Here is a 113,725-nt window from a genome sequence, read left to right as displayed (position 1 = left end):
GTGCCTGCCATGGGCCCGTACTCGAACCACCGTGCAGGGGAGCCGCGTCTCAGCGGCCCTCGCGGTGAGTGCGCGCCCCGCGGCCTCAGCTTTCTGCTGCGCCGCGGTCGGGTGGGATCCCCGCCCGCCTGTTGTTGTCGCTGTCGCTGACCTCCGGTAGCGCCGCGCCCCGTACCGTCACGGACTTGACGGCCACCGCCTCGTCGTACCCGCCTCCCGCGCCCACGCGCTGGTGAGCGGGTCGGCCCGCGCCCTTCCCCACTGGTTCGTTCTTCCGAGGAGCCTCGTGACCACCGCCGCCATATCCGCATCGGACGCCTCCACCGTTCCCGCGCTCCGTGACCCCCACATCCCCGCCGACGGCCTGTACGAGGGCCACCGGGAGCTGCGCCGCGTGCCCGAGGGCCGGCAGGACCGGCCGTACGAGCTGTTCGGACTCGTCCCGCAGTCCCGCACCATCGGCGCCGAGATCCGCGGTCTGGATCTGTCCGTTCCACCGTCCCCCGCCGTGCGGGACGAGCTCAATCGCGCCCTGCTGGAGTGGAAGGTCCTCTTCTTCCGGGGGCAGCGTCTGTCCTCCGACGCGCAGCGCGCCTTCGCCCTCAACTGGGGCGAGTTGGAGACCAATCCGCTGCTGGCGGCCGGGGACGCCAAGGACGTGGTGCGCTTCGACCGTACGACCGTCCCCACCTTCGAGAACGTGTGGCACACCGACGTCACGTTCCGGGAGCGGCCCGCGATGGGCGCCGTGCTGCAACTGCGCGAGGTGCCGCCCGCCGGGGGCGACACCATGTGGGCCGACATGGCGGTGGCGTACGACAATCTGCCGCACGAGGTGAAGGAGCGGATCGACGGCGCTCTCGCCGTTCACGACTTCGTGCCGGGCTTCGCGCGGTTCTCCCCCGCCGAGCGGCTCGCCCGGTTCCAGGACGTCTTCCCGCCGGTGGAGCACCCCGTGGTGCGCACACACCCGGAGACGGGCCGGCGGATGCTGTTCGTCAACGCGTCGTTCACGACCCGGATCGTGGGGCTCGCGCGGGCGGAGAGCGACCGGCTGCTGCGGCTGCTCTTCCAGCAGGCCCATGTCCCCGAGTACCAGGTCCGGTTCCGCTGGCAGGCGGGCGACATCGCCTTCTGGGACAACCGCGCCACGCAGCACTACGCGGTCGCCGACTACGGCACGCACCGGCGGGTCGCCGAACGCGTCGCCATCGCGGGCGACCGCCCGTACTGACCACTGCCCGGCTCCCCGCCGCGCGCGAACGAGAGGCGTCGCGGGCGCCGCCTACTTCTCCTCGGTGAGACCGGCGATGCGCTCGCGATAGGCGGCGATCTCACGTTCGGTGAGGGCGAGGCGCCCGGGGCCCGCCTCGTTGGCGGCCAGGGAGGTGGCCTGCTCCATCGCGCGGTAGAGCGGGCCCGGCAGGTTGAGCAGGAGCTGGCCGTGTTCGGCGGTCTCGATCACCATCCACGAGTTCCGGTCGGCGACACCTTCCCCGATGACGTTCGGCTCGATGGTGCTGGCGGCGATGACGGTCAGGACAGGGGGAATCGGGGTCTCTTCGCTCATGCCTCCCTCCCTATCAGGGTGACTCCGGCGGTGCCCAGCGATCGCGGCGAGTTCCCCCTCACACAGCCCGTCCGGCCGTGCGCGCCCAGCGCGCCGCGCGTACCCCGCACGCCTCGCCCGGTCCGCTCGGCTACTGCGACCCGCGCGGACCTGCGATGCTGGTAGGAGCCTGCCGGTGAGGAGGCGGTCGCCATGTCGAGCGAGAGCGCGGTCCCCGACCCCGGTGAGCGGCTGCTCGAGGAGCTGCTCGCCGAGGCGCACGCCGCGGCCCCGATGGATCTTCCGGAGCTGGTGAACCGCTGCGCCCTGGCCCTCGGCCTCGATCAGATCGTGGTCTATCTGGTCGACATCCAGCAGCGGCAGCTCGTCCCGCTCGCCGACGGCATGCCCAGCCTCGATGTGGACTCCACGACGGGCGGACGCGCGTATCGCGCCTTCGACCTGCGGATCGAGGAGTCGCAGGACGGCGTTCTCACCGCCTGGCTGCCACTGATCGACGGAGCGGAACGGCTCGGTGTGCTCAGCGTCAGGGCGGACGCCATCGACGCGGTACGCCTGCGCCGCTGCCGGATGATGTCGTCCGTGCTCGCCATGGCGATCACCTCGAAGCGCGCGTACAGCGACAGCCTGGCGCGGTTCGCCCGCACGGAGCGGATGCAACTGCCCGCCGAGATGCTGCGCGCCTTTCTGCCCCCACGGACCATCGGCAACGCCCGCGCCCTGTCGACGGCGGTGCTGGAACCGGCGTACGAGATCGGCGGCGACGCCTTCGACCACTCGCTGACCCGCTCGACACTGCACGTCGACATCCTCGACTCGATGGGCCACGACCTGGCGGCGGGGCTGACCACGGCCGTCGCGCTGGCGGGCTGCCGCAGCGCCCGGAGGGCCGGTGGCGATCTCCCGGAGCTGGTGGAGACCGTGGATCTGGCGCTCGCGCGCTGGCTGCCGGATCAGTACTGCACGGGCATCATCACCCAGCTGGATCTCACGAGCGGCCTGTTCCGGTGGTGCAACTGCGGGCATCCGCCGCCCCTGCTGATCCGGGGAGACCGCGTACTGCACGGCGAGCTGGAGGGGCCGGCCCAGCCGCCCATGGGGCTGCGCGCCCGGTTCTGCGAGACTTCGCGTACGGTCCACGAGGCACAACTCGAACCCGCGGACCGGGTGTTGCTCTACACGGACGGTGTCGTCGAGTCACCGGTGGGCGACCGCTCGGAATTCGGACTCGACCGCTTCACGGACTCCATCATCCGGGCGACCGCGGCCGGCGAACTGGCGCCCGAGGCGCTGCGGCGGCTCATCCACTCGATTCTCGACGCGCACGACAACCGGCTGCGTGACGACGCCACGCTGCTGCTCGTCGAATGGCGGCCGACCGCCGCCCGAGAACCCTACTGAGAACCTGCTGGAACCTGCTGGGAAGCGCCCGCGCCCCCGAACCCCCGCGAGGGGCCCCTGAGCCGTGTCGCGAGGAGCCCCCGAGCCGTGTGCGGCCCCTGAACGAACCCCCGCGTGAGGACACGGCACGGCGCGGGTCCACCGGGAGCACCGGTGGGCCCACGCCGACGTGCGGTTCGGAGTGCCGGGCCGGGCAGCCGCTCAGTGGCTGGGACCGCGCCCGCCGCCGTGTCCCTTGTCGCGCCCGCCGGGGTCGTCGAACTCGACCTGCTCCTTGCGGACGTCGGCCGATACTTCCTTCTGCTCGGTGACCTTCTCGGTCTCCATGCGCACGCGCTCCACCGGTACGGCCTCCTTACGGATGACCGCTTCCTCGGCATGCAGGATCACCTCGGTCTCGGCGTTGCCCATGGGGGCGCGGCCGATCGTGCGGTCGCCCGGCTTGATGGGCTCGCGCACGATACGGACCTCTTCATGGGTCACCGGCACGGTGGTCGTGACGTTCTCGGTCACCACGACCTTCCGGAGCCGTGCCCGGCCGGACTCGTGCTCCTCGGTGCCTACCCGGAGCTGTTCCTCCGAGCGCACCATTTCCTCCTCGCCGCGACCTGTGGCGGGAGTGGTCGCGGCCTTGGAGGTGTCGGGCCGGCCGGTGGTGCCCGCCGGGGCCGTGGCGTCCATCCGGCCCCGGGCGCCGTTGCCGCTCGTGGTGTCCCGGCCCATCGTGGTGTCCTTGGCAGCCCTGCCGGGCGCCGGGCTCATGCCCGGTGCCCCGCTGCGCCCCGCGGGACGGGTGAGGCCGTAGTGGTCGTACAGTTCCTGCTCTTGGCCGACGTCGAGGTGCTCGTCGGCGTCCATGCGGGGGGCTTCCTTGACCAGTTCCTTGGCGTGCGGGACCTGGAGACCGTTCGCGTCGCGGGTGGCGCCCGCCAGCGGCACGAAGGACTCCTTCATCCCGAACATGCCGGTTTTGACTGTCACCCACTCGGCGCGGCCCGTCTCGTTGTCCAGGTACGCCTGCTCGACACTGCCTATCTTCTCGCCGGCTGCGTCGTAGGCGGTCAGACCCGTGAGTTCACCCACGTGGTGGAAGACATCGTCGGCTGCCATCAGTGATCACTCCTCGGCGGCGAGCCGGCGGGGTCCGGTATCCCCGCGCGTCGGCTGACTCGCGTATCTCCATGCGGCACCTGCTGACGGCGGTGGGCAACCAGGGGAAACGCCCCTTTGACCCGTCCGGGGGACAAAGGGGCGCCGCCCGCGCCCTGCTGGGCTCCGCGCACATCGGTGGCCGGATTCAGCCATTCGGGTGACCCCTCGTACGGAGCGCTGGCCCGTGCTCACACGTTGTGCGGGTACGACGACGGAAAGGAGCCTCCGACGATGCCGACGCCGCCGCCGATTCCGATTCCGGTGACGCCTACGAACCGATCAGCCGCCCGCCGCCGCTGTCCATACGGCGGTGTCGGGGGCGATCATGTCCCCCGCCAGGCTGTCACTGGCGAGCAGCACGGCGCCGTCCGGCAGCGGCAGGGACCGCTCGGAGAGGTTGATCCGGCATTCGAACCGGCCCTTGCGGAAGGCGAGTTCGCCGTCACGGGCGGGCAGCCAGCTGAACGACTCGTCGCCCCGGAAGCGGGTGCGTACGGACAGGGCCGAGCGGTACAGCTCCAGGAAGGAGTCGGGCCGCCCGGTCTGGACGTCCACCGCGTGATCGCCCCAGCCGTCCGGTTGCGGGAGCCAGCTGCCGCCCGGCCCGAAGCCGTGGCTGCCGCCGGAGCGGGTCCACGGCAGTGGGACGCGGCAGCCGTCGCGGCCCTTGCTGGTGCGTCCGGTCCGCTCCCACATGGGGTCGCGCAGCGCGTCGAGGGGCAGGTCGGAGACTTCGGGAAGACCGAGTTCCTCACCCTGGTAGAGGTAGGCGCTGCCGGGCAGGGCGAGGGTCAGGAGCGCGGCGGCCCTGGCGCGCCGGTGCCCGAGGGCGTCGTCCGGCGCGGGGTCGGTGCCACCGCCGGACAGCCAGGCGCGGTAGTCGATGCCCTGGGGAAGCGCGTAGCGGGTCCGGTGGCGTACGACGTCGTGGTTGGAGAGCACCCAGGTGGGCAGGGTGCCGACCGCGCGGGCGCCGGTGAGGGAGGAGTCGATGACCTTCCTGAACTCCTCGGCGTCCCAGGGACAGCGCAGATGGAAGAAGTTGAAGGCCTGGTGGAGCTCGTCGGGCCGGGTGTAGAGAGGCAGCCGGGCCGCGCTGACACCCGCCTCGGCGACGGTGATCCGGGGAGGCGCGTAGGAGTCGATGATCTTGCGCCAGGTCCGGTATATGTCGTGGACCTCGTCGCGGTCCCAGAAGGGGTGGTCCTCGCCCTCGGGCGGGGAGTTCAGGGAGGCGGAGTCGCGTCCGCCGGTGTCCCGCAGGGGTTCCACGAGGTCCTTGCGCAGGCCGTGGGCGACGTCTATTCGGAAGCCGTCGGCCCCGAGGTCGAGCCAGAAGCGCAGGATCCCCTCGAAGTCGGCGAGGACGTCCGAATTCTCCCAGTTCAGATCGGGCTGCTCGGCGGAGAAGATATGCATGTACCACTGGCCGTCCGGCACCCGTGTCCAGGCGCCGCCGCCGAATTTCGACTTCCAGTCGGCGGGCGGCAGGCTCCCGTCCGGGCCCCGCCCCTCGCGGAAGAGGAAGCGGTCCCTGGCCGGGGAGCCGGGCGGCGAGGCGAGCGCTTCCACGAACCAGGGGTGCTGGTCGGAGCAGTGGTTGGGCACGACGTCGACGATGACCTTGAGGCCGAGTCCGTGGGCGCGCCGCACGAGGCCGCGGAAATCGTCGAGGGTGCCGTGGCGGGGGTCGACACCCCGGTAGTCGGAGACGTCGTAGCCGGCGTCGGTCCAGGGAGAGGGGTAGAAGGGCGTGAGCCACAGGGCGTCGACGCCGAGACCAGCGAGGTGGTCGAGCCGGTCCGTGATCCCGCGCAGATCGCCGATCCCGTCGCCGTCCGCGTCGGCGAAGCTCGGGACGTACACCTGGTAGACGACGGCCTCGCGCCACCAGTCGGGGGCGGGCCGTGCCAGGTGGCCGCTGAGGGTGTCGAGGGTGTTCGGGATCACGGGTGCCTCTCGTACTGAACTTCGGACCGGTCGTGCGTGTTACGTGGGTGTTTCACGCGACGCGTGATGCGTCGCGTGAAGGACACCCTTTCACCGCCCGGCCTCCGGCTGAAGGTCACCCGTTCGATGGTTATGGAAGGGATGTCGGAGGGACGCACAAGGGTGTCCGTCGGCCGGTGCGGGTGCGGGGCCACGGGTACGGGGCTCGGGGCTCGGGCGGTGAAAGCCGATCGGGCGGGTAGCGGATGACAGACGAAGTCGTCTCGCACCGACGGAGGAGAGAACCCCCATGACGTCCACACTGATCGAAGCCGTCGACATCAAGGCGCCCGTGGCTGTGAGCTGGTCGCTGTGGCAGGACGTCGAGCGCTGGCCCTCCTTCCTCAGCCACGTCAAGCATGTGGAGCGCGTCGACGACTCCCTGTTCGCCTGGCAGGTCTCCCTGCCGGGCGCCGACAAGAGCTTCGTGGCGGAGCTCACAGAGGTCGTCCCCGAGGACCGCATCGCCTGGCGGACCTCGGAGGGGGTGCACCACGCGGGGGTGGTCACCTTCCACCGGCTCAGCGACACCGAGAGCCGGGTCACGCTCCAGATCGAGTACGACCCCAAGGGCTTCGTGGAGCATCTGGGCGCGCTCACCAATCTGGACTCGACGCTGGCCAACTACGACCTCGGTGAGTTCCGGCGGGCGGCCGAGCACGAGGCGACACTGCTCGCCCCGTCGCCACGCCACCGCTGATCGACCGGGCAGCGGCCGTCAGGCGCCGGGCCCCGGCGGTCGCGCCGGCGTTCCAGGGCGGCGTTCCAGGCCGCGCCTCAGGTGCTCCGTCATCGCCTCCGCCGCGCCCGGTCGGGGTCGCGGCGCGGGAATCGCGTGCGGGACGCGGTCGTGCTCCGCCAGGTCAGCGCGCCGGCCCCCGGAACGTCGGGTCTCCGCTGCCGCGAGAGCCGTCTCCGTACGCGGCGTTCGACGGGGATCACCCAGGGCTCGACCTCCACAGGACCCGATCCGGCTACTCCATGAGGAAGACCCGCTCCATGGGGGTCCACCAGTCGCCGGGTCCCGCCTCGGGGACCGTCTCCTGACAGGGGTCGGTCAGCTTCCACCACTCCCGCGTCGCCTCGTCGTCGGCCATCGCCGCGAGGTCGGCCGCCAGGTCGTCGCCGTGGTATTCGAAGTAGCTGAACAGCCGGTCGCCCAGCAGGTGGATCGAGTAATTGGCGATGTGACTGGCGCGCAGCCGCGCCAGTACGGGCTCCGGCACGGCCCGGTGGAGTTCCCGGTACTCGTCCAGCTTCTCCGGCCGCACCTTGATCACCTGTGCGATGCGCTGCATCAGCCCTCCATCACCGTCCGCCGCGGGGACCCTCCATCAGCGAAAACCTATAGGAGAGTCGACGCCGACCCGTCGCCGCGGCTGAAGGTGGCCCATGCCGTGGAGACCTTCAACATCCGGCAACGTCCGGGTCGCGCTTCCTGATGGAGCTTCACGCCGGTCCGGCGCGTGCCGCCCCCGCCGGTAGGTACGTGGCGCACCTACCGCGGCTCGGCGCCCTCACCCGTAGCGCCACGGTGATCGAGGACGGCTGTGTCGTGCCGCCCGAGAGACCCGGTCCCGGCATCGAGTGGGACGAGGGCGCCGTCGCGGATCCGCGTGTCGGCTGATCGATCCGCCTGATCAACCCGCCGCCGGGGCCGGGGCGGCGGCTGCGTCCTGTCCGGCGTGGGTGTAGAAGACGGACTTGTTCTGCTTGCTGCGGTGGGCCTCGGACTTGGCGACGAGCTGCTCCAGCGCGTTCCGCACCACGTTGATGTTGGAGTTGCGCCGCGGGTGGTCCGCGACCAGTTCGGCGGAGACCTCCGCGGCCGAGCGGGGCTCGCCGTGCGCGGCCAGCAGTGTGCCCAGCAACTGCGCGAGGCTGGGCTGCTTCTCGGCCGCTCCGGCCTTCGCGCCGGTCTTCGCGGGCGCCTTCGCCCCTGACTTCGCCCCCGACTTGGCAGGAGCCTTGCCGTCGGACTTGTCGGCGGGCTCGGCCGGCGTCCGCGCCAGGCCGGAACCGGCCGCCGCCTTCGCGGGGCGTTTCGCCGTCCGCGCCGCGGGCACCTTCGCGCTCCGCCCGGCGCCGTCGGCGAACACCCGCTGCACGCCGAGCAGCAGGGCGTGGTCACGCTCCAGGGTCTCCAACTGCCCCTGCAAGGTGTCGATCTCGACGCGGATACGTTTCTGCTCCGCCTCGTTGCGCTCCAGATCACCGGCGACCTGGACCTCGTACTGCGACTGGACGCTCGTGAACTCGGTGACGGTACTGCCGGACATGAATGGCTCGCTTCCTATGGATGGCATCCGCATGGCATCCCCCGGTTGTCCGCGATGGTACTTCTGTCAGCGTGTCCGCCCCACAGCCGACCATCAGGTAACACCTTGCTGAACCATGCGTGGTTGCTGGGTGGGCCCGGGGGGCAAGTGCACCTTGAGCGGCGATCTCGCCGCGACAGTCGAACGAGAGTGAGGGCCGGGATGGGTGACATGTGGGTATTCGCGGTCGGGTCGGGCCATGTGCCGGGTATGGACCTCACCGGTTACAGCGTCCATGCGACCGACGGAACGGTGGGCAGCGTGGACAGACAGTCCGAGGGCTCACCGTTCGAACACCTGGTGGTGGACACCGGGATGTGGGTCTTCGGAAAGAGTCTTGTCATTCCCGCCGGTCTGGTGACTTCGATCGATCCCGCCGGGCGGGTGATTCAGGTCGGCTGTACGAAGTCGACCGTCAAGGGCGCTCCGGTGTTCGAGCGCGATCACGACACGAGGGACCCCGCCTATCTGGGCGGTCTGAGCGCTTACTACACCTCTTTGGTTGCCACTTCCTGATATCCCGTCACGCACCAGCGCCCCGGCAGGACGCTGCCGGGGCGCTGGTGGACACGTGGTGTCCCTGGGACGAGGTGTCCTAGGCGGGGACGATGTTCTCCGCCTGGGGGCCCTTCTGGCCCTGCGTGACGTCGAACGTCACCTTCTGGCCCTCCTGGAGCTCACGGAAGCCCTGGGTGGCGATGTTGGAGTAGTGGGCGAAGACGTCGGGGCCTCCACCGTCCTGCTCAATGAAACCGAAGCCTTTTTCCGAGTTGAACCACTTGACGGTACCGCTGGCCATGTGTCCTCCAAAGGACTCATAACGGTCCCCGCACCGTGCGGGAACCGGAGGTGATCGCCCTGGTCCTCAGAGACGTTGAACAGCCGAATCGCCCGCGACTGTGATCACGGGCGACAAAGTACTTCGGAACCACGACAGCTAGAACTGACGCTACACGTCTCCTCGCTTCCAGACCACAGAAACGATCAAGCGTGACGCCGGACAACACCCGCACAGTGCAGTGACCGTGCCGCGCACGGCGCGTTATGTCCCCCGGGAGAGGGAAGCGTCCGCGAATGTCCCCTGCCCGCGTCGCGTGTCGGAACTGTCGGTAGGCTGACGGTGATGTTCACCCCACAGGGCCCGACCCTTCGCGAACTGACCGTGCAGGCGCTCTCGTCGACCGAGCGCGGCTACGACCTGCTCGCCCCGAAGTTCGATCTGACCCCTTTCCGTACTCCGGACAGCGTCCTGGACGCCGTGGCCGACGCCCTCGGCGAGCTCGGGCCCTTCCGCGCGGGACTGGACATCTGCTGCGGCACCGGAGCCGGGGTGGACGTCCTGCGGGAGGTGTGCGTCGAGCGGGTCACCGGGGTCGACTTCAGCGCCGGCATGCTCGCCACCGCCAGGTCCGCCCTCCTGCCCAAGGAGACGGCGCACGGGGCCGGTTCCGGCGCGGACGCCACGGGCGGGCCCGCCGTCGACTTCGTACGGGCCGACGCCCGCGCCCTCCCCTTCCGCGCCGTCTTCGACGTGGCCGTGAGCTTCGGCGCGTTCGGCCACTTCCTGCCCTCCGAGCGGCCCGCGCTGTTCACGCGGGTGCGTGAAGTCCTGCGGCCCGGCGGCGCTTTCGTCTTCCCGGTGCCCGCGCCGCCCCGCGTCGGCTCGCGGCTGTACTGGACGCTCTGGGGCTTCGACGCGGCGATGCGGGCGCGCAACGCCGTGTGGCGTCCGCCCTTCGTCATGTACTACCGCACCTTCGGGCTCACCGACGTGGTGGACGAGTTGACGCGTACGGGCTTCGAGGTGGACCTTGTCGCCCTCGACGGTCTGGGGCGGCTGCCGGACGGAAGTCCCCGCTGTCGCATGGTGGTCGCGCGCCGAGCGTGAGGTGTCCGGCGGCGGCATCCGGCGGTCAGGCCGCCCGTCCGGGTGCTCCCGTACGGTGCCAGGCCCACCCGAGCATGACGACGGACGCGAGCGCGGCGAAGGCGCACCAGGTCGAGACGAACTCCAGTCGCCAGATCACCGCGCAGATCAGCGCGCCGACCGTGACCAGGATGCCGAGCAGCCGCACCGTCCGGTCGCCGGAGAGCAGCAGCGCGCCGATGGTCGCGAGGAGATAGCCGACCACGACGATCTCCGGCCGCGGCAGGTGGACGGCGTATCCGATGGTGTGGCCGCGGATCTCGGCCGTCACGTCCCGGGTGGCGAGGTAGTACGAGAGCACGGCGGCGGTGACGACACCGGCGGCGACGGGCACGGCGAGCCGGCGGCGGGATCCCGGCGGCGAGGCCAGCAGTACGGCCAGGGGGATCCAGAGCGCCAGCAGGGGCATCGCGATGACGGCCCAGGCCGTGGTGGCGGCCCCCTCGCCGCCGCCCGAGTCCCATACGACGGCCTCGACGATCTGGTGGGCGCCGAGGAGCACGGGGAGCGCGGCGAGCGGCAGATCGTGGACACGGCGTACGCGCGCGACGCAGGCCACTCCGATCGCGCTGATACAGACACCCGCGGTGAGATCGGCGGTCGCGCTCCAGCACATCGCGTCATCCAGGGACCGAAAGGGACGGTGATGATGTGATCACCGCACAGCGGTCCTGATCGTACGGTTTCGAGGAGCGTCCGGGCGGGTGACACGACTGCGGCTCGGGCCTCAGGTGGCGGGCCTCAGGTGGCGGACGGAGGGAGGGCCGACGGCAGTCCGTCGGCCCTCCGTGGTGAAGCTGTCGCCGTGGTCAGATCCGGCCGCCGGTCAGCCGCGAGAGGGGACCCCTCGGCCTGGCCGTCTGCCGCCCCAGGGCGAAGGCGCCCCCGGCCAGGCCGACGACACCGGCGGCGGCTCCCGCCGACACGGCCTTGCGGTGCTTGACGACGGTCCACGCGGTGGTGGCCCTGGTGGCCGCCTTGCCCGCCGTCGACACGACGGCCTGGCGGCCGCTCTGCCAGCCGGCGGTGGCGGCACGCCTGGTCGCCTCGCCGGCCGATCGCACGCCCGCTTCGGCGGACTTCTCGGCCGCCCGCGCGGAGGATTTGGCCTTCGAGGCCGCGAGCGCCGAGTTCGTCCTGGCACGGTCCACGGCGTCGCCGGTGGTCCGGAGCCCCTTGGAGGCCGCCGACTCGATGCTCCCACCGACCTTCGCCGCCGTACCGTTCGCGTTCCTGTTCGCTGCGCTGTCCTCATTCATGAGGTTCGTGTTGCCGTTCGGCGTGCCCTGAAACACGGGGACACGACACGGCTCGGCCCCGTGATCGCGTCACCTGTGCCGCCGGACACGCCCGGCACGACGAGGTGTCAGGGCGAGACGCGCCTCAGATGGATCGCCGTACTGGCCCAGTCGCCCGCCGGCAGTTCCAGCGGCAGTCCGTGCTCCATCAGCACCGTCGCGTGGTGCGACACCCCGGTCGCCACGTCCCGGTAGACCGCCGCCGCGTCGAGTCCGGCGAGGTGGACGGGCAGCTCCGGCCTTCCCCGGCGCGGCGCCCGCTGCCAGGCGAGCACCAAGGTCTCCGCCCGGTCGGGCGACGTGTACTGGACGACCGTGGGGCCGTCGTCCACGGGCGCCCGAAGCCGGTGCTGGAGACCGTGCTGCACCAGATGACGGACCTGCTTGTACGCGCCCACGAATCCGGCCGCCTCGGCGATCTCCTCGTCCGACCAGCGGGTGAGGTCACCGCCGACGGCCAGCACCCCGGCCGTCGCGACATGGAAGCGGAAGGCCAACGGCACGGTGCGCACGGTGAGTTCGTTGGGTACGTCGGTCACCCAGGCGGCCATGGTCGACGCCGGGTAGAGCTGGCTGTAGCCGTGCTGGATGCCGATCCGGTCGGCCGCGTCGGTGTTGTCGGACGGCCACGCCTGGTCCGTACGGGACAGGATGCCGAGGTCCACGCGCCCGCCGCCGCCGCTGCACGCCTCGATGCGCAGCCGGGGATGGTCGGCGCGCAGCCGGTCGACGACACGGTAGAGGTTGTCCACGTACGCGCTCCACAGCCGGTCGTCGCCGTCGGGGCCGCCACCCCCGGGGCCGACCTCGCTGAAGGAGCGGTTCATGTCCCACTTGAGGAAGTCGATGCCGTTGTCGGCGACGAGCGCGGTGAGCCACGTGTACGCCCAGTCGGCGACGTCGTCCCTGGCGAAGTTGAGCACGAGCTGGTTGCGCAGTTCGGTGCGCGTACGGTGCGGGAAGTGCAGGATCCAGTCGGGGTGGGCGCGGTAGAGGTCGCTGTCGGCGTTGACCATCTCCGGTTCGACCCAGAGACCGAAGAGCATGCCGAGCCGGTGCACCTCGTCGGACAGGGGTGTGAGGCCCTTCGGGAAGCGGTCGGGTGACGGCGTCCAGTCGCCCAGTCCGGCCCGGTCGCTGCGCCGGGCGCCGAACCAGCCGTCGTCCATGACGTACAGCTCGGCCCCCAGTTCGGCGGCCCGCGCCGCCAGGGCCATCTGGCGCCTCTCGTCGATGTCGAAGCCGGTGGCTTCCCAGGAGTTGTAGAGCACGGGGCGGATCTCGCCGGGGTGCGGCAGGACATGGGCGCGGGTGTACGCGTGCCAGGCGCGGCTCGCCGCGCCGAAGCCGCCCTCGGTGCGGAGCCCGGCGAAGCGCGGTGTGGTGTGTGTCCGCCCGGGGCCCAGGCGCAGGGTCGTGGAGTCGTGCCCCGCGCCGCCGGTGAAGCCGGCGCGGCCGTCGGAGGTGCGCTGGGCGGTGATGCGCCAGCTGCCGCTCCAGGCGAGCGCGGCGCTCCACACCTGGCCGTGGTCCTCGCTCGCGGTGCCGTCGTCCAGCATGACCCACGGGTTGAGGTGGTGGCTGGACACGCCTCGTCTGCTGGTCAGTACGGTTTCGCCGAACGGCAGTGTCTCGCGCCGGAGTTGGGTCTCGGCGGCCCACTGTCCCGTGACATGGCCGAGCCGGTAGTCGGCGCGTGGGGGCAGGGTCCAGGCCGCCGAGTCGGCGCGCAGCAGGACGATGTCGTCGGTGCCGGTGTTGCGCAGGGTCGTCCAGCGTTCGATCACGTCGCTGTCGTCGTACACGCGGTAGTGCAGGCCGATGCCGAGCGGGTAGTGCCGGTCGCGGAAGTCGAGGTCCAACTCGGCGGTCCCGTCGGGGCTTTCGCGGATGTCATGACCGACGGGCTCCCATTCGACCGCGCGGGTGCCGTCGGCGAACCGGACCTGGAGGGAGGGCACGCCGTAACGGGCGCCGCCGTCGACGGGCAGTTCCTCGCCGACCGGCGGACGGCCCTCGAAGCTGCTCGCCTCGCGGTCCGCGGGGTGGGGTCGCGCGGCGATCTCCCGCGCCTCGTCGAGAGTCAGTGTGCCGCCCCAGGCCACATGACAGGGCGCTCCGCTGCTGTCGGTCCGCACCGCGTACGAGGTGTGCGGGGTGCTGATCAACCACAGGGCGGCGTCCGGTGCGTAGGAGATCTGGGGCATGGAGATCCTCACGTTCAGGGGCAGCACTGTGACGGCAGGTAGCCAATCCCGCCCTTTGATCCGGTGTCAAGTGCCCTGCTCCAACAATCTTTTCCCCGGAGAAGGGATGATCAACTTCTACTTCGCAGGGTTCCTGCTTTTTTTATTGACAGAGGAAATTAACTCACCTACGTTTCCGGCCATGTCAACGACCGACCAGGTGGAGGCGTTTCCGGCGGCCACCCCCGCCGCCTCCTTGGTCTTCACCACCGTGCTTTCCCAGGGCCCGCTCTCCCGTGTGGAGCTCTCCCGCCGCACCGGCCTCTCGTCGGCCGCCGTGACCAAGGCCGTCCGTCCGCTGATGGCCGCCGGCTACTTCGTCGAGGCGGCTGACGACAGCGCCCCGCCGGCCGTCGGCCGGCCCGCCAACCCGGTGCGGGTGGACGGCGGCAGGGCCCTGTTCATCGGTGTGAAGGTGACGGCCGACGAGGTGATCGCGGTCCTCGCCGACCTGTGCTGCCGGATCCGGCTGGCCCGCCACGTACCGCTCACCGACCGTGAGCCCGGTGCCGTGATCGCCGTGATCGCCGAGCTGACGGCCGAGTTGAGGACGGAGGCCGAGGGCTTCGGTGTCCAGGTGCAGGGTCTCGCGGTCGCCGTGTCCGGCGATGTGGACCGGGCGGCCGGGGCCGTCCGCTACTCGCCGTTCCTCGACTGGCGTGACGTCGCCCTCGCCGAACTCACGGCGGCGGCGACCGGGTTGCCGACCACGGTGGACAACGACGTACGGGCGCTGACGGTCGCCGAGCAGTGGTTCGGCGCCGGAGTGGGACTGTCCAACTTCGCGCTGGTCACCGTCGGCGCCGGTATCGGCTGCGGTCTGGTCGTCAACGGGAGCGTGGTCTCCGGGGCGCACGGTGTGGCCGGGGAGATCGGCCATCTGTCCATCGACCCACGAGGGCCGCTGTGCCACTGCGGCAACCACGGCTGTGTCGAGGCGATCGCCTCGGACTCGGCCATCGTGCGCCGTATCCGGCGCGACACGGGCGAGCCGCTGGCCGGCCCGGCGCAGGCGCTCGAACTGGCGCACGGCGGAAGCCCGGTGGCCCGCGAGGCGTACGCCGACGCGGGCGCGGCGATCGGCCGGGCGATCGGCACCGTGGTGAATCTGCTCGGTCCCGAGCGCGTGATCATCTCGGGCGAAGGACTCGCGGCCTACGACCTGTTCGCCGCCCAGATCAAGGAAGCGTTCTCCGCGACCGCTTTCAGTACCGCCGATCAGTGCGACGTGATCACACGTCCGCTGCCGTTCGAGGAGTGGGCGCGCGGGGCCGCGGCCACCGCGATCCAGACCTTCATCGGGTCCGACACCTCCCAGGAGAAGCGATGACGCAGCAGAGCCGCATACCCGCAGCCGGTGGGCCGAGACGACGCAGCGTCGTCAACGGGCTGATGGGAGTGGGAGCGGTCGCTCTCACCGGGCCCGCCCTGGCGGCGTGCGGCGGCGGTCCTCCCGCCGCCGACCCGAAGACCGTGACGTTCGGTTCCAACGGCGCCGACGCCACACCCAAGAAGGCGTACGCGGCGGTGACCAAGGCCTTCACCAAGGACTCCGAGCTGAAGGTCAAGACCAACACGGTCGACCACGACACCTTCCAGAAGAGCATCTCCAGCTACCTCCAGGGCACCCCGGACGATACGTTCACCTGGTTCGCCGGCTACCGCATGCAGTACTTCGCGGAGAAGAAGCTGGCCAGTCCGGTCGACGACGTCTGGGAGACCATCGGCTCCGGGTTCAGCGAGGCCGCGAAGCAGCTCTCCAAGGGCGCCGACGGTAAGTACTACTTCGTACCGCTGTACAACTACCCGTGGGCCGTCTTCTACCGCAAGAGCGTCTTCCAGGAGCGCGGCTACACGGCGCCGGCCACCTGGGCGCAGTTCGTCGCGCTGGCCAAGAAGATGAAGAAGGACGGGCTCTCGCCCATCGCCTCCGGTTACGGCGGCGGCGACAGCTGGTCCATCCTCGGCGCCTTCGACTATCTGAACCTGCGCGCCAACGGCTACGACTTCCACATGGAGTTGATGCGCGGCGACGTCGCGTGGAGCGACCGGCGCATGAGCACCGTGCTCGACCTGTGGCGGGAACTCGCCCCCTACTACCAGCCGGGCGCCGGCGGGCGCTCGTGGCAGGACGCGGCCCAGTCGCTGCTCGACAAGAAGTCCGGCATGGCCGTCATCGGTCTCTTCCTCGGCCAGCAGATCACCGACCCGGCGCTGCGCGAGGACATCGACTTCTTCCCGTTCCCGGAGATCGACCCGGCGCACGGAACGGACACCGTCGAGGCACCGACCGACGGGTTCATGCTCAGCCGGAAGCCCAAGAACGCCGAGGGGGCGCGGAAGTTCCTCGAATTCCTGGGCAGCCCCGAGGCGGAGGGCATCTACATGGGCGTCGACCCGAGCAACGTCGCCGTCCACAGCAAGGCCGACACCAGCACGTACAACGCGCTCCAGAAGAAGTCGGCCGAGCTGATCGGCGCGGCGAAGCACATCACCCAGTTCGGCGACAGGGACAGCGATCCGGGGTTCATCTCCACCGTCGTCCTGCCCGGACTTACGCAGTGGCTCGGCCATCCGGACGACGGGGCGGCCACGCTGAAGAAGATCGAGTCGCAGCGCTCGCGCTTCTTCTCCGGCTGAGCCGGTCCCGACGCCCGCGACACGCGCGACACCCCTGAGACACCCGAGCCGCCACCCCGTCGACCCGCCCGAGGGACGCCCACCCCTATGACTTCCACACTCGTAGCACCGGAGGAACCGGTCACGCCGGCCGCGCCCCCCGTACCGGCCCGCCGGCGCCGGCCGCGTCGGCTCGGCACGTACGACCGGCTGTTCCTCGGCGTCATCGTCGGTATTCCGCTGCTGGCCCTGCTGATCTTCGTCTGGCTGCCGGCGCTCGCCTCGTTCGCGCTCTCCTTCACCAGCTGGGACGGCCTCTCGCTGTCCGACATCGACTGGATCGGCTGGGCCAACTACCGGGAGATCTTCACCAATTACCCGCCGTTCTGGCCGGCGGTCCAGCACAACGTCATCTGGCTGCTGTTCACCGCGCTGCTGCCCACGCCGTTCGGTATCTTCCTCGCGTACCAGCTCGACCGGAAGATCCGCTTCACCCGGATCTACCAGACCGCGATCTTCCTGCCCATGGTGCTCTCCCTCGCGGTGGTCGGGCTCATCTGGGAGATCATCTACAACCCGGACAACGGGCTGCTGAACGGCATCATCGGTGCCGCGTCGCCCGGTACCCACATCGACTGGCTCGGCGATCCCGACCTCAATCTGTGGGCCGTGCTCGTCGCGTCCGCGTGGCGGCACACCGGCTACATCATGATCCTCTATCTGGCCGGGCTCAAGGGCTTCGACCCCGCGCTGAAGGAGGCCGCCGCGCTCGACGGCGCCAACGGCCGGCAGACGTTCCTGCGTGTGGTCTTCCCCGCGCTGAAGCCGGTCAACATCGTCATCCTCGTCGTCACGGCGATGGAGTCGCTGCGCGCCTTCGACATCGTGTACGTCCTCGGCGGCGGCATCGGCAGCAAGCCCGGCATGGAACTGCTCTCGCTCCTGATCACGGACAACATCGTCGGCGAGACCAGCCACATCGGCTACGGCTCGGCCATCGCGGTGATCATGCTGCTGGTCTCGCTGACCGCCATCTGCACCTTCCTCGTACAGAACTTCCGCAAGGACAAGGAGGAGGCGTGAGCGCGACAGCCACCCCTCCGGCCGCCCGGCCACGGGCCCCGCAGGACACACCTCCCACCGAGCGCTCGCGCCCGCGCCGCCAGACCGGCCGTCATCTCTTCCTCGCCGGTATCTCCCTGCTGTGGCTGGTCCCGCTGCTGTGGGCGATGTACACCTCGCTGCGGCCGTACGAGGACACCGCGCGGAACGGGTATCTGTCCTGGCCGCGCAGCCTGAGCCTGGAGAACTTCACCGACGCCTGGGCGCAGTCGGGTCTCGCGCACTTCTTCTGGAACTCGGTGCTCGTCACCGTGCCCGCCGTGCTCGGCACCCTGTTCTTCTCCGCCGCGGTCGCCTTCTACGTCTCGCGCTTCGACTTCCGCTGGAACATCGCGCTGCTGATGCTGTTCACCGCGGGCAATCTGCTCCCCGCCCAGGTGCTCATCACCCCGCTGTACCGGCTGTATCTCCAGTGGAACCTGCCCGGTTGGATGAGCGACTCGTTCCTGCTCTACAACTCCTACTGGGGCATCATCGTCATCCATATCGCCTACCAGTGCGGCTTCTGCACCTTCGTGCTGAGCAACTACATGAAGACGATCCCGAAAGAGATCACCGAGGCCGCGCTCGTGGACGGCGCACCCGTGTGGCGGCAGTTCTTCCAGATCGTGCTGCCGCTCTGCCGGCCGGCGTTCGCCGCGCTCGCGACGCTGGAGTCGATCTGGATCTACAACGACTTCTTCTGGCCGCTCGTGCTGATCGAGACCGGTGACAAGCGTCCCGTCACCTCCGCGCTCGCCGGCCTGGAGGGGCAGTACTTCACCAATCCCAACCTCATCGCGGCCGGCGCGCTGATGACCGCGATTCCCACGCTGATCGTGTACTTCGCGCTTCAGCGCCAGTTCATCAGCGGTCTGACGATCGGCGCGGGCAAGTAGCCCCCGTATCACCCCCGCACCTCCCCTTCAGAGAAAGCAGGAGGCTCCCTCCCATGCGCCCACCCACTCGCACCGTCGCGAGAACCCTGCGCGCCGCGCTCGTCCTCGCCGTCACCGCCGGCCTGGCGGTCGCCGTACCGACCACGGCCCAGGCCCAACTCCCCGACCGGACAACGGATCAGGCGGCCTCGGCGCCGGGCGCCGTCGCCGAGAAGCCGTACATGGGCTGGAGCAGCTGGAGCCTCCAGACCACGTCGTATCCGGGGGTGAACCCGGCCGGCAACTACAGCTATCTCACCGAAGCCAATGTGAACAAGCAGACGGACGCGCTGGCTTCCAAGCTCAAGAAGTACGGCTACGAGTACGTCAACATCGACGCCGGCTGGTGGCGCGGCTGGGACTGGACCCCGGAGTTCGACGAACACGGGCGCCAGAAGACCAACACGGAGCGCTTCCCCAGCGGGATGAAGGCGGTCGCCGACCGTATTCACGGCAAGGGGCTCAAGGCCGGTATCTACCTTCCCGTGGGCCTGGAGAAGGAGGGGTACGGCGACGGCAGGCTGAAGATCTGGAACACCGACGACTGCACCACCGGCGACATCGTCCACAGCGATCTGCGCACGACCAACGGCTGGGACAGCTCCTACAAGATCGACTTCTCGAAGCCGTGCGCGCAGAAGTACGTCGACTCGCAGGCGCGGTTGATCGCCGACTGGGGCTACGACTTCCTGAAGCTCGACGGTGTGGGCCCCGGCTCCTTCAAGAGCGGCGACAACTACGACAACCGCACGGACGTCGCCGCCTGGCAGAAGGCCATCAAGTCCACCGAGCGGCCCATCCACCTGGAGATCTCGTGGTCGCTCGACATCAACTACGCCAAGGACTGGCAGGCCACGTCCAACGGCTGGCGCGTCGACACGGACGTCGAGTGCTACTGCAACACCCTGGTGTCGTGGGAGAACTCGGTCGAGGACCGGTGGCGTGACACGCCCGGCTGGACCCGCTACGCCGGGCCCGGCGGCTGGAACGACCTGGACGCCATCAACGTCGGCAACGCCGCCATGAGCGGCCTCACCAAGGCCGAGCGACAGAGCTACATGACGCTGTGGGCGGTCGCCAAGTCGCCGCTGTACAGCGGCGACGACCTCACCAAGATCGACGACTACGGCCTGTCGCTGATGACCAACCGCGACGTGCTGAAGATCAACCAGCAGCCGGGGAAGCCCGCGAAGCCCGTGACCTCCGTCGGCGACGAGCAGGTCTGGGCGTCCGAGAACCCGGACGGCAGCTGGACCGTCGCCCTGTTCAACCAGGGTGACTCCGCCTCGCCGGTGACCGCCGACTGGGGGGCCCTCGGCTTCACCGGCCAGGCGTCCGTACATGACGTGTGGAACCGCGAGAGCCTCGGCCGGCACCAGGACGGCATCACCCAGGCCGTACCGGCGCACGGCTCGCGGCTGTTCACCGTCACCCCGCAGGGGCCGGAGCTGAAGACCACCGCGTACGAGGCGGAGTCCCCGGACAACGTCCTGACCGGATCGGCGTCCGTCGCCGACTGCGACGAGTGCTCGGGCACCAAGAAGGTCGGCAACCTGTACGTCGGCGGCAAGGTCCAGTTCACGGACGTCGTCGTCAAGAAGGCCGGCCGCTATCTGGTCAAGGTCGCCTACACCTCGGGCGACCCGCGGTCGATCGGCGTCTCGGCCAACGGCAAGGCGCCCGTCGCGACGGCCTTCCCGGCCACCGGCGGCTGGCAGGCGGCCGACGCGATCAGCGTGCCGGTCACCCTGAAGGCGGGCAGCAACACGATCACCTTCGACAGCGGTGAGGGCTACTCGCCGGACATCGACAAGATCGACGTACCGCGCGTCTGAGTCCCGGCGCCGTACGAGTACGACCCGGGGGCGCGCCCTCACCGGCGCGCCCCCGGCCTGTCGCTCCCCGTACCTCCTGTTCCGCAGGTCCGCAGGAATGGAGTTGTCCCGTGAACGATCAGCACCCGCACACCCCCGACCGGCCCGCCGTCGGGCCCACCCGGCGTCGCGCGCTCACCCTCGCCGCCGGCGCCGCCACACTCACCGCGCTCGGCGCGCTGCCCGCCTTCGCCGCCTCCGCTCCCCCGAGGCGCCCCGCCGCCTCCCCCATGCTCGCCGAGGGCGAGGGCTCGACGACCCGGATGTGGTACCGCGCGCCCGCCGGGAGGACGACGATGCTCGAACGGGCCCTGCCGGTCGGCAACGGCCGGCTCGGCGCGCTCGTCGGCAACGACCCCGGGCAGGAACTCCTCTTCGTCTCCGACGCCACGATGTGGACCGGCGGGATCAACGACGAACTGGAGGCGGACGGCCAATTCCCATACGGGCGAGCCGACTTCGGCAGCTTCACCCAGCTCGCCCAGGTGACGGTCGAGATCCCGGACCACGATCTCGGCTCGGTCAACGACTTCCGCCGCGAACTCGACATCGACCAGGGCCTGGTCACCTCCGGCTACGTCCGGTCGGGCGTCAGCTACGAGCGCCGGGTCTTCGCCAGCCACCCGGACGACGTGATCGTCGTCCACTTCACGCAGCGCGGCGGCGGCCACTACACGGGCACGATCTCCCTCGACGGCACCCATGACGAGAAGACGTCGGCGGACGCGAAGAAGGACAGCCTGTTCTTCGGCGCGGAGTTCGCCAACGGGCTGCGTTACGGTGCCGCGGTCACCGCGCACAGCGGGAGCGGTTCGGTCACCACGAGCGGCTCGCGGATCGTCTTCACCCGGTGCGCCGACCTGACCGTCGTCATCAGCGGCGGATCGAACTACGCCCCCGACCACACCACCGGCTACCGCGATCCGGACCTCGATCCGGCCGCGCTCGCCAGGACCAAGGTCCGAGACGCCGTACGCCACTCCCCCACCACGCTGCTGCACACCCATGTCGCGGACTACCGCGACCAGTTCGAGGGGATGAGCGTCTCGCTGGGCCCCTCCACGGGCGAGCAGCGGGCACTCGACACCTGGGAGCGGCTGAAGCACCGTACGCAGCAGGACGTGCCCGATCCCGAACTTGAGGCGCTGTACCTCCAGTTCGGCCGCTATCTGATGATCAGCAGCTCGCGGGACGGTCTGCCGGTCGCCCTCCAGGGTCCGTGGCTGGACGACAACGACCCCGACTGGATGGGCGATTACCACACCGACATCAACATCCAGATGAACTACTGGATGGCCGACCGTACCGGTCTCTCCCGCAACTTCGACGCGTTCACCGACTACTGTCTCGCACAACTGCCGGTCTGGTCCGAGCTGACCCGGGCCCACTTCAACGATCCGCGCAACCGGTTCCGCAACTCCTCCGGCGAGGTCGCCGGCTGGACCGTGGCGTACTCGACGAACATCTACGGCGGACTCGGCTGGTGGTGGCACCCGCCGGGCAACGCGTGGCTGTGCAACACGCTGTGGGAGCACTACCAGTACACGCGGGACCTGGCGCATGTGAAGAAGATCTACGCGATGCTCAAGGGAGCCTGCGAGTTCTGGGAGACGCGGCTGGTGACCATGACGGTCAAGGACGCTTCGAGCGGCGAGGAGCGCGAAGTCCTCGTCGCCGACAACGACTGGTCCCCCGAGCACGGCCCGCAGGACGCGAAGGGCATCACCTACGCCCAGGAGGTGGTCCGCGATCTGTTCATCAACTACCGCGAGGCCAGCGAACTCCTCGGCAGGGACGCGGAGTTCGCCAGGACCGTGGCCGGGCTCCAGGAACGGCTGTATCTGCCCGAGGTCAGCCCGAAGACCGGCTGGCTCCAGGAGTGGATGTCCCCCGACAACCTCGGTGAGACGACGCACCGTCATCTCTCGCCGCTGATCAGCCTGTTCCCCGGCGACCGTATCCGCCCCGACGCCTCGCCCGCGGCGCTGGTGAAGGGCGCCACCGAACTCCTCACCGCCCGTGGGATGGAGAGCTTCGGCTGGGCGAACGCCTGGCGCGCCCTGTGCTGGGCGCGGCTGAAGCACGCGGACAACGCGTACGAGCTGGTCGTCAACAATCTGCGGCCGTCCATCGACGGCACCAACGGCACCGCGATGAACCTCTTCGACATCTACGAGGTCGAGAAGGGCCGCGGGATCTTCCAGATCGAGTCCAACTTCGGTACTCCCGCCGCGATGATCGAGATGCTGCTCTACTCGCGGCCCGGCCATATCGAGCTGCTTCCGGCGCTGCCCGGCGCCTGGGCACGGTCCGGTTCGGTCACCGGCATCGGCGCGCGCGGCGGTTTCGTCGTCGATCTGAGCTGGCGGGACGGGAAGGTCCGGGAGGCGAGGATCCGCAGTGTCGGCGGGCGCCGGACGAAGGTCACGGCCGGCGGCGTCTCGCACGACGTGGACGTGCGCTCCGGGAGAACCGTCACGCTGCGGAACTTCGGATGAGCGGGGCCGTACGCCTTGGCCTGGCCGGGGTGCTGCTGGCCGCGGCCTTCCTCGCGCCCGTCCACGTTCCGTCCGCCACGGCCGCCACCGCGGCCGTTCCTCCCCCGCCCGCGAAGTCCGTCGTCACCTGGGCGTCGAGTGCGGACCGGCTGGGTGACGCGGCAGGCGACCGGAGTTACCGGCTGGTCGTGCGGACGAGCGTGGGCGGTACGGGACTGCGTGTCCGGGTCTCCAACGCGTTCGGGGACCGGCCCCTGGTGATCGGCGGGGCGTACGCCGGGCTCCGCGAGAGCGGCGCCCGGCTGCGCCCCGGCAGCAACAGGAAGCTCGCCTTCGACGGGTCCGGGTCCGTGACCCTGGCGCCGGGCGAGATCCGCTACAGCGACCCCCTGCCCGGCAGGGTCGCGGCGATGAGCGATCTCGCCGTCAGTCTGTACATACGTGACGCGGGCGGGCCGGCCACCGGGCACGGGATGGCTCTGGCGACGTCGTACGCCACGAGCGGGAACCACGCGGCACAGGAGCGGGACGGCGCGTACACGGAGCGGCTGGGGTCGTGGTTCTACCTCGACGCGGTCACCGTGGACGCGGACCGCGGAGCCGGAGCGGTGGTGACGCTCGGGGACTCCATCACGGACGGCTGGCAGTCCAGCACGGACAAGAATCTGCGCTGGCCCGACTTCCTGGCCCGCCGGCTGCACGGTTCCACCGGCAGCACCGTGAAGGGTGTGGCGAACGCGGGGATCTCGGGCAACCAGGTCCTGGCGGACGGCGCGGCGCAGAGCGCGCTCAAGCGGCTCGACCGTGACGTGCTGTCGCTCCCGGGTGTGCGGACGGTGGTGCTGTTCGAGGGCGTCAACGACATCAAGTCCCACACCGGCGTCACGGCCGCGTCCCTGACGGCGGGTTACCGCGAGATCATCGACAGGTCGCACGCGGCGGGCCTCTGTGTCGTCGGTGCCACCGTCATGCCGTTCAAGGGCTGGTCGGAGTGGGATCCCGCGAGTGAGGCCGTGCGCACCGGGGTGAACGAGTGGATCCGAACCAGCGGGGCGGTCGACGCGGTCGTGGACTTCGACAAGGTGGTGCGCAGCCCGTACGACGCGGAGCGGCTCCTGCCGACGTTCGACAACGGCGACCATCTGCATCCCAACGACAAGGGGATGCAGGCGATGGCCGACTCGATCGCTCTGAAGTCCCTGGAGTGCGGCCGCTGAAGGCCCCTCAGCCGGTGCGGTCGTCAGCTTCGGCTTCGGCTTCGGTGAGGTCGTCGGCGAGGAGGTCCATCAGGAGGCCGTCGTGCCAGGTCCCGTCGGGACCGCGCTCGTAGTCCCGCATGATCCCGACGGGCCGAAAGCCGGCCTTGCCGTAGCACCTGATCGCCGCGGCGTTGTCGGCGGCCGGATCGATCACGACGCGGTGGTGCCCGAGGTCCCTGATGAGGTGCCCGGCCAGGGTCCGTACGGCGTCGGTGCCCACTCCGCGGCCGTGCGCTGCGGGGTCGACGTAGATGTCGATGTTCGCGTGCCGGTAGTCGGGGTCCTCCTCGGCGCCCCACTGGATGGCGCCGACGGTGGCGCCGTCGAGTTCGATCACCAGTGAGGTGAGGCCGGGTTCGTCGAGATCCTCGGTCACGGCCGCGAGCAGGTCGTCACCGCCGCGCCACGCCGCGTAGACCTCGGGCGTGGCGCGGATGGTGGCGAGTGCGGGAATGTCGTCGGGGACGGCCGGGCGCAGGAGCACGAGGGCGCCCTTCAGTGTCTTCTCCATGAGAGCACGCTAATAGATCAGTGGTTCGAGCGTGACGGGGACGACAAGCGGCGCCCGGTTCGTCGAGCCGGAGGCGACGGCGATGGCCGCGACGTGCGGCTCGGCGAGAAACCGCTGCCGTTCTTCGACGTTCAGGGCCACGGGAAATCTCCTTCGCACCATGTACGCGGATCTGTCCCGTCCATCCCTACCAGCGGTGGTGGATCTCCGCACGGATCCGGCGGTCGTACAGATCACGCACGGCGTCCAGCGTGGTCGCCGGGAGCGTTGCGAGAGAGGCCGCGGCGGCGTTGGCCCGTGCCTGGTCCACGGAGCGGGCGCCCGGGATGACGGTGCTGACGCCGGGCTGCTGGATGATCCAGCGCAGTGCGGTCTGGGCCGGTGTGGCGCCTTCGGGGGCCAGGCCGGAGAATTCGGCGGCTGCCGCGAGTCCCGTGGCGTAGTCGATGCCGGAGAAGGTCTCGCCCTGGTCGAACGCCTCGCCGTGCCGGTTGTAGGTGCGGTGGTCGTCGGCGGCGAAGACCGTGTCCTTCGTGTACTTGCCGGAGAGCAGACCGGAGGCGAGCGGAACGCGCGCGACGATGCCGACCCCGGCCTCCCGGGCGGCTGGCAGCACCTCTTCGAGCGGCTTGAGCCGGAAGGGGTTGAGGATGATCTGTACGGAGGCGACGCCCGGCCTGGCGATTGCGGTCAGCGCCTCGGCGCAGGTCTCGACGCTCACCGCGTAGGCCGCTGTCCGCTTCTCGGCGACCAGGGTGTCGAGCGCGTCGAAGACGGCGTCGGAGGAGTAGACGGCGGGCGGCGGACAGTGCAGCTGGACCAGGTCCAGGGTGTCCACGCCGAGATTGGCGCGTGAACGGTCGTTCCAGGCACGGAAGTTGTCCAGGCTGTAGTTCTCGGGGCGCTGCTCGGCCCGGCGGCCCATCTTCGTCGCGACGAACACGTCGGCGTCCGGGCGGTCCTTCAGGAACCGGCCGATGAGCTGTTCGCTGCGGCCGTCGCCGTACACGTCCGCCGTGTCGAAGAAGGTCACGCCCGCTTCGAGCGCCGCGTCGAGGACGGCGAAGGCGTCGGCCTCGACGACGTCACCCCAGTCGGCCCCCAGCTGCCATGTGCCCAGTCCGACGACGGACGCCTCTCGGCCCGTCCTGCCCAGTACGCGCTTCTCCATACGAGTGATGCTACGTCCGCCCGCGCGGCTCGATCCGGCGGGGCGGCCGGGGCCGCGCGGGCGGGGTCGAAGACCGTCGCCGGGCGGGGCGCGGGGTGCGAATCGCTACGGCGCCGTGCCCACCGAGAACACCGCGCCCGACGGGTCGGTGACCGCGGCCATGCGTGCGTACGGGGTGTCCTCCGGCTCGGTGGACGAGCCGCCGGACGCCGTGGCACGCGCGGCCACGGCATCGGCGTCGGCCACGGCGAACAGGGTGCCCCAGGCGGACGTGGGCACGTCGGTGCTGCCGATGATCCCGCCGATCTCGTGCCCGTCGGGACGGCGCAGGAAGGTGAAGTCGAGCTCGGGCACTTCGTCGTTGCCGTCCAGCGTGAAGCCGAACAGCGCCGTGTAGAAGGCGCGGGCCGGCTCGGGATCGGGGGTGATCAGGTCGTTGCGGACCAGCGAGTCGGGCTCGTTCACGATCTCGCTGCCGAGCCGGGAGCGGCCCTCCCACAGCCCGAACCGGGCGCCGACGGCGTCCACCGCGACGGCCGTACGGGCGTGGTCGGCCAGGTCCGCCGGTGCCTCGATCAGCCGGCCGCCCGCCTCGGTGACGCGCCGGGCCGTGTCGTCGCAGTCGTCGGTGGCGAAGTACATGGTCCACACGGCGGTGGTCCGGTCCGGGTCCGGGACGATCCCGGCGACGGGCCGGCCGCGCAGCAGACAGACGGTGCCGTCGGTGTCGCCGGTCGGGTACGCCTCGTACTCCCAGCCGAAAAGTGCCTGGTAGAAGGCGAGCGCGCCCTCGCGGTCGGGGGTCCTGAGCTCGATCCAGGTGGGGGTGCCTTCGGGCTGGGTGCCGCTGAGAACGCTCATGGTGGGCTCCTTCGTGGGGCGTCGGCGCGATGACCCCAACGTAGGCAGCGTCTAGGACAGAAGATGTCCTGGAAACACCTGTGGATGAGCGGCGTCCACACGATCGGGCGCTCCATCATTCGGTCATGACACGCTCATCGAGGCGCCGCCCCTTCGGCCTGACGGTTCTCGCCGTCGCCGTGGGTGCCGCGTGCACCCTCACCGGCTGCGTTTCGGCGCCGTACGACACGGAGTCCGACGACGGGCGCTCGGCCCGGACGGTGCGGCCCGCCCGGACCGCCGTACTGCTGGGCGACACCGTGCTCGTGAACCATCCCGACGGTCATGACGAGGCGATGCTGGCCCTGGCCGTGACGGCCGTCGTCGACGAGGCGTCCGGGGCCGCGGGCGGTAGCCCCGGCCGCGGCGCGAAGAGCGGCGCGGACCCGGACACCGATCCGGGCAAGGCGAGAGGCGCGAGCGCCGCGCCCGGCAGGAAGTGGGTCGCCGTCCTCGCCGAGGTCAGCAACGCGGGGGCGCGGCCGTACGGACACGACGTGGCGAACAGCTTCACGGCCGTGGACACGCTCGGCCGCCGGCATGTACCGCCGCCCGCGGCCGCCGATCTCACGCTGGGCCCGGTGCTGAAGTGGCCCGTGCCGCTCGCCGCCGGCCGGTCGGCGCGTGGGTGGCTGGTCTTCGACCTGCCGGCGGAGGCCGTCCTGACCACGCTGGAATTCGGCCGCACCCGGACGTCGGCGGCCTCGGCGGACTGGGCCCTGTGAGGAGCCGTTGTGGGCGGTGGGCCCTGGGGAGGTACGGCCGCCCGTGCGCGACTACTCGGCCCTCAGCCCCTCGAAGTACGCCTTCTGTGCCGGGTAGTAGTCCTCGAACACCGGCTGCGGGGTGCCGTCCAGGGAGGCGCGGAGCTTGTCCAGGTAGTACTCCCAGCCCGCGCCGATCTCGCCGGCACCGGCCTCCGTACGGAGATGCTGGATGAACTGGAGTTCCGTACCGCCCGTGTCGGGGTCGGCCCCCTCGGCCGGCGTGCCCGACAGTCTCAGTTCCAGTCTCCAGCTGCCCGACTCGTCGACCGTCGTGACGATCAGGTGGTGCGGCGCCTCGCACGCCTCGATGCGCAGCTCGATCCAGGGCGTCCGCTCCTCGAAGACCATCCGCACGCGCGCGGCGCCGCCGGGGACGCCGTCGCCCTCCCACGGGCCGAACCACAAGGCGGTGCGCGCCGGCTCCGTGACGGCGGCCCACACCTCTTGGACCGGGAGGGCGAATCCGCGGGTGAGAACGAGGTCGACCCCGTCGGGTGCGCGCAGCAGCCTGCCGGTCGGGGTCGGTGCCATGGGGTCTCCTCCTGTGAACTGCCGGGCAAGCGGCCGGCCGGACGGCCGAGAGTTCCGGTCTACCACCCGCCACTGACAGCGGCCGCGCGCCCGCTCCTCCACGGGAACGGGACGACCGGGACATCGCGGGAACATTCGATGACGGGTAGCCGTTGAGAGCAGTGTGGGTGTGGACGGAACAGTGTCCCCGGGCCCCATCAGAAATGCCCACAGGGAAGATCGTTCGGCTGAAGCCCTGTGGAGCCCATCGCCGAGAGGCGACCGCCGCCCGCACCCCGCCTCAACGGCCCCGACCGGTCTCCCCCGTCCGGTCGGGGCTCCTTTTCGTCCGGGCCCGGGCCCCGCGTCTACTCTTCGTCCATGAGTGCTGACGGGGGCGAGGAGCGACCGGGCGGTTTCGCCGCCGCGACCGGCGACGGCCCGGCGTCCCCCGTACCGCCGGAAGTGCGCGCCGCCGAGGTGCGGGTCGCCTTCGGCGGCCTGTCGCAGATTCGCCGCCTCACCAACACCACCGCTGCCGATCCCGCCGCCGTTCCGGCCGTCTGGGAGCGGAACCAGCCGGTCCGAGCTGTCGCCCTGGCGCTGGAGGCCGCGGGAGTCCCGCCCTCCGCGGTCGACGGCGAGGGCCTGCGTACGGCCACCGGATTCCGCGTCGCCGCGGGCGAACGCCCGGGGACGGTACGGGTCGAGTGGCTCGGCCCGCACGGCGGCGGCGCGGCCCAGGACGAGGAGCACCAACTCACCGCGTGCGCCGCCGTGCTGACCCCGCTGGGCTGGGAGGCCCTGCTCTACCGCGGCGCCCGCCGCCGGCGTTTCCTGGAAGTGGAACCGGCGCTCTGAGCCGGGCCTCCGGACCGCCCGTACCAGCACGGAGCACGCGGACCGCCCCGGACACCGTCGGGGGAGCGGTGTCCGGGGCGGTGGTCGTCGGGAGCGGCCGGGTCAGCCTCGGTACTGCGCCAGTACGCGGGTGAAGTCCCAGTCGGACTGGCCCACGCCGGAGCAGGTGTCCCCCCCGCCGCCGGTGCAGGGCCGGTCGCGGTTGACGGACCAGAAGGTCAGCCGGGCGAGGTGGCGCTGCTGCGCGTAGGCGAGGATCGTCCGGAAGTCGGCGACGGTGATGGTCTCGCCGACGTCCGTGACGCCGTTCATCGACGAGATGCCGGTCTTGCGGTAGGCCTCGTCGTCGCCGTAGCCGTAGGCGTTCTTGACCGCCGTCTTCAGACCCTCGGCCGCGCGGACGGACAGCGTGCCCATGTTCTGGCCGTTGCCGCCGAAGTTGAACGGCATGATCGTCCAGCTGTCGACCGTGAGGCCGGAGGAGGCCGCGCGGTTGATCAGGCTGGTGTCGGGGCCGTTCTGGCCGGTGCCGAAGGTGATGTAGATCTTGATGCCGGGGTTGTTGGCTCGGATGGTCTTGAGCGCGTCCACCGTGCGCTGCTGGACGGTGGGGCTGTCGTAGGCGGCGGCCTCGATGTCGATGTCGATCGCCTTCAGGCCGTACGCGTTGATGACCTTCTGGTACGCGGCGGCCAGCTCACCCGCGCTGCCGCAGGAACTCTCCAGCTTGTTGCCGCTCCATCCGCCGAAGGACGGGATGACGTCACCGCCGCCCGCGCGCACGGTGTTGATGGTCTGCTGGTCCACGCCTCCGGCCAGCGGCCGGCCGCCGTCCCACTGCGGGTTGCAGTAGCCGTTGCTGAGGACGAAGGCGAGGGTGAACCACTTGACGCCGGTCGCGTTCTGGACGGTGGCGGGGTTGGGCGGGCTGCCCCAGCCGTTGTAGATGTACGGTGCGACGGCCATGGGCGCGCCCCCGGGGTCGGGGTTCCCGCCGCCGGAGGGCGCGGTCCACTTCTGGTTGGCGGAGCCGGTGCAGGTCCACAGCTGGAGCCTGGTGCCGTTGGCGGAGCTGTTGCCGGTGGCGTCCAGGCACTTGTTCGCCTGGGTGTTGACGATGTCGCGGGCCGCCGAGACGGTCCACTTCTGGTTGGCGGCTCCGGAGCACGTCCAGAGTTGGAGGACGGAACCGTTCGCCGTGCCGCCGTCCTTCACGTCGAGACACTTGCCCAGCGCGCGGATCGTGCCGTCCGAGGCGACGTCCCACTGCTGCGCGCCGCTGCCGTTGCAGTCGTACAACTGAACGGCCGCGCCGTTGACGGTGCTCGCTCCCGCCACGTCCACGCACTTGCCACCGAGGCCCGTGATGGTGCCGACGGCGGCGACGGCCGCGGTCGCGGGCGTCACGCTCATGGTCGAGGCGACGGCCACCAGGGGCATGGCCAGCAGTGCCAGCGGTCTGAGGTGCTTCCAGGGCAGATACGAGGCGGTCATGCGCGGTCACCGTCCACTTCTGAGGGGGCCCGCCGGGGACGCCCGGTGGGCCGGATCGTCCTCACGTGCCGGACGGGCCGGAGCCTGTCCGGCACTTGCCCGTCCGGCACGTGAGGAACAGAAACGGGGTCCTAGTCGCTGACGCGTACGTAGTCGACGACCAGTTGCTGCGGGAAGACAGTGCTGCCGTCGGGGTCACCGGGCCAGTAGCCGCCGACCGCGAGGTTGAGGATCAGGAAGAACGGCTTGTTGAAGACCCATTGGCGGCCGCCGAGATCGGCGGGCGTACGGGTCTGGAAGACCTGCCCGTCCACGGACCACTTGATGGAGTCGGGCGCCCAGTCCACCGCGAAGGTGTGGAAGTTGTCCGCGAACGCCTCGCCGTTCGGCAGGGTGTAGCCGGCGCCGATGCCGCCCGAGCCCGAGTAGCCGGGGCCGTGGAGCGTGCCGTGGACGGTGCCCGGCTCGAAGCCGACGTTCTCCATGACGTCGATCTCACCGCTGTTGGGCCAGCCGACCTGGCCGATGTCGCTGCCGAGCGCCCAGAACGCGGGCCAGATGCCCTGACCGCGCGGGATCTTCATGCGGGCCTCGACGCGGCCGTACGCGGAGTCGAACTTGCCCGAGGTGTTCAGCCGGGACGAGGTGTACTCACACGTGCCGTACCAGCACTGGTAGTTGCCGGGGTTCTCCTTGCGGGCGGTGATGACGAGATTGCCCTGCCCGTCGAGCTGGGCGTTGTTGTTCCCGGACGTGTAGTACTGCCGCTCGTGGTTGTTGACGTTGTCGCCGGTCTCGATCTGCCACTTGTTTCCGTCGACGCCGGCGCCGGCCGGGCCGTCGAAGTTGTCCTCGAACTTGATGGCTGCGGGTGCCGCGGCGGAGTGGGGGTCCGACGCGGCGGAGGCTCCGGCGGGCACGGCGGCCACGGCTCCGGAGGTGCACAGAAGTGCGAGGGTGTACAGCGCCGTACGGCGCCGCCAGGACATGGGCACGGTCATCACATCGCTTTGCGTGGGGGGCATGCGCATGACAGGTGTAGCGGAGAGGGGAAGCGCTCGCGCGCTTATCCCCATGCTTGATTCAAGGCAGCCACAGGGCGCCCGTCAAGGAGTTGGTATGGACCAAAAGTTTCAGCACTGTGTTTTCGGCCCATCCATGTGAACGCGCGAAGCAGCCTGCCCCCCACTCAACGCCCGTCGTGCGCCCGCATCTTGACCTGCACATGATGGACGCGGAGCATTCACCCCAGCGTCACAGGCGCTGTGGAAAGCTCCTGCGGAAACGTCACATCGACACGATCACCGCGCGCACCGCCCACCCGCCGGATCTACGCGCGGTGATCCCCTGATCGAGAGGGCACCCCCCATATGTCTCGTCGTCACCTTCCCGCCGTACGGCCGGTGCTGGCCCTGTGCGCCGCCGCCGCGGTGCTCGCCGGCAGCGCGACCGCCGCCCCCGCCGCCACACCCCCGGCGGCCTCGTCGGGAACCACCGTCACCGGCGCCTCGGCCGGAACCGCCGCACTGGACGACACCTACTACCAGGGCGCGCTCGGCAAGACCGGGCCCGCGCTCAAGAGCGCGCTGCACGGCATCATCCGCAACCAGACGAAGCTCTCCTACAGCGGCGTCTGGGAAGCCCTCAAGGTCACCGACCAGGACCCGGCCAACTCCGCCAACGTGGTCCTCCTCTACAGCGGCCTCTCACGCGCGAAGTCCAGGAACGGCGGCGCCGTCGGCGACTGGAACCGCGAGCACGTGTGGGCCCAGTCCCACGGCGACTTCGGTACGTCGCAGGGCCCGGGCACCGACGTCCACCATCTGCGTCCGGAGGATGTGCAGGTCAACGGCATCCGCGGCAACAAGGACTTCGACAACGGCGGCAGCCCGGTCAGCGGCGCCCCCGGGAACCTCACCGACAGCGACTCCTACGAGCCGCGTGACGCGGTCAAGGGCGATGTCGCCCGCATGATCCTCTACATGGCGGTCCGCTACGAGGGCACCGACTCCTTCGCCGACCTCGAACCGAACGACCGCGTCAACAACGGCTCGGCCCCCCTGATGGGACGGCTGTCCGTGCTGAAGCAGTGGAACGACGAGGACCCGCCGGACGCCTTCGAGAAGCGCCGCAACGACGTCATATACAGCCAGTTCCAGCACAACCGCAACCCGTTCATCGACCACCCCGAATGGGCCGAGTCCATCTGGTGACACCCACCGGGTGGGACGGCGCGGCTCCCCTGACGTGATCGTCCCGGATGCCAGAGTGGGCGGCGTTAACTCCAAGCGCCCCCATCGGGGAATGCTGGCCGGGGCCCCCGGGCGCGGATGATCGAGTCCGCGCCCGGGGGCTTCGGCTTGCCCCGGAGCACCGCGCAGACCAGCCTTCTGGAGGTCGTCCGTGACAGCCGTCTCGGCCACCGATGTCATCACCGACGCGCTGGTGGAGCTCCAGCGGCGGGTCGCCACCCTCGACGAGGGCGAAGTCGCCTCGTACATCCCGCAGTTGGCCACCGCCGACCCGCACACCTTCGGTATCGCGCTGACCAGCATGGGCGGCAACCACTACTGGTCGGGCGGCGTCGACACGCCCTTCACCCTCCAGTCGGTGTCCAAGCCGTTCGTGTACGCCCTGGTCCTGGCCGAGTTGGGACTCGACGAGGTGACCCGGTGGGTCGGCGCGGAGCCCAGCGGCGAGGCGTACAACGCGATCAGTCTGGAGCCGGGCACCGGGCGGCCGGCGAACGCGATGATCAACGCGGGGGCGATCGTCACGACCGCGCTGGTACCGGGAGCGAACGAGGACGAGCGGTTCGAGCGGATCCTCGACTGCCTCGGCCGGTTCGCGGGACGGCGGCTGGACGTGGACGAGCGGGTCCGCGCCTCGGAGTCCGAGACCGGCGACCGCAACCGGGCCCTGTCGTACCTGATGCGCGGCGCGGGCTCGCTGCCCGGCGACCCGAACGGCGTGGAGACGTACTTCGGTCAGTGCTCGGTACGTGTGACGACGGCCGATCTGGCGGTGATGGCCGCGACGCTGGCCAACGGCGGCGTCAATCCCTCGACCGGAGAGACGGTGGTGCCCGAGCCGGTGGCCGTGCAGGTGCTCGCGGTCATGGCCTCCTGCGGGATGTACAACGCGTCGGGCGACTGGCTGCTGCGGGTCGGACTCCCCGCGAAGAGCGGCGTGTCGGGCGGGCTGATCGCCGCCAGTCCGGCGCGGTTCGGCATGGCTGTGCACAGCCCGCCGCTGGACGCCCTGGGCAATCCGGTGCGCGGGGTGGCCGTGCTGCGCGAGTTGTCGGCGCGGTTCGGCCTCCATCTGATGCGCCGGTCCTCACGGACGGCGCCGACCGTGATGCTGGCGGAGACCGCGCGGACCGCCCCTTCGGACCGGCCGCGCAGCGAGGCCGAACGCGAGGTCATCGAGCGCGCGGGCGACGACGTGGCGATCGTCGCCGCGCAGGGGATCCTCGACTTCACGGAGGTGGAACGGCTGCTGTACGAACTCGGCACCGTCGTCCCCGAGGAGCCCGGCTGGGTGGTGCTCGATCTGGAGGAGGTGACGGAGGTCAGGCCCTTCGCCGAGGTCATGCTGCGGGAGACCCTGAGCCGGCTGGCGGCGCGCGGGCATCAGGTGACGGTGGTCGGCGATCTGGCGCCGGGCGCCGACGAGGGCTCCGGGGCGGCCGGGGAGGGCGCGTGGCGGCAGGTGCCGTCCCGTCAGACGGCGGTGGCCCGGTGTGAGGACGCGCTGCTCTCGGCGGGCATCAACCGGCAGAAGGGGCAGGGGCGTTCGGGCGGCGAGTAGCGCCCCGGGGTGGCGCATCTTCTGGACGGGTGTCTATAGTTCACAGACACCCGTCCATAACACTGACCCCCGAGGATGCCCCCGTGAATACCGCAGCACAGATCCTGGTCGCCCTCGTGGCCGCCTTCCACGTCTACGTCATGGTGCTCGAGATGTTCCTCTGGGAGCGCGGCCCCGGCCGGAGCCTGTCCGGCTTCGACGCCGAGATGGCCCGCGCCACCGCGCACCTGGCGGCCAACCAGGGCCTCTACAACGGGTTTCTGGCGGCCGGCCTGGTCTGGGGCCTGATCACGGGCGACCCGACCGGGTACCGCGCGCAGATCTTCTTCCTGAGCTGCGTGGTCGTCGCCGGCGTGTACGGCGCGGCCACGGCGAACCGCCGGATCCTCTTCGCCCAGGCGCTGCCGGGCGCGATAGCGCTGGCCGTCGTACTGGCGGCGGGATGAGCGGCGGGGCGGCCGGCGGGGCGGCCGGCTCATCGCCCCCGGCCGACCCCAGGGCGGCCAGGACCCGGGCCGCCCTGCGGCAGGCGCTCCTCGACGAGTGCGCGGAGCGCCCGCTCGAACAGGTGGGCGTGGCCGCGCTGGTGCGCAGGGCGGGCGTCGGCCGGGCCACGTTCTACCTGCACTACGCGGACCTCCAGGCGCTCGCCGTCGACGCGTGCGCCACGGTCGTCCGGGAGGCGGTGGACGCGTTGCACGCCTGGCGCGGTGTGCCGGACCCCGCGTCGCCGCCGCCCGACCTGACGGCCTTCTTCACCGGCCTGGTGCCGCACGCCGCCCTGTACCGCACGCTGTTGCGGCCGGGCGGCAGCGGTCCGCTGGGCGAGCTGCTCCACCGGGAGCTGCGGGAGTACAGCCGCAGGGAGCGGGCCTTGGCCGGCGCGCCCGAACCGGAGTTGATCGCCTCGGCGGTCGCGGCGTCCTTCGCCGGCGTACTGGCCGACTGGCTGCACGGGATGATCGAGGCGCCGCCGGCCAAGGTCGCCGGGCAGGTGTGGCGGCTGCTGATGGTGCTCCACCGCGCCCCCACCGGCTGAGCGCGCGTGCGGGCGGGCACCCTGTGCCTCATCCGGAGGACAGGACCTAGAGTCGGAGGGCCGGACGGCCGCCAGGCTCCGGGAACAGGATCGGAGCCCCATGCCGCGTACGCTCACCGTGTCCGACAGCGTCGTCGTCGCCGCGACCCCCGACGCCGTGTACGAGCGGATCAGCCGGCCCGCGCTGATGGGCCGGTGGAGTCCGGAGAATCTCGGGGCGACGGTCCGCCGCGTGGCCGGCGAGGACCGGGAGACGTACGTGGGCATGGTCTTCGACGGCCACAACAAGCGCGGCCCGGTGCGCTGGACGACGCGCTGCACGGTGACCGCCGCCGACGCGGGCGAGCGGTTCGCCTTCCGGGTCCACGCGATCGGGCCCAGGACCCCGCGGCTGCGCGGTCCGATCGCCAGCTGGGAGTACCGCCTGGAGGCGGTCGACGGCGGCACGCGCGTGACCGAGACCTGGACGGACGACCGGCGTTCGTGGCCCGACGCCGTCGCGAACGGCTTCGACCGGATCGCGACGGGCGGTCACACCTTCGCCGATTTCCAGGCCAGGAACATCCACCGGACGCTGAGTAACCTCAAGCGGGCGGTCGACGGCCCCGCCGCGGCGGGCTGACGGACCGCGTCAACTCGGCGGCCCCGGCTCACCCGTGACGGTAGGTCACTTGCCCAGCCGGTGGCATATGCCATGTGCACCACCGGATCGAGTGTTGCCGAATGCCTTACGGCCCATAGCAGCCTGTGCAACAGTCGTAACGGTCCATCCTTCAGACCTGGCAGGGCCACGCCTGTATCGGAGTTCGAGATGCCGTCCCATCTGTTCGCGGACCGTCCCGCCCCGCAGCCACCGGAGCGGGGTGTGGTGGAGTCCCTCATCACGCGCACCCGCAGGCTGCGCGGTGACGTGGACGCCGTACGCGGGGACGCCGTCGGCGACGAGCACGACACGCGACAGCGCTGGCAGCGCGCGCTCTGCGACCTGGCGGTTCATCAACTGGACGATCTCGGCGCCCACTTGGGACAGCTCAAGAACGGACTGCCCGGCGACGAGCCCGAATCGACGGTCACGGCGGAGCCCGGTGACGGGACCGGTTCGCTGCTGCGCCGGGTCGGCAGCGCCGAGTGGAATCTCCTCACCGACGAGGTCACCTGGTCGCCGGAGCTGTACGAGATCTTCGGCCGTCCGCCCGAGAAGGGCCCGATGACCCTGGACGAACTGCCGTCGGTGATGGTCGCCGAGGACCAGGGCCTGCTCCAGACACTGGTGACCGAATGCCTCGTCGACGGCAAGCCCATCGACAGCGAGTTCCGCATCGTCAGGACCGACCGGCGCGTCCGCACGCTGCACATGATGGGCGAGCCCGTGCTCGACTCCGACGGCTGTACCGCCTCCATGTGGGCGGTGCTGCGGGACGTCAGCGAGTTACGCCGCAGCCAGCGCGCCGTCGACGAGTCCGGTGACACGCTCCGGCGCCGCGAGCAGACCGCCAGGACCGAACGGCGGATCGTGGCCGAGCTCCAGGAGGCCGTGCTGCCGTCGTGGCGCGGGACCCTCCACTCCCCGCGGAGCCGGCCGGGCACCCTGGATCTGGCCGGCCACTATCTGCCGCCCACGGGCGGCGGACTCGTCGGCGGTGACTGGTTCGACGCGCTGAGGCTCCCCGACGGGAACACCCTGTTGACGGTCGGCGATCTCACCGGCCACGGCGTGACGGCCGCCTCCACGATGGCGATGCTCCTCGGCGCCCTGCGCGGTATGGCGGTGGCGGGCATCGAGCCGGGTCCGCTGATGGGCCATCTCAACCAACTGCTCGACACCGCCGAGCAACCCGCGCTCGGCAGCGCCGTCTGCTGCCGCTACCGCGCCGAGACCCGCACCCTCGTCTGGGCACAGGCGGGTCACCCCGCCCCGCTGCTGTTCCGCGACGGGACGGGGCGCGCGCTGACTCCACTGGACGGCGTTCTGCTCGGCGCGACCTCGGGTGCCGCGTACGAACAGGCCGAAGTCCAGCTGCTGCCCGGTGACATGCTGGTGCTGCACACCGGCAGGCTGACCGACCGGACCGGGGTGGACCGGCTTCTGGCACTCGGGCCCCGCCTGACCGGGGCACGTGACGCACAGGACTGCGTCAGGACGGTCGTCGAGGAGTTCGGCGAGACCGGACGCGAGGACGACGCCTGTGTACTGGTGGCCAGGATCGGCCCGGCGGAACAGACCGCGCCCGAGGACCCCTGACGGCCCCCATGACGCACTGGAATTTTGACGTACGAGATCTCTGACGTACTAGATCTTCGGACTCCTCAACTTCTTCGGTGGGTTCGGCAGAACGGCGTCGATCTCCCTGCGCAGATCCTGAATGGTGGCGTGCGCCGCGTACTGACCGGTCAGCCGGTACATCTCCCGCAGCCGGTCCCAGGTGCGGTGCGACGAGGTCTCCCCCATCGACACCAGCGCCAACCGCGCGTAGCGGTCGGCCTGTTCGGGATCGTCCGCGATGAAGCAGGCCGAGGCCAGTGAGAGGTAGTCGAAGATCATCGACCGCTGACGGCCGTTCTGACGCAGCTCGATCGCCCGCTTGGCATGCCGTTGAGCTATGGCCGCGGCCGAGGGATCGTGATCGGCGAGCGTACGGTAGGCCAGCGCCTCCATGCCGTGCAGATCCGCCTCGTCGAACATCTGCATCCAACTCGGCGGTGGCACATCGCCCTTGTCCGAGACGAAGAGGTCCTCCGCCTCGCCCAGGGTCCTGCGCATGGCCTGGCCGCGCCCCATCGACGCCTGTGCCCAGGCCTCGATCGTGCAGAGCATCGCCCGGGTACGGGGCAGCACCTCGTCCCCGGAACCGGACTTGGCCAGCTTCATCAGGTCCAGCGCCTCGTCCGGCCGCCCCAGATGAACCATCTGGCGCGCCGCCCTGGAGAGCGCCTCGCCCGCGCGCGGACGGTCGCCGCCCTCGCGCGCCGCGTGGGTGGCGATGACGAAGTACTTCTGGGCGGTGGGTTCGAGGCCGACGTCGTGCGACATCCAGCCGGCGAGCACCGCCAGGTTGGCAGCGACGCCCCACAGGCGCCGCTGGAGATGGGGAGGGTGGCGGTACGACAGCATGCCGCCCACCTCGTTGAGCTGGCCCACCACGGCCTTGCGCTGGAGGCCGCCCCCCCGGGAGGCGTCCCAGGCCCGGAACACGTCGACGGAGTGCTCCAGCGCGTCGATCTCCTGCGCCCCGATGGGGGCGGCCTCGTAGCGGTCGTACCCGGCGGGGTCGGCCTGAAGGGGCTCGGCGCTCCGGGGAGCGTCGGCCGTCAGTGCGGGGTCGGAGTGCAGCCAGTCGTACATGGAACTGCTGAGTGCGGTGCCTGCGGTGAGCACGGCGCTCGCGCCCACCATGCCGCGTCGGTTGAGCATGAGGTCCATTCCCGTGAATTCGGTGAGGACCGCAGCCGTCCGGTCGGGCGCCCAAGGCAGGCCGTCGGGGTTCGAAGCGTCCCCGGCGTCCCGTCGTCTCCCCGCGCGTCCGTGTCGTACGAACCCGAGATCCTCGATGGTCACGACACGGCCGAGCCGCTCGGTGAACAGAGACGCCATCACCCTCGGTACCGGATCGCGTGGGATCTCCCCCATGTCGATCCAGCGTCTGACCCGCGAGGTGTCGGTGGCCAGCTGCGGATGGCCCATGGCCGCCGCCTGTCTGTTCACCAGCCGCGCGAGTTCGCCCTTGGACCAGCCGGCGAGGCCGAACAGGTCCGACAGGCGGGCGTTGGGTTCTCCGGTCACGTCAAGCCCCCAGGTTCTCGGCTGAGTTGACAGTAACCCTCTGTCAGATGCCTGGCGACTATTCGCCAGGCTTCGCCAGGGTGCGCCACATGGTGTGCCACCCGTGGCGGGGTGTCGTGTAGGAACGCGCCACCCCGGCCCGGCAGTCCGACACATTCCCCAGGATGTGGAACGACCGCCGGGGCGGGAGGCGCGGGTAATTCGTCGGTACACGAAGGGATCCGTTCGCCCATGTACACAGCGTCGTCGTACACAGCATCGTCCTCCGTGACCGCCCCGCCCCGGCAGCAGCGGCCACCCGCGACCGGCGGTGGGCCGTATCTCGACCCCACCCACGCCGGCCGGGCCAGGCGCTGGACGGGGGCGGCCAACGGGCCGCTCGGCGGCAGGCTCGACCTGTCGGGCCCCCAGGGCGCGCAGTTGAGGATGGCCATCGCCTCGGTGCACCGGATCTGTCCGGAGTTCAACCCGGTGCAGGTACTGCGGCGCAGTGGCCGCTCGGTGCTGCTGGTGGGGACGACGGGACGGACGACCGCGGTGGCCAAGTGTTTACTGGATCAGTCACCCGCCTGGGCCGAGAGCTTCCGGCACGAGATAGCCACATATCGCTCGTTCGTGCGCCACCGCCCGCCGGTGCGGGTTCCCCGGCTGATCGCCGCCGATCCCGACAACTGCACGCTGGTCGTCGAGCGGATGCCCGGACGTGCCGCGGCCCTGTCGCGCCACCCCGTCGAGGCTCCACCGCGCGCCGATGTACGGACGGTGCTGGGCGCCGTGACGCGGCTCAACACCTGGCGTCCGCCGGGTGACATGTTCGGTGCCGGTCTCGACTACGCGCGGCGGATCACCCGCTATCACGAGCTCGGTCTCTTCACGGACCGGGATCTGGGGGATCTGCAGAAACTGATGCGTGGTCTCGGGCGGCCGGGCACCCGGCAGTTCTGCCACGGTGACGCGCTGCTCTCCAACATGCTGCTGTCGCCCGCCGGGGCGGTGCTCCTCGACTGGGAGCACGCGGGCTGGTATCTGCCCGGGTACGACCTGGCGACGCTGTGGATGGTGCTCGGCAACAACACGCCGGCGCGCCAGCAGATCAGCAAGCTCGCGCAGATCACGGGTACGGCGGACCGGGACGCCTTCCTGGTCAATCTGATGCTGGTGCTGACCGCGGAGATCCGTAAGTACGAGACGCAGGTGCAGCGCACCATGCGTGAGGCGCCTCCCGCCGGCGGGGCGAACCAGCCTCAGCCGGGGGCGCCGAGCGGCGAGGAGCAGCGGCTGCTGCTGCGGCGGCTGCACGAGGACTGCGCCATGGCCCGCCGGGCCGTGCGCGCGGCGGTCGGGACCCGCTGATCTCCGGCGGGGCCGTGTCCGACGGATCCGCGTGCCGACCGACGAGGGGGGTGGCGCGTCGCGCGCCCGGTGCCGACACACCGGGCGCGCGACGTGCGTTTGCGCCTTACCGCCGGGCCCTACGGTCCGCTGAACTCGACCGTGTCCACGTCGAACGAGTTGTTCTGTGGTGACGTGAAGACGAGATAGAGCTTGTGCGTCCCCGCGTGGGCCTTCACCGGCACCGGATCGGTGGCCCGGTAGACGTCCCAGTCCCCGGTGTTGGGGATCGGGGTGGTGGCGAGCAGTTCACCGTCCGGGGCGCCGGCTCGCAGTTCGATCGCGCCGACTCCGTACGGCGAGGAGATCTGGTACGTGACCGAGTCGATGCCCTCCACGCTCATCGGCTCGAACGCCACCCAGTCGCCGTCGCTGACGTCGCCGATGCGTTTGCCGTTCGCGGCGCCCGCCTGGTCGACGACGCGTGTGCCGGACTGGCTGTCGTAGTACTCGGCCTGCTTGAGCTTCGGCTGTAGGACCGACCGCCCGTAGCCGGTCAGCGCCGGTGCCCCTGAGCCGCCGCCGTCGGTGTACTTGGCGTTGAGTACGTAGGTGAGGTCGGCGCCCTCGGGATGGCCGCCCAGGTTGCCGGTGTCGACGGTGCCCTCGCAGCCGGCGATGTCGTTGGTCGGGTGCTCGTGCTCGTCGTGGCCCAGCGCCGGGTTGAGTGTGACCTTGGAGCAGTCGACCGTGCCGTCCTCGGGATCGGTGACAGTGATCTTGTAAGGGATCTTGTCGCCGAAGTCGATGAGTTTGCCGTTGACGGGGATGTCGATGGTCACCTTGGGGGCCGTGTTTCCCGCGGTGACGGGCACGTTGGCGAAGCCGGACTTCCCGCTGGAGTCGGTGACCTTCAACTGGGCGCTGAACTCGCCTCCTTCGGTGTAGGTGTGGGTGGCGTTCTCGTCGGTGGAGTCGTAGGTGCCGTCTCCGTCGAAGTCCCACTCGTAGGTCAGCGCGTCGCCGTCGGGGTCGGCGCTGCCCTCGCTGGAGAAATCGACCTTGAGCGGGAGCGGTCCGTTGGTGACGGACGCCTTGGCCTTGGCGACGGGGCTGCGCCGTCCCTGGGCGTAGTCGACGCGGTAGAGGCCGGAGTCGTTGTTGCCGCCGCCGAACTCACTGCCCCACTCCAGGACGTAGAGCGAGCCGTCGGGCCCGAACGTCATGTCCATGGGGCTCTTGAAGGCCACCGAGTCCATGAAGTCGTTGACCTTGAGGAGCTTCTCGTCCTGGTCGAAGCGGACTTCCTTGATGTAGTTGCGTGACCACTCGTAGAGGAAGCTCGCGCCGTCGAAGTACTCGGGGAACTTCGTCTCGGAGGGGTTGTCGGCGTCGTAGCGGTAGACGGGTCCGCCCATCGGTGCCGAGCCGCCTTCGCCCATCTCCGGGAACTGCCCGGAGGCGCCGTAGCCGTACCAGAGTTCGGGCTGCTGGATGGGCGGCAGCTTCTTCAGTCCGGTGTTGTTCGGCGAGGGGTTGGCCGGCTTCGCGCAGTCGAACTTGGCGCCGATCTCCTCGGTGTCCGGGTTGTAGGGCGCGTACGCCTGGTTGTCGCCGTGGCAGAACGGCCAGCCGAAGTTCGCGGGCTTCTTGACCACGTTGTACTCGACCAGACCTTCGGGGCCCCGGGCGGTGGTGGGCAGCCCGCGGTCGGGGCCGTAGTCGGCGAGGTGGACGTAGCCGGTCTGCTGGTCGACGGTGAAGCGGAACGGGTTGCGGAAGCCCATCGCGTAGATCTCGGGCCGGGTCTTGGCGGTGCCCTTGGCGAAGAGGTTGCCCTTGGGGATGGTGTAGCCGCCGCTGTTCTTGGGCTTGACGCGCAGCAGCTTGCCGCGCAGGTCGTTGGTGTTGCCCGCGGTGCGCGCGGCGTCGAGCATCTGCTTGCCCGGTCGCCAGTCGATGGGCGCGTAGCCCTGCCAGTCGGGGTCGAGGTTGGGCGGTACGTCGTCGCCGACGCCGAGGTACAGGGTGCCGTCGGGGCCGAACTCGACGGCGCCGCCGGTGTGTCCGGGTTCGGTGAAGGTACGGGAGCGGTAGGCCGGGACGTCGAGGAGTTTCTTCTCGCTGGCCAGGTCGAGGGTGTTGCCCTTGAGGGTGAAGCGGGAGAGCCGGTTGACGTCCTTGGTCTCGGCGGCGGGCGCGTAGTAGAGGTAGACCCAGTTGTTCCTGGCGAAGTTCGGGTCCAGCTCCATACCGACGAGGCCGTCCTCGCCGCCGGTGTAGACGTCGAGCTTGCCCGCGGTGACGGTGGAGTGGGACGCGGGGTCGAAGATCTTCAGTTCGCCGTTGCGCTGCGCGTAGATCGCGCGGCCGTCGTCGGCGACGTCGAGCTCCATGGGGTCGGCGGTGTTGTCGTCGAGGGTGACCTTCTCGTAGGCGCCCCAGTCGGTGCCGCCGCAGTCGCCGGGCTTGTCGCCGGCCGCCCACTGGAGTCCGCCGACGACATGGTCGCGGAAGGCCGCTTCGTCGTAGGCGGGGGTGTCGTGGCCCATGGCGGTGGCCCAGACCTTGCCGCCGCCGGTGCTGCGGCACCAGGAGATGGGGTGGTCGGCGCCCATGGCGTCGGGGCCGGGGTTGTACGTGGTCTCGTCGGCGGTGACCAGGACGTGGACGTCACCGCGCGGGTTCTCGTCGAAGTTGTACCACTCCTCGGGACGTTCCCAGCGTTCGGGCAGACCCTTGGTGGAGGGGTGGACCCGGTCGGCGACCTTGGCCGTGCCCTGGAGCACACCGGGTGAGTGGGTGGGCATGTGGGCGCCGCCGTTGATGGTCTCGTCCCACCACGGGAACGCCTCCTCGACGCCCATGTCGAGGGTGTTGTGGATGGCGACGATGCCCTTGCCGCTCTCCACGAACGTCTTCATGGCCTGGCGCTGGGCCTCGGTGTCCCAGACCATGCCGGAATTCTGGAGCATGACGATCGCGTCGTACTGGGCGAGGTTGTCGTCGCTGAAGACGGTGGGGTCGGCGCTCTGGACGATCTCGAAGCCGTTGTCGGCGGCCTCCTCCTCGAACATCTTGATGCCGTTCGGGATGGATCCGTGGACGTAGCCGACGGCGCGAGTGAAGAGGAGGGCCTTGAAGGCGGGTTCTTCCTTCTCGGCGGCTCCGGCGCCGGTGGGCAGGGCGGTCAGCGCGAGCAGCAGGGCGCCGACGCCGGCGACGAGCGCTCTTCGGACCGCTCTCCCGCGACGCCTGTCATCATGTGCATGCCATTTCATGTGCCGGTCCTCTCTGGGGGGATGGGATCGGTCGGGTGGTTCCGGTGCTTGTCGGGTGGCTCCGGGGCGTCAGCGAATACCGGCGAGGACCCGGCGCAGGAACGCCAGCCCGTCGGTGGCCAGCGCGTCCTGGCTGGGTGCCAGGGGGCGCCAGACGGAGGCGGCGACCGCGATCGCGTCGTTGTGCGCGGTGAAGGACTCGATGCACAGGGGTCCCCGGTAGCCGCTGTCCGCGAGCGCGGTCAGGAAACCGGGCCAGTCGAGGTGGTCGGCGCCGGGCGCGCCGCGGTCGTTGGCGCACACCTGGACATGGGCGATACGGCTGCCCGCCTCGCGTACGGCGCCGGGCAGGCCGTGCTCCTCGATGTTCTGGTGGTAGACGTCGAGCGCGATGCCGATGCCCGCCGGGTCCAGGCCGTCCATGGCTTCGAGGCACTGGGCGACGGTGTTGAGCAGACTCGTCTCGTACCTGTTCAGCGGCTCGACGGCGATCGTCACCCCCGCCGCCCGCGCGTGGCTGACGACGGGCGCGATGTGCTCACGCCACTCGGCCCACGCCGCCGCCCGCCCGGTGTCCGACATGCGCCAGCGGCGCCCGACGGCCGTGTAGACCGGACCGGCCACGACGGACGCCCCGATCGCGTGGGCCGCGTCGACGCAGCGCCGCAGATAGTCCTGGGTGGCACGCACGGTCGCCCGGTCGGTGTCCACCAGATCGCGGCCGGGCGGCATGACGGCGACGACGGCGGCCGGGGCGAGACCGGTGGCCTCCAGCAGTTTCGACGCGGCGGCGGGCTCCCAGTCGCCGGCCTGTTCCAGCGGGAGTTCGACGCAGTCGAAGCCCCAGGCGGCCAGCCGCGGCAGCGTCCGGGCCAGGGCCGGACCGTCGACCGGTGAGTGCCAGATCCACGGGTTGGCGCCGAGCGCGAACGGCGTTGCCGGTGTGCTCACTTGCCGCCCCAGTCCTTCGGGAAGCCGGGCATCGACTCACAGCCGCACATCGCGTAGTGCAGCGGCGGCATACCGGGCTTGAGGTAGTCGCCGAGGTTCTCCTGGGTGATGGTGGGCTGCGGGAGCTTCCACTCCTTGGGCACGTCCTCGCCCTTGAGGATGTCCAGCGCGGCGATGACGGGCGTACGCCACTGGAACGTCGGGTACGCGGGGGCGATCGCCGTCAGGTCCTTGTCCTGCCACGCCTGGAGGAAGTCCTGCTGGTCCTCGCCCGTGATGGGCGGTACGTCCTTGCCCGCGTCCTCGAACGCCTCGACGGCGGCGACGGCCGTGGCGCCCGAGTCCATCCACACCCCGTCGATGTCACCGTGCCGGGTGAGCGCGTCGGTGACGATCGACTTGGCCTTGGCCGGGTCGCCGTCCGTGAACTTCACGTCCACGACGTCCAGTTCACTCTTGTCGAAGGCGACCTTCGCGGCCGACCAGCGGGTCTCCAGGACGTCCACGCCGGGCGAGATGCGCAGCGCGAGGATCTTGCCCTTCGGCTTGACCTTCTCGACGAGGAAGTCGGCCGCCACCGCGCCGTACGCGTAGCCGCCGATCGGGTTGACGAAGGTCACGGCGCAGTCGGTCTCGACGCCCCGGTCGAAGACGATGACGGGCACCTTGCCGCAGGCCTGCTTCACGGCGGGGGTGAGGGTGGCCGTCGTGTTCGGCGAGACGATCAGCGCGTCGCAGCCGCGGGCGGAGAGTTCCTGGATGTCGGAGATCTGCTTGTCGTCCTTGCCCTGGGCGTCCAGGACGGTGAACTTGGTGATCTCCTGGTGGAGCTTCACCTCGGCGCGCATGTTCTTCAGCCCCACCTGGCGCCAGGGATTGAACACGCCCGCGTTGGAGAAGCAGAGTTCGATGCCGCTCGGGTCGGCCATCTTGTACCGGGAGGTGTCGGTCATCTCCGGGTTGAGCATCTGCTCCCACGGCTTGCCGTCCGGGCCTGCGGGTTTCTCGTCCGCGAGGGCCAACTGGCGGTCGTATTCGGCCTGTTCGAAGAAGCTGGACTGCTTGCCGGTGCCCGAGTCCGCCGTGCTCCCGCCGCCTGACGCGGCCGGAGGCGACTCGGCCGGCGCGTCGCTCGTGCAGGAGGTGACGAGTACGGCGCCGAGGAGCGCGGCGCCCGCGGCGAGCGCCCGTCCGCGGACGGTACGGATGAGGGTCATGAGGGTGTTCCTCCCGAGGGATGCGTACCGGTGGGGGGCGTGGGGCGGGGCGGCGTAGGGCCCGGTGTCGCCGGCCCGGGTGGACCGGCGCCGGGTGGACCGCCGCCCGATGGCGTACGGCGGTTGCGCAGCCGGGACCAGTCGGCGGCTCCGAGGCCGACGGCGGCGATGACGATGACACCTTGGACGGTGGACTCCAGGGCTCCCGGGACCCCTTGGAGGTTGAGCAGCGTGAACAGTGCCTGGAGCGAGAAGGCACCGGCCATGGCGGCGACCACCGAGCCCCGCCCGCCGCCGAGGACCACACCGCCGAGGACGACGGCGGTGATGGCCTCGAACTCGTAGCCCCTGCCCGCCTGCGCGGAGACTCCGGAGAAGCCGCCGACGAGGACGGCGGCGAGCGCGGCCGCCGCGCCGGAGAGGATGAAGGCGACGGTCCGCACCCGGATCACCCGCACGCCGGACAGCGCGGCGGCGCGGTCGCTGTCACCGGTGGCGACGAGCGTCCGTCCGAAGTCGGAGCGCGTCACCAGGACGGCGACGGTCCCGGCCACCAGACAGGCGACGACCGCCCAGGGCAGCCAGCCGAAGGCGGTGCCCCGGCCCAACTGGCGGAAGGCGGTGGGCAGTACGCCCTGCGGCGAGCCGCCGGTCCAGAAGAAGACGGCGCCTTCGAGGATGAGCATCATGCCGAGGGTGGTGATGAACGACGGCACCCGCAGGACGGTGGTGATCAGCCCGCTGACCAGTCCGGCCAGGCCGCCGGCGACGAGCAGGACGGCGGTGACCACCAGCCAGTGGGCGTCGGGGAAGGAGCCGTACAGCTCGGCCGCGACGACCACGCCCGCGGTGACGATCGCGCCGACGGAGAGATCGAACTCGCCGCAGACGATGACCAGATACTGCCCGGCGGCCAGGATCACCAGCGGCGCCGCGCGCTTGACGAAGGAGAGGAAGCTGTCGGGTTCGTAGAAGCCGGGGTCGGTGATCAGGAGGGCGAGGAGCAGCACGGCGAGCAGTACGTAGACGGGGATGCCGGTGCCGAGCGCGCGGACGATCCGCTTGCCGGGGGCGGCCTTCGGGGCTCGCCCCGTCCGGGGCTCGGCCGTGGTTCCGGTCTCGGTCGGGGCGCTCATCCGGTCCGCCCTTCCGTCAGGGCCTTCGGTGCCTTCGGGGTCCGTCGGGGCCGGGCGTAGACGGCGACGGCGGCGATGATGACGACGCCGCGTACGACGTTCTTGAAGAACGGGTCGACCGAGAGCTGGTTGAACACGCTGTCGAGGACGGCGAGGACGAATACGCCGCCGAGGGTGCCCGCCACTCCCCCGCGACCGCCCGCGAGCGCCGTGCCGCCGAGGACCACGGCGGCGATCGACTCCAGGTCGTAGCGCGCCTCGGTGCCCGCCCACGGTGCGCCCGCGCCCAGTCGCGCCGCGAGGAAGAGGGCGGCGGCGCCGACGCACAGCGAGCACAGGACGTGTGCGATCACGACGGTGCGCCCGGTCCGTACGCCGGAGAGCCGGGCGGCGTGTTCGTCCCCGCCGGTGGCGTACATGTGGTGGCCGAGGCGGGTGCGGCGGGTGATGAGCCACATCAGGGCGGCCACGGCGATGAGCAGGAGGACCGAGACGGGGACGGGGCCGATACGGTCGTAGCCGAGGCGCTGGAAGGAGACGGGCACCTCGCCGGCGGGTCCGGTGTAGTTGTCCTCGATCCAGCCGCGCAGGATGAACGCCATGCCGAGGGTCGCGATGAACGCGTTGACCCCCAGCCCGGTGACGATCAGCCCGTTGACGAGTCCGACGGCGACGGACAGCGCGAGAACGGCGACCACGGCGGTGACGACGCCGCCGTTCGCCATGGTCTCGGCGGCGACGAGCGTGCCGAGGCTGATGAGGTAGGCGACGGAGAGGTCGAGGGAGCCGGTGAGGATCACGGCGGACTGGCCGACGGCGACCAGGCCGAGCGCGACGCAGTTCTGGAGGATCGCGACCGCGTTGGAGGTGGTGAGGAAGTTCCCGCCCTGGGCGGCGACGGCGATCCAGCCGAGGACGGTCACGGCGAGTGCGGCGAGCCAGACGCCGACGACGGGGTCGACGGACGGGCGGACGGAGCGGAGCGCCCTGCCCCTGGACAACGATGTCGGCTTCGGTGGGGGGCCGGACGGGGCGGGAACGGACGGGGCGGTGGTCACGCGGCACCTTCCCGCGGGGTCCTGGCGGCGACGGGGGTGTCCGCTTCCGTGTCGGCGCCGTGGTCCGACGGCCCGGTCGTGGCGAGGCGCATGATGCTCTCCTCCGTCGCCCCGGCGGGCAGTTCACCCGCGAGGCGCCCGTCGGACATCACCAGGATCCGGTCGCTCATCCCGATCAGCTCCGGCAGCTCGGAGGAGATGATCAGCACGGCGAGTCCCTCGCGCGCGAGTTCGCGTACGAGGGTGTGGATGGCCGCCTTGGCCCCGACGTCGACGCCCCGCGTGGGCTCGTCGAAGAGCAGCACCCGGGGGCCGGCCGCCAGCCACTTGGCGATGACGACCTTCTGCTGGTTGCCGCCGGACAGGTACTGGGCCTGCTGGTCCTCGCCGCGCGACTGGAGCCGTACGCGCGCGAGGAGCGCGGTGACCTCGCGTCCCGCCGGGGGTCTGCCCCGTACCGCGACGGCGCGGGTGACCAGCAGCGCGTTGTCCCGTACCGACTGGCGCAGGGCCAGTCCCTCGGTCTTGCGGTCCTCGGTGACCAGGGCGATGCCCGCGCGGATGGCCGCGCGCGGCTTCGAGGGCCGCAGCGGCTTCCCGCCGACCGTCATCGTGCCGGTGGTGAAGGGCGCTGCGCCGAACAGGGCGCGGGCCAGTGACGTACGCCCCGCCCCCTGGAGGCCCGCGACGCCGACGACCTCGCCGGCGCGCAGTGTCAGATCGATGTCCCTGACGCGGGAGTTGCCGCCGCCGGTGACGGTGAGCGTCACGTCGCCGATCTCGTCGGGACGGGCGCGCGGCGGGTAGTACGCGGTCAGGTCGCGGCCGACCATCGCGCGGACGATGTCGTCCCGGGTGGTGTCGGCGGTGCGCACGGTGGTGACATGGCGGCCGTCCTTGAGGACGGTGACGCGCCGCGAGAGGTCGAAGACCTCCCCCAACCGGTGCGAGATGTAGAGGATGCCGAGGCCGCGGGCGGTCAGCCGGCGTACGAGGGCCGACAGCAGCGCGACCTCGTGGCCGGCGAGCGGCGCGGTTGGCTCGTCCATGACAAGCACACGCACGTCGGACGCGAGCGCCTTCACGATCTCGACGGTCTGCTGTCTGGCGACGGACAGGTCCCGGACGAGCGTGCGCGGGGTGATGCCCGTCTCGTCGATCTCGGCGAGGAGTTCGGCCGTACGCCGTTCCATGGCGGCGCGGTCGACAAGGCCGTAGCGGGTCGGCTCCCGGCCGAGGAAGACGTTCTCGGCGACGGTGCGGTGGGCCAGCAGCGCGAACTCCTGGTGGATGATGCCGATCCCGGCGGCCTGCGCCTGACCCGGGTGGCTGAAGGTGTGCGCCGTTCCGTCGAGCGTGATCGTGCCGGTGTCGGGGGCGTGTTCGCCGGCCAGGACCTTCATCAGGGTGGATTTCCCCGCGCCGTTCTCGCCCACCAGGGCGTGGACTTCGCCGGGTTGAAGATCGAGTCCCACGTCATGGAGCACACGCACCCCGAGAAAGCTCTTGGACACGCCCTGCATCGTCAGCATCCCCTGGCTCCTCGATGGCTCCTCGGTCGCGGTCTGCTGTGCAATGTCGTGACTGGCCTTTGACCTGTCAAGGGTCCAAGCACCGTTCATTTCAGCGGAGTTGGTGGAGACTTTGGTCGATGGACGAATCAACCGTGTCTTGTGAGCAGCGAAAGTCGTCCCTAAGGTGATGCCATGCCCGCGCCGCCGGATCACAGCAGTTACGCCGTCTCCCACACACCGGGCGAGGTACTCACGCTGATCAGTTCCGGAGCCGCGGCGACGCGCGCGGATCTCTCCCGGATGACCGGTCTCGCGCGCTCCACGGTCTCCCAGCGCGTGGACGCGCTCATCGCGCACGGCTTCGTCGACGAGTCTGGGCCGGAGGCCGGCGGCTCGACGGGCGGCAGGCCGCCGCGCAGGCTCCGGCTCCGTACCCGCGAGCACGCGGTGGCGGGCGTGGACCTCGGCGCCTCGCACTGCCGGGTGGCGCTGATGGACATCGGCGGTACGACCCTGGCCACGCAGGAGGATCCGCTGTCGATCGGGGACGGGCCCGATTCCGTACTGCGCCATGTGGAACGCACGCTGCACACCCTGCTGGAGAAGTCGGAGCGCGACCCGCGCACCCTGCGGTCCATCGGGGTGGGGGTCCCCGGGCCGGTCGAGTTCTCCACGGGGCGTCCCGTCGATCCGCCGATCATGCCCGGCTGGCACCAGTATCCGATCCCCGAGTTCTTCGCCTCGCGCTTCGGCGCGCGGGCGCTCGTCGACAACGACGTGAATGTGATGGCCCTGGCCGAACAGCGGCGGGAGTTCCCCGACACCCGCTTCCTGCTCTACATCAAGGTGGGTACGGGCATCGGCTGCGGCATCGTCGCCGACGGCAGGCTGCACCGGGGCGCGCAGGGCAGCGCGGGCGACATCGGGCACATCAAGGTCAGCGAGCAGGAGGACGCCTGCCGGTGCGGGAACTTCGGCTGTCTGGAAGCGGTGGCGGGCGGCGCCGCCATCGCGGCGAAGCTGGCGGGCCTCGGGCTCGACGCCACGTCGGGCAGTGATGTCGTACGGCTGGTGAAGTCCGGCAACAGGGACGCCCTGCGCATGGTGCGCGAGGCGGGCCGCGCGGTCGGCGAGGTGCTGGCGGGGCTGGTGAACTTCTTCAACCCCGACACGGTGGTGCTCGGCGGCGCGCTGGCGGCCGTGCACGACCAGTTGCTCGCGGGCGTCCGGGAGGCGGTGTACCGGCGGTCGCATCCGCTGGCCACGCATGTGCTGCGGATCGAGCCGAGCCGTACGGGTGAGAACGCGGCGGCGTTCGGGGCGGGGATCCTCGCGATCGAGCACGCCCTGTCGCCGACGCAGGTGGACCGGCAGCTGGCGCGCGGCATCACCGCATGACCGGGCCGTGATTCACCGGTCGACACCGGCATGGGAACCCGCCCGACGGGTCGTCATGTTCAAGAAACGTCAAGGTCGGTCCAACATCGTTCCAGGTCGGTCGAGTCCGCTCATTGGTTCACACCACTGACGCGTCGCAGGCCCGTGGCCTGTCGCCCCCGAAAGTCCCCGACACGCCCGCTGACGTGCGAAATCCTTGCAGCCACGCCTGATTGACGGATCGCCTCCGAGCCGATACCCCTGTACCCCTGCCCTGTACTCCGCGCGCCGCACCCCGTACGACCTCTCACGTGCCGGGTACGGCCCCGCGGGCGCTTCGCGCACCACGTCACTGGAGGCCGCATTGCAAGGTTCCGCCCCCACACCCGTCAGAACCGTCCGCAGGCGTGCGGCGCGCACGGCGGGCGCCGTCGCCTCGGCCGCCCTGCTGCTGCCCCTGGTGTCGGCCTCTCCCTCCGCCACCGCCGAACACCCCACCGCCGGCTCCCTCCAGGGCCACTTCGCCGCGGCGGCGGCCCGGTACGACGTACCGCGGAGCGTCCTGCTCGGCGTCTCGTACCTCCAGTCGCGGTGGGACACCCACAGCGGCGCCCCCAGCGTGACCGGCGGCTACGGCCCCATGCACCTCACCGACGCCAGGACCGCGATCGCCGAGGCACCCCACCACTCGCACGGCGCGGAGGACGCCCGCGGCGACACGTCCCGCCCGGTGAGAACGGGCGCACCGGACGCCGTCCGCGAGGCCGTCGTGCCCGAGAACTCCCCACTGCCCGCGCGGCTGCGCACCGTCGACCGCGCCGCGAAGCTCACCGGCCAGTCCGCCGAGCGGCTCAGGCAGGACCCGGCCGCCAACATCCGCGGCGGCGCGGCGCTGCTGGCCGACGCCCAGCGCGCGCTCGGCAAACCGCTGAGCGCCGACCCGGCCGACTGGTACGCGGCCGTCGCCCGCTTCTCCGGCGCCGACGACTCCGCCACCGCCGCGACGTACGCGAACGACGTCTACGCGGTGATCAGGGACGGCCAGCGGCGTACGACCGACAGCGGGCAGCGGGTGGCGCTGCCGGCCACGCCGGGTGTCGCCCCCGACACCTCGCAGGTGTCGAAGCTCGGGCTGCGGAAGGCCGACGCCGGGAAGACCGAGTGCCCGCGCACCGTGGCCTGCGAGTGGATCCCCGCGCCGTACGAGGAGTTCGGCGAGGGCGACTACGGCAACCACGACAAGGCGGAGCGTCCCAAGGCCGGGTCCCCGTCCATCAACTCGATCGTCATCCATGACACCGAGGCGACCTGGGACACCACGCTCCAGCTGGTCCAGGACCCGACGTACGTCTCCTGGCACTACTCGCTGCGCTCGTCCGACGGGCACATCGCGCAGCACGTCCCGCTGAAGGACGTCGGCTGGCACGCGGGCAACTGGTACGTCAACTCCACCTCGGTGGGCCTGGAGCACGAGGGTTTCCTCGTCTCCCCCGACGCCTGGTACACCGAGGCGATGTACCGGACGTCGTCACGGCTGGTGCGTTACCTCGCCGACCGTTACGACATCCCGCTGGACCGGCAGCACATCATCGGCCACGACAACGTGCCCGGCACGACCGCGTCGACCATCGCCGGGATGCACACCGACCCGGGCCCCTACTGGGACTGGGCGCACTACTTCGAGCTGCTGGGCAAGCCGTTCAAGGCGGACGGCGGGCGTGACGCGGGCGCGGTGACGATCCGTCCCGACTACGCGTCGAACCAGCCGCTCTACACGGGCTGTGTGACGGCCGGTCAGGCGTGCGCCCCGCACGGCTCGGGAGCGGTCCGGCTGCACACCGCGCCGGACGCGGCGTCGCCGCTGGTCAAGGACATCGGTCTGCGGCCCGGCGGCGGGGACTCCACGACCGGCGTCAACGACCTGGGCGCACGCGCCTCGACGGGCCAGCAGTTCGCCGTCGCCGGGCGCGAGGGCGACTGGACGGCGATCTGGTACCTCGGCCAGAAGGCCTGGTTCCACAATCCGACTACGGCGCCCACGGCCGTGAACGCGCGGGAGCGGGTCCTCACGCCGAAGGCCGGTCTCGCGGAGGTGCCGGTGTACGGCAGGGCCTACCCGGAGGCGTCGGCGTACCCGGCCGACATCCCGGTGCAGGCGATCTCGCCGTTCCCGTACAAGCTGCTCGCCGGCCAGAAGTACGTGGTCGGTGACCGGGTGCCCGGCGCGTACTACTTCGCGCCGACCTTCGACACCACCGGGCACCGTGTGGTGAGCGGTGAGGAGCGGTACTACGAGATCCAGTTCGGGCACCGGGTCGCCTATGTGAAGGTGTCCGACGTCCGGGTCCTGCCCTCGGGCCGCTGAGCCGCGGCCCTCGTAGGGCGACGGGCGCCACCGGCCTGTGGGGGGCCGGTGGCGCCTCGCTCTTGTCCTTGACGGGCGTCCGGCTCCCCACGGGCCGGTGGCACCCGTACTCGTTCTCCCGCGCGCGGGAGCGGGTCAGTAGCGCAGCGCCGCCGCGATCCGGTGGTGCCCGGCGAGTACGTCGTCGTCCAGGAACACGACCTGCGCGCCGCCGTCCAGTGCCGTCTCGACCAGTTCGTCGACGATGTCGTCCTGCACCTCACGGCCGAGGGCCGCACCGTCCTCGCCGTCGACCGGGACCAGATGTCCTTCGCTGACCCTGGCGGACCGCTGGAAGTGCTCCTCCACCGCCACCAGGCCGGCGCGCCTCTCCCGTACCGCCTCCCACACCTCGTCCAGCCCGGCCGCGAAGGTATGCCTGCCCCTGGCGTCGTCCAGCCGGACCAGGACCTCCCGCTCCTCGTTCCGCGCGTACGCCTCGACGACGGGCCGGACCGCCCTGCCCAGCACATGGGCCGGGCCGTCGGTCAGACCGCCCTTGGCCAGCCGGCCCGCGGCGGACCTCGCCGTGCTGCCCGCGTCCTCCAGCAGGGCGAGCGCGGGGGCGACGCCGACCAGATGGAACGGGCGCGGGCGCGACGCCAGCACGGCCGTGAAGGCGTCGTCCACCGACCGCAGGAACTTACGGGTCTCCTCGTCCATGAAGGTGCTCGGCGTGTCGCCGATCCGCTCCTCGCGCTCGACGTCCCACGTCTCCTCGGGAGGCGTCATGGGGAAGCCGTCGGCGCGGTGCTCGTGCAGGGAGTCGCCGACGCCGTTCCACAGCGTCGCGCGGTCGGCGGCCACGCTCAGCACCCAGTAGCGGTGCAGCTGGGCGGTGGCGGCGACCAGGTTCCGGGTGAGATAGGTGTCGCTGACGACGACCGACTCGGGCGTCTCGCGGGGCAGGTACCAGACCTGGTGTTCCTGGGCGTCGGCGAGGATCAGCAGCCCGTCGAGCTTGTGGCGCAGATCCACCTCGGCCACCGCCCGGTCGAGCTGCACCCTGACCGCTTGCCGTGTCGCCTTGGGCACGTCCGGGTCGGCCTCCATGCGGTGCGCGGCCTCGGAGAGGACGTTGCGCAGGCGCACCGGGTCCTGGTCGTTCAGCGGCTCGTGCCGATGGGTGGGCATTGTCAGGGACACCGCCGGGTACGACCTCGGCTGCCGCAGTTTCCGCAGGACCTCGGGCGTCAGATCGTTACTGTCCATGCTGCCCCTTCGCTCGGCGGAGGTCCCACACCGGCGAGCGGCCGGCTGGAGTGCCCCGGACCTTGTTCCATCTTGCGGGACGTCGCCGACATCCGCAGGGGCGCGGAGCCGTCGGTACGGGGCGGGGCCCCGTACCGCGAGACGGCGGGGCCCCGCCCGGCTGCCGCCGCTGGCCGGACGAGGCCCCTCGTACCGCGTGCCGTCAGTGCCGGCCGCGGCCCGCTGTGAATTCGTAGACCTGGCCCGCCGTGGCACGGAACTTCTTCTCGCCGCGGGGCAGCAGGGTGCTGCGCAGGGTCAGCTCACCGGTACGGCTCGCCGTGAGGACGATCCGGCTCGCCTTCCCCGCCGCCCAGGTGATGTCCAGGGTGGCGCCGCCGCGTGCCCGCAGCCCGGAGACGGAGCCGTCGGGCCAGGACGCGGGCAGGGCCGGCAGGACCTCGATGGGGCCGTGCTGGCTCTGGAGCAGCATCTCGGCGACACCGGAGGAGGCGCCGAAGTTGCCGTCGATCTGGAACGGCGGGTGGGTGTCCCAGAGGTTCGGCAGCGTGGAGCTCTTGAGCTGCTCGGTGAGCATCTTGTGCGCGTGGTCGCCGTCCCGCAGCCGCGCCCAGAAGTTGATCTTCCATGCCTTGCTCCAGCCCGTGCCGCCGTCACCGCGCGCGGTGAGGGAGACCTTGGCGGCGTCGGCCCATTCGGTTCCGACCTCGATCTGCCGGCCGGGGTGCAGGCCGAAGAGGTGCGAGACGTGCCGGTGGTCGTTGTTCGGGTCGTCCAGGTCCTCCTTCCACTCCTGGAGCTGTCCCCACGAGCCGATACGCAGTCCGGGGTCGAGCTGGCGCAATGCCAGCCGGAGCCGCCTGCGGAACCGGGGGTCGTCGCCGAGGGTCTCCGCGGCCTCCAGCGTGTTGGTGAACAGGTCGTGCACGATCTGCTGCGACATCGCCGCGCCGGCCGTGAAGTCGCCGTTCTCGGGCGAGTAGCTGGGGGTGACGACGAGCTTCCCGTCGCGGGGATCGACCCGCAGGAAGCCGAGCCAGAACTCGGCGGTCTCCTTCATCACGGGGTAGGCGGTGGAGCGCAGATAGTCCGTAGAGGCGTTGAAGCGGTAGTGGTCGTACATCTGCTGGGTGAGCCAGGCGCCGGCTTCCGGGAACCAGAACGACTGCGGGTACTGGTGCAGGCCCGTGAAGCCGTACGGGTTGGTCTCGTTGTTCACCACCCAGCCGGCCGTCTCGAAGATCTCCCGGGCGGTGGTGCGGCCCGGTTCGCGCATCGAGTCGACGTACCTGTCGTACGGCACGGTGGTCTCGGCCAGGTTGGTGACCTCGGCGAGCCAGTAGTTCATCTGGAGGTTGATGTTGACGTGGTAGTCCGCGTCCCAGGGCGGGTTGGTGACGTTGTTCCACACGCCCTGGAGGTTCGCGGGCAGCGAGCCGGACCGCGACGAGGCGATGAGCAGATACCGGCCGTACTGGAAGTACAGCGCTTCGAGCGCCTTGTCGGCGGCGCCCGTGCCACCGGTGTACCGGGTGAGGAGCTGGTCGGTCGGCAGGTCCGGCAGCTGCTGGCCGATGTCGAGCGACACCCGGTCGAACAGCCCCTGGTAGTCGTCGACATGCTCGGTGCGCAGGTCGTCGTAGGAGCGGCCGGCCGCCCGGTCGACGGCGTCGGTGACCGCGCCGTGAGGGTCGTCGGTGCGGTAGTCGGGGTAGGTGTCGGCGTAGTCGGTGCCGGCCGCGAGGACGAACCAGGCGCTGTCGGCGCCGCTGACGGTGAGGGTGCCGTTCCCGGCGGTGACGCTGCCGCCCTGGGTACGCACGCGGATCTGGCCCTCGAAGAGCAGCCCGTTGTTCTGGAGCTTGCCCTTGATCGTGAGCCGGTCGCCGCTCGCGGTGGCCGTGAAGTCGTTGCGGGGAGAGGTGTAGCGGAGGGTGAAGCCGATCTTGCCCGGCTGGTCGGCGGCGAACCGGCCGGCGATGACCTCGCCGGGGTGGGAGGCGAAGAACTCCCGTGTGTACGTGGCGCCTTGGTGGGCGTACGAGACCGTGGCGAGGGCGGTACCGATGTCCAGGGCGCGGCGGTAGGAGGAGTCGGGGGCACCGGGCGCTCCGGGGACGTCGATCAGCAGGTCGCCGAAGACGTTGTAGGAGCCGAAGCTGTGCTTGGGCTGGCCCAGCTCGGCCGCGACGGCCTCCGGGGTCATGGACCCTTCGGCGTCGATACGGTCCTGGATCCCGCGCAGCACACCGGGTCTCGGGCTGGTCCAGTTGCCGTGGTCGTAGCCGGGGGCGCCGGGGCCGCCCGTCCACAGGGTCTTCTCGTTGAGGACCAGTCGCTCGGAGGCGAGGGTTCCGTAGATGCAGGCGCCGAGCGCGCCGCTGCCGATGGGGAGGCTCTCGCGCTCCCAGCTGGCGGCGGGCTTCGCGTACCAGAGCGTCAATTCATCGGAGGGGTCGGCGGCTGCGGCCCTACCGGCCAGAGCAGGAACACCCAGCGCGAGAGCACTGGTTACGCCGAGGGCGGACTTCATCGTGGTTCTGCGGGTGATGCCCTGAGTCATGCGGCAGACGTTAAAAGTCCGATGACTGAATTGGCAAGGCAGATGACAAAACCTCGCGGCAGTCAATTTTCCTGCCGCGAGGCGGGGGGTGCGGGAGCGTGTTCCGGTCTGCCGGGGTCTCGCCCGGTATCGCATCGGGGGCGGTTCTCGGCCCCGTGCCGCTCAGCCCTGCTGGAAGAGCTCCGCGGGCAGCGGCTTCAGCAGCGCGTAGAGATCGTCGGTGATCGGCCGGTCCCAGCTGGCGATGGTGACGAGGACGTTGTCGCTGCGGTCGAACTGCACGCAGGCGATACGGCTTTCGGAGAGCTTCAGCCGGCGCACGATGAGCAGGTTGTCGCCCTGCATCACCGGCACGTCCTCCGTGCTGACGACGTCGACCTGCTCCTCGTTCTCCAGGGCGATCAGCAGCTGCGCGACCTCGAAGGGGATCTGGCCGTCCTCCAGCTCGCGGGCCGGTGATCCCTCGGGCAGATTGCCGATGATCATCGCCGGGCCGCGTCCGCCGAACAGGTCGTACCGCAGGAAGACACCCTGACAGCTGCCGTCGGGGGCGGGCAGCAGGCCGGCGCCCAGATTCCCGGGCCAGTCACCCGGGTCCATGGCCAGGACGTCGAAGTCCGGGCCCGCTGGTGTGGCGGCGCTGCGGCGGCGGAGGAAGGACATGCGGCCATGGTACGTCTCCGCGGGACCCCGGCGACCCGGGACCCTGGGGCTCGCCGGGGGTGGGACGCGGGGTGCGGTCAGGTGAGGTCGAACTCCCCGTCGCGGGCGTTGAGTACGAAGGCCCGCCACTCGGCGGGGCTGAAGATCAGTGAGGGATTCTCCGGCTTGCCGCCGTTGCGCATCGCGATGAACCCTTCGACGAAGGCGATCTGGACGTCTCCCGTGCCCTGGCTGCTGGAACGCCAGTCAGCCTTGCTCAGGTCCAGCTCCGGCTTGTCCCAGCCCGCCAACGGCTGCTGGGTGGTGGTGCTCTCAGCCACGTCCCGCTCCTCCCGGTTCGTCGTCCGGGGCCAGACTATCGATCGTTCCCGGTCCCGGACAGGCCGCTGCACCGGCCGTCCCCAACGCCCTTGCGGTGAGGCCCAGTTGAGACCGGGACGGCTGCCGGACGCGCGTTCGACCGCGCTCAACGCGGCCGGGCGCGCGAGCCGTTCCCGCGCCCCGGGAGGACGCCTCGGGCACCTGACCGGACCTCTTGCGCCGGGTGGCGGTGGGCGGAGGCCCGCATCGGGCCGCCCGGCGGACGGATGACCGGTTCCCCGGTTTCGGATCCGGGTACGGGACACGTCCGGAGCCTTGACGCCCGTCCGGAGGGCTGGATTACTGGGCGAGAAGAAGATCAACCGAATGATCGGTCGTCCGAAATGCTCGACGGATCGACGGTCGGCCGGTCGGTCGGTCGGTCGGTACGGAAGAGTCGGAGAGTCAGCCATGACGGTTCAGCTGGACGCCGGGGAACTGCTCGGCCGGGACGAGCTGGAAGGGCTGCAGCTCACGAGGCTGCGGGCGACGCTGCGGCACGCGTACGAGAACGTGCCGTTCTACCGTGAGTCGTTCGACGCCGCCGGGCTGCGGCCCGACGACTGCCGCTCGCTCGCCGATCTCGCCCGCTTCCCCTTCACCGCCAAGACCGATCTGCGGGACAACTATCCCTTCGGGATGTTCGCCGTCGACCAGGCGGACGTCCGCCGTATCCACGCGTCCAGCGGCACCACGGGCCGCCCCACCGTGGTCGGCTACACGCGAGGGGATCTGGACAACTGGGCCGACGTGGTGGCCCGCTCCATCCGGGCGGCCGGCGGCCGGCCCGGCCACAAGGTCCATGTGGCCTACGGATACGGCCTGTTCACCGGCGGTCTGGGCGCCCACTACGGAGCCGAGCGGCTCGGCTGCACCGTCATCCCGGCGTCCGGCGGCATGACCGCGCGGCAGATCCAGCTGATCACCGACTTCCGGCCCGAGGTCATCATGGTGACGCCCTCGTACATGCTGACGCTGCTGGACGAGTTCGAACGCCAGGGCGTCGATCCCCGGGCGACCTCCCTGAAGGTCGGCATCTTCGGGGCCGAGCCGTGGACGCAGGAGATGCGGCGGGAGATCGAGGAGCGGTTCGCCATCGACGCCGTGGACATATACGGGCTCTCCGAGGTGATGGGCCCCGGTGTGGCGCAGGAGTGCGTCGAGACGAAGGACGGGCTGCACATCTGGGAGGACCACTTCTATCCGGAGGTCGTCGACCCGTTCACCGGTGAGGTGCTGCCGGAGGGCGAGGAGGGCGAGCTGGTCTTCACCTCCCTCACCAAGGAGGCGATGCCGGTGATCCGTTACCGCACGCGCGACCTGACGCGGCTGCTGCCGGGCACGGCGCGGGTGTTCCGGCGGATGGAGAAGGTCACCGGGCGCAGCGACGACATGGTGATCCTGCGCGGGGTGAATCTGTTCCCGACGCAGATCGAGGAGATCGTGCTGCGTACGGCGGGCGTCGCCCCGCACTTCCAGCTGCGGCTCACCCGCGACGGCCGGATGGACGCCCTGACGGTACGGGCGGAGGCACGGGCGGGGGCGACGCCGGAGCAGCGCACGGCCGCCGCGCGGACGATCGCGACGGCGGTGAAGGACGGGATCGGGGTCTCGGTGGCGGTCGAGGTGGTGGATCCGGAGACGCTGGAGCGCTCGGTGGGCAAGATCAAGCGGATCGTGGACCTCAGGACGCCGTGAGCGGCCCGGCGGCGTTCGGGCGGCGTTCGGTTCGCCGCCGCGAACGTGAGCGCACCGTACGGCCGTTGAGCCGCGCACTGGCCCTCGACGCCTCGACAAACGCCTCGATCGCCGGCCGGGCTCCGAGAGCCCGGCCGGCGATCGAGGAGACGTCAGGTCAGACTCGCGCCATTCCCCTGTTCCAGTCCGAATCGTTGTCCGGCCCCGGGCGCTGCGACTCACGCTCCAGCTTCTTCCGCAGCTGGTCGCCCTCCACGTCCACGTTCGGCAGGATCCGGTCCAGCCAGCGCGGCAGCCACCACGCCTTGTCACCGAGCAGCGCGAGCACCGCCGGCACGATGGCCATCCGGACCACGAAGGCGTCGAAGAAGACCGCGACCGCCAGCGAGAAGCCGATCAGCTTGATCATGGACTCGCTGGAGCCGGCGAAGCCCGCGAAGACCGCCATCATGATCACCGCGGCGGCGGTGACGACGCGCGCCCCGTGCCGGAAGCCGGTCGTGATCGCCTGCTTCGGCTGCTCCCCGTGGACGTACGCCTCACGCATCCGGGTGACCAGGAAGACCTCGTAGTCCATGGCGAGACCGAAGACCGTACCCACCATGAAGATCGGCACCATCGACATGACCGGACCGGTCTGCTCGATACCGAAGAAGTCCGAGAGCCAGCCCCACTGGAAGACCGCGACCACGGCGCCGAGCGCGGCGAGGACCGAGAGCAGGAAGCCGAGGGCCGCCTTGAGCGGTACGAGGATCGACCGGAAGATCAGCATCAGGAGCAGGAACGCCAGGCCCACGACGACCGCCAGGTAGGGCAGCAGCGCGTCGTTCATCTTCTCGGAGAAGTCGGTGTTCAGCGCGGTGGCGCCGGTGACCAGGACCTTCACCCCGCTCTGCGAGGCGACCTCACCGCCCGCGTCGCGGACGGCGTGGACCAGGTCCTCCGTCTCGACCGACGAGGGACGGTCCTTCGGGACCGCCGTGATCATCGCGGTGTCACCGGCCTCGTTGAACGTGGCGGGGGTGACGGCGACGACGTCCTTCACGTCCTTGATCGCGCCGGAGACCTGATCGACCGTCCGCTTGGCGTCGGCGTCGCCCTTGACGTCCACGACGACCACCAGCGGGCCGTTGAAGCCGGGCCCGAAGGCGTCGGAGAGCAGGTCGTACGCCTTGCGCTGGGTGGTGCTGGTCGGCTGCGAGCCGTTGTCGGGCAGACCCATCTCCAGCGAGGCTGCCGGGACCGCGGCGACACCGAGGCCGACGACTCCCACCAGGACCACGGCGGCGGGGCGGCGCAGGACGAAGTTGGCCCAGCGGGTGCCCATGTTGGGCTTGCCGTGGGAGGACGCGGCCTGTTCGCGTTCCTGCCTCTTGCGCGCCTTCCTGCCCAGCACGCGCTTGCCGGCGAATCCCAGCACGGCCGGGACGAGCGTCAGGGCGACGAGGACGGCGATGACGACCGTGCCGGCCGCCGCGAGACCCATCTTGGTGAGCATCGGGATGTTGACGACGGCGAGACCGACGAGCGCGATGACGACGGTGAGGCCCGCGAAGAACACGGCGGATCCGGCGGTACCGGCCGCCCGTCCGGCGGCGTCCTCGGGTTCATGCCCCTCGGCCAGCTCCGCGCGGTAACGGGAGACGATGAACAGCGCGTAGTCGATGCCGACGGCGAGACCGATCATCATCGCGAGAACGCTGGTGGTGGAGTCGAAATCCATCACGCCGGCGAGCGCGGTGATGACCGAGACACTGATGCCGACGCCGACGAGGGCGGTGATCAGCGGCAGTCCCGCCGCGATCAGCGAACCGAAGGTGATGACGAGCACGACCGCCGCCACGGCGACGCCGATGGACTCGGTGGCTCCGGCGGCGGGGATGGCCTGGAGCGCGTCGCCACCGATCTCGACCGTCAGGCCGGACTTACGGGCGTCGGCCCCGATGTCCTCCAGCGAGGTGCGTGTGTCGTCGGTCAGCTCAAGCGTGGTGACCTTGTACGAGACCGCGACGTAGGCCGTCGAGCCGTCCTGGGAGACGGCGTTGGCCGTGTACGGGTCGGTGACCTGCCCGATCTGGTCCGAACCGGCAGGCAGGTCCTTGACGACCTTCTCGACCGCGGCCTTGTTCTCGGGCGCGGTCATCTTCTCGCCGTCCGGCGCCTTGAAGACGACCCGGGCGACCGCACCGTCGACGCTGCTGCCGGGGAAGCGCTCGTCGATCAGGTCGAAGGCCTTCTGCGCCTCCGTCCCCGGAATGGCGAAGCTGGACGCCGCGGTGGGCGCGGACGCGGCGCCGACGCCGGACAGGGCCAGCACCGCCACCCACATGAGCACGACATAGATCCGGCGCCGGAACGCCAACCGTCCGAGTTTGTAGAGAAACGTGGCCACGAGGTGTACTCCCGGTCTGGGGGGGATCAGGACATGGGGAAGGGGCTCGGCATGTTCCCGCGCCGTGCCATGGGGTGAGATCGGCCCTCAGTCGGACGGGCCTTCCGGTCGGACACTCTCTGTGCCACGGGTTATGAAGTTACGCACCGTCCGACGGCTGCGCACTGGGCGTATGACCCAGGTCTGGGGTGTTGCTGGGTACACCCCTACCAGGGTCCAACTGCCGTCGTGAACTAGGGGTGGGCGGGCGATGGCCCCGGCAACTGCCCTGACCTGTAAGGAAGTCGGCCGGCGGCGGCGACACGCACGGGTGAACGGGGCGGTCGGGTTTACGGGCTGACGGCGAGGAAGACGAACGCCGCGAAGATCGCCATGTGGACGCCGCCCTGGAGCAGGGTCGCCCGTCCCGGCACGACCGTGAGCGCGCCCACGACGACGGTGAGCGCGAGCAGCACCATATGGGTGGCGCTCAGGCCGAGGACGAGCGGCCCGTCCAGCCAGATGGTGGCGAGCGCGATGGCGGGGATCGTCAGGCCGATGCTGGCCATGGCCGAGCCGAGCGCGAGGTTGAGGCTGGTCTGCACCCGCTCGCGGCGCGCCGCCCGGACGGCCGCCAGGGTCTCCGGCGCCAGGACGAGCAGGGCGATGATCACACCCACCACGGCGTGCGGCATCCCGGCCGACTCCACGCCCGACTCGATGGTGGGCGAGACCGCTTTCGCGTCGCCGACGACGGCGACCAGCGCCACGACGAGCATCACCGCGCTCAGCGTCGTCGCGCGACGGGTGGGCAGCGGCGCGTGCTCGTCCACCTCCTTGATCTCACCCTCCTGGGTGAGGGGCAGGAAGTAGTCGCGGTGACGGACCGTCTGCATGGCGACGAACAGCCCGTACAGACCGAGGGAGGCGATCGCGGCGAACGTGAGCTGGTCCGTGGAGAACTGGGCTCCCGGTTTGCTCGTGGTGAAGGTCGGAAAGACCAGGCTGAGCGTGGCGAGCGTCGCGACCGTGGCCAGCGCGCCGCCGGAGCCCTCGGCGTTGAAGACGGTGACCCGGCTGCGGAGGGCGCCGACGATCAGGGAGATGCCGATGATGCCGTTGCACGTGATCATGACGGCGGCGAAGACGGTGTCCCTGGCGAGGGTGGAGCTCTTGGCGCCGCCGTCGACCATCAGGGTGACGATGAGCGCGACCTCGATGACGGTGACGGCGACGGCGAGCACGAGTGAGCCGAACGGCTCGCCGACCCGGTGCGCGACGACCTCGGCGTGGTGCACGGCGGCGAGTACGGCGCCCGCGAGGAGCAGGGCCACCAGGGCGACCGCGTAGCCCGGCAGGTCGCGGCCCCAGCTGAGCACCAGCGCCACCAGGGCGAGCAGCGGTACGACCACGGTCCACCGGGACCACAGCGAACGGATCCCGGTACGCGTCGTCATACGCCTCACGCTGCCAGAGGTGCCAGGTGCCCGCGCGGTGAGCGGCCCCGTCGTGGGCCGTACGAAGCGGGGCCCGTACCAGTAACCTCGGGCGGCGGATGGTTTCGGACGGAGCGTCAGAGGGGTGTGCCGGATGAGCGGGGACGCGGCGGGCGGCGGGATCAGCCGGCGGAGGCTGGGCGGGGGCGTACTGGCGCTGGGCGGTGCGCTCGCGCTGGCGCCGATCCCGTTCGCCGACGCGGCCACCGCCATAGGGGCGGGCGCGGGGTCGTCCGGCCCCGCGGGCTCGGGTTCGTCCGGCCGCTCCGGTACCGGCTCCGGTGCCGGACGGCCGTCGCCGACGCTGCGGCGCGGCTCCCCCGCGCGCGCCGGGCTGCTGCCGGGCCCGCTGGAGCGACTGGTCACCGACGCCGAACGGTTCCTGGCGCCCGCACCGAAGCACCCCTGGTACGCGGGCGCCGTCCTGCTCGCCGGGCGCGGCGGCACGGTCGCGCTGCACCGCGCCATCGGCAAGGCCGTGCGCTACTCGGCGTACGACGAGGCGACCGACACCGGTGTCGAGTTCCCGGCCGGCCGGCAGATCGCGATGGCCGAGGACACCGTCTTCGACCTGGCGTCCGTCTCCAAACTCTTCACCTCGATCCTTGCCGTGCAGCAGATCGAGCGCGGGGCGCTGGTCCTGGAGGAGCGCGTCGCCTCGTACCTCCCCGACTTCAGCGGCGCGGGCAAGCAGGACGTCACGGTCCGCCAGTTGCTGACGCACACCTCTGGCTTCGCCGCCTGGATCCCGCTCTATCGGGAGCCGACACGGGAGGGGAAGCTCCGGAAGCTGTGGGACGAGGCGCCCACGAGCCCGCCGGGCGGCGTCTACCGGTACTCCGACCTCAATCTGATCTCCCTTCAGCTCGTCCTGGAGAAGATCACCGGGCGCGCCCTGGACGTGCTGCTGCGTGAGGAGATCACCGCTCCCCTCGGCATGCACCGCACCCGCTTCAACCCGCCCGCGTCCTGGCGGCCGAAGATCGCGGCCACGGAGGACTCGCGGCAGCCGTGGTCGGGGCTCGACCGAGGTCTCGTGTGGGGCGAGGTGCACGACGAGAACGCGTTCGGCTTCGACGGCGTCGCCGGTCACGCCGGCGTCTTCTCGTGCGCGTGGGACCTGGCGGTCCTGGGCCGTACGCTCCTCAACGGCGGGACGTACGGCCGGGCGAGGATCCTGCGCCCGGCGTCGGTGGAGCTGATGTTCACCGACTTCAACACGGACTTCCCCGGTGACGAGCACGGTCTGGGCTTCGAGCTCTACCAGCACTGGTACATGGGGGCCATGGCCACGCCGCGTACGGCTGGGCACACCGGCTTCACCGGGACCAGTCTCGTCCTCGATCCGACGACCGACTCGTTCCTCGTGGTGCTGGGCAACTCCGTTCATCCGGTGCGCGGTTGGCGGTCGGGCAGCGCTCCACGGGTCGCCGCCGCCGACCAGGTGGCGCGCGCCGTGCCCGTCGCACCCGGAAGGGGCCGGACCGCCTGGTTCTCGGGCATGGCCGCCGGCACCACCGCCACGCTCACGCTGCCCGCGCTGCGCGTCGCCACCGGGGAGGGCCGGGTGCGGTGCTCCCTGTGGTGGGACACGGAGCCCGTCACCGATGTCCTGGTCCTGGAGGCGTCCGACGGCTCCGGCACCGGCACCGGCACCGGCACCGAGTGGCTGCCGGTGCCGTTCACGACCACGCCCTCCGGTCAGGAGGCCGGCACGGCGCGTCCGACGGGCGCGGTCTCGGGCTGGTCGGGGCGTGTCTGGCACCGGCTCCACGCCGACCTCGCCGACTGGCGCGGGCGACGCGTGCGGCTGCGCTGGCGGTACGTGACCGGCGGACCGTACGTCGGCCGTGGCGCCTATGTGGACGGACTGCGGGTCGAGGACGGCGGTCGTACGGTGTTCGACGACTCGCGGCACGGGGACGCGGCCCGCGTCGAGTTGGACGGCTGGAGCGTGTCGGCGAACTGATCGTCGTGCCGAGCCGGCCCTCGCCGAAGAACCAGGCGGTGACGTGGAGCAGCAGCCCCACGAGGATGTACGTCCCCGCGATCACCGGTCCGCGGCCCACCGTGTCGAACAGCCGGTCGAGCCGCTGGACACGTCGAAGAACTTCACCAGAACGGCGCCGAAGCCGAAGGTGATCGCGTTGTGCAGGAACGCCTGCCCGGTGAAGGGGGAGAAACCGAGCACCGCGCGTTCGGGGTAGACGCGGAACGGCGTCTTCGCGATCCCGGCGACCATCTTCTCCGCGCCGACGTCGACGCCCACGGCGGCGCTGCCGCCGACTGCGCGCACCCGGAGCCCGAAGGGGACAAACGAGATATCAGCCGTTCGACTCAAGCACCGCCATCGCCGCGTTGTGGCCGGGTACACCGCTGACTCCGCCGCCTCGTACAGCGCCCGCGCCGCACAGCAGCACGTTCGCGTGCGCCGTCTCGACGCCCCAGCGGCCCGTGTCGGCCGTGGCGTACGGGAAGGCGAGGTCGCGGTGGAAGATGTGGCCGCCGGGCAGCCGCAGTTCACGTTCGAGGTCCAGGGGCGTCTTCGCCTCGATACAGGGCCGCCCCTCGCCGTCGACCGCCAGACAGTCGGCGATCGGCTCGGCCAGGTGGGCGTCGAGCTGGTCCAGGGTCGCCTTGAGCAGCTCGTCGCGTACGGCGTCGTTGTCCGCGGCGAACAGCCGCGCGGGCGTGTGCAGTCCGAAGAGAGTGAGGGTCTGATAGCCCCGCGCGGCCAGCTCCGGCGACAGGATCGACGGGTCGGTCAGCGAGTGGCAGTAGATCTCGGAGGGCGGCGCCGACGGCAGCCGGCCACCGGCCGCCTCCTCGTACGCCGTCGCCAACTGCCCGTAGCCCTCCGCGATGTGGAACGTCCCGGCGAACGCGTCGCGCGGGTCGACGCTCCGGTCGCGCAGCCGCGGCAGCCGGCGCAGCAGCATGTTGACCTTCAGCTGGGCCCCCTCCGCGGCCGACGCGGGCGGCGCGTCGCCGAGCAGGGCGGCGAGCGCCTGCGGGGAGGCGTTGACCAGGACGTGGCGCGCGGCGACGCTCCCGGTGTCGCCCGCCTCCGTACGGAAGGTGACCTCGGCGCGGCTGCCGTCCGTCTCGACGCGGGTCGCCTCGTGGCCGGTGACGATCTCCGCGCCCGCCGCGCGTGCCGCGCCGGCGAGGGCGTCGGTGAGCGCGCCCATGCCGCCGACGGGCACGTCCCAGTCACCGGTGCCGCCGCCCACCACGTGGTAGAGGAAGCAGCGGTTCTGTAGGAGGGAGGGGTCGTGGGCGTCGGCGAAGGTGCCGATCAGCGCGTCGGTGAGGACGACACCGCGTACGAGGTCGTCGGCGAACCGGTCCTCGATCGCGACGCCGATCGGTTCCTCGAAGAGCATGCGCCAGGCGGCCTCGTCGTCGATCCGGGCGCGCAACTCGGCGCGCTCGGGCAGCGGTTCGGTGAGGGTCGGGAAGACGCGTTCGGCGACCCGGAGGGTCGAGGCGTAGAACGACTGCCAGGCCGCGTACTCGGCGTCGCCCCCGGTCAGGGCGGTGAACGACTCCCTCGTACGGTCGGCGCCGCCGCCCACGAGGAGTCCGGTCGCCCTGCCGCCGCGCTCGGCGGGTGTGTACGAGGAGACGGTCCGCTTCCGTACGGCGAACCGCAGCCCCAGCTCGTCCACGATCTTGTGCGGCAGCAGCGACACCAGGTACGAGTAGCGCGAGAGCCGCGCGTCGACACCGGCGAAGGGGCGGGTGGAGACGGCGGCTCCGCCGGTGTGTCCGAGGCGTTCCAGGACGAGGACGGTGCGCCCGGCCCTGGCGAGATAGGCGGCGGCGACCAGTCCGTTGTGGCCGCCGCCGACGATCACGGCGTCGTAGGAGGCGAGGGCGGGAGAGGTGGGTGCGGGCATGGCTCTTGGTAACACGTTTGCCGCCCGGACGGGACCCCGCCCTCAGGGGCGCCCCGTCGGTGGGGGCTTGGTCAGGGCTCCGACGGCCTGTCGCCGGTGCGGGCGAGCGCCGTGTTGTACTCCGTGTCGTCACCGGTGACCGCGCGGCTGGTCGCGCCCGACACGGACCTCGGCGCGTCGCCCACGAGGGTGATCCGCTGGACGCGGCGCGGCAGGTCGCCGTAGTCGGCGACCGCGTAGTGCTGCGTGGCGCGGTTGTCCCAGAACACCACGTCGCCCTCCCGCCAGTTCCAGCGGACCGAGTTCTCCAGGCGGGTGACATGGCGCTGGAGGATGCCGAGCAGGTCGCGGGAGTCCTCGGCGTTCCAGCCGACGAAGCGGCGTACGAAACCGCCGAGGGTCAGCGAGCGCTCACCCGTCTCCGGATGGACGCGGACGACCGGGTGCTCGGTGACGTACTCGGTGGAGGTCAAGACCTCGCGCTGCGCGCGTGCGGCGTTGGCGCGCTCCCGCCCGGCGGCGTCGCGCGCCGCCGCCGCCGCCCTCACCGTGACCGCCGGGTCCATGTGCCGGGTCCCCGCCCGGCCGGACGGAGCGGCGATGTTCTGCGTACGGGTGGAGGAAACCCTTGCGCGGGTGGCGCCGTCCCCCACGCGGGCCGTGCCGTACGCGGGCCGGTCGGCCGCCGGTGGACGGCGTCGACCACGACCGCCCCGGCCGCCCCTGCCGGGACCTGACGGACGCCGCTCGCGGAGCAACCCGAGCGCGATCGGCTCGGCCGTGTACCGCGCCACGGAGGCCGCGCTGAGCCCCGTACCACGCCCGAGCGCGCCACGGGCGACGCGTCCCCCACGGGACACGGTCCGGGCACGGCACCGGTGCCGCCGACGCCTGTCTCCACGAGGGGGCCGGCCGGCTCACTCGGAGCGACGGGCGGGGGCTGCCGGACACGTTCGGCCATGCGGGTGATCGTCGCAAGCGGGCGGTGAGGGGTCAACGGCCAGGGGTTACACGCGTATGGCAGTCGTGCGAAGCCCGCCCGGCCCGATCGGCGGGCTAGGTCGTGTCTTCAAAGTAGCGCCGTCCGCCCGCAGGGCGGGGCCCGGGCGGCTGGTGCGGTACATCCCAAGGCGGAGGACCGGCCTCGTACCGGGCGTACTCGGCCGACTCCGACAACGCGGCGAGGTGCCGCACCAGCCGTCGCGGGCCAGGCGGGACGTTGAAGACACGACCTAGTACCGCCCCGCCTCCCGCTGCTGGCGCAGCGCCGCCACCCGGCGGTAGAGCTCCACCGCCTCACCGCCCCGGCCGAGTTGTTCGAGGCAGTGCGCCTCGTCGTTGCGGCTGGCCAGTGCGTCGGGGTGGTCGGGGCCAAGGACACGTTCGCGGGACTCCGCCACCCTGCGGTAGACCGCCAGGGCGTCCGACCAGCGGCCCAGCCAGCCGAGGCCGACGGCGACCTCGCGGCGGCTGACGAGGGTGTCCGGGTGGTCGGGGCCCAGGACGCGTTCGCGGATCGCGCACACGTCGCGGGACTCCACGAGGGCTTCCTCCCAGCGGGCGAGCCGGCCGAGGTTCACCCCCAGCCCGTGCCGGGCGCGCAGCGTCTCGGGGTCGGTGGGGCCGTGCACACGGGTGCGGTCGTCGACGAGGCCGCGGTACAGCTCCAGGGCCTCGGCGCTGCGCCCGAGCCGGCCGAGGCTTATGCCGACCTCGTAGCGAGCCGCGAGGCTGTCGGGGTGGTCGCCGCCGAGCGCGTGGGCGCGGCCGACGGCGACCTCGCGGTACGTCTGGAGCGCTTCCGTCCAGCGGCCGAGCATGCCGAGCGCGTAGGCGACCTCGTACCGCGTGACCAGGGTGTCGGGGTGGGTGGCCCCGAGCACCCTGGTGCGCGCCGCCGCCACCTCCAGCGCCATCCGGTACGAGTCCTCGATCCGGCCGAGCCGGCTGAGGTTGAAGGCGAGGTTGTGGCGGCAGCGCAGCGTGTCGGGGTGGTCGGCGCCCATGGTGCGTTCACGGGAGGCGAGCACCGCCGCGTACACCTCGTGCGCCTCGAAGTGCCGGCCGAGCTGGCCGAGGACGTACGCGGTCTCCTGGCGCGCGGCCAGGGTCTCCGGATGGTCGGGGCCCAGCGCCCTCTCGCGGCCTTCCGTGACGCGGACGAACTCCCGCAGCGCGTCCGCCGTGCGGCCGGTCCTGCTGAGCGTGAAGCCGACCTCGTAGCGGCTGCCGAGGGTGTCCGGGTGGTCGGGCCCCAGCGCGTGCTCCCGCTCGGCCGCGACCGAGCGGTGCACCTCGCCCGCCTCGTCCCAGCGGCCGAGCCTGCCCAGGCTGAGGCCCGCGCTGTGTCTGCTGTTGAGCACGGCGATCTGTTCCGGCGAGGGCGTGGGGCGCTCGGGGCGCGCGTACCCACCGGTCATCGCGCCCGTCGGTCCGGACGGCGTGGTCCATTCGCCGGTGAGTCCGGCCGTGTGGTCGGGCGGTGTGGACCGCGGGCCGGCGGAGCCGGTCGCCTTGTGGCCGATGGTCATGCCGTACGTCCAGGAGGGCAGCCGGGAGCCCGGTGCGTCCGGACCACCGGCGGCGTGCCCGTGGGACGTGGAGCCGGCGGCGGACGGCGGGTGCGCGAACATCGGCGGCAGGGCCGGCGGGCGGCCCTCCCGCCCTTCCCGGCCGGAGATGGAACGGGCCGCGATGATCCGGTGCCGCAGCGCGGTCGCGTCCGACGGACGCTCGTCGGGCGTCTTGGCCAGCAGGTCGAGGACTATCCGGTCCAGGAACTCGGGCAGTTCCGACCGGTGGCTCCGCAACGGCTGCGGCACGGTGTCCCGGTGCCCGACCAGGACGGCCCACGCGTCGTCCAGGTCGAAGGGCGGGACGCCGGTGGCGATCTCGTACAGGACACAGCCGAGCGAGTACAGATCGCTGCGATGGTCTATGTGACCGCCGCCGATCTGCTCGGGCGACATGTAGTGCGGGGTGCCCATGGCGATGCCCGTGCCGGTGAGCTTGGAGGTGAAGCCGATGTCGTGGCCGAGCCTCGCGATGCCGAAGTCGCAGATCTTCACCGCGCCGTCGGTCAGCCGCACGATGTTGGCGGGCTTCAAGTCCCGGTGGACGATGCCCTGTTCGTGCGTGTACGCGAGCGCGTCCGCGACCTGCTCGGCGATGTCGACGATGTCCGGCACCGGGAGCGTGCCCTGCCTGTTGTCCTCCAGGAGCTGACTGAGGTTACGGCCTTCCAGCAGCTCCATCACCAGATACAGCACACCGTCGTGCTCGCCGAAGTCGTGGACGACGGTGACACCCCGGTGCTGAAGGGCGGCGGCGACCCGCGCCTCGCGGCGGAAGCGCTCGCGCAGCACCCGGGTGAACGAGTGACCCTGCTGCGGACCGAGCGGCTTGAGGCACTTCACGGCGACGTGCCGGCCGAGCGATTCGTCCTGGGCCCGCCACACCTCGCCCATGCCCCCGCGCCCGATCAGATCGAGCAGCCGGTACCGGCCCTGGATCAGACTCGTTTCCGCCATCGCCCGCTGTCGCCCCCGTCGCCTCGCTGCGCCCTCCCCGGCCCGTCCAGTATGGCCGCCTGTCTGCGGAGTTTGGCAGCCTGTCTCCCGAGTTCGCGTGGAGCGGGCCGGGTGTCGTGCCCGAGTCTGGCCATCGCGCCCCTGATGTGGCCCGGTGGGATGCGGCGGCGCAGCCACCCGGGGATGGCGCGCAGGACTCGCCCGGTGACGACGAGTCGGCGGGTGACACGCCCTGGGGCCGGGGCTTCCCTGCCGTACAACTCATGGGCGTAGCCCGGCAGCGAGTCGTACGCGAGGGCGGAGACGCGGCGCCACAGCACCGCGCGGGCCGGGACGAGCAGCGGATGCACGGGCGGACGGCGCAGGAAGTCGTCGACCTCCCGTGGCTCGGGGCCGCCGGCCAGCTGGGGTCGTACCCGATCGAAGTACGCGGTGAGTTCGGCCCTGTCGGCGGGCACGCGCGCCGGGTCGAGGCCCACGAGGCGGGCGCTCTCGCGGTGTTCGTCGATGTAGCGGTCGGCGTGGGCGTCGCTGATGGGCAGGCCGGAGCGGCGCAGGATGTGCAGATAGGAGTCGACCTCGGCGCAGTGCACCCAGAGCAGCAGGTCCGGCTCGTCGACGCCGTAGCGCTCGCCCGTCGCCGGGTCGGTGACCATGATGTGGGAGTGGACGCGGCGGACGCGGGCGCCGGCCTCCTCTGCGGCCTCGGTGGTGCCGTAGGTGATGGTGCCGACGAAGTTGGCGATACGCCTCAGCCGTCCCCAGGCGTCCTGCCTGAAGTCGCTGTTCTGTATGACACCGCGCACGGCGCGCGGGTGCAGGGCCTGGAGGTAGAGCGCGCGGACGCCGGCGACCCACATCATCGGGTCGCTGTGCAGCTGCCAGGCGACCGAGTCGGGGCCGAAGAGGCCGGGGTCGCCGTCGCCGCTCCTGTCCCTGTCCACGCCTCGCACCGTGGCTCACCCCTCCGCTGTCGGCCGGACTGCCAGGTTAACCGCGTGCGGTCCGCCGTTCGGCACGGCACGGGGCGGGGCGGGGCGCCGACCGGCCGGCCGGCCGCGGAGGGGCGCGCGGGCGCGGGCCGTTGCACGATGGGCGCATGCTGCTGGCCACGCTCGCTCATGTCTCACAGGAGGTCGCCGCGACGTCGGCGCGGTCCCGGAAGATCGCCCTGCTGGCCGAACTCTTCCGCGCGGCCGGGCCCGCCGACGTGCCGGTCGTGATCCCGTGGCTGGCGGGCCGGCTGCCCCAGGGACGGATCGGTGTCGGCTGGCACTCGCTGAAGGACGCCGTACCGGCGGCGGACACGGCGACGCTGACCATCCGCGAGGCGGACGACGCGGTCACCGCTCTCGCGGCCGTCGCCGGTCCGGGCTCGCAGACCGAACGCAGACGGCTGGTCCAGTCCCTGCTGGGCGCGGCGACCGAGGAGGAACAGCGGTTCCTGATCGCGCTGCTCTCCGGTGAGGTACGCCAGGGCGCGCTGGACGCCGTCGCCTCGGAGGCGCTCGCGCGGGCGACGGACGCGCCGCCCGCGGCCGTCCGCCGGGCGGTGATGCTGGCGGGGTCGCTGCGGAGCGTCGCCGAACGGTTGCTGGCGGACGGCCCCGAGGCGCTCGGCGAGTTCCGGCTGACCGTGGGCCGCCCCGTACTCCCGATGCTCGCGCGAACGGCGGGGAGCCTGGCCGAGGCGGTGGAGAAGCTCGCGCCGTGCGCCGTGGAGGAGAAGCTGGACGGGATCCGCGTGCAGGTCCACCGGGACGGTGACGCGGTACGGGTCCACACCCGCACCCTCGACGACATCACCGACCGGCTGCCCGAGGTGACGGCCGCCGCGCTGGCGCTGGACGGTGACCGTCTCATTCTGGACGGGGAGGTCATCGCCCTGGGTCCGGACGGCAGGCCCCGGCCCTTCCAGGAGGTCGCCGGGCGGGTCGGTTCGCGCACCGACGTGCGGGCGGCGGCAGCGGCCGTACCGCTGTCCCCGGTCTTCTTCGACGTGCTCGCCGCCGACGGCGAGGACCTGCTGGACCTGTCGTACGCCGAGCGCCGTACGACGCTGGACCGGCTGGTCCCGGAACGGATGCGGGTGCGGCGGGTGGTGGTGTCCGCACCGGAGGGGGACGCCGCGCTCAACACCGCCGAGGCGGAGGAGTTCTGGCGGGCCACGCTGGACCGGGGCCACGAGGGTGTCGTGGTCAAGGCGCTCGACACCCCGTACAGCGCGGGCCGGCGCGGGGCCGGCTGGGTGAAGGTCAAACCGGTCCTCACACTGGATCTCGTGGTGCTGGCCGCCGAGTGGGGCCACGGCAGGCGCACGGGCCGCCTGTCGAATCTGCATCTGGGCGCCCGGAAGCCGGACGGCTCGTTCGTGATGCTGGGCAAGACGTTCAAGGGCCTCACGGACGCGATGCTGGAGTGGCAGACGGCGCGGCTGCGGGAACTGGCCGTGCGGGACGACGGCTTCACCGTGCGGGTGCGTCCGGAGCTGGTGGTGGAGATCGCGTACGACGGGCTCCAGCGCTCGTCCCGCTACCCGGCGGGGGTGACGCTGCGGTTCGCGCGGGTGGTGCGCCACCGCGAGGACAAACCGGCGTCGGAGGCGGACACGCTGGAGACGGTGCTCGGTACGTAGGGGGTCGGCCGGGTCCCCGCCGGAGAGGCGTCCCCCGGGTTGTCGTCGCCGGTTCCGGGGGCCGACGCGCGCCGTTTTGTTCGCCCGCGTACGGACTCTTGCCCGCCACGCCGGTCATGGCCGCGGGCACGGACGGCCCGGACCCCGCTCACCGACCTCTCGCCGCGCCGACGGCCGGGGCCGCGTCCTCCGACCGGTCCCTCCCCCGGTGGTCCGGGCCGGGAACGACCGCCGCTGCCGCGCCGTCGATGTCGCACGGCACCTGCGCGTCCGACCGCACGGCACGGCCGGACGGCCACCGTCCCGACGGGCTGACGGGCTGACGGGCTGACGGGCTGACGGACGAGGAATGGGCCACGGCGAAGGCGGAGTTCGGCAGGGGCCGGCCTCCCCGGACTTCGCCTTCCGGACGGGCTCGGTGGTCCTGGTCGACAGGAGGCGGTCGCGGGGATCTGCCCCCCGGGGCGGGTCGCGCGGCCCGGGGGACCGCGCAACCCTGGCACCGTCTAGCGGCCCGCGCCGCGCGCCACGACCGTGGAGAGCACGGACGGCAGCGTGTGCCAGTCCGACGACACGATGCTCGCGTGCCGTCCCGCGAGCAGCGTGACGCGGTCGCGCGCCTGTGCCTCCGTCGGGTTGGTGCCGTCGATGGCGGGCGCCACCGCGTGCGCGTCCGTCATGACCACCAGGTAGTGCCGTTGGTCGTACCAGGCGGCGTCGAAGCCCTCGGGGGCGTAGACGGACGCGGAGCCGTCGAAGACGACGAACCACGGCCGGAGTGTGGCGTCCGCGTAGCGGGTGCGGGGGTCACCGGCGGCGGCGCCGAGTACGGCGGGGAAGGCCGCCGCCTCGCCGAGCCGGCCGGCGGCTGCCAGGCCGCGCAGGTGGATGGCGTACTCGCGGTCGGTCCACAGGGTGTCGAGGGGGTTCTGCTGCTCGACGGTGCCGGGGATCAACTCGAAGATGAACTTGCCCGCGAGAGCGGAGCGCGCCGGCCAGCCGCGCTCCTGGACGGCGCTGTCGAGGTTCGCGCTGCCGCCCACGAGGTCGGCGGGCCGGTAGAGGGCGTCGCCGAGTGTGGAGCCGAGGAGCGCGTCGAGCGCGGCGGGGCCGCGTCCGCCGTTGCCCTGGAAGCCGTCCTTCAGCTCGATCTTGACGAGGATGGGCCGGTGGCCGGGGTTGGCGTCGTGCCAGGCCTTCATGTCCTTCAGGCAGCCGGGCAGCCCCTGGTCGCGCGCCTTGGTACGGAGCTCACCGGCGTTGGCGGCGTTGACGCAGTTGCTGTTGCTGCCGAGCGGGTTGCTGTGCGAGACCCGCCACGACGCGCCGAACACATTGGTCCACACGTCGAGTTCGAGCATCCCGGCACCGGAGTCCAGCGCGTCTGCGAAGTACGGGAAGGTCGTCTTCTCGTACGCGTTGTGGACCCCGACCCCGGTGGAAGAGGAGTACGGCAGCTGTTCGTCGGCGACGGCGGTGCTCGCCTGGCTCAACGCGCCCACCAGCGCCAGCGCCCCGGCCGCGCTCGCGGCCACTGTCGTACGCATGAGTCTTCCCATGTTCCCGGCCTTCCCGTCATACGAGTGAAGTGACGGGAACAGTAGGGCAGTTGAGTGACGTACGGGAGGACGGAGGCTTACGCGGACCGGCACTGTCCGCAGTACGGCGAGAACAGACGCACGGGGTGGCCGATATCCACGGCACCCACCGCTACGACGTGGGCCGGGGCGGGGCCGACTGACGGCCCATCAGCTCGGCCAGGCCCCGCCGGGTCGCGGCCAGCACGACACGGTCCTGGGCGCGCAGCACATAGCCGGGGTGCAGGTCCCAGACCAGGCCGGCGGTCCGGTCCTCGTCGTGGTCGCGGCGGGTGTCGGCGAGATCCGGCAGCCGGTCCCCCGGCGCCGCCGTGTCCAGGGCGATGATCCGCCAGGCACCGGGCCTGAAAACCTCGGCGACGGTGCGCCCTTCGAGCCTCGGATGTCCGGCCACGTCGATCGCCGCGACCAGCAGCACCTTGCGCTCGACCGGGATCGCGCCGAGGATCTGACGCCCCATCATGGCGATGGCGAAGGCCGGCGCGGCGAGCGTGGAGACACTGCGGCTGCGGGTGAGTGCGCGGGGGTGGGCCGCGCGCAGCGTCCGGTAGACGGCGGTGGCGAACTCGTCGTCGTACAGCCGCAGGGCGACCCGCAGGTCCGGCTTGACGGACCGCGCGTACAGGGCCGCTTCGAGGTTGGTGACATCGACGCTGGTGAGAGCGAGAAGGGCGTGCGCCCGGTGCACCTTGGCCGCCTCCAGGACGCCCTCCTGCGTCACGTCGCCGACCACCGTCGGCACGCGCAGGCTCCGCGCGAGGGCGATACCGCGCGCTTCGGGGTCCTCCTCCACGCACACGACGGGTATGTCGAGTTCACGCAGCCGTACCAGCACCCTGCTCCCGATCTTGCCGAGGCCGAGCAGCACGATATGGCCGGACAGCCCGCGGGGTGGCCTGCGCAGGGCCGACGCGTTGCGGAACGTACCGAGCGCTTCGAGTACGGCGGCGAGCAGCACCGGCAGCAGCAGCAACCCGGCCACTCCGGAGAGGAGTTGGATGATCTGGCGGTCCAGGTCCTCTCCGGTGGCGGGGTCTCCGATGGCGAACAGATCGAGCAGGACGATGTACGTGGCGTGCAGCGGGTCGTCGTCGAGAGTGAGCGAGGAGGCGACGGCCAGGGCCAGTACAGCGGCGGCGATCCCGGCGAACGACCAGCGCAGCCGCCGGGAGAGGAGCGAACCGAGCGGCGCCCCGCGCCCCGTCGTCCGGCGGCGTGACAGCGGCTCGCCCTCGTGGGAGACGGCCTCCAGGACCACGGTGCCCCGGCCGGTGGCCGCCGCCGTGCTGGCGTCGTCGGGCAGCAGCCGGGGGCCGTCGTGGCCGCTGCTGTCCGAACCCTCGGCGCCCGCCGGGTCGTTGGTCGTCGACGACAGCAGGGCGAGCGTGCAGAGACCGGGGTCGGCGACCTCGCCGGGACCCGGCGGGTTGCGCTCCACGGCCCGCAGCATCAGCCCGTCGGCACGGACGATCTTGCTGGTTCCCGCGACGGCGGTGGCCGCCAGCGCGGGCGCGGCGGTGTCGGCGTCCGAGAGCACGGTGGTGGACGCGTCGAGCGCGGCGATGTCCAGGCCGGGGACGGCGACGGCCGCCGCCTGGTCGAGCAGGTCTTCGAGATGTTGACCGAGTTTGCGGTTGTAGAGCCGGATGACGAGGCGCAGTTGGGGGTTGAGGCGGCGCGCGGCGAGAGCTGTCCTGATGTTGACCTCGTCGTCGTCGTGGACGAGCGCGAGCGCCGCCGCCTCGGCCACTCCCGCCTCGACCAGAACCTCCGTGTCGAGTTCCGGTGTCTCGATGAGCCGCGGGAGCGCAGGGTCACCGGGCCGGGCCTCGGGGCCGCCGGTCGCGGGGCCGTACGTCCGGGCCATGACCGCCGACATCCGGCCCATGAGGGCGGAGGCGCGGCCACGGCCGGTGAGCGGCGCGGGGTCCCTGCGTTCCGCGCGTACGGGCGGGACGACGAGGGTCACCTGTTCTCCGTAGACCTCACGCAGCTCACCGGCCAGCCGGTGGCCGAGCGCGTCGTCGCCACACACGATCATGTGGCCGGGTTGCGAGCCGTTGTGTACCTGGGGCGGAAGTTGCGGCAGTGACGTCACTGGCCCAGTGTGCCCAACGGGACGTCAGGAAAGGCAAGTTCCGGCCGGTCAGCGCCCTCAGAAGCCCGCCGGTGCCCGCCGGAGTCCGTCCGCACCGCCCGGCTCCGCTCAGCGCCGGACGGCCCGCAGGACCACGAACTTCGGATCACTCGCCATGACGTCGCAGTTGCCGAACAGCCGCCGCAGCTTGGTGTGGTAGCCGAGATGCCTGTTGCCGACGACCCACAGCTCGCCGCCGGGGCGCAGTGCCTCACGCGACCCGGTGAACATCCGAAAGGCCGTCGCGTCGGTCGTCGCCTGATGACTGTGGAACGGCGGATTGTTGAGTACGAGATCGGCCGACCCGGCCGCCACGGTGGCCATGCCGTCCCCGACGACGAACTCCACGGGATTGTCCGTGTCGACGTTCTTCCCGAAGGTCGCCTCGGCGGACGCCACGGCCGAGAAGGACTCGTCGATGAAGGTCAGCCGGGCCTCCGGATTGGCCACGGCGACGGCCGTGCCGACGACGCCGTTCCCGCAGCCGAGGTCGACGACGTGTTCCCGGCCACGACGCTCGGGCAGATTGCGCAGGAAGAACCTCGTACCGATGTCGAGGCGTTCGGCGCAGAAGATGCCGGCGTGATTGATCACGGTCAGGCCCGAGGCGTTGCCGGCGCCCTCGGGCACGGTGTACGAGATCGGCCAGGGGCCCGCCGCCGCGCGGGTGCGTTCACCGGCGCGGGCGCGGTCGGCGAAGGGCGCGCAGAAGATCAGGCGCGCCTTCTTCACGGCGAGCGAGGTCCGGGTGGGGCCGAGGATCTGCTCGAAGAGTTTCAGCGTGGAGGTGTGGATCTCGGTGACCTTGCCGGTGCCGACGACGACGGTCTCCGGATGGACGGCGGGCGCCAGCCGGTGCAGCTGGTCCTCCAGCAGGGAGAGGCTCTTGGGCACCCGGATCAGCAGGACGTCGATCCGCTCGGGCGGTGTGTCCCGTGCCGCGAGGAGCCGTACGGCGTCGGTGTCGACGCCGTTGCGCAGCAGATTGGCGTGGGTCGCCCGCTGGGTGAGGTACGAGTCGGTGATCTGTACGGGGCGGTGCGGGGCGAGCGCGGTGGAGAGCGCACCCCAGCGGTCGCCCACGACCACCACGCTGCCGGACAGATCGACGCCGCCGGCGCCGCCGGGGGTTTCGACCTCGGCCTCGTCCTCGTCCCCGGCGAGATGCCGCAGCAGATACTCGTCTGCCGCGTCCCAGGCCCGGAGCGTGTCACGGGGCTGCTCGGGAAAGCGGGCAAGGTCGAGGTCGCCCCAGGGCGTCGTCAAACGGTTCATCGTCCACTCAGGCTAACCGAGCGGACCGGCCGCCTTCTCGGCGGCGTAACCCGCTGAACTGCCGTTCAGCCGTCCCCGTCCATACGATCCCGATCCTGCGCCGCCGCTTCCCTGGCCATCTCGCGGGCCCGCTGGAGCGCGACCCTGGCCTGCCGCACGGTCAGTACGGCGGCGAACTCCGACCGCGCGATGTCGAGGACGACATCGGCGTCGGCGGGCGGTCGCGGGTGGTTGCGCAAGGCGATGTCGGCGGCGGCCAGCGCGAGGATGTCGTCGTCGGGCGACGCGTCCGGCTGGGACATGCTGCGCATGACCTGGTGCCAGAGCCCGCTCATACCCTCACGCCCCCTCGTCCGCCCGTAAGGCGCCGTCTCCCGGTCCCGCGGGATGGCCGATCGTGGCGAGCACGTGCTGGATCATCTCGTCCGCCACGACCTCGCGCGGCACCGCTCCACCGCCGCGGGCCCAGTGCGCCATCAGCTCGTTGATGGCGCCGATCAGCGCCACCATCGCCAGGGTGTAGTCACGCGGCACCGCCTCGCCGCGCCCGACGGCGCGGTCCGCCTCGCCGGTCAGGAAGTCCGTCCACAGGCTGCGCCAGACCACCCGGTGGTCCTCCACGGCGCGGTTCACACCGATCACCTCGACGAAGGCGACCCGCGCGGCCGCGAGGTCGGCCGTCACCGCGCCGACGTACGCGCGCACCAGCGCGGTCACCCGGGTCCTGGTGTCGGCCGCGGCCATGTCGGGACCGTCGAGGGCCGCGAGCGTCGCCTCCATGCCGGCCCGCGCGACCTGGTTGTGCAGCGCGATCAGCAGGGCCTCACGCCCTTCGAACTCCTGGTAGAAGGCGCGGATCGAGACGTGCGCCGTGGCGCAGATCCGCTCGATCGACGTGCCCACGTAACCGCGGGTCGTGAAGAGATCGGTCGCCGTCGTCAGCAGCCGCTCGCGGCGCAGCGCCTTGCGGGCGTGTCCGGTGCCGATTTCCGCCCCGTGGAGACCGTCCGCACCGCCCACGGGACCACTTGCCGATTCCATCCGCTCTCCCCGAATCACGCCGTGCCGGAATCACGCCACGCGCCCATGGCGGAGTCACCGGTAAGAGTGCTTACCGAGCATGGCACGCACCGTGCGCCCGCCGGTCGGTTTTCGGTGAATTCCCCCGAGCGGTACGTCGCGGAGATCGCGACCCACCCCGTCGGCAGCTCAGATGTTCGAGAGCCCTGGGGCTTGCGCTCAGATCGGTTCCGACCCGCCCGTCACACCCACACCACCGGCCACATCGCCCGCGCGGTAACCCGAGTGCCCGACCGGTAACCCGAGTGGCCGCAGCGGCGGGCCCCCGGAGTGCGCTGACAATTCATCACTTCTAGCGTCGGGATCGCTGTGTGGTGCGTTCGGCATTTCCCGCCGTGGCGCCCGCGGCGTACACGCGACGATCCACGAGTGGGAGATGCGATGCGGCGCACGATAGGTACGGCCTCGGCGGCGGTCGCGGGCGCCGCGGCACTCATTCTCGGGGCGGGGGCAACCGCGTTCGCGGGCGACGAGGCCGAATACGACTACAGCGTCTCCCCCGAGGCGATCGAACCCGGCGGCGAGGTGACGATCCGGACCACCGGATGCCAGTCGCCCACCGTGACCGTGTCGTCCGGAGTCTTCGAAACCGTCACCCTCAACGAGGGCGAGACGAAGTCGGCGAGGATCTTCGACGACGTGAAACCGGAGGCCGAGTACGAGATCACCTTCGACTGCGACGGTGTGATCCGCTCGGTGCCCCTGATGATCAAGCCCGGCAAACCGGGCAAGCCCGGGAAACCCGAGAAGCCCGGTAAGCCTACGCACTCGACGGAGCCGCTGGAGCCGTGGGAGCCGTCCCGGCCGGACCACCCGGAACAGCGGCCGCACAAGCCCCAGGAGGACGGCGCGCACAAGGGCGTGAACGCCGGTATCGGCGGCGGCACCGACGGGGGGCCGAACACGGCGGGTCTGGCGGTCGGGGCCGCCGTCATCGCGGCCGCGCTCGGCGGCGGGATCCACCTCGCCCGCAACCGGTCGGCGAACGGCTCCCGATGACGGAGACGGAAAGGCTCCGGGCCTCCCGCTGGTCGACGGTCGTGCTGCTGCTGCTCGTGGGCATCTTCGTGGTGCGGCTCAGCGGCGAGGGCCGGCCCGTACTCCCGCCGCAGCCGGCGGGCGCGGGATCCGCCGTGCCCGACGCCGCTCCGGACGCCGTCGCGGGTGCGGACGCCGTCCCGATGCCGCACGCGGCGGGAGCCGCCGCGCGGGCCGCGCCTCCGCTGCCGCGCTCCACCCCGACCCGGATCCGTATCCCCTCGGTACGCGTCGACGCGCCGCTGACGCGGGTGTCGCTGGACGCGGGCGGCTGGATCGACGCGCCACCGCCCACCAGACCGGATCTGGCGGGCCACTTCCGGGGGTCGGTGACACCCGGCGAACAGGGCACCTCGGTGATCGTCGGTCACGTCGACACCGGTCAAGGCCCCGCCGTCTTCTACGACTTGGGCCGGCTCACCAAGGACAGCCGTGTGGAGGTGACCCGCGCCGACGGCACCACGGCCGTGTTCACCGTCTACGGCGTCGAGGGCTTCACCAAGCGGAACTTCCCGGCCAGGAACGTCTACCGCGCGACGGGCGCGCCGGAACTGCGCCTGATCACCTGCGGCGGCGCGTTCACCGAGAAGACGGGATACCAGGGCAATGTCGTCGCCTTCGCCCGGCTCACCGAGACCCGCAAGGCGGCCTGACCGGCCGCGCCGCGCCGCAAACCCTGTTGCGGTGGGGGCGGCGACCCCGCTGGAGTGGGCGGATGGACACTGAAGCCGTACGCGCGCTGTTCGACCGCCAGATGCGCAGAGAGGCCCCGGCCGACGGCCCCGGGGTCGTGGTCGAACGGGTCGGCGCCGTGGTCCGCCAGACGACCACCACCGGCGGACCCGGCGCGGACGAGGCCGCCGACGAGGCCGTGGCCGGCGGCTGGAACGGCGTCCTGTGGTCGGACCTGGACCCGGACTCGGCGGATGCCGCGATCGCCGAGCAGGTACGTCATTTCACCTCCCTGGGCCTTGAGTTCGAGTGGAAGCTCTACTCCCACGACGGCCCCCGGGACCTCGCCCGCCGCCTGGAGGCGGCCGGGTTCACCCCGGAGCCTCCGGAGACCCTGATGATCGCCGAGGCCGCGGCCCTGCCGAAGCAGGTCGCGCTGCCCGAGGGCGTACGGCTGATCGCGGTCACCGACGCGGCGGGTGCGGAGCTGATGGCCGAGGTCCACGAGCGGGCTTTCGGCGCGGACCGTTCACACACCCGAGAGCGCCTGCTGGCCCAACTCGCCGCCGCCCCGGGGGATGTGGCGGCGGCCGTCGCCATGGCCGGAGACGTACCGGTGAGCGCGGCGCGGATGGAACTGCCGACCGGCACGGAGTTCGCCGGCCTCTGGGGCGGCGGCACCGTCCCCGCCTGGCGCGGCCGGGGTCTCTACCGCGCGCTGGTCGCCTTCCGTACACACCTGGCCGCCGAGCGGGGCTACCGCTACATGCAGGTCGACGCGTCGAGCCAGAGCCGCCCCATCCTGCTGCGGCTGGGCTTCGAGGAGCTGAGCACGACCACGCCGTACGTCCACACGCCCGGCTGAGCCCGGACTGCGGGCCCACCGGGTCAACCCGAGCGCGTGCCCGGGTTGGGCGCGTATACGCCGACGGGAGTAGCCGTCGGGTGAAGAGCCGGAGAATATTCCCCGATCGCGGCTCCGAAAAATTCTCCGGCGTCTCGCTCGATTTTTCGGGGGCACCACCCGGGATCGCCAAGACGTCCCGTACTCGGCCGCATGCACCGTGCTACTGTAGACACCAGTTGCAGTTGTGGTTCCCGAAGACTTCAAGTGCTCTCGCTGACTTTATGTGTCGGTGGGCGCGCTTTTGTATTTCCGGTGCTTTTCCGGACGGGGTAATCATTTAAGGCGACGCGGGGTTCGCACAGTGCGGGCCCCCGGGCAGCATTGCCCTGAAGGAGATCAAAATGGCTAGTGGCACCGTCAAGTGGTTCAACGCGGAAAAGGGTTTCGGCTTCATCGAGCAGGACGGCGGCGGCGCTGACGTCTTCGCCCACTACTCGAACATCGCCGCCCAGGGCTTCCGTGAGCTGCAGGAGGGCCAGAAGGTGAACTTCGACGTCACGCAGGGCCAGAAGGGCCCGCAGGCCGAGAACATCGTTCCCGCCTGACGCTGAGGCGTAAGACGTAGCTGGGGCCCGCACCTTGCGGTGCGGGCCCCAGCTACGTTGCTTTTTCTCCAGGGCCCGCCCGGTGCGCGTGACACAGTGAAGTGTGGCGCGGGACCAGGTTTCTCCTCGCTGTCCTGACGGCCGGCCGACACATCTCCACCGATGTCGGCCCCGCACCGGACTGCCGGGCCCCCGTACCCCCGGCGACCTGGTCGCCTACGCTCGGTCGATTCCGAGTATTTCCACGTGCCGGCTCCGGCGTTTCACGCCCCGGCGCGGTTCTGTTTTGTTTTCCCCCGGCTCGTTCTTGCGATTCTTTGCGCGGTCATTCTGCCCAAGAGTTCCTCGATACGTGCCGCATCGAGAGAGGTTCAGCATGAACCGCACACCTCGCACGAACGACCGTTACTCACGCACCCGCTCCGGCGGCCCCGGCGCGTCCGGCGGTGGCGGCAGCCGCTTCCGCCCGCAGTCGTCGGGCTCGGGCCGTTCGGGTTCCTCCGGCCGGTCGGGAGGCGGCTACGGCCGTCGTCCCGCCGCCGTGCACGGCGAATTCGCCCTGCCGGTCACCATCACTCCCGCCCTGCCCGCCGTGGCGACCTTCGCCGAGCTGGACATGCCGTCACCGGTGATGACGGCGCTCACCGGCCTCGGCATGAGCGAGCCGTTCCCGATCCAGGCGGCGACGCTGCCGAACTCGCTCGCGGGACGCGACGTCCTCGGCCGCGGTCGCACCGGCTCCGGCAAGACCCTCGCCTTCGGCCTGGCGCTCCTCGTCCGCACCGCCGGACAGCGTGCCCAGCCGAAGCAGCCGCTGGCGCTCGTTCTCGTACCCACCCGCGAACTGGCCCAGCAGGTCACCGACGCGCTCACCCCCTACGCCCGGTCGCTGAAGCTGCGGCTCACCACCGTCGTCGGCGGTATGTCGATCGGCCGTCAGGCCGGCGCGCTGCGCGGCGGCGCCGAGGTCGTCGTCGCGACCCCCGGGCGGCTGAAAGACCTCATCGAGCGCGGCGACTGCCGGCTGGACCGGGTCGCCATCACCGTCCTCGACGAGGCCGACCAGATGGCCGACATGGGCTTCATGCCGCAGGTGACCGAACTGCTCGACCAGGTACAGCCCGAGGGCCAGCGGATGCTGTTCTCGGCGACGCTGGACCGCAATGTGGACCTGTTGGTCCGCCGCTACCTGAACGACCCGGTGGTTCACTCCGTCGACGCCGCCGTCGGCACGGTCACCACCATGGAGCACCACGTCCTGCACGTGCAGAACGCCGACAAGTACGCGACCACCACGGAGATCGCGGCGCGTGACGGCCGGGTGCTGATGTTCCTGGACACCAAGCACTCCGTCGACCGGCTGACCGAGCACCTGCTGAACAGCGGCGTACGCGCCGCCGCGCTGCACGGTGGCAAGTCCCAGCCGCAGCGCACCCGGACACTCGCCCGGTTCAAGACGGGTCATGTCACGGTGCTCGTGGCGACGAACGTCGCGGCGCGCGGCATTCACATCGACAATCTCGACCTCGTCGTGAACGTCGACCCGCCGAGCGACCACAAGGACTATCTGCACCGTGGCGGGCGTACCGCGCGCGCCGGGGAGTCGGGCAGCGTCGTCACGCTCGTCCTGCCCAACCAGCGTCGCGAGATGACGCGCCTGATGGCCGACGCGGGCATCGTCCCGCAGGTCGCGCAGGTCCGCTCCGGCGAGGCCGAGCTGAGCCGGATCACCGGGGCGCAGGCGCCGTCGGGTGTTCCCGTGGTCATCTCCACACCCGTCTCGGAGCGCTCCAAGGGCGGTTCGGGCAGCCGTGGCCGCAGCCGTCCGGCCCAGGGCCGCAGGTCGTCGGGCTCGGGCGCCTCGCAGGGCCGGTCCGGCGGCGCGCGCCAGTCGTCGTCGCGCAGCTGGTCCGCGTAGCTGCCCGAGGGCCGCACAGGTCCACAACACGGAGGGCCCCGTCACCTACTGGTGACGGGGCCCTCTGCGTAGGTCGTGTGCGAGCGGTTCGCTCAGTTCTGCGCCTGCGCGGGGGTGCCGAGCATCGCCGACGCCGTCTCCAGCGGGGTGGGCTCCACCACGGGGGCGGGAACGGGGACGCTGCGGCAGGTGAAGCCGAGGCGGGTCAGCGCGCGGGTCACCTCGGAGGAGGAGAAGTCACGGCGGTCCTGGCGCGTGATCACTTCGCCCACCTGCTTCACCGGGTACGTACGGCGGCTGATGACAACGGACTCGCCCGTGATCGGCTCGGGCTTGATGCCCTTCATCGCCAGCTGCACCTCGCTCTTGACCAGTTCGAAGGGGAAGCGGGCGATGACGCAGCGCATAGTGCCTCGGCAGGGAGAAGGGGGGAGTAGCGGAGTCTCAAGCATCCCACACGAAACGCCCGCCCGGAAGCGAAACCTCCTCCGCTTGCCTGGGCAAATGTTCGTGGAGCATAAGTGCCCGCCGGAATCCGATTCCCGGAAACGGACGCGAGAAATCGCCGGTCAGCGGTGAATCCGCCGGGGAGACCCGGACGGCGATCCGGATCCGGGAGGTGATCGGAGCGGAAAACGGGGCAGGTCACAGGGTGGGGCGCGAAGCCCACCCCGTACCGCGGGGGCCGTCAACGCCAGGAGTTCGCATGACCGCGTACGTCATCACCGTCCCGGGCACCTTCCTGCGCACGCTCGACGCCGACTCCCGCGCGGCGCTGCTGCGGGGGCTGCGGCCCGCGGACCCGCAGCACACGGCTCTGGGTGAGGCCGAGGAGCTGGACATGCTGACGGTCCACGAGGGCGGCACCTTCAGCATCCGGCTGGAGATCGCGGCCGACAACAAGCGGGCGGCCGAGACGGAGGCGAAGCGGGTGGCGGGCGCCGCGCTCGGCGAAGCGGGCTTCTCGGCGGACGAGGCGCCGTTGGGGCCGGCGTTCGTGACGGGTATCGACAGCGAGTACTGACCGCACGCGGGACGACACCCGCTCAGGGCTGTCCCGTCATCCCCGGCGGGCGCACGACGACAGCCACGGCACCTCGCCGCGTTGCCGGACCGCCCGAATGACGCCCGGTACGGGGGCCACCCTCCGCCGTGCGACGCACCGCATCTCACGGGACAGCCCTTAGGCCGAGGCGCCGGATCTCGTGTCCCGGCGCGCCTCGCGCAGGCACTCCTCGACCAGGTCGTCGTCCAGTGCGGCGCGTACCAGCGCGGCGGCCAGGGCGGCGGGGCCCCTGTCCCCCGCCAGCCGGGTGAGCGCCGCCGCGTCCGTGCCGAGCCCGAGACGTTCCGCGCCACGCAGGGCCTTGGTGTCGAAGTAGGGCACCACCTCGGGCCAGACGGCCTGTGCTTCGCGCAGGAAGATGTCCGCCCCCGTGGGGCCGATGCCCGGCAGGTCCTGGAGCAGGTGGCGCAAGACGGGTATGTCGCCGTCGGCCTCCGCGCGCATACGGCGCGGGTCGGCGTGCCACCGTCGGATCAACAGATGGGCGCCGTCGGCGAGTTGGGTGGCGGTGCTCTCGTCGTAGCGGCGGTAGCCGCCCCGGTCGAGGACGTCGACGCGCTGCTGCCAGGTCGCCCCGGCCATCCGGCGTGGGTTGCGCAGGCCCGCCTCGTTGAGGGCGCGCGCCGTGGCGACGGCGACGCCGGCCCGGATGGGGGCGCTCAACAGGAGGGCGAGGACGATGAGTTGGTATAGGGGCTGCGGAGTGTCACGCAGCCGGATGCCGGCGTCCTCGGCGTAGGTGGCGCCGTGGGAGCGGAGGAGTGCGTCTACGACGGCGCGCTGTGTCATCGAAACCTCGGAGGGGTCGTCCGCGCGCCGCGCGGCGGGCCGGTGTTGGTACGGCCGGCGGGACGTGGGGTGCCATAGGCGCGGCGCCGGGCGGCGCGGCGCAGCGCCTCCGTCTCCGCGCGTGCCTTGGCCGCGCGGTCCTGTGCGATACGGATCTCCTCGGCGCGGCTCTCCTCCGCGGGCGGAGCGTCCTCCTGCGGCCGGGAGTTCTCGGGCGGGGGGTTCTCGGGCGGGGGGTTCTCCGACCGGGTTTCCGCATCGCCGTCGGCCGGCAGTGGCGCCCGCAGATGCGGCAACAGGAATTCCTCCATGCGTCCGAGCGCCACTGTGACCAGCAGCATCAGCGCCGGAAATAGGAGGGATATCAGTACGGTCGGCAACAGCCCCATATCCCAGTCCCTTTCTCTTCCCAGCCTGAGCAGCGCCGGATTGAGCGGTCTGTCGGATTTCACACTGACGTGCCTGATTCGCACTCTCTACGAAGCCTATGGCGTCCGCACGGACCTCGCTCGTCGGCTCTCTTACGGCCGAATCCAATTTGACACAGACGGGCGCGGGTGCCCTTCCGCACACGCATACGCATACGCATACGCATGCGCATGCGCATGCGCATGCGCATGCGCATGCGCACGCGCACGCGGCGGCCGGCGGATGATCCGCCGGCCGCCGCGTGCGTATTTCAGTGCGCGTACCCGGGTGTCAGGCGCGCCGACGGCTCGATGTGCGCCCCGAGACGAGGCGGAACAGCACCAGGAGGATCAGCGAGCCGACAATCGCTGCGATCCACGTGGAGAGGTCGAAGAATCCGTCGATGGAATCGACTCCGAACATCACCTTGCCGAGCCAGCCGCCGAGAAGTCCGCCGGCGATTCCGATGAGCATGGTGATGATGAGGCCGCCGGGGTCCTTGCCCGGCAGCAGTACCTTCGCCACGATTCCCGCGAGAAGTCCGATAAAGATCCACGCGATGATGCCCACGAGGCACCTCCCTGTCTTCGGATCGACGACTTCGGTCACGACATCGGGTCACGACTGCGTCTGTTCGAATGACCGGGTTCTCCGTGCGGGCGCTTTCAAACGTCGAGGTTGTCCCACGAGTCCCCCAAGAAAGCGGACTCACCGTTGCCGAGCGGCTGTTCGGTCCAGATGACCTTGCCCTGGGCGCTGTAGCGGGTCCCCCAGCGCTCCGCGAACTGGGCGACGAGAAAGAGCCCGCGGCCCCCCTCGTCGGTGCCGGCCGCCTGCCGCAGATGCGGTGAGGTGCTGCTGTGGTCGGAGACCTCGCAGATCAGGCTGCGGTCGCGGATCAGCCGTACGCGGATGGGTCCGGAGGCGTAGCGGATCGCGTTGGTGACCAGTTCGCTGAGGATCAGCTCGGTGGTGAACGCCTCCTCGACCAGGCCCCACTCCGTCAGCTTGCGCGTGACGTCGGCCCGCAGTCTGCCCACGGCGGCGGGGTCGGCGGGGATCTCCCAGTCGGCGACGTGCGCGCCGTCCAGGACGCGCGTGCGGGCGACCAACAGGGCGGTGTCGTCGCGGGGATGCTCGGGCAGCAGCGCCTGGAGGACCGCGTCGCACGCCTCCTCCGGGGTCCGGTCGGCCTGCTCGGAGAGCGTTTCGCGCAGCAGGTCCAGGCCCTCGTCGATGTCCCGGTGCCGGTCCTCGACGAGTCCGTCGGTGTACATCACCAGTCGACTGTTCTCCGGCAGATGGACCTCAAGGGATTCGAAGGGCAGTCCGCCGAGGCCCAGCGGCGGGCCGCCGGGCACGTCGGCGAAGGCCGCCGTGCCGTCCTCGTGGATGAGGACGGGCTGGAGGTGGCCCGCCCGGGCCATGGTGCAGTTCCCGGAGACCGGGTCGTAGATCACGTACAGACAGGTGGCGCCGGTGACGGCGGCGTCGACTCCGTCGACGGCCTCGTCCTGGTCGATACGGGCGACCAGTTCGTCCAGGTGGAACAGGAGTTCGTCGGGCGGCAGGTCCAGCGTGGAGAAGTTGTGGACGGCCGTGCGCAGCCGGCCCATGGTGGCGGCGGCGTGCAGGCCGTGACCGACGACGTCGCCGACGACGAGCGCCACGCGGGCGCCGGGCAGCGGGATGATGTCGAACCAGTCGCCGCCGACGCCGCCGAGACCGCCGAGACCCGCCTGGGCGGGCAGATAGCGGTAGGCGACGTCGATGGCGCTCTGGTCGGGGAGGCCGCGCGGGAGCAGACTGCGCTGGAGTGTGACGGCCATGGTGTGCTCGCGGGTGTAGCGGCGGGCGTTGTCGACGCTGACCGCCGCCCTGGCGACCAGTTCCTCGGCGACAGACAGATCCTCGCCCTCGAACGCCTCCGACCCCGCGGACCGCCAGAAGGTGACGACGCCGAGGATGACGCCCCGCGCCTGCATCGGGACGGTGATCATCGAGTGAATGCCCTCTTCGTCGACCAGCTTCCTGGCGCGTTCGGGCCGCTGCTTGTGCCAGCCGGAGAACGCGGCGAGATCGGCGACGAGAATCGCCTCGCCGTTCACGACGGCGTCGCTCACCGGCGTGGCCTGGGCCAGGTGGATCAGCTCGCCGAGAGGGTAGAGCGAGGTGTCCTCGTCCGGGCCGCTGAAGGCGGTGCGGCGCATGTCCATCACGACGGTGGCCGGCTCCTCGCCGCGCAGGACGGCCTCGACCACGTCGACGGTGGCGAAGTCGGCGAAGTGGGCGGCGGCGAACTCGGTCAGTTCCTCGCAGGTGCGGGCCACGTCCAGGGTGGTACCGATCTCCGTACCGGCGTCGTACAACAAGCGCAGGCGCCCCCGGGCCACGTCGGCCTTCCCGGTGAGCGCCTGGAGTTCGGTGGTGTCGCGCAGGGTGGTCACGCTGCCGGGCGGGCCGCCGTCCTGGTCCGTGGGCCGCTGGCTGATGGCGAGCAGCCGCTCGCCGACGGGATGGACCTCGTCGGTCGCGGTCCGGCCGGAGCCCAGCAGGTTCCCGGTGTTCGGGTCCAGGCCCAGCTCGGTGACGGAGCGCCCTTCGACGTCCGCCGGAAGGTCGAGGAGTCTGCGGGCCTCGTCGTTGGCGAGCAGCAGTCTGCCGTCGCCGCCGGCGATGAGCACCCCCTCGCGTACGGCGTGCAGAACCGCGTCGTGGTGCTCGTACATCCGGGTCATCTCGGTGGGTCCGAGCCCGTGCGTCTGGCGGCGCAGGCGCCTGCTCACCAGGGCCGTACCGCCCATGGTCAGGACGAGCACGCCGGCCGCGGCGCCGAACAGGAGCGGGAACTCGTCCTCCACGACCGCGCTCACCCGTTTGATGGTGATGCCCGCGGAGACCATCCCGACCACCTTGCCGCTGGCGTCGAAGACGGGGACGACCGCCTGTACGAGCGGGCCGATGGTGCCGGTGATCTTCTCGGTGATCACATGCCCTTCGAGGGCGGGCTTGAGATTGCCGACGAATTTCTTGCCGACCCGGTCGGGAATCGGGTGGGTATAGCGGATTCCGTCGGTGTTGAGGACCACGATGAAGTCCACGCCCGAGCGTTCTCTGGCCAGCTCGGCGGGTTTGCGCAGAACCTCGGCGGGATTGGGGTTCTTGAGCGCCGCCTGGATGCCCGGCGAGTTCGCGAAGGTTTCGGCCACGGCGACGGAGCGGTTGCGCGCCTCTCGGTCGCTGTCCGTACGGCCCTGGAGTACGAGCGCGGCGGAGGCGGCGGCGACGAGCAGTACGACGATCGCCACCTGAAGGAGAAAGACCTGGCCCGCGACAGTTCTCATCTTCAGAACGGAGCGCCGGCGGCCGTCGCGTCCGGCCATGACCCCTTTCTACACCCCTCTCAGGGGGTGGGCGAGCCGCGGGTACCGGTACGTGGTCTTGACCCGGCACTTCGCCGCATGAACCATTCTGCGGGTCCGGGAGTGATGGGGAGTGAAGTGGAGTGACACGAGTGTTCACCGGCCGGTGCGGCCGGTCGGCAGATCTTGGGGGTTCATCGGTGTCCCGTCGGTCCGTCCTCGCCATCGCGCTCGCCGCGGGCGCGTTGCTCTCGACCTGTCTGCCCAGCGCCGCCGCGCAACGGCCGGACGGTGACGCGCGGCTCACCATCGGCACGCTGTCGACCCGGCCCGACGTGGTCACCGGCGGTGAGGTGCTGGTGCGCGTCGGGGTCCCGCGGAGCCTCGACCCCGACGCCGTACGCGTCACCCGCGACGGCACGGACGTGACGTCGGCCTTCACGGCTACGGGCTCCCCGCCCGGGACCCTGACCGGTCTGGTGACGTCCCTGCGTGAGGGCCGCAACCGGCTCGTCGCGACCGTCGCGGGCCGGCCCGGCGCGCGGGCCACGCTCCGGGTCCGCGACCATCCGTCGGCCGGCCCGGTCATCAGCGGTCCGCACGAGCGGCCCTTCGTGTGCGGTACGGAGTCGTTCAAGCTGGTCGACGGCTCCACGCTGGGGCCGCCGCTGGACGAGGACTGCTCGATCGCGACCCGGGTCGACCACGCGTACCGCTCCACCGACGGGACCGTGAAACCGCTGGCCGATCCGGCGAGCCGCCCGGCGGACCTCGCGACGACCACCACGACCACCGGCGCCCGGGTGCCGTTCCTCATCCGGATCGAGACGGGCACGCTCAACCGGGGCGTCTACCAGATCTCCATGCTGGCCGACCCCGCCGCGCCGGAGCCGACCCGGACGCGGCCCTCGGACGGGTGGAACGGGCGGCTGATGTACACGTTCGGCGGCGGCTGCCGGGGCGGCTGGTACACGCAGGGCAGGGACACCGGCGGCGTACTGGACACCGAGATGCTGGGGCGCGGGTACGCCGTGGCCTCGTCGTCGCTCAACGTCTTCGGCAACAACTGCAACGACCTGCTGGCATCCGAGACCACGATGATGGTCAAGGAGCACTTCGTGGAGCGGTACGGCGTCCCGCGCTTCACCATCGGCTGGGGGTGCTCCGGCGGCTCGTACCAGAGCTATCAGACCGCCGACAACTATCCCGGTCTGCTCGACGGCATCATCGTCGGGTGCAGCTTCCCGGACGTGACGTCGGCGACCAACACCACGCTGCTGGACTCCCGGCTGCTCGACCACTACTTCACCGCGACGGCGCCGGGCGAGTTCAGCGCCGAGCAGCAGACCGCGGTCGCCGGTTTCCGTGAGCGGGCGAGCATTCCGAATCTGAGCGACGGCGCGAAGCGTCTCGACCCGGACGCGGAGTTCCCCGCCGCCCTGCCCGAGGAGCAGCGCTACGACGCGCGCACCAACCCCGGCGGGGCGCGGGGCACGGTCTTCGACCACACCGTGAACGTGTACGGAACCGACCGGCGCACCGGCGCCGCGCTGCGCCCGCTGGACAACGCCGGTGTGCAGTACGGACTCGACGCGCTGAACGAGGGCGCGATCGACAAGGAGCGGTTCATCGATCTCAACTCCCGGGTCGGGGGCATCGACCGCGACGCCGAGTTCACCGCGGGACGGACGGTGGCCGACCGCACCGCGACCGAGGCGGCGTACGGTACGGGCCGCATCCTGTGGGGCGGCGCCGGTCTGGCCGGCACGCCGGTCATCGACCACCGCTCGTACACCGACGATCTGCCCGGCGGCGACATCCACATGGCGGTGCACGGGTTCTCCACCCGCGCCCGGCTGATCGCGGCGAACGGCCACGCGGACAACCAGGTGATGCTCGCGGAGGACAACCGCCACGGGTTCAGTCTCAGGAGTCCCGCCCTGCGGTACGCCCTCACCGAGATGGACGCGTGGCTGACGTCGCTGACCGCACGCGCCTCACGGACGGCGTGGACGGCGTGGACGGCGTGGACCTCGCGGGACGTCGTCGCGCACAAGCCGGCGGGGCTGACCGACGCGTGCTGGACCAAGGACGCGGCGCCCCGGAAGATCGAACAGCGCCTCGGTTACGACAACGCGGGCGAGTGCGGCGCGCTTTACCCGGCCTTCCCGACGCCGAGGCTGGTCGCCGGCGCCCCGCTCGCGGACGATGTGATCGCGTGCGCGCGCAAGGCGGTCGACCCGGCCGACTACGCGGTGCGATTCACCGGTGATGAACTCCGGCGGCTGCGTGCGGCGTTCCCGGGCGGGGTCTGCGACTGGAGCAGGAGCGGCCAGGGGCAGCGGCCGCCCGCGGACAGCTGGCAATCGATCGAGGACAGGGGTGGGGCACGATGATCGAGGTCGCCGTACGGGCACAGGCGAAGCTGGGCGAGGGTCCCACCTGGGACCCGGCGACCGGCCGGCTGCTGTGGGTGGACATCCTCTCCTCCCGGATCCACACCTTCGACCCGGCCGACGGCCGTCGTACGGTCATGGTCACCGAGCAGCACGTCGGCGCCGCGCTCCCACGGGCCGGGGGCGGGCTGGTGGTCAACCTCCGTGACGGCATCGGACTGTACGGCCCCGGTGGCGACTTCACGTGGCTGGTGCGTGACCCGGTGCCGGGCCGACGGGGCAACGACGCGGCCGTCGCGCCCGACGGCGCGCTGTGGGCGGGCAGCATGCGCTACGACGAGGCGCCGGGCGGCGGGGCGCTGATCCGGGTGGCGCGTGACACCTCGGGGGCGTCCGCGGTCACCGACACGCGGCCCGTGACCGTCGGCAACGGCACCGGCTGGAGTCCGGACGGGCGGACGATGTACTACGTCGACACCCCCACGGGGCGTATCGACCGGTTTCGCGCCGACGCGCACTCCCCCGGCGAACCGCTGGTCGACCAGGGCCCGTTGGCGACGATCGAGCCGGGCGCCGGGCACCCGGACGGGCTGACCGTCGACGCGGACGGCTGTGTCTGGGTCGCGCTGTGGGACGGTGCCGCGATCCGCCGCTACACTCCGGACGGCGAGTTGGACCGTACCGTCGAACTGCCCGTACTCCGCCCCACCTCCTGCGCGTTCGGCGGCCCGGAGCTGCGCGACCTGTACATCACCACCGCCCGCGTCGGGGTCGTCGCCCCGCACCCCCTCACCGGCTCGCTCCTCGTCCTGCCGGACGCGGGGCAGGGCGTCCCCGACACCCCGTTCGCCGGCTGAGACGGGTGGCCCGGTGCCCCAACAGGCCGCGCGGCCGGTCGCGTTCAGCCGGACCGCCGACTACCGGCACGCGTCGGTCCCCGCCGGGACCGGGGCGCTGCGGCGCATCGGCGCCGGGACGGATTCGAGGTCACCGCCACCGAGGCCCCGGACGCGCTGGAGCGCGAAGCCGCCCGGTCCGGTGTCGCGGTCGTCGTCTTCCTCTCCACCGGCGGGGACGTCTCGGAGGGTGGCAAACCCGCAGGAAACAAGGGGGGTTGCGGGCCCGCGAGGCGCGAGATTTGCTTGGCCCATGCAGCGACCGGTCTCCACCACCCCGTCATCGGCGGCGCTCGACCACCGCTACCGGGGCGAGCATCCCGTACGGACCCTCGGCTATCTCTTCCGTCCCGACCGCCCCCGGCTCGCGGTCGCCGTCCTCGCCTTCATCGGAAAGCACAGCCCGATCTGGCTGCTCCCCCTCATCACCGCCAACATCATCGACACCGTCGTGCGGCACGGTCCGGAATCCGACATCTGGATCAACGCGGGCGTGCTGCTGGTGGTCCTGCTGCTCAACTTCCCGCTGCATCTGCTCTATGTGCGGTGTCTGGCCGGGAGCGTACGGCGCGTGGGCATGGGGCTGCGCGACGCGCTGTGCCGCCGTATGCAGCAGCTCTCGATCGGCTACCACTCGCGGGTGAGCGCCGGCGTGCTCCAGGCCAAGGTGGTCAGGGACGTGGAGACGGTGGAGCAGATGGTGCAGCAGTCCTCGGACATGGGGCTGGCCGCCGTCATCACGCTCGTCGGCGGTCTCGTCGTGATCGGGGTGCGGGTACCGTCGTTCCTCCCCGTCTTCCTGCTCGTCGTCCCCGCCGCCGGTTTCCTGATCGTGCGGCTGCGCGGCCGTCTCCAGAGCCACAACGCGGCGTTCCGCCACGAGGTGGAGCGCATGTCCTCACGGGTCAGTGAGATGACGTCGCTGATCCCGATCACCCGCGCGCACGGTCTGGAGGGCGCGGCGATGGTCCGTATCGACGGCTCGCTGCGCCAGGTGCTCGCGGCCGGGGTGCGGCTCGATCTGCTCAACGGGCGCTTCGGCGCGCTCGCGTGGATCCTGCTCAACTCCCTGGGCGTGGCGTGCCTCGCGGGCTCGGCGCTCGTCGCGTACCACGGTCTGCTGCCCATCACGGCGGGCGACGTCGTCATGCTGAGCGCGTTCTTCACCACCCTGACCGGCTCCATGGTGACGCTGCTCGGCCTGGCGCCCGTCATCAGCAAGGGACTTGAGTCCGTACGGTCGGCGGGCGAGGTCCTGCAGGCTCCCGACCTCGAAAGCAACGCGGGCAAGGAGCAGGTCGATTCGGTCGACGGACGCATCGACTTCCAGGACGTGGGCTTCCGTTACGACAGCTCGCCCGACACCGCCGTGGAGGGCTTCACCCTGTCCGCGCGGCCCGGCGAGACCGTCGCCCTGGTCGGCGCGTCCGGCGCGGGCAAGTCGACCGTGCTCAACCTCCTGATCGGTTTCATCCGCCCCACCTCCGGCCGCATCCTGCTGGACGGCACGGACATGGCCACCCTCGACCTGCGCAGCTACCGCCGGTTTCTGTCCGTCGTCCCGCAGGAGTCGATCCTCTTCGAGGGCACGATCCGCGAGAACGTCACGTACGGGCTCGACGGCACGGAGGAGACCACCGTGCGGCGGGCGCTGCGCGACGCGAACGCACTCGAATTCGTCGACCGGCTGCCGGACGGGCTCGACACCGTCGTCGGGGAGCGCGGCGCGCGCCTCTCCGGCGGCCAGAAGCAGCGGCTCGCGATAGCCCGCGCGCTCATACGCGACCCCAGGGTGCTCGTCCTGGACGAGGCCACGTCCGCGCTCGACACCCGCTCGGAGGCACTGGTGCAGGAGGCGCTGGCGCGACTGGTCGACGGCCGCACGGTCTTCGTCGTCGCCCACCGCCTGTCCACCATCCGGGGCGCGGACCGCATCGTGGTGATGGAGCACGGCCGGATCGCCGAGGTCGGCACGCACGAGGCGCTGATGACACGGGGCGGGGTGTACGCCGGGCTCCAGCCCGCGCACCGCGCCTCCTAGTTCCTGTCCGCGGTTCCTGTCCGCCCGAGAAAGCGGACCATCAGACATACCACCGGTTCAGACCAGAAGTGGGCCGGAGGGGTTGGCCGCAGCGTCACAGCGGGAGTGAAAGCCACTCCCGCTGCGACGCTTGCGCTTGGGCGAGTGAATATTCCCTGGCCGGAGCCGGGTAATACCAGTGGTCTACTTCAGTTATCGAGCCGTGATACCAGAGGGTTGACCAGTGGTTGCCGCCAGTTCTAGCGTGCTTCACATCACCCCGCCACAAATGGCCCGAGGGAGACAAACCACTCATGAACCTCAATTCTCATTCACGCCGCAGACCCATGGCCGTCGTGGGCGTGGCCGCGGTCGGAGCATTCCTGCTGGCCTCCTGCGGACAGGGCGGATCCGGGGGAACGGACGACACGTCCGGCAGCTCGGCCGTCGGCAACGCCAAGAAGAACCCGATCGTCGCGCTCCTGCTCCCGGAGAACGCGACCGCCCGTTACGAGGCGCGGGACAAGCCGACCTTCGAGAAGCAGCTCACGGAGAGCTGCCCCAAGTGTCAGCTCCGCTACTACAACGCGGCCGGGGACGCCGGCAAGCAACTGAGCCAGGTCGAGTCGGCGTTGACCGCGGGGGCGAGCGTTCTGGTGATCGACCCCGTCGACTCCAACGCCGCCGGGGCCGCGGTGGCCAGCGCCCGCCAGCAGGGCGCGAAGGTCATGAGCTACGACCGCGTCATCTACAACGCGGGCGTGGACTACGCGGTGAAGTTCGACAACGTCCAGCAGGGCGCCGTCGGCATGCGGTCGCTGCTCGACAAGCTGAAGAAGGACGGCAAGACCTCCGGCAACGTCGTCATGATGAACGGCGACCCGGTCGACTCCGGCGCGAAGCCCGAGAAGGAAGGCGCACACAGCGTCATCGACAAGTCCGGCTTCACCGTCGCCGCCGAGTACGACACCAAGGGCTGGTCGGCCGCCAACGCGCAGAACCAGATGCAGCAGGCCATCACCAAGCTGGGCGCGTCCAACATCGACGGCGTCTACGCGGGCAACGACGGCATGGCCACCGGTGTCGTCGCCGCCCTCAAGAGCGCGGGCGTCAAACCGATGCCGCCCGTCACCGGCCTGGACACCCAACTCGACGCCATCCAGAACATGGTGGCCGGCGATCTGTACGAGAGCACGTACCTGCCGGTCGAGACCGAGGCGCAGATCGGCGCCAAGGCCGCCGCCGCGCTCGCCAACGGCGAGAAGCCGTCCGGCGACCTCCTCAACGGCACCGTGGACGACGGCGCCCAGAAGGTGCCCGCCTACCTGCTCGAATCCATCGCCGTGACGATGGAGAACATGAAGGAGGTTCTGCTCGACGGCGACTATCTGACTGTCGACCAGATCTGCACGGCCGACTACGAGAAGGCGTGCGTCAAGGCGGGACTCCGCTAAGTGACCTCTCTCCCCACCGGTGATGCCGCCCAGTGCGTAGCAGTCGATCTGGGCGGCACCACGGCCCGTGCGGCGCTCGTCGACCGGAGCGGCGTCCTGACCGCCCGGCTCAAGGAGCCCGTCCGGCACGGCGCCGCGCACGAGCAGGTCACCGATCTCATGACCCGGATCGCGGCCGGTACGGACGCCGTCTCGGCCGTCGTCGGCCTGCCCGGACGGGTGGACCACGTCCAGGGGCGTCTGCACGTGGCACGGAACCTGCCGTCCACCGACCTCGACCGGCTGTCGGCCGCTCACCTCTCCGAGGTCACCGGACTGGCCGTCGAGCTGGCCGGCGACGCCGAGCTGGCGGCGGTCGGCGAGGCGTACTTCGGCGCCGGAGCCACTACCGCGACGACGGCCTATCTCACCCTCTCCACGGGGGTCGGCGCGGCCGCGGTGAGCGACGGCCGCGTGCTGTCGGGGCGTCTGTCGGGGTTCCAGATCGGGTTCCTGCACCTGCTCGGCGCCGGCCGCCCCATGATCGAGGACCTCGGTTCGGGACAGCGCGTGCGCCAGGTCGCGCGTGAACTCGGCAGGGACGTCGACTACCGCACCTTGACCGAACTCGCCTCCGGCGCCGGCACCACACCTGAGGCGCGGCATGCCCGCGAGCTGGCGGCCGGCGCGCTCGCCGACATCGCCGACGTGGCGGCCGCCGCCGCGGTGCTCCTGTGCCACGTCGTCTCGCCCGACGTGCTGGTGGTCGGCGGCGGGCTCGCCCGCGCGGCCGGCGCCCACCTGCTCGACGAGCTCGACCGCCGTATCCGCGACACCGCGGCCTCGCACGTCTCCTGGGACGTCGAGGTGCGCGCCGCCCTCTGCGGTGACGACGCCGGCCTCGCCGGGGCGGCCGCGTGGCACCTCGCCAAGCCGGTCGCGGTCGCCGCCGCGGCGCACCGACAGAACATGAAAGGAGACAGCCGATGACTTCGACCGTCGAGAAAACGGCGGAAAGTCCGCCGCCCGTGCTCGATCTGGAGCACATCAGCAAGAGCTTCGGCGCCGTGCAGGCGCTCAGCGACGTCAGCATGAGCGTCGCCGCAGGAGAGGTCGTGGCACTCGTCGGCGACAACGGGGCGGGCAAGTCCACCCTGATCAAGACGGTCTCCGGAGCGCACCCCCGCGACGGCGGCACCATGTCGGTCAACGGCGAGCAGGTGTCCCCGCGCAAGCCCATCGACTCGACCCGCCTCGGCATCGCGACGGTCTACCAGGACCTCGCGCTGTGCGACAACCTCGATGTCGTCGCCAATCTGTTCCTCGGGCGCGAGAGGCACCACGGGGGCTTCCTCAGCGCGCTCGACATGGAGCAGATCGCCGTCGGGCTGCTCAAGCGGCTCTCCGTGAGGATCAAGGACCTGCGTGCCCCCGTCTCGTCGCTCTCGGGCGGGCAGCGCCAGTCCGTCGCCATCGCGCGGTCCCTGCTCGGCGACCCGCGGCTCGTCATCCTGGACGAACCCACCGCGGCCCTCGGCGTCGAGCAGACCGCCGAGGTGCTCGAACTCATCGAGCGGCTGCGCGCCGAGGGGCACGCCGTCCTGATGGTGAGTCACAACCTCGCCGACGTCTTCGACGTGGCGGACCGGATCGTCTGCCTGCGGCTCGGACGCAGCGTCAGCGAGTTCCCCGTCGAGGGGACCACCGAGGAGCAAGTCGTCGCCGCCATCACGGGCATCGCCGACAGCAGTGCCCACAAGCGCCGGAAGCTGCGCCGCGACCGGGCCGAGGAAGGATGACAGTGACCACGAACATCACCACCGGCCGCCCTCGGGAAAGTCTCCTGCCACCTGGACCACCGTCGGAGGGGAACTGGGTACGGGAGCGCGTCCAGCGCCTGCGCACCGGCGACTTCGGACCGCTGCCCGTCATCCTCGGCCTCGTCGTCATCTCGCTGGTCTTCCAGATCGCGAACCAGCGGTTCCTCTCACCGCAGAACCTCTCCAACCTGAGCCTGCAGATCGCCTCGACCGGCGTCATCGCGCTCGGCATCGTGTTCGTCCTGATCATCGGGGAGATCGACCTCTCGGCCGGCTCGGTGAGCGGGATCACCTCCGCCGCCATGGTCGTGCTGAGCATCAACATGGGCTGGCCGCCGGTCCTCGCGATCGTCCTGGCGATCGTGTTCGGCGCCGCGATCGGGCTGTTCCACGGGTTCATCTTCACCAAGCTCGGCGTTCCGTCGTTCGTGCTGACCCTGGGCGGTCTGCTCGCCTGGCAGGGCGGCCAGCTCCTCGTACTGGGCAACCACGGCACGATCAACATCCCCTACGACGGCACGATCGCCTCCCTCGCCAACACCACGCTCCCCGCGTGGATCGGCTATGTGATCGCCCTCCTCTACGCGACGGTGGCGTTCGGCAGGGCGTTCCGCACGGCCGGGCGCCGGCGCGAGCGCGGTCTGACCGTGCGACCGCTCGCCGGGAGTCTGATACCCGCGTCCGTGATCACGGTCGTGATCCTCGCGGCGACGACCGTCTTCGCGCAGTGGCACGGCATACCCCTGTCGCTGATCATCTTCGTCGGGCTCGTGGTGATCGTGGACGTGACTCTGCGCGGTACGACGTTCGGCCGCAAGCTGTTCGCCGTCGGCGGCAACGCCGAGGCGGCCCGGCGCGCGGGCATCCAGGTCGGCACGGTCAAGGTCATCGCCTTCACGATCGGCTCGTCCCTCGCGGCCTTCGGCGGTGTGCTGGCGGCCTCCCGCCTCTTCGCGGTCAACCAGGCCAGCGGCGGCAGCGACATCCTCCTGAACGCGATCGCCGCCGCGGTCATCGGCGGCACCAGCCTCTTCGGCGGGCGCGGCACCGCCTACTCGGCACTCCTCGGCATGCTCGTCATCGGAGCGGTGTCCAACGGCATGGATCTGCTCAACCAGACCTCCGCCGTCAAGTACGTGATCACCGGCGCTGTACTCGTCGTCGCCGTCGTGATCGATTCCCTGGCACGACGAGGAAGGGCGGCTAGCGGCCGATGAGTGTCAACGCGTTTCTGCGACAGGGCTTCATCCCCTTCGAGGAGGGTGTGCTGGACCAGACCGGCCGTCTCACCGAGGTCGCTCCGGTGCTGCGCGAGCGGGCGCTCGCCGCGGCGGGCGCCGTCGGCCGGCCCGCCCAGGTCACCTTCATCGGCATCGGCGCGAGCCTCTCGGCGCTCGCCGCGCCGGCCGCCCACCTCTCGGCACACGGCATCCCGAGTGTGCGGCTCAACGCGGCCGAGGCGGGTCCGTTCGACGAGAACGCCACGCTCATCGCGCTGTCGCAGTCGGGCCGCAGCCGCGAGACGGTCGACGTGCTGCGCGCGGCCTCCGGCCGCAAGCTCGCGGTCGTGAACGTCACCGACTCGCCGATGGCCTCCGCCGCCGACTCGGTACTCACCCTCGGCGACCTGCCCGACAGTCTCGCCTCGACGATCGGCTTCACCGCCTCGGCGATGGCCGTCTCGATGCTCGCCGAGACCTGGACCGACGGCGAACCGTCCGCGTCGTGGCTCAGCCTGGGAGAGCGGCTGGCCGGGTTCCTCGACGCGACCTCCCCGCAGGCCGAGGAGATCGCGGACCGGCTGTCGGCCGCGTCGATCATCGACCTGGTGGCGCCGGCGGACCAGTACGGCGCGGTCGAAGGCGGCGCGCTGCTGCTGCGCGAGGTGGTGCGGGTGCCCGCGGCGTCGTTCGAGACGCGGCAGTACCTGCACGGGTTGATGGAGTCGACCCACCCCTCGACACTGCACCTCGTGCTCGACGGTCCCGACGACGAGCAGATCGTCCGAGCACTCGGCTCGCTCGGCCGTCAGATCGTCGAGCTGCGCACCGGCGCACCGGCCGCCCACCGCGAGCGGACCCTGGTCGTGCCGATCGAGACGCGCGGCCCCCTGGAGATCCCGATCTTCGTGGCGGCGCTGCTGCAACAGGTCGCGCTGCGCTCGGCGCGGGCCCGGGGGATCGATCCCGACGAGTTCCTCTTCCTCGACACCGGCACCAAGCTCGACGACGGCGAGTAGCCGTCACCGGCCCGGCGGCCGGACGCCCGTCTCCGCACCGTACGTCCATCCCCTTCCATTCCAACGGACACAATCGGGTCTATGTCTACTTCGCCAGCACTGCACCGCAAGGTGGCGCAACACCTCAGGGAACGCATCGAGTCGGGGGTCATCGCGCCCGGTTCGAGAATGCCCTCCGAGCGGGTTCTCGCCAGTCAGTTCGACGTCAGCCGGGTCACCGTCCGCCAGGCACTGAAGGATCTGGAGGTGGCCGGTCTGGTCAACGTCGTGGCGGGTGCCCGCTGGGTGCGGGCGGAGACGGCGGCGCCGGTCTCGCTGCGAACCGGCGAGCCGGAGGCGGAGTCGATCGAGGAGGGCGCCACCGGGCTCGTGAGCTTCTCGGACCTCGCCGCCGCGAACGGCCTGACCTCCAGCTCGAAGGTGCTGAAGTGCCTCACCCGCGCGGGCTCGCTCGACGAGGCGGACCTGCTGGGAATCGCGCCGGGCGCTCCCGTCGTCGAACTGGTCCGGCTGCGATATCTCGACGGCATCCCCACCTTGATCGACTTCTCGCTCATTCCGGAGGGGCCGGCGCCCGGACTGGGCGATCACGATTTCACGACCGCTTCCCTGTACTCCACGCTCGCCGAGGAGTACGGCCTGCACGCCGTCAGAGCCGATTGCGTCATCGAGGCGCGCGGCGCGACCGCCGAGATCGCCGAGCGGCTCGGCCTCGGTTCGGGCGATCCCGTCCTGGAGATCGTCCAGACCACCTTCGACGAGAACCGCCGTGTCGTGCAGTGGTGCCGCAGCGTCTACCGCGGCGACCGCTACCGCTTCCGCGCGGCCCTGGAGGGCCAGACCGGGCGCGCGCACCATCCCCAGACCGCGGCGGAACCCACCGGCCGCGGCGCCGTCCCTCATCTAGCGAGGTTGTATCCATGAGAGTTTCCGCACGTGGCGCCGTCATCGCCGGCGCCTGGGTGAAGGGCGACATCGAGGTCGACGACGGACGGTTGGTACGCGCCGGTCTGCCGTCGACCGGTACGGGGTACGTCCTGCCCGGCCTGGTGGACCTACAGGTCAACGGGTACGGCGGGGTCGACTTCAACGCCGCGACGGCCGAGGAGTTCGAGCGGGCGTTCGCGGCGCTCACGCGTGACGGCGTGTTCCACGTGCAGCCCACCGTCATCACCGACTCCGAGGACAACGTGGTCCGGCAGCTCCGCGTACTCGGCGAGCTCCGGCGATCGGCGTCGCGCGGCGCGAAGGTCGTCGGCGTGCACGCAGAGGGCCCGTTCCTGTCCCCGCACCACCGCGGCGTGCACCGCCCCATGTATCTCCGCGACCCGGACATCGGCATCGTGCGGCGATTCCTCGACGCCGGGCCGCTGCGCACGATCACCGTCGCCCCCGAACTGCCCGGCGCGCTGGAGCTGATCGCCTGGGCCGCCCGGGAAGGGGTGATCGTGCAGGCCGGGCACTCCGGCGCCGACACGGCGACCGCGTACGCGGGCTTCGACGCGGGCGCCCGCGCGGTCACGCACCTGTTCAACGGGATGATCCCGTTCAGCCACCGCGCCCCCGGTATCGCGGGCGCGACGCTCAACCGGGAGGAGGTCGCCATCCAGCTCATCGCCGACGACATCCATCTGGCGCGCGAGACCTCCCTGTTCGCGCTCAAGGCCGCCGAGCACCGCATCATGCTCGTCACCGACGCCGCGTCCCCGGCGGGGGCGGGCGACGGTGCCTTCACCGTGGGCGGCTTCACGGTCACGGTCACCGAGGGCGTGCCGCGCCTGCCCGACGGCACCCTCGCCGGCAGCACGGTGACGCTGCTTCAGCAGGTGCGCAAACTGGTCGAGCACGACTGGCCCGTCGACCGCGCGGTGAACCTGGCCAGCCGCGCGCCCGCCCGCTTCTACGGGCTCACCGGCGCGGGGGAACTCACCCTCGGCGGCCCGGCCGACCTGATCGTGACCGACGAGGACGTCGCCGTCGAGCGCGTCCTGGTGAACGGCGAGGAGTTCACGGCATGAACATCCTTCCCCGCGGGCTGATCGTCTCGCTCACCCCGTCGCCCCAGTCGCCCTGGCGACATGTCGACGACGTCGTCCGGCTCGCCGCCGCCGCGCAGTCCGGTGGCGCCGTCGCCGTGAAGGTGGACGGCCCGGACGCCGTACGCGCCGTGAAGCGCGCCGTCCCCGGCCTCCCCCTGCTCGCCGTGAGCATCGACGGCTCGCACGGCGGGGTCGTCCGCATCACGCCGACGACCGCCCACGCGGCCGCGCTCGTGGAGGCCGGCGCCGACGTCGTCGAACTGGAGGCGGACTCGGCGGCGCGCCGCCACGACGGGCAGGACCTGTCCGAACTGATCGCGTCGTTCGTCGCGCTGGGCAGGCCGGTCAAGGCCGGTGTGCCGGGGATCGACGACGCGCGCACCGCCGTGGCGGCGGGTGCCGCGATGGTCAGCTCGTCGACCATGGGCTACCCAGCGAAGGCGAACACCGGCCCGCTGCCCGACCTCGGGCTCGTGAGGGCCCTCGTGGCCGCGGCCGGGGTGCCGGTCGTCGCCGAGCGCGGCTACTCGACACCGGACGACGTGCGCGCGGCCATGGACGCGGGCGCGTACGCCGTCGTGGTCGGCTCGGCCATCGTGGACCCGGTCTGGCTGACCGCCCGTTTCGCTGGCACGGCGCACACCACCACTCGGTAGCGCGGCACCCGGGTCGGGCCGGGCCACGGCCTGACCGGGCGGGCGGCGACCGGGGATCGGGGATCGGACCGGATCAGGGCGCGGGGTCGCGGTGGTGGGTGACGACGACGGCGATCACCACCGCGACGAGCGACCAGAGCCCGTACACGAGCCACGAGCCGGCGATCGTCGTCGGGTAGGCCACGGGGACCGGGGAGTCGCCCACCGTCACCAACTCGGCCCACGCTCCCTGGGGCAGGGCGTGCAGGAGCGAGGCGGTCGAGTGTTCGCCCTCGTTGAGGAGGGACGGCAGGACGAGAAGGACCAGGGTGAGGGTGACGATCGTCGTCGCGGTGTGCCGGATCAGGGCGCCGAGGCTCATGCCGATGAGCGCGCACACCGGGGCGAGCAGCGCCGACGCCACCATGACGCGTGCGGCGCCCGGATGGTCGAAGGGCAGGCCGACGTGCCGGCCGGACAGGATCGCCTGGGTCACGGCGAACGAGGTCACGGCGGCGAGGGCACCGAGAGCGGTGGTGACCGCCGTGACGACGACGGTCTTGGCCGCCAGTACCGAGCGGCGGGCGGGAACGGCGGCGAACGTCGTACGGATCTGGCCGGTGCTGTACTCCCCCACCACCGTCAGCGCGCCGATACTCGCGGCGGCGAGCATGAGAATCATCGCCCCGCCGATGGTGAAGGCGTCCCGCATGGCCCAGATCGGGACGAACAGCTCCCGGATCCCCTCGGGGTAGCCCGGCCAGTTGTCGTGGTCGGCGACGGCGGCGTTCGTGTTGACCGCGACGACGAGCAGCGCGCTCACGGCGAAGGCCCAGGGAGTCGAGCGGAGCGACCACATCTTGAGCCACTCGGCGGCGATCAGGTCGCGGAACCGGGCGCGCGGCTCGGGCGCGGGTTCGCTCCGGTGGGCGGTGGCCGGTGTTCCGGTCGGCGTGGTCATCGTGGGTCCCCCGCGCCGTATTCGACGCTGTCGGCGGTGAGTTCCATGAACGCCTCTTCGAGCGAGGCGGAGCTGGTCGTCAACTCGTTGATCCTGATGCGGTGTCGGTGGGCGAGTTCACCGATGCGCGCCGCGTCGGGGCCGGTTACGGTGAGCAGGTCGCCCGGCCCGTCGGCCGCGACCGGTCGTACGTCCGCGCCCTCGGCCGTCAGCAGCGCCGTGAGCGCCGCGGCGTCCGGTGTGCGGACGGTCACGCCCGACCGCGTGCCACGGGCCGCGAAGTCCAGCACGCTCTCGGCCGCGATGAGTTCGCCGCGGCCGATGACGACGAGATGGTCCGCGGTGTTCTCCATCTCGCTCATGAGATGGCTGGAGACGAACACCGTGCGCCCCTCGGCAGCGAGCCGCCGGAACAGCCCGCGTACCCACAACACACCTTCCGGATCAAGGCCGTTGACGGGCTCGTCGAACAGCAGCACCGGCGGATCGCCGAGCAGCGCGGCGGCGATCCCGAGCCGCTGCTTCATCCCGAGCGAGAACCCGCCGATACGGCGCCTGGCGGCGGCGGCCAGACCCACCTCTTGGAGGACGTGGTCCACGCGGCCCTTCGGCAGCGCGTTGCCGCGTGCGAGCGCCGAGAGGTGGGCGCGTGCGGTGCGCCCCCCGTGGATGTCGTGGGCGTCGAGCAGCGCGCCGACGTGCCGCAGCCCTCGCGGGCGGTCGCGGAACGGGCGGCCGTCGATGGTGGCGGTGCCGCCGGTGGGCCGGTCGAGGCCGATGAGCAGCCGAAGGGTGGTGCTCTTGCCTGCTCCGTTGGGGCCGAGGAACCCGGTGACCTGGCCGGGGCGGACGGTGAAGCTGAGGTCCTTGACGGCGGTGGTCCCGCCGTAGCGCTTGGTCAGTTCGTTGACTTCGATCACCCGGCCAACAGTGGCCGGGCACCGGCCCGTTCGGCATCGGGCGGTCGGCCACAACGACGGCGGCGGGGGTGGCCCGGGGGCGTACGCCTCGCGGCCAATACCCCTGCGCGGAGGCGGCGGTTACGATCGGCGCATGTCGGCCACTCCGCTCTTTCCGCAGCTCAGACGCCTGGCCCGGCTCTGGCGGCCAGTCGCGGCCTGGTGCGGGGGTGTCGCCTGTCCGTTCGCGCTGCTGCTCGCGGTGCTCAGCGGTCCCCCCAACTCCACCAGCCTGCGGTTCGCCCTCTGCGCGGTCGCCATCGCGCTGCCGGTGGCCCTGCTGCGACGCCACCCGCTGCCCGCCACGGCACTGATGCTCGTCGGTACGTTCGCAGCCCTGGCGCAGCGCCCTTCGTGGGAGGTGGTGTATCTGCTGGTGCTGGCGAACGATCTCGCCGTGCTCTCCGTTGTCGCCTCCCGTGGTCGCCGTGTCGCGCTCGCCGCCGCCGTACCGACGCTCCTCGTGCAGATCGCGTCCGCGTCCTACTTCACGTCCGGCTCGGACGTCTACCTCCGCACGCTCGTCGTCCTCTCCCTGGCGCTGGTCGCCGCCTGGATGATCGGGCTGTCGCTCCGGGAGCGCCGCGAACACGCCGTGGCGCAGCGCACCGAGGCCGCGGCGCGGGCCGTCGCCGCCGAACGGCTGCGCATCGCACGGGAGTTGCACGACATGATCGCCCACAGCATCGGTGTCATCGCCATCCAGGCGGGGGTGGGCAGCCGGGTGATCGGCACCCAGCCGGACGAGGCCCGCAAGGCGCTCGTCAGCATCGAGGCCACCAGCAGGGAGACGCTCGCCGGACTGCGGCGGACGCTCGGGACCCTGCGCCGTACGGAACCGGTTCCCGGCGCGGAGCCCGTATCCCTCGATCCCGCACCGGGGCTGGCGGACGTCGAACGGCTGGCGGTGTCGACATCGGCGGGCGCGGGTGTCGAGGTCGAGCTGCGGTGGCATGGCGCGCGCCGGGCGATTCCGGCGGACATCGACCTGTCCGCGTACCGCATCGTCCAGGAGGCGGTCACCAATGTCGTACGCCACGCGGGCACCCGGTCCTGCCGGGTGACCGTCGAGTACGGGCCCGGGGAGGTGTCCGTCGAGGTCATCGACGACGGGCGTGGGTGCGAGCCCGCCGACATCGACCGGGCCGGGGGCTGGGGTCTGGTCGGCATGCGGGAGCGGGTCGGCCTGCTCGACGGGCGGCTGACCGCCGGGCCGCGCCCGGAGGGCGGCTTCCGCGTGGCGGCGCTGCTGCCGGTGCCGGACCCCGGCGCGGAGAGCGATGCCCCCGCGCGGACGGACGCGGCCCGGTGACGGCCGACACGCCGGCCGGGGACGCGGAGCCGAATCCGGCTCCGGTCCGCGTCGTGCTCGCCGACGACCAGCCGCTGATCCGCTCCGGACTGCGCGTCCTGATCGCCGACCACCCCGACCTGGACGTCGTCGGTGAGGCCGGGACCGGCGCCCGGGCGGTCCAGCTGGTCAGGGAGCTGCGGCCGGACGTCGTCGTGATGGACATCCGGATGCCCGGCATGGACGGCATAGAGGCGACGGGGCTGATCACCGCCGGTTCCGGGTCGTCGCGTGTCGTCGTCCTCACGACGTTCGACGACGACGAGTACGTGTACGCGGCGCTCCGCGCCGGGGCGAGCGGCTTCCTCATCAAGGACATGTCCCTCGACGGCATCCTCTCGGCGATCCGGGTGGTGGCCGCCGGTGAGGCCCTCATCGCCCCGAGCGTCACGCGCCGGCTGATCGAGGAGTTCGCCGCCCGGCCCGAACCGGCCCCGCCCGCACGGGCGGTGGCCGGCATCACCGGGCGGGAGCGCGAGGTACTGGTCCTCGTGGGACGCGGCATGTCGAACAGGGAGATCGCCGACCATCTGGTCATCAGCGTGGCGACCGCCAAGGCGCACGTGGCGCGGCTGTTCAGCAAGCTCGACGCGCGTGACCGCGTCCAACTCGTCATCATGGCCTACGAGATGGGGCTGGTGTCACCGCCCCGCTGAACCCTCCCCCGACCCCGAGGAGTAGACGGTCGGCCGGGGCGCCGGACGTTGCGGCGGCTCCGTGACGGGCGGGCGCGTATCCGCCGCAGCGCGGGGACGCGGGGGACGCGGGGACGCGGGGGCGGCTCGTACGGCTGTGCCGACCGCCCCTAACGGGTGATCAGCCGTGCCCACAGGCGCACCCCGCGCCCCTTCCCGGGGAGCCTCCTCCCGTAGCCGCGCCGCTGAGGACGACACCGGAGGCCCCGACATGACGGACCCGACAGAGAGAGGCGGACCGATGAGCGGCCTCCTGGACACGCTGTCCCCCGACGAGCGGCGCAGACTGGGGCACACCCGGTCGGGCGCCGTACTGGCCTCCGCGCCGATGCTCGCCACCCTGAGTGACCGGCGGATCTTCGGCGACGGCTGGATCTTCGAGCGCAAACTGGACGGCGTCCGGGTGCTCGCCGTACGGGACACCTCGGGCGTACGGCTGCTGTCGCGCACCGGACGGCGGCTGAACGCCACATATCCGGAGATCGTGGACGCCCTGGCCGCTCAGGACTGCCCCGACTTCACGGTGGACGGCGAGGTCGTCGCGTACGCCCACGGCCGTACCGACTTCGCGCGGCTCCAGCGTCGGATGGGGATCGGCGACGCCCGCCGGGCGCGCGCCAGCGGGGTGGACGTCACGTACTACCTCTTCGATCTGCTGCGGCTCGACGGTGCCGATCTCACCGCGATCTCGCTGCGCTCGCGCAAGTCGCTGCTGCGCAGGGCGATGTCCTTCCGGGCACCGCTGCGCTTCACGCCGCACCGCAACGCGGGCGGTCAGGAACTGCTGGACCGGGCCTGCGCCGGCGGCTGGGAGGGACTGATCGCGAAACGTGCCGCGGGCCGGTACGAGCCCCGGCGCTCATCGGGCTGGCTGAAGCTCAAGTGCGAGCAGGGGCAGGAGTTCGTCATCGGCGGTTACACGGAGCCGTCCGGTTCCCGCGTGGGCTTCGGCGCGCTGCTCCTCGGCCACTACGAGGGCGGCCGGCTGCGGTACGCGGGCAAGGTGGGTACGGGGTACGACCACGCGACGCTGGTGGACCTCCACCGGCGTCTCGACGAGGCCGCGACGGCCCGGTCGCCGTTCGCCGACGTGATCAAGGAGCGGGCTCCGCATTGGTCGGAGCCCCGGCTCGTCGCCCAGATCGCGTTCACCGAGTGGACCCGGGACGGGATGCTGCGCCATCCGCGGTTCGTGGGACTGCGGGACGACAAGGACCCGACGGATGTGGTGCGGGAGAGACCGGCCTGACGGGGCAGTACTGGTAGGGCGACCGTACGCACCATCCGTACAGCGCCCGCACAGCGCCCGTGCTCCCGACCGCGACGAAGGGCGGCGACACCCTCCATGACCACCCCCGACTCCCGCATACCGCGCTTCCACCTGGCCATGCCCGTCGATGACCTCGCCGCCGCGCGCCGCTTCTACGGCGACGTACTCGGCCTCTCGGAGGGCCGCAGCTCGGACAGCTGGGTGGACTGGAATCTGCGCGGCCACCAGTTCGTGACGCATCTGGCGCCGCGCCGGAGCGAAGGCGTACGCAACGCCGTCGACGGGCACGACGTCCCCGTACCGCACTTCGGCCTGCTGCTGACCCCACCGGAGTTCCACGAGCTGGCGGACCGGCTCCGGGCGGCCGGGACGACGTTCGTCATCGAGCCCTACGTCCGTTTCGAGGGGCTGCCGGGGGAACAGTGGACGATGTTCCTGCTCGATCCGGCGGGCAACGCGCTTGAGCGCCGGGTCTGAGCTGCCGGACCGCCGGACGGGCTGCCATCAGCCGCTCGTCCGGCGATCGACGACGGAAGCGTCCGTCACCGCACCTGTCGTTCGCTGCGGGCGGGCAGCTTCCAGCCCGGCCGGATGAAGTGGCAGGTGTACCCGTCGGGGTAGCGGATCAGATAGTCCTGGTGCTCGGGCTCCGCCTCCCAGAAGGCGCCCGCCCCGGCCACCTCCGTGACGACCTTCCCCGGCCACAGGCCGGAGGCCTCGACGTCGGCGATGGTGTCCTCGGCGATCCGCTTCTGCTCGTCGCCGATGAAGTAGATGGCCGAGCGGTAGCTGAGGCCCATGTCGTTGCCCTGACGGTTGAGCGTCGTGGGGTCGTGGATCTGGAAGAAGTACTCAAGGATCTGGCGGTAGCTGGTCTTCTCGGGGTCGAAGACGATCTCGATCCCCTCGGCGTGCGTTCCATGATTGCGGTACGTCGCGTTGGCGACGTCTCCACCGGTGTAACCGACCCTGGTGGAGATCACCCCCGGCAGACCGCGAATCAGATCCTGCATGCCCCAGAAGCAGCCGCCCGCAAGGACCGCCTTCTCCGTAGCCGTATCTGTGCTCATGTATAACTCCCTCCTCTGTTACACACGGTACTGCGCCGACACCGGCGAAGTGCCTCGGCCGGAGGCGGCCCAGCCGGTCAGCCGGTCGGTCAGCCGCTCAGCTGGTCAGCCGGTCCCCGAGCGGGCTGCGGCGGTACAGGACCTGACGGCCGTCGCGCGCCCTGGTCACCAGACCGGTCGCGTGCAGCACCCGCAGGTGCTGGGAGACGGCGCTCGGAGTCACCCGGAAACGGCGGGCGATCTCGATCGTGGGCAGCGGTTCGCCGAGGAGGATGAGCAGCCGTGCGCGCGTCGCGCCCAGGAGTGAGACGAGAGCGGGCGCGTCGGCGGTGGGCGCCGGGGTCCAGAGCGTGGCCACGCCCCGGCTGGGATAGACCAGCAGCGGCGGTTCCTCGGCGCTGACCGGCGGCGCGGGCTTGTGGGCAAACGCGGACGGCACCAGAAGCAGTCCCCGGCCGGACGCCGCCGTGTGGTAGCGGCTGATCATCTTGTCGATGCGCAGGACGCCGTTCTGCCAGCGGAGATTCGGATGCATGTCGGCGAAGAGCAGGCGCGCGCCGCCGACGGCCAACTGCCGTGCGCGGTAGGTCATATCGGCTTCCAGCAGCAGTCGTATCCGCGGCCACGCGGGCTCGACGGCGAGGTGCCAGTACTGCCGCAGGAGTGCGCAGAGCGCGTCGCGCAGTGCGTCGACGGGCGCGCCGTCGGCGGTGGTGGCATCCCGCAGGACGTCTGGGAGCTGGCCGGGCACGTGGACGGCCGCCAGGTCACGGCGGACCAGGGCGGGCGGGGTCCGCCGTACGACGGCCAGCTCCTCGTCGAAGGACGGGGCGAAGGCCGTCGGGCGCGGCGTCAGGAAGTCGGGGAGGGTCAGCCGACCGCCAACCAGGGACATCAGCAGGTCGGTGTCGAGCGCGGCGCCCCCCAGCTTTTCGAGCACCGATCTGCGCCACGGCAGGTGCAGCGCCGACAGTCCGGGATCGCGGAGCACCCGCAGACTGCACACCGTCTCGTGCAGGGGTGAGAGCGCGAAGCGGGTGTCCGCGAGGTCCTCGACGCCCAGCTCGTAGTGGATCATTAAGCCATACGCTACATCTGTTGGCCGCCGGGCGGCGATGCCATGGACTGCCCGCATGACTCCACCACCGAACGGACCGCGCACGGCGAGGGGACAGCGCACGGCGACGGCGATCGTGACCGGGGCGGCACGCGGTAACGGCGCCGCCGTGGCCCTGCGGCCGGCCCATGACGGGCCGTCGGTCGGCAGGCGGATCATCGGCGTGCCGGGCCTCTCGGATGTCGGCGACGCGGCCCGCGGCGACATGACCCGGAGCCCGGCGCGCCGGCTGGGCCGTGTTCCGGACGTAGCGCCGTCCGTCCGAATGCCGGGTCCCGTCGGCCGGGTGGGCGGGGCGGAGGACATCGCGTACGCGCCGTCGTTCCTGGTGGGCGTGAGCCCCGGGTCGGGATTCGGCTGCGGGCGGATCCTGTACGTCGCGGGCGGGCCGGTCGACTGAGATGGCTGCCGAGCTGAACCGTCGTACGGTCCTGATCCTCGCCGTGACCTGCGGCATCGCCGTGGGCAACATCTATCTCCCGCAGGCGATCGGCCCGCTGATCGCCACCGGCCTCGACACCTCCCCCGAGTCCGCCGCACTCGTGGTGACCGCCACTCAGGTCGGTTACACGGCCGGTCTCTTCCTGCTGGTGCCGCTCGGCGACCGGCTCCCGCACCGTCCGTTCCTCGTCACGCTGCTCGCACTCACCGGGGTGGGCCTGCTCGTCGCGGGCTGCGCGCCCGCGCTGCCGCCGCTGGTCGCCTCCGGCGTGCTCGTCGGCGTCACCTCGGTGGCCGCCCAGATCATCGCGCCACTGGCGGCGGGGCTGGTGGCTCCCGAACGTCGCGGGGCGGTGATGGGCACGCTGCTGAGCGGTTCGATCGGCGGCATGCTGCTGGCCCGCACCTTCAGCGGGTCGCTCGGCGAGTGGCTGGGGTGGCGTGCTCCGTATCTGGTGGCCGCCGTCCTGGTCCTGATCCTCGCCATGGTCCTGGCCCACACGCTGCCGACCACGACGCCGTCCTCGGGGGAGCGCTATCCGGCGCTCATCGCCGCGTCGGTGCGGCTGCTGCGTACGGAACCCGAGCTGCGCCGCTCCTGCCTCTACCAGGCGACCGTCTTCGCCGGCTTCTCCGCCGTCTGGACCTGCGTGGCGCTTCTCCTCGCCGGCCCGGTCTACGGCATGGGCGCGCAGGCGGTCGGGGCCCTCGCCCTGATCGGCGCGGCGACGATGGTCTGCACCCCGCTGGCCGGCCGGCTGGTGGACCGCCGGGGGCCGGACCCGGTGAACCTCGTCTGTCTGCTCGGGGTCCTGGTCTCCGCCGCGCTCCTCGTGCCCGGCGACCGGGGTGGTGCGCAGGGGCTGGCCGCCCTGGTCGTCGGGACACTGGTGCTCGACATCGCGATGCAGTCGGGCATGGTGGCCAACCAGGCCCGCGTCCTGGCCTTGCGCCCCGATGCCCGCAGCAGGCTCAACACGGCGTACATGACGTGTTCCTACCTCGGCGGCAGCGCCGGCTCCTGGCTCGGGGTGCAGACCTACGGCCGGGCCGGGTGGCCGGGCGTGTGCGCGCTCGTGGCGCTGCTCGCGGCGGTCGCGCTCGTACGCCACCTGCTGGCGCCGCGCGGCCGAAGCGGTCCGCGCCGGCGGGCCGAAGCGATGTCTCAGGAGCGGTGCAGCCGCGCGTCCAGCTCGTGGGCGGACAGCTCCACGACGTAGGTGTCGGTGCCTGGCTGGTGCTTTCGTCCTCCCCCGCCGAGATGGCCGGCGTTCACCGGGTCGAAGCCGATGTCGCGGATCAGGCCGGCCACCACGGCCACGGCCTCCTCGTCGTCGCCGGAGATCGGGATGGCCAGGCGCGCCGGGTCGCCCTTGGGGCGGCCGCGGTCGCGGAGGATCTGCCAGCCGATGGCGTTGAACGCCTTGACCAGGTTCGAGTCCGTCGCGGCCCGTACTTTCTCGCTGGAGGTGGTGGCGTCGTCGTCCAGGTCGGGCTCGTGGCCGTCACGTGCCGGGTAGTAGTTGCAGGTGTCGATGACGACCTTGTCGCGCAGCTCGGCGGTGGGCAGCTCGCCGACGCGCCCGTACGGAATCGAGACGACGACCACCTGGCCGAACCGGGCGGCCTCCTCGGCGTCGACCGCCCGAACGGGACCGTCGATCCCGTCGACCAGCTCCGCCAGCGTCTCGGGGCCGCGCGAGTTCGCGAGAGCGACGTCGTGGCCGATTCCGGCGAAGTGCCGGGCGAGCGTCGAGCCGATGTGGCCCGCTCCGATGATTCCGATACGCATGATGCCTCTCCTGCCTGCGCGGACGTGGGTGGTGGGGCTGTCTCTTATACACATCTCCG

General features: G+C 71.2%; 97 protein-coding genes and 2 pseudogenes. 50 read left to right on the top strand and 49 right to left on the bottom strand.

Going from position 1 to position 113,725, the window contains the following annotated elements; all coding sequences use genetic code 11:
• Positions 1–286: 286 nt before the first annotated feature.
• Positions 287–1,234 (top strand): TauD/TfdA dioxygenase family protein, encoded by a 948-nt coding sequence (locus P3L51_RS00495; RefSeq protein ID WP_354602956.1) that lies wholly within the window; start codon positions 287–289, stop codon positions 1,232–1,234.
• Positions 1,235–1,285: 51 nt separating this feature from the next.
• Here P3L51_RS00495 and P3L51_RS00490 read toward each other — a convergent pair whose 3' ends face one another.
• Positions 1,286–1,570 (bottom strand): hypothetical protein, encoded by a 285-nt coding sequence (locus tag P3L51_RS00490; RefSeq protein ID WP_354602955.1) that lies wholly within the window; start codon positions 1,568–1,570, stop codon positions 1,286–1,288.
• A 192-nt stretch (positions 1,571–1,762) separates the two neighbouring features.
• Between P3L51_RS00490 and P3L51_RS00485 the strand changes: the two genes are divergently transcribed.
• A complete protein-coding gene (locus P3L51_RS00485; protein ID WP_354602954.1) occupies positions 1,763–2,971 on the top strand; it encodes a PP2C family protein-serine/threonine phosphatase in 1,209 nt (402 codons plus the stop codon).
• A 201-nt stretch (positions 2,972–3,172) separates the two neighbouring features.
• Here the strand turns inward: P3L51_RS00485 and P3L51_RS00480 are convergent, their stop codons facing one another.
• Both P3L51_RS00480 and P3L51_RS00475 read right to left on the bottom strand, forming a co-directional pair.
• Positions 3,173–4,081: a DUF2382 domain-containing protein gene (locus P3L51_RS00480; RefSeq protein WP_354602953.1), complete on the bottom strand. Its 909-nt coding sequence runs from the start codon at positions 4,079–4,081 to the stop codon at positions 3,173–3,175.
• Positions 4,082–4,402: 321 nt separating this feature from the next.
• On the bottom strand, positions 4,403–6,073 hold the full coding sequence (locus P3L51_RS00475; RefSeq protein WP_354602952.1) for a glycoside hydrolase family 13 protein: 1,671 nt from the start codon (positions 6,071–6,073) through the stop codon (positions 4,403–4,405).
• Positions 6,074–6,362: 289 nt separating this feature from the next.
• On the opposite strand from P3L51_RS00475, the gene P3L51_RS00470 reads away from it, so the two are divergent.
• The gene (locus P3L51_RS00470) at positions 6,363–6,812 is read left to right on the top strand and encodes an SRPBCC family protein (RefSeq protein ID WP_354602951.1); all 450 of its coding nucleotides are present in this window, start codon (positions 6,363–6,365) and stop codon (positions 6,810–6,812) included.
• Positions 6,813–7,086: 274 nt separating this feature from the next.
• On the opposite strand, the gene P3L51_RS00465 is transcribed toward P3L51_RS00470, so the two are convergent.
• Positions 7,087–7,410 carry an L-rhamnose mutarotase gene (locus P3L51_RS00465; RefSeq protein ID WP_354602950.1) on the bottom strand — a complete coding sequence of 108 codons (324 nt, stop codon included), beginning with the start codon at positions 7,408–7,410 and terminating at the stop codon, positions 7,087–7,089.
• A gap of 191 nt (positions 7,411–7,601) precedes the next feature.
• On the opposite strand from P3L51_RS00465, the gene P3L51_RS00460 reads away from it, so the two are divergent.
• On the top strand, positions 7,602–7,739 hold the full coding sequence (locus tag P3L51_RS00460) for a hypothetical protein (protein ID WP_354602949.1): 138 nt from the start codon (positions 7,602–7,604) through the stop codon (positions 7,737–7,739).
• A 13-nt stretch (positions 7,740–7,752) separates the two neighbouring features.
• On the opposite strand, the gene P3L51_RS00455 is transcribed toward P3L51_RS00460, so the two are convergent.
• Positions 7,753–8,391: a hypothetical protein gene (locus tag P3L51_RS00455; RefSeq protein WP_354602948.1), complete on the bottom strand. Its 639-nt coding sequence runs from the start codon at positions 8,389–8,391 to the stop codon at positions 7,753–7,755.
• A gap of 201 nt (positions 8,392–8,592) precedes the next feature.
• On the opposite strand from P3L51_RS00455, the gene P3L51_RS00450 reads away from it, so the two are divergent.
• Entirely contained in the window at positions 8,593–8,946 is a 354-nt protein-coding gene (locus tag P3L51_RS00450; RefSeq protein WP_354602947.1) for a PRC-barrel domain containing protein, read from the top strand.
• A 79-nt stretch (positions 8,947–9,025) separates the two neighbouring features.
• Here the strand turns inward: P3L51_RS00450 and P3L51_RS00445 are convergent, their stop codons facing one another.
• Complete coding sequence (locus P3L51_RS00445) at positions 9,026–9,229, bottom strand: cold-shock protein (protein ID WP_107014974.1); 204 nt, start codon at positions 9,227–9,229, stop codon at positions 9,026–9,028.
• Between the two features lie 324 nt (positions 9,230–9,553).
• On the opposite strand from P3L51_RS00445, the gene P3L51_RS00440 reads away from it, so the two are divergent.
• The gene (locus P3L51_RS00440) at positions 9,554–10,318 is read left to right on the top strand and encodes a class I SAM-dependent methyltransferase (protein WP_354602946.1); all 765 of its coding nucleotides are present in this window, start codon (positions 9,554–9,556) and stop codon (positions 10,316–10,318) included.
• Between the two features lie 25 nt (positions 10,319–10,343).
• Here P3L51_RS00440 and P3L51_RS00435 read toward each other — a convergent pair whose 3' ends face one another.
• The 3 genes from P3L51_RS00435 to P3L51_RS00425 all read right to left on the bottom strand — a co-directional run bounded on the left by P3L51_RS00435 (position 10,344) and on the right by P3L51_RS00425 (position 13,862).
• Positions 10,344–10,973 (bottom strand): DUF6629 family protein, encoded by a 630-nt coding sequence (locus P3L51_RS00435; protein ID WP_354602945.1) that lies wholly within the window; start codon positions 10,971–10,973, stop codon positions 10,344–10,346.
• 193 nt (positions 10,974–11,166) lie between these two features.
• Complete coding sequence (locus P3L51_RS00430; protein WP_354602944.1) at positions 11,167–11,616, bottom strand: hypothetical protein; 450 nt, start codon at positions 11,614–11,616, stop codon at positions 11,167–11,169.
• A gap of 107 nt (positions 11,617–11,723) precedes the next feature.
• On the bottom strand, positions 11,724–13,862 hold the full coding sequence (locus tag P3L51_RS00425; RefSeq protein ID WP_354602943.1) for an alpha-galactosidase: 2,139 nt from the start codon (positions 13,860–13,862) through the stop codon (positions 11,724–11,726).
• A 181-nt stretch (positions 13,863–14,043) separates the two neighbouring features.
• Here P3L51_RS00425 and P3L51_RS00420 point away from each other — a divergent pair, with 181 nt between their 5' ends.
• From P3L51_RS00420 to P3L51_RS00390, 7 genes are all read left to right on the top strand, one after another.
• Complete coding sequence (locus tag P3L51_RS00420) at positions 14,044–15,231, top strand: ROK family protein (protein ID WP_354602942.1); 1,188 nt, start codon at positions 14,044–14,046, stop codon at positions 15,229–15,231.
• Complete coding sequence (locus P3L51_RS00415; protein ID WP_354602941.1) at positions 15,228–16,541, top strand: ABC transporter substrate-binding protein; 1,314 nt, start codon at positions 15,228–15,230, stop codon at positions 16,539–16,541. Before P3L51_RS00420 ends, P3L51_RS00415 begins: the two co-directional genes overlap by 4 nt.
• 87 nt (positions 16,542–16,628) lie before the next feature.
• Positions 16,629–17,603: a carbohydrate ABC transporter permease gene (locus P3L51_RS00410; RefSeq protein ID WP_354602940.1), complete on the top strand. Its 975-nt coding sequence runs from the start codon at positions 16,629–16,631 to the stop codon at positions 17,601–17,603.
• Positions 17,604–17,749: 146 nt separating this feature from the next.
• The gene (locus P3L51_RS00405) at positions 17,750–18,520 is read left to right on the top strand and encodes a carbohydrate ABC transporter permease (RefSeq protein WP_354603001.1); all 771 of its coding nucleotides are present in this window, start codon (positions 17,750–17,752) and stop codon (positions 18,518–18,520) included.
• A 53-nt stretch (positions 18,521–18,573) separates the two neighbouring features.
• Entirely contained in the window at positions 18,574–20,394 is a 1,821-nt protein-coding gene (locus tag P3L51_RS00400; protein WP_354602939.1) for an alpha-galactosidase D, read from the top strand.
• Positions 20,395–20,504: 110 nt separating this feature from the next.
• Positions 20,505–22,931, top strand: coding sequence for a glycosyl hydrolase family 95 catalytic domain-containing protein (locus tag P3L51_RS00395; RefSeq protein ID WP_354602938.1), 2,427 nt, complete (start codon positions 20,505–20,507; stop codon positions 22,929–22,931).
• Positions 22,928–24,148, top strand: a complete 1,221-nt coding sequence (locus tag P3L51_RS00390; RefSeq protein WP_354602937.1) for an SGNH/GDSL hydrolase family protein — start codon at positions 22,928–22,930, stop codon at positions 24,146–24,148. The genes P3L51_RS00395 and P3L51_RS00390 overlap by 4 nt, the downstream gene beginning before the upstream one ends.
• 7 nt (positions 24,149–24,155) lie before the next feature.
• On the opposite strand, the gene P3L51_RS00385 is transcribed toward P3L51_RS00390, so the two are convergent.
• The 4 genes and pseudogenes from P3L51_RS00385 to P3L51_RS00370 form a co-directional block, all read right to left on the bottom strand.
• On the bottom strand, positions 24,156–24,701 hold the full coding sequence (locus P3L51_RS00385; protein ID WP_354602936.1) for a GNAT family N-acetyltransferase: 546 nt from the start codon (positions 24,699–24,701) through the stop codon (positions 24,156–24,158).
• Between the two features lie 24 nt (positions 24,702–24,725).
• Positions 24,726–24,842: pseudogene (locus P3L51_RS00380) on the bottom strand (pyridoxamine 5'-phosphate oxidase family protein); the annotation flags it as partial.
• Between the two features lie 46 nt (positions 24,843–24,888).
• Entirely contained in the window at positions 24,889–25,872 is a 984-nt protein-coding gene (locus tag P3L51_RS00375; RefSeq protein WP_354602935.1) for an aldo/keto reductase, read from the bottom strand.
• 105 nt (positions 25,873–25,977) lie between these two features.
• Positions 25,978–26,733: a VOC family protein gene (locus P3L51_RS00370; protein WP_354602934.1), complete on the bottom strand. Its 756-nt coding sequence runs from the start codon at positions 26,731–26,733 to the stop codon at positions 25,978–25,980.
• 125 nt (positions 26,734–26,858) lie between these two features.
• Between P3L51_RS00370 and P3L51_RS00365 the strand changes: the two genes are divergently transcribed.
• Complete coding sequence (locus P3L51_RS00365) at positions 26,859–27,497, top strand: DUF4352 domain-containing protein (protein ID WP_354602933.1); 639 nt, start codon at positions 26,859–26,861, stop codon at positions 27,495–27,497.
• A 51-nt stretch (positions 27,498–27,548) separates the two neighbouring features.
• Here P3L51_RS00365 and P3L51_RS00360 read toward each other — a convergent pair whose 3' ends face one another.
• Positions 27,549–28,070: an SRPBCC family protein gene (locus P3L51_RS00360; RefSeq protein ID WP_354602932.1), complete on the bottom strand. Its 522-nt coding sequence runs from the start codon at positions 28,068–28,070 to the stop codon at positions 27,549–27,551.
• 360 nt (positions 28,071–28,430) lie between these two features.
• Between P3L51_RS00360 and P3L51_RS00355 the strand changes: the two genes are divergently transcribed.
• Positions 28,431–28,910: a hypothetical protein gene (locus P3L51_RS00355; protein ID WP_354602931.1), complete on the top strand. Its 480-nt coding sequence runs from the start codon at positions 28,431–28,433 to the stop codon at positions 28,908–28,910.
• A 102-nt stretch (positions 28,911–29,012) separates the two neighbouring features.
• Here the strand turns inward: P3L51_RS00355 and P3L51_RS00350 are convergent, their stop codons facing one another.
• Positions 29,013–30,350, bottom strand: coding sequence for an RICIN domain-containing protein (locus P3L51_RS00350; protein ID WP_435594346.1), 1,338 nt, complete (start codon positions 30,348–30,350; stop codon positions 29,013–29,015).
• A gap of 185 nt (positions 30,351–30,535) precedes the next feature.
• Positions 30,536–31,435 carry a glycoside hydrolase family 16 protein gene (locus P3L51_RS00345; protein WP_354602929.1) on the bottom strand — a complete coding sequence of 300 codons (900 nt, stop codon included), beginning with the start codon at positions 31,433–31,435 and terminating at the stop codon, positions 30,536–30,538.
• A 339-nt stretch (positions 31,436–31,774) separates the two neighbouring features.
• Here P3L51_RS00345 and P3L51_RS00340 point away from each other — a divergent pair, with 339 nt between their 5' ends.
• From P3L51_RS00340 to P3L51_RS00315, 6 genes are all read left to right on the top strand, one after another.
• Positions 31,775–32,617 (top strand): endonuclease I family protein, encoded by an 843-nt coding sequence (locus P3L51_RS00340; RefSeq protein ID WP_354602928.1) that lies wholly within the window; start codon positions 31,775–31,777, stop codon positions 32,615–32,617.
• Positions 32,618–32,807: 190 nt separating this feature from the next.
• Positions 32,808–34,217, top strand: coding sequence for a glutaminase A (gene glsA / locus P3L51_RS00335; RefSeq protein WP_354602927.1), 1,410 nt, complete (start codon positions 32,808–32,810; stop codon positions 34,215–34,217).
• Between the two features lie 83 nt (positions 34,218–34,300).
• The gene (locus P3L51_RS00330) at positions 34,301–34,663 is read left to right on the top strand and encodes a DUF1304 domain-containing protein (protein WP_354602926.1); all 363 of its coding nucleotides are present in this window, start codon (positions 34,301–34,303) and stop codon (positions 34,661–34,663) included.
• Positions 34,660–35,256 carry a TetR/AcrR family transcriptional regulator gene (locus tag P3L51_RS00325; protein WP_354602925.1) on the top strand — a complete coding sequence of 199 codons (597 nt, stop codon included), beginning with the start codon at positions 34,660–34,662 and terminating at the stop codon, positions 35,254–35,256. Before P3L51_RS00330 ends, P3L51_RS00325 begins: the two co-directional genes overlap by 4 nt.
• A gap of 100 nt (positions 35,257–35,356) precedes the next feature.
• The gene (locus tag P3L51_RS00320; protein WP_354602924.1) at positions 35,357–35,878 is read left to right on the top strand and encodes an SRPBCC family protein; all 522 of its coding nucleotides are present in this window, start codon (positions 35,357–35,359) and stop codon (positions 35,876–35,878) included.
• Positions 35,879–36,067: 189 nt separating this feature from the next.
• On the top strand, positions 36,068–37,498 hold the full coding sequence (locus P3L51_RS00315; RefSeq protein WP_354602923.1) for a PP2C family protein-serine/threonine phosphatase: 1,431 nt from the start codon (positions 36,068–36,070) through the stop codon (positions 37,496–37,498).
• Positions 37,499–37,546: 48 nt separating this feature from the next.
• Here the strand turns inward: P3L51_RS00315 and P3L51_RS00310 are convergent, their stop codons facing one another.
• Positions 37,547–39,037, bottom strand: a complete 1,491-nt coding sequence (locus P3L51_RS00310; protein WP_354602922.1) for a DNA-binding protein NsdB — start codon at positions 39,035–39,037, stop codon at positions 37,547–37,549.
• Between the two features lie 231 nt (positions 39,038–39,268).
• Here P3L51_RS00310 and P3L51_RS00305 point away from each other — a divergent pair, with 231 nt between their 5' ends.
• Entirely contained in the window at positions 39,269–40,390 is a 1,122-nt protein-coding gene (locus P3L51_RS00305) for an aminoglycoside phosphotransferase family protein (RefSeq protein WP_354602921.1), read from the top strand.
• Positions 40,391–40,509: 119 nt separating this feature from the next.
• Here the strand turns inward: P3L51_RS00305 and P3L51_RS00300 are convergent, their stop codons facing one another.
• The 6 genes from P3L51_RS00300 to P3L51_RS00275 form a co-directional block, all read right to left on the bottom strand.
• Positions 40,510–43,650, bottom strand: a complete 3,141-nt coding sequence (locus P3L51_RS00300; protein WP_354602920.1) for a ThuA domain-containing protein — start codon at positions 43,648–43,650, stop codon at positions 40,510–40,512.
• Between the two features lie 69 nt (positions 43,651–43,719).
• The gene (locus P3L51_RS00295) at positions 43,720–44,601 is read right to left on the bottom strand and encodes a sugar phosphate isomerase/epimerase family protein (protein ID WP_354602919.1); all 882 of its coding nucleotides are present in this window, start codon (positions 44,599–44,601) and stop codon (positions 43,720–43,722) included.
• On the bottom strand, positions 44,598–45,818 hold the full coding sequence (locus P3L51_RS00290) for an ABC transporter substrate-binding protein (protein ID WP_354602918.1): 1,221 nt from the start codon (positions 45,816–45,818) through the stop codon (positions 44,598–44,600). The genes P3L51_RS00295 and P3L51_RS00290 overlap by 4 nt, the downstream gene beginning before the upstream one ends.
• Positions 45,815–46,954, bottom strand: a complete 1,140-nt coding sequence (locus P3L51_RS00285) for an ABC transporter permease (protein WP_354602917.1) — start codon at positions 46,952–46,954, stop codon at positions 45,815–45,817. The genes P3L51_RS00290 and P3L51_RS00285 overlap by 4 nt, the downstream gene beginning before the upstream one ends.
• Positions 46,951–47,955 carry an ABC transporter permease gene (locus P3L51_RS00280; protein ID WP_354603000.1) on the bottom strand — a complete coding sequence of 335 codons (1,005 nt, stop codon included), beginning with the start codon at positions 47,953–47,955 and terminating at the stop codon, positions 46,951–46,953. The genes P3L51_RS00285 and P3L51_RS00280 overlap by 4 nt, the downstream gene beginning before the upstream one ends.
• A 53-nt stretch (positions 47,956–48,008) precedes the next feature.
• Positions 48,009–49,544, bottom strand: a complete 1,536-nt coding sequence (locus P3L51_RS00275) for a sugar ABC transporter ATP-binding protein (RefSeq protein WP_354602916.1) — start codon at positions 49,542–49,544, stop codon at positions 48,009–48,011.
• 174 nt (positions 49,545–49,718) lie between these two features.
• On the opposite strand from P3L51_RS00275, the gene P3L51_RS00270 reads away from it, so the two are divergent.
• The gene (locus tag P3L51_RS00270) at positions 49,719–50,924 is read left to right on the top strand and encodes an ROK family transcriptional regulator (protein WP_354602915.1); all 1,206 of its coding nucleotides are present in this window, start codon (positions 49,719–49,721) and stop codon (positions 50,922–50,924) included.
• A gap of 343 nt (positions 50,925–51,267) precedes the next feature.
• Entirely contained in the window at positions 51,268–53,268 is a 2,001-nt protein-coding gene (locus P3L51_RS00265) for an N-acetylmuramoyl-L-alanine amidase (protein WP_354602914.1), read from the top strand.
• A gap of 135 nt (positions 53,269–53,403) precedes the next feature.
• On the opposite strand, the gene P3L51_RS00260 is transcribed toward P3L51_RS00265, so the two are convergent.
• The 4 genes from P3L51_RS00260 to P3L51_RS00245 form a co-directional block, all read right to left on the bottom strand.
• Entirely contained in the window at positions 53,404–54,519 is a 1,116-nt protein-coding gene (locus P3L51_RS00260) for a baeRF3 domain-containing protein (RefSeq protein ID WP_354602913.1), read from the bottom strand.
• 202 nt (positions 54,520–54,721) lie between these two features.
• Positions 54,722–57,052: a glycoside hydrolase family 95 protein gene (locus P3L51_RS00255; RefSeq protein WP_354602999.1), complete on the bottom strand. Its 2,331-nt coding sequence runs from the start codon at positions 57,050–57,052 to the stop codon at positions 54,722–54,724.
• A gap of 192 nt (positions 57,053–57,244) precedes the next feature.
• Positions 57,245–57,745 (bottom strand): hypothetical protein, encoded by a 501-nt coding sequence (locus P3L51_RS00250; RefSeq protein WP_189105770.1) that lies wholly within the window; start codon positions 57,743–57,745, stop codon positions 57,245–57,247.
• A gap of 77 nt (positions 57,746–57,822) precedes the next feature.
• Positions 57,823–58,065 carry a DUF397 domain-containing protein gene (locus P3L51_RS00245; RefSeq protein ID WP_023543626.1) on the bottom strand — a complete coding sequence of 81 codons (243 nt, stop codon included), beginning with the start codon at positions 58,063–58,065 and terminating at the stop codon, positions 57,823–57,825.
• Between the two features lie 451 nt (positions 58,066–58,516).
• Here P3L51_RS00245 and paaK point away from each other — a divergent pair, with 451 nt between their 5' ends.
• Positions 58,517–59,803 carry a phenylacetate--CoA ligase PaaK gene (gene paaK / locus P3L51_RS00240; RefSeq protein ID WP_354602912.1) on the top strand — a complete coding sequence of 429 codons (1,287 nt, stop codon included), beginning with the start codon at positions 58,517–58,519 and terminating at the stop codon, positions 59,801–59,803.
• 157 nt (positions 59,804–59,960) lie between these two features.
• Here paaK and P3L51_RS00235 read toward each other — a convergent pair whose 3' ends face one another.
• Together P3L51_RS00235 and P3L51_RS00230 are read right to left on the bottom strand one after the other, a co-directional pair.
• Complete coding sequence (locus P3L51_RS00235; protein ID WP_354602911.1) at positions 59,961–62,195, bottom strand: MMPL family transporter; 2,235 nt, start codon at positions 62,193–62,195, stop codon at positions 59,961–59,963.
• A 329-nt stretch (positions 62,196–62,524) separates the two neighbouring features.
• The gene (locus P3L51_RS00230; RefSeq protein ID WP_354602910.1) at positions 62,525–63,631 is read right to left on the bottom strand and encodes a calcium:cation antiporter; all 1,107 of its coding nucleotides are present in this window, start codon (positions 63,629–63,631) and stop codon (positions 62,525–62,527) included.
• 133 nt (positions 63,632–63,764) lie between these two features.
• Here P3L51_RS00230 and P3L51_RS00225 point away from each other — a divergent pair, with 133 nt between their 5' ends.
• Positions 63,765–65,639 carry a serine hydrolase domain-containing protein gene (locus P3L51_RS00225; RefSeq protein ID WP_354602909.1) on the top strand — a complete coding sequence of 625 codons (1,875 nt, stop codon included), beginning with the start codon at positions 63,765–63,767 and terminating at the stop codon, positions 65,637–65,639.
• Between the two features lies 1 nt (position 65,640).
• Here the strand turns inward: P3L51_RS00225 and P3L51_RS00220 are convergent.
• The 5 genes and pseudogenes from P3L51_RS00220 to P3L51_RS00200 all read right to left on the bottom strand — a co-directional run.
• A pseudogene (locus tag P3L51_RS00220) lies at positions 65,641–65,900 on the bottom strand (MFS transporter); the annotation flags it as partial.
• 94 nt (positions 65,901–65,994) lie between these two features.
• Entirely contained in the window at positions 65,995–67,572 is a 1,578-nt protein-coding gene (locus P3L51_RS00215; RefSeq protein WP_354602908.1) for a phytoene desaturase family protein, read from the bottom strand.
• 71 nt (positions 67,573–67,643) lie between these two features.
• Positions 67,644–68,366 carry a TauD/TfdA dioxygenase family protein gene (locus P3L51_RS00210; protein WP_354602907.1) on the bottom strand — a complete coding sequence of 241 codons (723 nt, stop codon included), beginning with the start codon at positions 68,364–68,366 and terminating at the stop codon, positions 67,644–67,646.
• A 438-nt stretch (positions 68,367–68,804) separates the two neighbouring features.
• The gene (locus tag P3L51_RS00205; RefSeq protein ID WP_354602906.1) at positions 68,805–71,102 is read right to left on the bottom strand and encodes a serine/threonine-protein kinase; all 2,298 of its coding nucleotides are present in this window, start codon (positions 71,100–71,102) and stop codon (positions 68,805–68,807) included.
• Positions 71,084–72,046, bottom strand: coding sequence for an oxygenase MpaB family protein (locus tag P3L51_RS00200; protein WP_354602905.1), 963 nt, complete (start codon positions 72,044–72,046; stop codon positions 71,084–71,086). Before P3L51_RS00200 ends, P3L51_RS00205 begins: the two co-directional genes overlap by 19 nt.
• 155 nt (positions 72,047–72,201) lie before the next feature.
• Here P3L51_RS00200 and P3L51_RS00195 point away from each other — a divergent pair, with 155 nt between their 5' ends.
• Positions 72,202–73,737: an ATP-dependent DNA ligase gene (locus tag P3L51_RS00195; RefSeq protein WP_354602904.1), complete on the top strand. Its 1,536-nt coding sequence runs from the start codon at positions 72,202–72,204 to the stop codon at positions 73,735–73,737.
• A gap of 506 nt (positions 73,738–74,243) precedes the next feature.
• Here the strand turns inward: P3L51_RS00195 and P3L51_RS00190 are convergent.
• From P3L51_RS00190 to P3L51_RS00170, 5 genes are all read right to left on the bottom strand, one after another.
• Positions 74,244–75,284 (bottom strand): phosphatidylinositol-specific phospholipase C domain-containing protein, encoded by a 1,041-nt coding sequence (locus tag P3L51_RS00190; protein ID WP_354602903.1) that lies wholly within the window; start codon positions 75,282–75,284, stop codon positions 74,244–74,246.
• Between the two features lie 163 nt (positions 75,285–75,447).
• Positions 75,448–77,376, bottom strand: coding sequence for an NAD-binding protein (locus P3L51_RS00185; protein ID WP_354602998.1), 1,929 nt, complete (start codon positions 77,374–77,376; stop codon positions 75,448–75,450).
• A 165-nt stretch (positions 77,377–77,541) separates the two neighbouring features.
• A complete protein-coding gene (locus P3L51_RS00180; protein WP_354602902.1) occupies positions 77,542–78,747 on the bottom strand; it encodes a methyltransferase in 1,206 nt (401 codons plus the stop codon).
• 65 nt (positions 78,748–78,812) lie between these two features.
• Positions 78,813–79,082, bottom strand: coding sequence for a hypothetical protein (locus P3L51_RS00175; RefSeq protein ID WP_354602901.1), 270 nt, complete (start codon positions 79,080–79,082; stop codon positions 78,813–78,815).
• A gap of 4 nt (positions 79,083–79,086) precedes the next feature.
• A complete protein-coding gene (locus P3L51_RS00170) occupies positions 79,087–79,788 on the bottom strand; it encodes a TetR/AcrR family transcriptional regulator (RefSeq protein ID WP_354602900.1) in 702 nt (233 codons plus the stop codon).
• Between the two features lie 420 nt (positions 79,789–80,208).
• Here P3L51_RS00170 and P3L51_RS00165 point away from each other — a divergent pair, with 420 nt between their 5' ends.
• The 5 genes from P3L51_RS00165 (at position 80,209) to P3L51_RS00145 (ending at position 84,907) form a co-directional block, all read left to right on the top strand.
• The gene (locus P3L51_RS00165; RefSeq protein WP_354602899.1) at positions 80,209–80,826 is read left to right on the top strand and encodes a hypothetical protein; all 618 of its coding nucleotides are present in this window, start codon (positions 80,209–80,211) and stop codon (positions 80,824–80,826) included.
• On the top strand, positions 80,823–81,518 hold the full coding sequence (locus tag P3L51_RS00160; protein ID WP_354602898.1) for a class F sortase: 696 nt from the start codon (positions 80,823–80,825) through the stop codon (positions 81,516–81,518). The genes P3L51_RS00165 and P3L51_RS00160 overlap by 4 nt, the downstream gene beginning before the upstream one ends.
• Positions 81,519–81,580: 62 nt before the next feature.
• Positions 81,581–82,402 carry a GNAT family N-acetyltransferase gene (locus tag P3L51_RS00155; RefSeq protein WP_354602897.1) on the top strand — a complete coding sequence of 274 codons (822 nt, stop codon included), beginning with the start codon at positions 81,581–81,583 and terminating at the stop codon, positions 82,400–82,402.
• A gap of 383 nt (positions 82,403–82,785) precedes the next feature.
• Positions 82,786–82,989: a cold-shock protein gene (locus P3L51_RS00150; RefSeq protein WP_014061102.1), complete on the top strand. Its 204-nt coding sequence runs from the start codon at positions 82,786–82,788 to the stop codon at positions 82,987–82,989.
• Positions 82,990–83,365: 376 nt separating this feature from the next.
• On the top strand, positions 83,366–84,907 hold the full coding sequence (locus P3L51_RS00145) for a DEAD/DEAH box helicase (protein WP_354602896.1): 1,542 nt from the start codon (positions 83,366–83,368) through the stop codon (positions 84,905–84,907).
• 92 nt (positions 84,908–84,999) lie between these two features.
• On the opposite strand, the gene P3L51_RS00140 is transcribed toward P3L51_RS00145, so the two are convergent.
• A complete protein-coding gene (locus tag P3L51_RS00140; protein ID WP_354602895.1) occupies positions 85,000–85,314 on the bottom strand; it encodes an SCO5918 family protein in 315 nt (104 codons plus the stop codon).
• A gap of 299 nt (positions 85,315–85,613) precedes the next feature.
• On the opposite strand from P3L51_RS00140, the gene P3L51_RS00135 reads away from it, so the two are divergent.
• Entirely contained in the window at positions 85,614–85,931 is a 318-nt protein-coding gene (locus P3L51_RS00135; protein ID WP_354602894.1) for a hypothetical protein, read from the top strand.
• 159 nt (positions 85,932–86,090) lie between these two features.
• On the opposite strand, the gene P3L51_RS00130 is transcribed toward P3L51_RS00135, so the two are convergent.
• The 4 genes from P3L51_RS00130 to P3L51_RS00115 form a co-directional block, all read right to left on the bottom strand.
• Entirely contained in the window at positions 86,091–86,762 is a 672-nt protein-coding gene (locus tag P3L51_RS00130) for an HhH-GDP family DNA glycosylase (RefSeq protein ID WP_354602893.1), read from the bottom strand.
• The gene (locus tag P3L51_RS00125) at positions 86,759–87,214 is read right to left on the bottom strand and encodes a hypothetical protein (RefSeq protein ID WP_354602892.1); all 456 of its coding nucleotides are present in this window, start codon (positions 87,212–87,214) and stop codon (positions 86,759–86,761) included. The genes P3L51_RS00130 and P3L51_RS00125 overlap by 4 nt, the downstream gene beginning before the upstream one ends.
• A 247-nt stretch (positions 87,215–87,461) precedes the next feature.
• Positions 87,462–87,740, bottom strand: a complete 279-nt coding sequence (locus P3L51_RS00120) for a GlsB/YeaQ/YmgE family stress response membrane protein (RefSeq protein ID WP_354602891.1) — start codon at positions 87,738–87,740, stop codon at positions 87,462–87,464.
• 95 nt (positions 87,741–87,835) lie between these two features.
• Positions 87,836–90,553 carry a SpoIIE family protein phosphatase gene (locus P3L51_RS00115; protein WP_354602890.1) on the bottom strand — a complete coding sequence of 906 codons (2,718 nt, stop codon included), beginning with the start codon at positions 90,551–90,553 and terminating at the stop codon, positions 87,836–87,838.
• 179 nt (positions 90,554–90,732) lie between these two features.
• Between P3L51_RS00115 and P3L51_RS00110 the strand changes: the two genes are divergently transcribed.
• The 11 genes from P3L51_RS00110 (at position 90,733) to P3L51_RS00060 (ending at position 104,031) form a co-directional block, all read left to right on the top strand.
• Positions 90,733–92,928 carry a DUF6351 family protein gene (locus P3L51_RS00110; RefSeq protein WP_354602889.1) on the top strand — a complete coding sequence of 732 codons (2,196 nt, stop codon included), beginning with the start codon at positions 90,733–90,735 and terminating at the stop codon, positions 92,926–92,928.
• Positions 92,925–93,785 (top strand): SMP-30/gluconolactonase/LRE family protein, encoded by an 861-nt coding sequence (locus tag P3L51_RS00105; RefSeq protein WP_354602888.1) that lies wholly within the window; start codon positions 92,925–92,927, stop codon positions 93,783–93,785. The genes P3L51_RS00110 and P3L51_RS00105 overlap by 4 nt, the downstream gene beginning before the upstream one ends.
• A gap of 292 nt (positions 93,786–94,077) precedes the next feature.
• The gene (locus P3L51_RS00100) at positions 94,078–95,865 is read left to right on the top strand and encodes an ABC transporter ATP-binding protein (protein ID WP_354602887.1); all 1,788 of its coding nucleotides are present in this window, start codon (positions 94,078–94,080) and stop codon (positions 95,863–95,865) included.
• 293 nt (positions 95,866–96,158) lie between these two features.
• Positions 96,159–97,298, top strand: a complete 1,140-nt coding sequence (locus P3L51_RS00095; RefSeq protein ID WP_354602886.1) for a substrate-binding domain-containing protein — start codon at positions 96,159–96,161, stop codon at positions 97,296–97,298.
• Positions 97,299–98,267, top strand: a complete 969-nt coding sequence (locus P3L51_RS00090; RefSeq protein WP_354602885.1) for an ROK family protein — start codon at positions 97,299–97,301, stop codon at positions 98,265–98,267. It abuts the gene before it with no gap.
• The gene (locus tag P3L51_RS00085) at positions 98,264–99,076 is read left to right on the top strand and encodes an ATP-binding cassette domain-containing protein (RefSeq protein WP_354602884.1); all 813 of its coding nucleotides are present in this window, start codon (positions 98,264–98,266) and stop codon (positions 99,074–99,076) included. Before P3L51_RS00090 ends, P3L51_RS00085 begins: the two co-directional genes overlap by 4 nt.
• Positions 99,073–100,314 carry a sugar ABC transporter permease gene (locus tag P3L51_RS00080; protein ID WP_354602883.1) on the top strand — a complete coding sequence of 414 codons (1,242 nt, stop codon included), beginning with the start codon at positions 99,073–99,075 and terminating at the stop codon, positions 100,312–100,314. The genes P3L51_RS00085 and P3L51_RS00080 overlap by 4 nt, the downstream gene beginning before the upstream one ends.
• Entirely contained in the window at positions 100,311–101,336 is a 1,026-nt protein-coding gene (locus P3L51_RS00075) for an SIS domain-containing protein (RefSeq protein WP_354602882.1), read from the top strand. The genes P3L51_RS00080 and P3L51_RS00075 overlap by 4 nt, the downstream gene beginning before the upstream one ends.
• Positions 101,337–101,417: 81 nt before the next feature.
• The gene (locus P3L51_RS00070; RefSeq protein WP_354602881.1) at positions 101,418–102,260 is read left to right on the top strand and encodes a GntR family transcriptional regulator; all 843 of its coding nucleotides are present in this window, start codon (positions 101,418–101,420) and stop codon (positions 102,258–102,260) included.
• Complete coding sequence (nagA, locus tag P3L51_RS00065) at positions 102,257–103,354, top strand: N-acetylglucosamine-6-phosphate deacetylase (RefSeq protein WP_354602880.1); 1,098 nt, start codon at positions 102,257–102,259, stop codon at positions 103,352–103,354. The genes P3L51_RS00070 and nagA overlap by 4 nt, the downstream gene beginning before the upstream one ends.
• The gene (locus P3L51_RS00060) at positions 103,351–104,031 is read left to right on the top strand and encodes an N-acetylmannosamine-6-phosphate 2-epimerase (protein ID WP_354602879.1); all 681 of its coding nucleotides are present in this window, start codon (positions 103,351–103,353) and stop codon (positions 104,029–104,031) included. Before nagA ends, P3L51_RS00060 begins: the two co-directional genes overlap by 4 nt.
• Before the next feature lie 73 nt (positions 104,032–104,104).
• Here P3L51_RS00060 and P3L51_RS00055 read toward each other — a convergent pair whose 3' ends face one another.
• Both P3L51_RS00055 and P3L51_RS00050 read right to left on the bottom strand, forming a co-directional pair.
• Positions 104,105–104,971: an ABC transporter permease gene (locus P3L51_RS00055; RefSeq protein ID WP_354602878.1), complete on the bottom strand. Its 867-nt coding sequence runs from the start codon at positions 104,969–104,971 to the stop codon at positions 104,105–104,107.
• Complete coding sequence (locus P3L51_RS00050) at positions 104,968–105,891, bottom strand: ABC transporter ATP-binding protein (protein ID WP_354602877.1); 924 nt, start codon at positions 105,889–105,891, stop codon at positions 104,968–104,970. Before P3L51_RS00050 ends, P3L51_RS00055 begins: the two co-directional genes overlap by 4 nt.
• Before the next feature lie 133 nt (positions 105,892–106,024).
• On the opposite strand from P3L51_RS00050, the gene P3L51_RS00045 reads away from it, so the two are divergent.
• The 4 genes from P3L51_RS00045 (at position 106,025) to P3L51_RS00030 (ending at position 109,723) form a co-directional block, all read left to right on the top strand.
• Positions 106,025–107,242: a sensor histidine kinase gene (locus tag P3L51_RS00045; protein WP_354602876.1), complete on the top strand. Its 1,218-nt coding sequence runs from the start codon at positions 106,025–106,027 to the stop codon at positions 107,240–107,242.
• Positions 107,239–107,937, top strand: coding sequence for a response regulator (locus tag P3L51_RS00040; RefSeq protein WP_354602875.1), 699 nt, complete (start codon positions 107,239–107,241; stop codon positions 107,935–107,937). The genes P3L51_RS00045 and P3L51_RS00040 overlap by 4 nt, the downstream gene beginning before the upstream one ends.
• 280 nt (positions 107,938–108,217) lie before the next feature.
• Positions 108,218–109,225 carry a non-homologous end-joining DNA ligase gene (gene ligD, locus P3L51_RS00035; protein ID WP_354602874.1) on the top strand — a complete coding sequence of 336 codons (1,008 nt, stop codon included), beginning with the start codon at positions 108,218–108,220 and terminating at the stop codon, positions 109,223–109,225.
• A gap of 96 nt (positions 109,226–109,321) precedes the next feature.
• The gene (locus tag P3L51_RS00030; RefSeq protein ID WP_354602873.1) at positions 109,322–109,723 is read left to right on the top strand and encodes a VOC family protein; all 402 of its coding nucleotides are present in this window, start codon (positions 109,322–109,324) and stop codon (positions 109,721–109,723) included.
• 65 nt (positions 109,724–109,788) lie between these two features.
• On the opposite strand, the gene msrA is transcribed toward P3L51_RS00030, so the two are convergent.
• Together msrA and P3L51_RS00020 are read right to left on the bottom strand one after the other, a co-directional pair.
• Complete coding sequence (gene msrA, locus P3L51_RS00025; RefSeq protein WP_354602872.1) at positions 109,789–110,316, bottom strand: peptide-methionine (S)-S-oxide reductase MsrA; 528 nt, start codon at positions 110,314–110,316, stop codon at positions 109,789–109,791.
• 97 nt (positions 110,317–110,413) lie between these two features.
• Positions 110,414–111,394 carry an ArsR/SmtB family transcription factor gene (locus P3L51_RS00020; RefSeq protein WP_354602871.1) on the bottom strand — a complete coding sequence of 327 codons (981 nt, stop codon included), beginning with the start codon at positions 111,392–111,394 and terminating at the stop codon, positions 110,414–110,416.
• Between the two features lie 55 nt (positions 111,395–111,449).
• Between P3L51_RS00020 and P3L51_RS00015 the strand changes: the two genes are divergently transcribed.
• Positions 111,450–111,833 carry a hypothetical protein gene (locus tag P3L51_RS00015; protein ID WP_354602870.1) on the top strand — a complete coding sequence of 128 codons (384 nt, stop codon included), beginning with the start codon at positions 111,450–111,452 and terminating at the stop codon, positions 111,831–111,833.
• A 1-nt stretch (position 111,834) separates the two neighbouring features.
• A complete protein-coding gene (locus P3L51_RS00010; RefSeq protein ID WP_354602869.1) occupies positions 111,835–113,094 on the top strand; it encodes an MFS transporter in 1,260 nt (419 codons plus the stop codon).
• On the opposite strand, the gene P3L51_RS00005 is transcribed toward P3L51_RS00010, so the two are convergent.
• On the bottom strand, positions 113,040–113,725 hold a 686-nt coding region (locus P3L51_RS00005; RefSeq protein WP_354602868.1), incomplete at its 5' end, for an NADPH-dependent F420 reductase. The genes P3L51_RS00010 and P3L51_RS00005 overlap by 55 nt on opposite strands.

This window comes from Streptomyces panacea, assembly GCF_040560175.1.
GTDB classification, from domain to species: Bacteria; Actinomycetota; Actinomycetes; order Streptomycetales; family Streptomycetaceae; genus Streptomyces; species Streptomyces panacea.
The sequence above is the reverse complement of the archived record's forward strand: the minus strand, read 5'-3'. Positions and strand labels throughout refer to the sequence as shown.

What these genes read in the sequence shown, in the direction of transcription:
- P3L51_RS00490 (WP_354602955.1), bottom strand. Translation starts at nt 1,570, where the DNA reads ATGAGCGAAGAGACCCCGATTCCCCCTGTCCTGACCGTCATCGCCGCC.
- P3L51_RS00485 (WP_354602954.1), top strand. Translation starts at nt 1,763, where the DNA reads ATGTCGAGCGAGAGCGCGGTCCCCGACCCCGGTGAGCGGCTGCTCGAG.
- P3L51_RS00480 (WP_354602953.1), bottom strand. Translation starts at nt 4,081, where the DNA reads ATGGCAGCCGACGATGTCTTCCACCACGTGGGTGAACTCACGGGTCTG.
- P3L51_RS00470 (WP_354602951.1), top strand. Translation starts at nt 6,363, where the DNA reads ATGACGTCCACACTGATCGAAGCCGTCGACATCAAGGCGCCCGTGGCT.
- P3L51_RS00465 (WP_354602950.1), bottom strand. Translation starts at nt 7,410, where the DNA reads ATGCAGCGCATCGCACAGGTGATCAAGGTGCGGCCGGAGAAGCTGGAC.
- P3L51_RS00455 (WP_354602948.1), bottom strand. Translation starts at nt 8,391, where the DNA reads ATGTCCGGCAGTACCGTCACCGAGTTCACGAGCGTCCAGTCGCAGTAC.
- P3L51_RS00450 (WP_354602947.1), top strand. Translation starts at nt 8,593, where the DNA reads ATGGGTGACATGTGGGTATTCGCGGTCGGGTCGGGCCATGTGCCGGGT.
- P3L51_RS00445 (WP_107014974.1), bottom strand. Translation starts at nt 9,229, where the DNA reads ATGGCCAGCGGTACCGTCAAGTGGTTCAACTCGGAAAAAGGCTTCGGT.
- P3L51_RS00440 (WP_354602946.1), top strand. Translation starts at nt 9,554, where the DNA reads ATGTTCACCCCACAGGGCCCGACCCTTCGCGAACTGACCGTGCAGGCG.
- P3L51_RS00435 (WP_354602945.1), bottom strand. Translation starts at nt 10,973, where the DNA reads ATGTGCTGGAGCGCGACCGCCGATCTCACCGCGGGTGTCTGTATCAGC.
- P3L51_RS00430 (WP_354602944.1), bottom strand. Translation starts at nt 11,616, where the DNA reads ATGAATGAGGACAGCGCAGCGAACAGGAACGCGAACGGTACGGCGGCG.
- P3L51_RS00425 (WP_354602943.1), bottom strand. Translation starts at nt 13,862, where the DNA reads ATGCCCCAGATCTCCTACGCACCGGACGCCGCCCTGTGGTTGATCAGC.
- P3L51_RS00420 (WP_354602942.1), top strand. Translation starts at nt 14,044, where the DNA reads ATGTCAACGACCGACCAGGTGGAGGCGTTTCCGGCGGCCACCCCCGCC.
- P3L51_RS00415 (WP_354602941.1), top strand. Translation starts at nt 15,228, where the DNA reads ATGACGCAGCAGAGCCGCATACCCGCAGCCGGTGGGCCGAGACGACGC.
- P3L51_RS00410 (WP_354602940.1), top strand. Translation starts at nt 16,629, where the DNA reads ATGACTTCCACACTCGTAGCACCGGAGGAACCGGTCACGCCGGCCGCG.
- P3L51_RS00405 (WP_354603001.1), top strand. Translation starts at nt 17,750, where the DNA reads ATGTACACCTCGCTGCGGCCGTACGAGGACACCGCGCGGAACGGGTAT.
- P3L51_RS00400 (WP_354602939.1), top strand. Translation starts at nt 18,574, where the DNA reads ATGCGCCCACCCACTCGCACCGTCGCGAGAACCCTGCGCGCCGCGCTC.
- P3L51_RS00390 (WP_354602937.1), top strand. Translation starts at nt 22,928, where the DNA reads ATGAGCGGGGCCGTACGCCTTGGCCTGGCCGGGGTGCTGCTGGCCGCG.
- P3L51_RS00385 (WP_354602936.1), bottom strand. Translation starts at nt 24,701, where the DNA reads ATGGAGAAGACACTGAAGGGCGCCCTCGTGCTCCTGCGCCCGGCCGTC.
- P3L51_RS00375 (WP_354602935.1), bottom strand. Translation starts at nt 25,872, where the DNA reads ATGGAGAAGCGCGTACTGGGCAGGACGGGCCGAGAGGCGTCCGTCGTC.
- P3L51_RS00370 (WP_354602934.1), bottom strand. Translation starts at nt 26,733, where the DNA reads ATGAGCGTTCTCAGCGGCACCCAGCCCGAAGGCACCCCCACCTGGATC.
- P3L51_RS00365 (WP_354602933.1), top strand. Translation starts at nt 26,859, where the DNA reads ATGACACGCTCATCGAGGCGCCGCCCCTTCGGCCTGACGGTTCTCGCC.
- P3L51_RS00360 (WP_354602932.1), bottom strand. Translation starts at nt 28,070, where the DNA reads ATGGCACCGACCCCGACCGGCAGGCTGCTGCGCGCACCCGACGGGGTC.
- P3L51_RS00355 (WP_354602931.1), top strand. Translation starts at nt 28,431, where the DNA reads ATGAGTGCTGACGGGGGCGAGGAGCGACCGGGCGGTTTCGCCGCCGCG.
- P3L51_RS00350 (WP_435594346.1), bottom strand. Translation starts at nt 30,350, where the DNA reads ATGCCCCTGGTGGCCGTCGCCTCGACCATGAGCGTGACGCCCGCGACC.
- P3L51_RS00345 (WP_354602929.1), bottom strand. Translation starts at nt 31,435, where the DNA reads ATGCGCATGCCCCCCACGCAAAGCGATGTGATGACCGTGCCCATGTCC.
- P3L51_RS00340 (WP_354602928.1), top strand. Translation starts at nt 31,775, where the DNA reads ATGTCTCGTCGTCACCTTCCCGCCGTACGGCCGGTGCTGGCCCTGTGC.
- P3L51_RS00325 (WP_354602925.1), top strand. Translation starts at nt 34,660, where the DNA reads ATGAGCGGCGGGGCGGCCGGCGGGGCGGCCGGCTCATCGCCCCCGGCC.
- P3L51_RS00320 (WP_354602924.1), top strand. Translation starts at nt 35,357, where the DNA reads ATGCCGCGTACGCTCACCGTGTCCGACAGCGTCGTCGTCGCCGCGACC.
- P3L51_RS00315 (WP_354602923.1), top strand. Translation starts at nt 36,068, where the DNA reads ATGCCGTCCCATCTGTTCGCGGACCGTCCCGCCCCGCAGCCACCGGAG.
- P3L51_RS00305 (WP_354602921.1), top strand. Translation starts at nt 39,269, where the DNA reads ATGTACACAGCGTCGTCGTACACAGCATCGTCCTCCGTGACCGCCCCG.
- P3L51_RS00300 (WP_354602920.1), bottom strand. Translation starts at nt 43,650, where the DNA reads ATGAAATGGCATGCACATGATGACAGGCGTCGCGGGAGAGCGGTCCGA.
- P3L51_RS00290 (WP_354602918.1), bottom strand. Translation starts at nt 45,818, where the DNA reads ATGACCCTCATCCGTACCGTCCGCGGACGGGCGCTCGCCGCGGGCGCC.
- P3L51_RS00285 (WP_354602917.1), bottom strand. Translation starts at nt 46,954, where the DNA reads ATGAGCGCCCCGACCGAGACCGGAACCACGGCCGAGCCCCGGACGGGG.
- P3L51_RS00275 (WP_354602916.1), bottom strand. Translation starts at nt 49,544, where the DNA reads ATGCTGACGATGCAGGGCGTGTCCAAGAGCTTTCTCGGGGTGCGTGTG.
- P3L51_RS00270 (WP_354602915.1), top strand. Translation starts at nt 49,719, where the DNA reads ATGCCCGCGCCGCCGGATCACAGCAGTTACGCCGTCTCCCACACACCG.
- P3L51_RS00260 (WP_354602913.1), bottom strand. Translation starts at nt 54,519, where the DNA reads ATGGACAGTAACGATCTGACGCCCGAGGTCCTGCGGAAACTGCGGCAG.
- P3L51_RS00255 (WP_354602999.1), bottom strand. Translation starts at nt 57,052, where the DNA reads ATGAAGTCCGCCCTCGGCGTAACCAGTGCTCTCGCGCTGGGTGTTCCT.
- P3L51_RS00250 (WP_189105770.1), bottom strand. Translation starts at nt 57,745, where the DNA reads ATGTCCTTCCTCCGCCGCCGCAGCGCCGCCACACCAGCGGGCCCGGAC.
- paaK (WP_354602912.1), top strand. Translation starts at nt 58,517, where the DNA reads ATGACGGTTCAGCTGGACGCCGGGGAACTGCTCGGCCGGGACGAGCTG.
- P3L51_RS00230 (WP_354602910.1), bottom strand. Translation starts at nt 63,631, where the DNA reads ATGACGACGCGTACCGGGATCCGTTCGCTGTGGTCCCGGTGGACCGTG.
- P3L51_RS00225 (WP_354602909.1), top strand. Translation starts at nt 63,765, where the DNA reads ATGAGCGGGGACGCGGCGGGCGGCGGGATCAGCCGGCGGAGGCTGGGC.
- P3L51_RS00215 (WP_354602908.1), bottom strand. Translation starts at nt 67,572, where the DNA reads ATGCCCGCACCCACCTCTCCCGCCCTCGCCTCCTACGACGCCGTGATC.
- P3L51_RS00205 (WP_354602906.1), bottom strand. Translation starts at nt 71,102, where the DNA reads ATGGCGGAAACGAGTCTGATCCAGGGCCGGTACCGGCTGCTCGATCTG.
- P3L51_RS00195 (WP_354602904.1), top strand. Translation starts at nt 72,202, where the DNA reads ATGCTGCTGGCCACGCTCGCTCATGTCTCACAGGAGGTCGCCGCGACG.
- P3L51_RS00190 (WP_354602903.1), bottom strand. Translation starts at nt 75,284, where the DNA reads ATGCGTACGACAGTGGCCGCGAGCGCGGCCGGGGCGCTGGCGCTGGTG.
- P3L51_RS00185 (WP_354602998.1), bottom strand. Translation starts at nt 77,376, where the DNA reads ATGATCGTGTGTGGCGACGACGCGCTCGGCCACCGGCTGGCCGGTGAG.
- P3L51_RS00180 (WP_354602902.1), bottom strand. Translation starts at nt 78,747, where the DNA reads ATGAACCGTTTGACGACGCCCTGGGGCGACCTCGACCTTGCCCGCTTT.
- P3L51_RS00175 (WP_354602901.1), bottom strand. Translation starts at nt 79,082, where the DNA reads ATGAGCGGGCTCTGGCACCAGGTCATGCGCAGCATGTCCCAGCCGGAC.
- P3L51_RS00170 (WP_354602900.1), bottom strand. Translation starts at nt 79,788, where the DNA reads ATGGAATCGGCAAGTGGTCCCGTGGGCGGTGCGGACGGTCTCCACGGG.
- P3L51_RS00165 (WP_354602899.1), top strand. Translation starts at nt 80,209, where the DNA reads ATGCGGCGCACGATAGGTACGGCCTCGGCGGCGGTCGCGGGCGCCGCG.
- P3L51_RS00160 (WP_354602898.1), top strand. Translation starts at nt 80,823, where the DNA reads ATGACGGAGACGGAAAGGCTCCGGGCCTCCCGCTGGTCGACGGTCGTG.
- P3L51_RS00155 (WP_354602897.1), top strand. Translation starts at nt 81,581, where the DNA reads ATGGACACTGAAGCCGTACGCGCGCTGTTCGACCGCCAGATGCGCAGA.
- P3L51_RS00150 (WP_014061102.1), top strand. Translation starts at nt 82,786, where the DNA reads ATGGCTAGTGGCACCGTCAAGTGGTTCAACGCGGAAAAGGGTTTCGGC.
- P3L51_RS00145 (WP_354602896.1), top strand. Translation starts at nt 83,366, where the DNA reads ATGAACCGCACACCTCGCACGAACGACCGTTACTCACGCACCCGCTCC.
- P3L51_RS00140 (WP_354602895.1), bottom strand. Translation starts at nt 85,314, where the DNA reads ATGCGCTGCGTCATCGCCCGCTTCCCCTTCGAACTGGTCAAGAGCGAG.
- P3L51_RS00135 (WP_354602894.1), top strand. Translation starts at nt 85,614, where the DNA reads ATGACCGCGTACGTCATCACCGTCCCGGGCACCTTCCTGCGCACGCTC.
- P3L51_RS00130 (WP_354602893.1), bottom strand. Translation starts at nt 86,762, where the DNA reads ATGACACAGCGCGCCGTCGTAGACGCACTCCTCCGCTCCCACGGCGCC.
- P3L51_RS00115 (WP_354602890.1), bottom strand. Translation starts at nt 90,553, where the DNA reads ATGGCCGGACGCGACGGCCGCCGGCGCTCCGTTCTGAAGATGAGAACT.
- P3L51_RS00105 (WP_354602888.1), top strand. Translation starts at nt 92,925, where the DNA reads ATGATCGAGGTCGCCGTACGGGCACAGGCGAAGCTGGGCGAGGGTCCC.
- P3L51_RS00100 (WP_354602887.1), top strand. Translation starts at nt 94,078, where the DNA reads ATGCAGCGACCGGTCTCCACCACCCCGTCATCGGCGGCGCTCGACCAC.
- P3L51_RS00095 (WP_354602886.1), top strand. Translation starts at nt 96,159, where the DNA reads ATGAACCTCAATTCTCATTCACGCCGCAGACCCATGGCCGTCGTGGGC.
- P3L51_RS00085 (WP_354602884.1), top strand. Translation starts at nt 98,264, where the DNA reads ATGACTTCGACCGTCGAGAAAACGGCGGAAAGTCCGCCGCCCGTGCTC.
- P3L51_RS00080 (WP_354602883.1), top strand. Translation starts at nt 99,073, where the DNA reads ATGACAGTGACCACGAACATCACCACCGGCCGCCCTCGGGAAAGTCTC.
- P3L51_RS00075 (WP_354602882.1), top strand. Translation starts at nt 100,311, where the DNA reads ATGAGTGTCAACGCGTTTCTGCGACAGGGCTTCATCCCCTTCGAGGAG.
- P3L51_RS00070 (WP_354602881.1), top strand. Translation starts at nt 101,418, where the DNA reads ATGTCTACTTCGCCAGCACTGCACCGCAAGGTGGCGCAACACCTCAGG.
- nagA (WP_354602880.1), top strand. Translation starts at nt 102,257, where the DNA reads ATGAGAGTTTCCGCACGTGGCGCCGTCATCGCCGGCGCCTGGGTGAAG.
- P3L51_RS00060 (WP_354602879.1), top strand. Translation starts at nt 103,351, where the DNA reads ATGAACATCCTTCCCCGCGGGCTGATCGTCTCGCTCACCCCGTCGCCC.
- P3L51_RS00055 (WP_354602878.1), bottom strand. Translation starts at nt 104,971, where the DNA reads ATGACCACGCCGACCGGAACACCGGCCACCGCCCACCGGAGCGAACCC.
- P3L51_RS00045 (WP_354602876.1), top strand. Translation starts at nt 106,025, where the DNA reads ATGTCGGCCACTCCGCTCTTTCCGCAGCTCAGACGCCTGGCCCGGCTC.
- ligD (WP_354602874.1), top strand. Translation starts at nt 108,218, where the DNA reads ATGAGCGGCCTCCTGGACACGCTGTCCCCCGACGAGCGGCGCAGACTG.
- P3L51_RS00030 (WP_354602873.1), top strand. Translation starts at nt 109,322, where the DNA reads ATGACCACCCCCGACTCCCGCATACCGCGCTTCCACCTGGCCATGCCC.
- msrA (WP_354602872.1), bottom strand. Translation starts at nt 110,316, where the DNA reads ATGAGCACAGATACGGCTACGGAGAAGGCGGTCCTTGCGGGCGGCTGC.
- P3L51_RS00020 (WP_354602871.1), bottom strand. Translation starts at nt 111,394, where the DNA reads ATGATCCACTACGAGCTGGGCGTCGAGGACCTCGCGGACACCCGCTTC.
- P3L51_RS00015 (WP_354602870.1), top strand. Translation starts at nt 111,450, where the DNA reads ATGACTCCACCACCGAACGGACCGCGCACGGCGAGGGGACAGCGCACG.
- P3L51_RS00010 (WP_354602869.1), top strand. Translation starts at nt 111,835, where the DNA reads ATGGCTGCCGAGCTGAACCGTCGTACGGTCCTGATCCTCGCCGTGACC.